This window comes from Streptomyces sp. NPDC020898, from assembly GCF_044333925.1.
Classification (GTDB): Bacteria; Actinomycetota; Actinomycetes; order Streptomycetales; family Streptomycetaceae; genus Streptomyces.
Map to the genome: position 1 here is coordinate 57,509 of NZ_JBIRRV010000015.1, position 115,343 is coordinate 172,851.

At 70.5% G+C, this 115,343-nt stretch carries 95 protein-coding genes, 1 pseudogene and 1 riboswitch (2 of these 97 running past the window's edge); of the genes and pseudogenes, 52 read left to right on the forward strand and 44 right to left on the reverse strand.

Features of this window, described 5'->3' with window-relative positions; all coding sequences use genetic code 11:
- From ACH4TV_RS35965 to ACH4TV_RS35980, 4 genes are all read left to right on the forward strand, one after another.
- Positions 1-1,016, forward strand: partial view of a diaminobutyrate--2-oxoglutarate transaminase family protein gene (locus ACH4TV_RS35965; protein ID WP_398405473.1) — the 3' portion only. 496 nt of this gene lie to the left of the window's left edge; the window shows 1,016 of its 1,512 coding nt (coding positions 497-1,512); its start codon lies off the left edge, out of view; the stop codon is at positions 1,014-1,016.
- 104 nt (positions 1,017-1,120) lie between these two features.
- Positions 1,121-3,124 (forward strand): IucA/IucC family protein, encoded by a 2,004-nt coding sequence (locus tag ACH4TV_RS35970; protein ID WP_398405474.1) that lies wholly within the window; start codon positions 1,121-1,123, stop codon positions 3,122-3,124.
- Positions 3,125-3,162: 38 nt separating this feature from the next.
- Positions 3,163-3,885 (forward strand): GNAT family N-acetyltransferase, encoded by a 723-nt coding sequence (locus tag ACH4TV_RS35975; RefSeq protein ID WP_398405475.1) that lies wholly within the window; start codon positions 3,163-3,165, stop codon positions 3,883-3,885.
- Positions 3,886-3,969: 84 nt separating this feature from the next.
- Positions 3,970-5,982, forward strand: coding sequence for an ATP-dependent DNA helicase (locus tag ACH4TV_RS35980; RefSeq protein WP_398405476.1), 2,013 nt, complete (start codon positions 3,970-3,972; stop codon positions 5,980-5,982).
- Between the two features lie 143 nt (positions 5,983-6,125).
- Here the strand turns inward: ACH4TV_RS35980 and lexA are convergent, their stop codons facing one another.
- Positions 6,126-6,905, reverse strand: coding sequence for a transcriptional repressor LexA (lexA, locus tag ACH4TV_RS35985; protein ID WP_398405477.1), 780 nt, complete (start codon positions 6,903-6,905; stop codon positions 6,126-6,128).
- Between the two features lie 508 nt (positions 6,906-7,413).
- Here lexA and nrdR point away from each other — a divergent pair.
- From nrdR to ACH4TV_RS36000, 3 genes are all read left to right on the forward strand, one after another.
- Entirely contained in the window at positions 7,414-7,965 is a 552-nt protein-coding gene (nrdR, locus tag ACH4TV_RS35990) for a transcriptional regulator NrdR (protein WP_398405478.1), read from the forward strand.
- Positions 7,966-8,129: 164 nt separating this feature from the next.
- A complete protein-coding gene (locus ACH4TV_RS35995) occupies positions 8,130-11,030 on the forward strand; it encodes a vitamin B12-dependent ribonucleotide reductase (RefSeq protein WP_398405479.1) in 2,901 nt (966 codons plus the stop codon).
- Between the two features lie 105 nt (positions 11,031-11,135).
- Positions 11,136-11,951 carry a DUF2785 domain-containing protein gene (locus tag ACH4TV_RS36000; RefSeq protein ID WP_398405480.1) on the forward strand — a complete coding sequence of 272 codons (816 nt, stop codon included), beginning with the start codon at positions 11,136-11,138 and terminating at the stop codon, positions 11,949-11,951.
- Here the strand turns inward: ACH4TV_RS36000 and ACH4TV_RS36005 are convergent.
- Entirely contained in the window at positions 11,942-12,475 is a 534-nt protein-coding gene (locus tag ACH4TV_RS36005; protein ID WP_398405481.1) for a TerD family protein, read from the reverse strand. The two genes, ACH4TV_RS36000 and ACH4TV_RS36005, sit on opposite strands and share 10 nt — an antisense overlap.
- A 155-nt stretch (positions 12,476-12,630) precedes the next feature.
- Here ACH4TV_RS36005 and ACH4TV_RS36010 point away from each other — a divergent pair, with 155 nt between their 5' ends.
- The 3 genes from ACH4TV_RS36010 (at position 12,631) to ACH4TV_RS36020 (ending at position 14,917) form a co-directional block, all read left to right on the forward strand.
- Positions 12,631-13,236, forward strand: a complete 606-nt coding sequence (locus tag ACH4TV_RS36010; RefSeq protein WP_398405482.1) for a YdbC family protein — start codon at positions 12,631-12,633, stop codon at positions 13,234-13,236.
- Positions 13,237-13,339: 103 nt separating this feature from the next.
- Entirely contained in the window at positions 13,340-13,999 is a 660-nt protein-coding gene (locus tag ACH4TV_RS36015) for a histidine phosphatase family protein (protein ID WP_398405483.1), read from the forward strand.
- Between the two features lie 12 nt (positions 14,000-14,011).
- Positions 14,012-14,917: an ADP-ribosylglycohydrolase family protein gene (locus tag ACH4TV_RS36020; protein ID WP_398405484.1), complete on the forward strand. Its 906-nt coding sequence runs from the start codon at positions 14,012-14,014 to the stop codon at positions 14,915-14,917.
- 212 nt (positions 14,918-15,129) lie between these two features.
- Here the strand turns inward: ACH4TV_RS36020 and ACH4TV_RS36025 are convergent, their stop codons facing one another.
- The gene (locus ACH4TV_RS36025; RefSeq protein WP_398405485.1) at positions 15,130-16,686 is read right to left on the reverse strand and encodes an MFS transporter; all 1,557 of its coding nucleotides are present in this window, start codon (positions 16,684-16,686) and stop codon (positions 15,130-15,132) included.
- Between the two features lie 241 nt (positions 16,687-16,927).
- On the opposite strand from ACH4TV_RS36025, the gene ACH4TV_RS36030 reads away from it, so the two are divergent.
- The 3 genes from ACH4TV_RS36030 (at position 16,928) to ACH4TV_RS36040 (ending at position 19,148) form a co-directional block, all read left to right on the forward strand.
- A complete protein-coding gene (locus ACH4TV_RS36030; RefSeq protein ID WP_398405486.1) occupies positions 16,928-17,551 on the forward strand; it encodes a TetR/AcrR family transcriptional regulator in 624 nt (207 codons plus the stop codon).
- Positions 17,552-17,691: 140 nt separating this feature from the next.
- A complete protein-coding gene (locus tag ACH4TV_RS36035) occupies positions 17,692-18,393 on the forward strand; it encodes a ribonuclease HII (RefSeq protein ID WP_398405487.1) in 702 nt (233 codons plus the stop codon).
- Positions 18,394-18,461: 68 nt separating this feature from the next.
- Positions 18,462-19,148, forward strand: coding sequence for a hypothetical protein (locus tag ACH4TV_RS36040; protein ID WP_398405488.1), 687 nt, complete (start codon positions 18,462-18,464; stop codon positions 19,146-19,148).
- Positions 19,149-19,559: 411 nt separating this feature from the next.
- On the opposite strand, the gene ACH4TV_RS36045 is transcribed toward ACH4TV_RS36040, so the two are convergent.
- A complete protein-coding gene (locus tag ACH4TV_RS36045) occupies positions 19,560-20,201 on the reverse strand; it encodes a hypothetical protein (protein WP_398405489.1) in 642 nt (213 codons plus the stop codon).
- Positions 20,202-20,481: 280 nt separating this feature from the next.
- Positions 20,482-22,647: a RecQ family ATP-dependent DNA helicase gene (locus tag ACH4TV_RS36050; protein WP_398405490.1), complete on the reverse strand. Its 2,166-nt coding sequence runs from the start codon at positions 22,645-22,647 to the stop codon at positions 20,482-20,484.
- Between the two features lie 198 nt (positions 22,648-22,845).
- On the opposite strand from ACH4TV_RS36050, the gene ACH4TV_RS36055 reads away from it, so the two are divergent.
- The 7 genes from ACH4TV_RS36055 (at position 22,846) to ACH4TV_RS36085 (ending at position 34,206) form a co-directional block, all read left to right on the forward strand.
- Positions 22,846-24,414: a DUF4192 family protein gene (locus ACH4TV_RS36055; RefSeq protein ID WP_398405491.1), complete on the forward strand. Its 1,569-nt coding sequence runs from the start codon at positions 22,846-22,848 to the stop codon at positions 24,412-24,414.
- A gap of 511 nt (positions 24,415-24,925) precedes the next feature.
- Positions 24,926-27,103 (forward strand): glycogen debranching N-terminal domain-containing protein, encoded by a 2,178-nt coding sequence (locus ACH4TV_RS36060; RefSeq protein WP_398405492.1) that lies wholly within the window; start codon positions 24,926-24,928, stop codon positions 27,101-27,103.
- Between the two features lie 131 nt (positions 27,104-27,234).
- On the forward strand, positions 27,235-27,993 hold the full coding sequence (locus ACH4TV_RS36065; protein ID WP_398405493.1) for an NUDIX domain-containing protein: 759 nt from the start codon (positions 27,235-27,237) through the stop codon (positions 27,991-27,993).
- A gap of 85 nt (positions 27,994-28,078) precedes the next feature.
- On the forward strand, positions 28,079-29,992 hold the full coding sequence (locus tag ACH4TV_RS36070) for an ATP-binding cassette domain-containing protein (protein WP_398405494.1): 1,914 nt from the start codon (positions 28,079-28,081) through the stop codon (positions 29,990-29,992).
- Between the two features lie 162 nt (positions 29,993-30,154).
- Positions 30,155-31,042 carry a FadR/GntR family transcriptional regulator gene (locus tag ACH4TV_RS36075; protein WP_398405495.1) on the forward strand — a complete coding sequence of 296 codons (888 nt, stop codon included), beginning with the start codon at positions 30,155-30,157 and terminating at the stop codon, positions 31,040-31,042.
- Between the two features lie 524 nt (positions 31,043-31,566).
- The gene (locus tag ACH4TV_RS36080) at positions 31,567-33,114 is read left to right on the forward strand and encodes an RNA polymerase sigma factor (RefSeq protein WP_398405496.1); all 1,548 of its coding nucleotides are present in this window, start codon (positions 31,567-31,569) and stop codon (positions 33,112-33,114) included.
- Between the two features lie 225 nt (positions 33,115-33,339).
- Positions 33,340-34,206, forward strand: coding sequence for a serine protease (locus ACH4TV_RS36085; protein ID WP_398405497.1), 867 nt, complete (start codon positions 33,340-33,342; stop codon positions 34,204-34,206).
- Positions 34,207-34,371: 165 nt separating this feature from the next.
- Here the strand turns inward: ACH4TV_RS36085 and ACH4TV_RS36090 are convergent, their stop codons facing one another.
- Positions 34,372-34,602 (reverse strand): hypothetical protein, encoded by a 231-nt coding sequence (locus tag ACH4TV_RS36090; RefSeq protein WP_055532400.1) that lies wholly within the window; start codon positions 34,600-34,602, stop codon positions 34,372-34,374.
- A gap of 450 nt (positions 34,603-35,052) precedes the next feature.
- Here ACH4TV_RS36090 and ACH4TV_RS36095 point away from each other — a divergent pair, with 450 nt between their 5' ends.
- The 4 genes and pseudogenes from ACH4TV_RS36095 to ACH4TV_RS36110 all read left to right on the forward strand — a co-directional run bounded on the left by ACH4TV_RS36095 (position 35,053) and on the right by ACH4TV_RS36110 (position 39,701).
- On the forward strand, positions 35,053-37,173 hold the full coding sequence (locus ACH4TV_RS36095; RefSeq protein WP_398405498.1) for a type IIA DNA topoisomerase subunit B: 2,121 nt from the start codon (positions 35,053-35,055) through the stop codon (positions 37,171-37,173).
- A 90-nt stretch (positions 37,174-37,263) separates the two neighbouring features.
- A pseudogene (locus tag ACH4TV_RS36100) lies at positions 37,264-37,485 on the forward strand (LuxR C-terminal-related transcriptional regulator); the annotation flags it as partial.
- A gap of 60 nt (positions 37,486-37,545) precedes the next feature.
- Positions 37,546-38,112, forward strand: coding sequence for a DUF485 domain-containing protein (locus ACH4TV_RS36105; protein WP_398405499.1), 567 nt, complete (start codon positions 37,546-37,548; stop codon positions 38,110-38,112).
- Positions 38,109-39,701, forward strand: a complete 1,593-nt coding sequence (locus ACH4TV_RS36110) for a cation acetate symporter (protein ID WP_398405500.1) — start codon at positions 38,109-38,111, stop codon at positions 39,699-39,701. The genes ACH4TV_RS36105 and ACH4TV_RS36110 overlap by 4 nt, the downstream gene beginning before the upstream one ends.
- A 41-nt stretch (positions 39,702-39,742) precedes the next feature.
- On the opposite strand, the gene ACH4TV_RS36115 is transcribed toward ACH4TV_RS36110, so the two are convergent.
- The 5 genes from ACH4TV_RS36115 to ACH4TV_RS36135 all read right to left on the reverse strand — a co-directional run bounded on the left by ACH4TV_RS36115 (position 39,743) and on the right by ACH4TV_RS36135 (position 45,697).
- Positions 39,743-40,435, reverse strand: coding sequence for a response regulator (locus tag ACH4TV_RS36115; RefSeq protein WP_398405501.1), 693 nt, complete (start codon positions 40,433-40,435; stop codon positions 39,743-39,745).
- A gap of 396 nt (positions 40,436-40,831) precedes the next feature.
- Positions 40,832-41,512, reverse strand: coding sequence for a response regulator (locus tag ACH4TV_RS36120; RefSeq protein WP_398405502.1), 681 nt, complete (start codon positions 41,510-41,512; stop codon positions 40,832-40,834).
- Positions 41,509-43,248: an ATP-binding protein gene (locus ACH4TV_RS36125; RefSeq protein WP_398405503.1), complete on the reverse strand. Its 1,740-nt coding sequence runs from the start codon at positions 43,246-43,248 to the stop codon at positions 41,509-41,511. Before ACH4TV_RS36125 ends, ACH4TV_RS36120 begins: the two co-directional genes overlap by 4 nt.
- 180 nt (positions 43,249-43,428) lie before the next feature.
- Positions 43,429-44,367, reverse strand: a complete 939-nt coding sequence (locus ACH4TV_RS36130; protein WP_398405504.1) for a sucrase ferredoxin — start codon at positions 44,365-44,367, stop codon at positions 43,429-43,431.
- Between the two features lie 73 nt (positions 44,368-44,440).
- Positions 44,441-45,697: a citrate synthase family protein gene (locus ACH4TV_RS36135; protein ID WP_398405505.1), complete on the reverse strand. Its 1,257-nt coding sequence runs from the start codon at positions 45,695-45,697 to the stop codon at positions 44,441-44,443.
- A gap of 98 nt (positions 45,698-45,795) precedes the next feature.
- On the opposite strand from ACH4TV_RS36135, the gene ACH4TV_RS36140 reads away from it, so the two are divergent.
- Positions 45,796-46,971 carry a citrate synthase gene (locus ACH4TV_RS36140; protein WP_398405506.1) on the forward strand — a complete coding sequence of 392 codons (1,176 nt, stop codon included), beginning with the start codon at positions 45,796-45,798 and terminating at the stop codon, positions 46,969-46,971.
- Positions 46,972-47,138: 167 nt separating this feature from the next.
- On the opposite strand, the gene ACH4TV_RS36145 is transcribed toward ACH4TV_RS36140, so the two are convergent.
- The 4 genes from ACH4TV_RS36145 to ACH4TV_RS36160 form a co-directional block, all read right to left on the reverse strand.
- Positions 47,139-47,375, reverse strand: a complete 237-nt coding sequence (locus tag ACH4TV_RS36145; protein WP_398405508.1) for a hypothetical protein — start codon at positions 47,373-47,375, stop codon at positions 47,139-47,141.
- A gap of 62 nt (positions 47,376-47,437) precedes the next feature.
- Complete coding sequence (locus ACH4TV_RS36150) at positions 47,438-47,920, reverse strand: transposase (protein WP_398405509.1); 483 nt, start codon at positions 47,918-47,920, stop codon at positions 47,438-47,440.
- A gap of 171 nt (positions 47,921-48,091) precedes the next feature.
- Positions 48,092-48,322 (reverse strand): MafI family immunity protein, encoded by a 231-nt coding sequence (locus ACH4TV_RS36155; protein ID WP_398405510.1) that lies wholly within the window; start codon positions 48,320-48,322, stop codon positions 48,092-48,094.
- A gap of 92 nt (positions 48,323-48,414) precedes the next feature.
- A complete protein-coding gene (locus ACH4TV_RS36160) occupies positions 48,415-48,945 on the reverse strand; it encodes a DUF6082 family protein (protein WP_398405511.1) in 531 nt (176 codons plus the stop codon).
- A 342-nt stretch (positions 48,946-49,287) separates the two neighbouring features.
- Here ACH4TV_RS36160 and ACH4TV_RS36165 point away from each other — a divergent pair, with 342 nt between their 5' ends.
- Positions 49,288-50,358 (forward strand): CobW family GTP-binding protein, encoded by a 1,071-nt coding sequence (locus tag ACH4TV_RS36165; protein ID WP_398405512.1) that lies wholly within the window; start codon positions 49,288-49,290, stop codon positions 50,356-50,358.
- 1 nt (position 50,359) lies between these two features.
- Here ACH4TV_RS36165 and ACH4TV_RS36170 read toward each other — a convergent pair whose 3' ends face one another.
- Positions 50,360-52,816 carry a DNA topoisomerase (ATP-hydrolyzing) subunit A gene (locus ACH4TV_RS36170; protein WP_398405513.1) on the reverse strand — a complete coding sequence of 819 codons (2,457 nt, stop codon included), beginning with the start codon at positions 52,814-52,816 and terminating at the stop codon, positions 50,360-50,362.
- A gap of 319 nt (positions 52,817-53,135) precedes the next feature.
- Here ACH4TV_RS36170 and ACH4TV_RS36175 point away from each other — a divergent pair, with 319 nt between their 5' ends.
- The 4 genes from ACH4TV_RS36175 (at position 53,136) to ACH4TV_RS36190 (ending at position 57,930) form a co-directional block, all read left to right on the forward strand.
- Complete coding sequence (locus tag ACH4TV_RS36175) at positions 53,136-54,491, forward strand: M16 family metallopeptidase (RefSeq protein ID WP_398405514.1); 1,356 nt, start codon at positions 53,136-53,138, stop codon at positions 54,489-54,491.
- Complete coding sequence (locus tag ACH4TV_RS36180; RefSeq protein WP_398405516.1) at positions 54,488-55,876, forward strand: M16 family metallopeptidase; 1,389 nt, start codon at positions 54,488-54,490, stop codon at positions 55,874-55,876. The genes ACH4TV_RS36175 and ACH4TV_RS36180 overlap by 4 nt, the downstream gene beginning before the upstream one ends.
- 215 nt (positions 55,877-56,091) lie before the next feature.
- Positions 56,092-56,259: riboswitch (cyclic di-AMP (ydaO/yuaA leader) on the forward strand.
- Between the two features lie 13 nt (positions 56,260-56,272).
- The gene (locus tag ACH4TV_RS36185; RefSeq protein WP_398405517.1) at positions 56,273-57,046 is read left to right on the forward strand and encodes a M23 family metallopeptidase; all 774 of its coding nucleotides are present in this window, start codon (positions 56,273-56,275) and stop codon (positions 57,044-57,046) included.
- A gap of 188 nt (positions 57,047-57,234) precedes the next feature.
- Positions 57,235-57,930, forward strand: a complete 696-nt coding sequence (locus ACH4TV_RS36190) for a GntR family transcriptional regulator (RefSeq protein ID WP_398405518.1) — start codon at positions 57,235-57,237, stop codon at positions 57,928-57,930.
- Positions 57,931-58,088: 158 nt separating this feature from the next.
- Here ACH4TV_RS36190 and ACH4TV_RS36195 read toward each other — a convergent pair whose 3' ends face one another.
- The gene (locus ACH4TV_RS36195; RefSeq protein WP_398405519.1) at positions 58,089-58,370 is read right to left on the reverse strand and encodes an HPr family phosphocarrier protein; all 282 of its coding nucleotides are present in this window, start codon (positions 58,368-58,370) and stop codon (positions 58,089-58,091) included.
- Positions 58,371-58,549: 179 nt separating this feature from the next.
- Here ACH4TV_RS36195 and ACH4TV_RS36200 point away from each other — a divergent pair, with 179 nt between their 5' ends.
- The 5 genes from ACH4TV_RS36200 to ACH4TV_RS36220 all read left to right on the forward strand — a co-directional run bounded on the left by ACH4TV_RS36200 (position 58,550) and on the right by ACH4TV_RS36220 (position 65,504).
- Positions 58,550-61,405 (forward strand): GNAT family N-acetyltransferase, encoded by a 2,856-nt coding sequence (locus tag ACH4TV_RS36200; protein WP_398405520.1) that lies wholly within the window; start codon positions 58,550-58,552, stop codon positions 61,403-61,405.
- A gap of 40 nt (positions 61,406-61,445) precedes the next feature.
- On the forward strand, positions 61,446-62,033 hold the full coding sequence (locus ACH4TV_RS36205) for a DUF5998 family protein (protein ID WP_398405521.1): 588 nt from the start codon (positions 61,446-61,448) through the stop codon (positions 62,031-62,033).
- Complete coding sequence (locus ACH4TV_RS36210; protein ID WP_398405522.1) at positions 62,033-63,223, forward strand: alkaline phosphatase family protein; 1,191 nt, start codon at positions 62,033-62,035, stop codon at positions 63,221-63,223. Before ACH4TV_RS36205 ends, ACH4TV_RS36210 begins: the two co-directional genes overlap by 1 nt.
- Positions 63,224-63,280: 57 nt before the next feature.
- Positions 63,281-63,931, forward strand: coding sequence for a thymidine kinase (locus ACH4TV_RS36215; RefSeq protein ID WP_398405523.1), 651 nt, complete (start codon positions 63,281-63,283; stop codon positions 63,929-63,931).
- 193 nt (positions 63,932-64,124) lie between these two features.
- Positions 64,125-65,504 carry an NlpC/P60 family protein gene (locus ACH4TV_RS36220; protein ID WP_398405524.1) on the forward strand — a complete coding sequence of 460 codons (1,380 nt, stop codon included), beginning with the start codon at positions 64,125-64,127 and terminating at the stop codon, positions 65,502-65,504.
- A 19-nt stretch (positions 65,505-65,523) separates the two neighbouring features.
- Here the strand turns inward: ACH4TV_RS36220 and ACH4TV_RS36225 are convergent, their stop codons facing one another.
- Positions 65,524-66,327 carry a VOC family protein gene (locus tag ACH4TV_RS36225; RefSeq protein ID WP_398405525.1) on the reverse strand — a complete coding sequence of 268 codons (804 nt, stop codon included), beginning with the start codon at positions 66,325-66,327 and terminating at the stop codon, positions 65,524-65,526.
- A gap of 375 nt (positions 66,328-66,702) precedes the next feature.
- Here ACH4TV_RS36225 and ACH4TV_RS36230 point away from each other — a divergent pair, with 375 nt between their 5' ends.
- Positions 66,703-67,554 carry a sulfurtransferase gene (locus ACH4TV_RS36230; RefSeq protein WP_398405526.1) on the forward strand — a complete coding sequence of 284 codons (852 nt, stop codon included), beginning with the start codon at positions 66,703-66,705 and terminating at the stop codon, positions 67,552-67,554.
- Positions 67,555-67,676: 122 nt separating this feature from the next.
- Here the strand turns inward: ACH4TV_RS36230 and sepH are convergent, their stop codons facing one another.
- From sepH to ACH4TV_RS36245, 3 genes are all read right to left on the reverse strand, one after another.
- A complete protein-coding gene (gene sepH / locus ACH4TV_RS36235) occupies positions 67,677-68,696 on the reverse strand; it encodes a septation protein SepH (RefSeq protein ID WP_398405527.1) in 1,020 nt (339 codons plus the stop codon).
- Between the two features lie 406 nt (positions 68,697-69,102).
- Positions 69,103-70,422 (reverse strand): D-arabinono-1,4-lactone oxidase, encoded by a 1,320-nt coding sequence (locus ACH4TV_RS36240; RefSeq protein WP_398405528.1) that lies wholly within the window; start codon positions 70,420-70,422, stop codon positions 69,103-69,105.
- Positions 70,382-71,620 (reverse strand): MFS transporter, encoded by a 1,239-nt coding sequence (locus tag ACH4TV_RS36245; RefSeq protein WP_398405529.1) that lies wholly within the window; start codon positions 71,618-71,620, stop codon positions 70,382-70,384. Before ACH4TV_RS36245 ends, ACH4TV_RS36240 begins: the two co-directional genes overlap by 41 nt.
- 129 nt (positions 71,621-71,749) lie before the next feature.
- Here ACH4TV_RS36245 and ACH4TV_RS36250 point away from each other — a divergent pair, with 129 nt between their 5' ends.
- Both ACH4TV_RS36250 and ACH4TV_RS36255 read left to right on the forward strand, forming a co-directional pair.
- Positions 71,750-72,877 carry a ferrochelatase gene (locus ACH4TV_RS36250; RefSeq protein ID WP_398405530.1) on the forward strand — a complete coding sequence of 376 codons (1,128 nt, stop codon included), beginning with the start codon at positions 71,750-71,752 and terminating at the stop codon, positions 72,875-72,877.
- Positions 72,878-72,885: 8 nt separating this feature from the next.
- A complete protein-coding gene (locus tag ACH4TV_RS36255) occupies positions 72,886-73,701 on the forward strand; it encodes an inositol monophosphatase family protein (RefSeq protein WP_398405531.1) in 816 nt (271 codons plus the stop codon).
- A gap of 93 nt (positions 73,702-73,794) precedes the next feature.
- Here ACH4TV_RS36255 and ACH4TV_RS36260 read toward each other — a convergent pair whose 3' ends face one another.
- On the reverse strand, positions 73,795-73,968 hold the full coding sequence (locus ACH4TV_RS36260; RefSeq protein ID WP_167467697.1) for a hypothetical protein: 174 nt from the start codon (positions 73,966-73,968) through the stop codon (positions 73,795-73,797).
- A gap of 433 nt (positions 73,969-74,401) precedes the next feature.
- On the opposite strand from ACH4TV_RS36260, the gene ACH4TV_RS36265 reads away from it, so the two are divergent.
- The 4 genes from ACH4TV_RS36265 to ACH4TV_RS36280 all read left to right on the forward strand — a co-directional run bounded on the left by ACH4TV_RS36265 (position 74,402) and on the right by ACH4TV_RS36280 (position 77,943).
- Positions 74,402-75,055 carry a response regulator transcription factor gene (locus ACH4TV_RS36265; RefSeq protein ID WP_189147587.1) on the forward strand — a complete coding sequence of 218 codons (654 nt, stop codon included), beginning with the start codon at positions 74,402-74,404 and terminating at the stop codon, positions 75,053-75,055.
- A gap of 6 nt (positions 75,056-75,061) precedes the next feature.
- Positions 75,062-76,309, forward strand: a complete 1,248-nt coding sequence (locus ACH4TV_RS36270; protein WP_398405532.1) for a sensor histidine kinase — start codon at positions 75,062-75,064, stop codon at positions 76,307-76,309.
- A 394-nt stretch (positions 76,310-76,703) separates the two neighbouring features.
- Entirely contained in the window at positions 76,704-77,000 is a 297-nt protein-coding gene (locus tag ACH4TV_RS36275; RefSeq protein WP_235474357.1) for a DUF4193 domain-containing protein, read from the forward strand.
- A 13-nt stretch (positions 77,001-77,013) separates the two neighbouring features.
- On the forward strand, positions 77,014-77,943 hold the full coding sequence (locus tag ACH4TV_RS36280; protein WP_398405533.1) for a hypothetical protein: 930 nt from the start codon (positions 77,014-77,016) through the stop codon (positions 77,941-77,943).
- Between the two features lie 99 nt (positions 77,944-78,042).
- Here ACH4TV_RS36280 and ACH4TV_RS36285 read toward each other — a convergent pair whose 3' ends face one another.
- Positions 78,043-78,516 carry a DUF3093 domain-containing protein gene (locus ACH4TV_RS36285; RefSeq protein ID WP_398405534.1) on the reverse strand — a complete coding sequence of 158 codons (474 nt, stop codon included), beginning with the start codon at positions 78,514-78,516 and terminating at the stop codon, positions 78,043-78,045.
- A gap of 58 nt (positions 78,517-78,574) precedes the next feature.
- Between ACH4TV_RS36285 and ACH4TV_RS36290 the strand changes: the two genes are divergently transcribed.
- From ACH4TV_RS36290 to ACH4TV_RS36320, 7 genes are all read left to right on the forward strand, one after another.
- Complete coding sequence (locus ACH4TV_RS36290; RefSeq protein ID WP_398405535.1) at positions 78,575-79,159, forward strand: PaaI family thioesterase; 585 nt, start codon at positions 78,575-78,577, stop codon at positions 79,157-79,159.
- Between the two features lie 11 nt (positions 79,160-79,170).
- Positions 79,171-79,722: a dUTP diphosphatase gene (gene dut, locus ACH4TV_RS36295; protein ID WP_398405632.1), complete on the forward strand. Its 552-nt coding sequence runs from the start codon at positions 79,171-79,173 to the stop codon at positions 79,720-79,722.
- A gap of 1 nt (position 79,723) precedes the next feature.
- Positions 79,724-80,494: a DUF3710 domain-containing protein gene (locus tag ACH4TV_RS36300; protein ID WP_398405536.1), complete on the forward strand. Its 771-nt coding sequence runs from the start codon at positions 79,724-79,726 to the stop codon at positions 80,492-80,494.
- 184 nt (positions 80,495-80,678) lie between these two features.
- Entirely contained in the window at positions 80,679-83,261 is a 2,583-nt protein-coding gene (locus ACH4TV_RS36305) for an ATP-binding protein (protein ID WP_398405537.1), read from the forward strand.
- Positions 83,258-83,941, forward strand: a complete 684-nt coding sequence (locus ACH4TV_RS36310; protein ID WP_398405538.1) for a response regulator — start codon at positions 83,258-83,260, stop codon at positions 83,939-83,941. Before ACH4TV_RS36305 ends, ACH4TV_RS36310 begins: the two co-directional genes overlap by 4 nt.
- Positions 83,942-84,022: 81 nt before the next feature.
- A complete protein-coding gene (locus tag ACH4TV_RS36315; protein WP_398405539.1) occupies positions 84,023-84,421 on the forward strand; it encodes an OB-fold nucleic acid binding domain-containing protein in 399 nt (132 codons plus the stop codon).
- Between the two features lie 3 nt (positions 84,422-84,424).
- Entirely contained in the window at positions 84,425-85,147 is a 723-nt protein-coding gene (locus ACH4TV_RS36320; RefSeq protein ID WP_398405540.1) for a DUF3159 domain-containing protein, read from the forward strand.
- Positions 85,148-85,292: 145 nt separating this feature from the next.
- Here ACH4TV_RS36320 and ACH4TV_RS36325 read toward each other — a convergent pair whose 3' ends face one another.
- Together ACH4TV_RS36325 and ACH4TV_RS36330 are read right to left on the reverse strand one after the other, a co-directional pair.
- Entirely contained in the window at positions 85,293-85,970 is a 678-nt protein-coding gene (locus ACH4TV_RS36325; protein ID WP_329269919.1) for a TrkA family potassium uptake protein, read from the reverse strand.
- Positions 85,970-86,641, reverse strand: a complete 672-nt coding sequence (locus ACH4TV_RS36330) for a potassium channel family protein (RefSeq protein ID WP_398405541.1) — start codon at positions 86,639-86,641, stop codon at positions 85,970-85,972. Before ACH4TV_RS36330 ends, ACH4TV_RS36325 begins: the two co-directional genes overlap by 1 nt.
- 464 nt (positions 86,642-87,105) lie before the next feature.
- On the opposite strand from ACH4TV_RS36330, the gene ACH4TV_RS36335 reads away from it, so the two are divergent.
- The 3 genes from ACH4TV_RS36335 (at position 87,106) to ACH4TV_RS36345 (ending at position 91,282) form a co-directional block, all read left to right on the forward strand.
- The gene (locus tag ACH4TV_RS36335; RefSeq protein ID WP_398405542.1) at positions 87,106-89,154 is read left to right on the forward strand and encodes an APC family permease; all 2,049 of its coding nucleotides are present in this window, start codon (positions 87,106-87,108) and stop codon (positions 89,152-89,154) included.
- Between the two features lie 114 nt (positions 89,155-89,268).
- Positions 89,269-90,597, forward strand: a complete 1,329-nt coding sequence (locus tag ACH4TV_RS36340) for a class I SAM-dependent RNA methyltransferase (RefSeq protein ID WP_398405543.1) — start codon at positions 89,269-89,271, stop codon at positions 90,595-90,597.
- A 22-nt stretch (positions 90,598-90,619) separates the two neighbouring features.
- Positions 90,620-91,282 (forward strand): phosphatase PAP2 family protein, encoded by a 663-nt coding sequence (locus ACH4TV_RS36345; protein ID WP_398405544.1) that lies wholly within the window; start codon positions 90,620-90,622, stop codon positions 91,280-91,282.
- Positions 91,283-91,284: 2 nt separating this feature from the next.
- Here the strand turns inward: ACH4TV_RS36345 and ACH4TV_RS36350 are convergent, their stop codons facing one another.
- The 19 genes in view from ACH4TV_RS36350 to ACH4TV_RS36440 are tightly spaced (at most 26 nt apart) and all read right to left on the reverse strand, a layout consistent with a single transcriptional unit that may run on beyond the window.
- Positions 91,285-92,610 carry a glutamate-1-semialdehyde 2,1-aminomutase gene (locus ACH4TV_RS36350; RefSeq protein ID WP_398405545.1) on the reverse strand — a complete coding sequence of 442 codons (1,326 nt, stop codon included), beginning with the start codon at positions 92,608-92,610 and terminating at the stop codon, positions 91,285-91,287.
- Between the two features lie 7 nt (positions 92,611-92,617).
- Complete coding sequence (gene rfbC, locus ACH4TV_RS36355; protein ID WP_398405546.1) at positions 92,618-93,169, reverse strand: dTDP-4-dehydrorhamnose 3,5-epimerase; 552 nt, start codon at positions 93,167-93,169, stop codon at positions 92,618-92,620.
- Positions 93,166-94,416 (reverse strand): polysaccharide pyruvyl transferase family protein, encoded by a 1,251-nt coding sequence (locus ACH4TV_RS36360; RefSeq protein WP_398405547.1) that lies wholly within the window; start codon positions 94,414-94,416, stop codon positions 93,166-93,168. The genes rfbC and ACH4TV_RS36360 overlap by 4 nt, the downstream gene beginning before the upstream one ends.
- The gene (locus ACH4TV_RS36365; RefSeq protein WP_398405548.1) at positions 94,413-95,360 is read right to left on the reverse strand and encodes a glycosyltransferase family 2 protein; all 948 of its coding nucleotides are present in this window, start codon (positions 95,358-95,360) and stop codon (positions 94,413-94,415) included. The genes ACH4TV_RS36360 and ACH4TV_RS36365 overlap by 4 nt, the downstream gene beginning before the upstream one ends.
- A complete protein-coding gene (locus ACH4TV_RS36370) occupies positions 95,357-96,655 on the reverse strand; it encodes a hypothetical protein (protein ID WP_398405549.1) in 1,299 nt (432 codons plus the stop codon). Before ACH4TV_RS36370 ends, ACH4TV_RS36365 begins: the two co-directional genes overlap by 4 nt.
- 5 nt (positions 96,656-96,660) lie before the next feature.
- On the reverse strand, positions 96,661-97,935 hold the full coding sequence (locus ACH4TV_RS36375) for a DUF4910 domain-containing protein (RefSeq protein ID WP_398405550.1): 1,275 nt from the start codon (positions 97,933-97,935) through the stop codon (positions 96,661-96,663).
- The gene (locus ACH4TV_RS36380; protein ID WP_398405551.1) at positions 97,932-98,957 is read right to left on the reverse strand and encodes an NAD-dependent epimerase/dehydratase family protein; all 1,026 of its coding nucleotides are present in this window, start codon (positions 98,955-98,957) and stop codon (positions 97,932-97,934) included. Before ACH4TV_RS36380 ends, ACH4TV_RS36375 begins: the two co-directional genes overlap by 4 nt.
- A 3-nt stretch (positions 98,958-98,960) precedes the next feature.
- Entirely contained in the window at positions 98,961-99,608 is a 648-nt protein-coding gene (locus tag ACH4TV_RS36385) for a PIG-L deacetylase family protein (protein ID WP_398405552.1), read from the reverse strand.
- A complete protein-coding gene (locus tag ACH4TV_RS36390; RefSeq protein ID WP_398405553.1) occupies positions 99,605-100,399 on the reverse strand; it encodes a glucose-1-phosphate cytidylyltransferase in 795 nt (264 codons plus the stop codon). The genes ACH4TV_RS36385 and ACH4TV_RS36390 overlap by 4 nt, the downstream gene beginning before the upstream one ends.
- Positions 100,396-101,646 (reverse strand): class I SAM-dependent methyltransferase, encoded by a 1,251-nt coding sequence (locus ACH4TV_RS36395; protein WP_398405554.1) that lies wholly within the window; start codon positions 101,644-101,646, stop codon positions 100,396-100,398. The genes ACH4TV_RS36390 and ACH4TV_RS36395 overlap by 4 nt, the downstream gene beginning before the upstream one ends.
- Positions 101,643-102,884: a glycosyltransferase gene (locus tag ACH4TV_RS36400; protein ID WP_398405555.1), complete on the reverse strand. Its 1,242-nt coding sequence runs from the start codon at positions 102,882-102,884 to the stop codon at positions 101,643-101,645. Before ACH4TV_RS36400 ends, ACH4TV_RS36395 begins: the two co-directional genes overlap by 4 nt.
- Positions 102,885-102,886: 2 nt before the next feature.
- Positions 102,887-104,191: an O-antigen ligase domain-containing protein gene (locus ACH4TV_RS36405; protein ID WP_398405556.1), complete on the reverse strand. Its 1,305-nt coding sequence runs from the start codon at positions 104,189-104,191 to the stop codon at positions 102,887-102,889.
- 1 nt (position 104,192) lies between these two features.
- Positions 104,193-105,725: a right-handed parallel beta-helix repeat-containing protein gene (locus ACH4TV_RS36410; protein ID WP_398405557.1), complete on the reverse strand. Its 1,533-nt coding sequence runs from the start codon at positions 105,723-105,725 to the stop codon at positions 104,193-104,195.
- 9 nt (positions 105,726-105,734) lie between these two features.
- Positions 105,735-107,729, reverse strand: coding sequence for an alginate lyase family protein (locus tag ACH4TV_RS36415; RefSeq protein WP_398405558.1), 1,995 nt, complete (start codon positions 107,727-107,729; stop codon positions 105,735-105,737).
- Entirely contained in the window at positions 107,726-109,942 is a 2,217-nt protein-coding gene (locus ACH4TV_RS36420) for a bi-domain-containing oxidoreductase (RefSeq protein ID WP_398405559.1), read from the reverse strand. Before ACH4TV_RS36420 ends, ACH4TV_RS36415 begins: the two co-directional genes overlap by 4 nt.
- A gap of 26 nt (positions 109,943-109,968) precedes the next feature.
- Positions 109,969-111,906 (reverse strand): asparagine synthase (glutamine-hydrolyzing), encoded by a 1,938-nt coding sequence (asnB, locus tag ACH4TV_RS36425; protein WP_398405560.1) that lies wholly within the window; start codon positions 111,904-111,906, stop codon positions 109,969-109,971.
- Positions 111,907-111,909: 3 nt separating this feature from the next.
- Entirely contained in the window at positions 111,910-113,424 is a 1,515-nt protein-coding gene (locus tag ACH4TV_RS36430; RefSeq protein WP_398405561.1) for a Wzz/FepE/Etk N-terminal domain-containing protein, read from the reverse strand.
- On the reverse strand, positions 113,421-114,788 hold the full coding sequence (locus tag ACH4TV_RS36435) for a Wzz/FepE/Etk N-terminal domain-containing protein (protein ID WP_398405562.1): 1,368 nt from the start codon (positions 114,786-114,788) through the stop codon (positions 113,421-113,423). The genes ACH4TV_RS36430 and ACH4TV_RS36435 overlap by 4 nt, the downstream gene beginning before the upstream one ends.
- Positions 114,785-115,343, reverse strand: partial view of a glycosyltransferase family 4 protein gene (locus ACH4TV_RS36440; protein WP_398405563.1) — the 3' portion only. The gene runs 722 nt beyond the window's last position; 559 of the gene's 1,281 nt are visible here — the last part of the coding sequence; its start codon lies off the right edge, out of view; the stop codon is at positions 114,785-114,787. Before ACH4TV_RS36440 ends, ACH4TV_RS36435 begins: the two co-directional genes overlap by 4 nt.

Below are 115,343 nucleotides of genomic sequence, written 5' to 3' on the forward strand. Positions count from 1 at the left end.
GTCACGCGTCCGACGTACGGGTCGCGCGGCTGCCCTATCCCCAGGACTACCGTTGCCCCTTCGGCATGGGCGGTGACCTGGGCGCCGAACTCGCCGCCCGCTGGACCGAGTCCGTCCTCGACGACACCAAGTCGGGGGTGCCCCTGCCGGCCGGGATGATCCTCGAACCCGTCCAGGGCGAAGGCGGAGTGATTCCCGCGCCGGACGCCTGGATGCGGCGCATGCGACGGATCACCGAGTCCCGCTCGATCCCCCTGATCGCCGACGAGATCCAGACGGGAGTCGGCCGCACCGGCATGTTCTGGGCGGTGGAACACAGTGGGGTCACGCCCGACGTGATGGTGCTGTCCAAGGCCATCGGCGGCAGTCTGCCGCTCGCCGTCGTGGTCTACCGCGAGGACCTCGATGTCTGGGAACCCGGCGCCCACGCGGGCACGTTCCGCGGCAACCAGCTCGCCATGGCGGCCGGCACAGCCACTCTGGCGTATGTCCGCGAACACGGCCTCGCCGGACGGGCGGCCACCCTGGGCGCCCGCATGCTCTCCCAACTCCAGGGGCTGGCAGCGGAGTTCCCGATCATCGGCGACGTGCGCGGCCGGGGACTGATGATCGGCGTCGAACTGGTGGAGCCGGGAGCGGAGCGGAACTCCGCCGACGGTGACCTCCGTACCGGGGCGACCGGTGGCCACGCCGACAGCGACAGCCGTACGAGAGTAGTTCGGAGCTCCGCTCGCCGAGGCACCGAGCCGGAGGGGTTCCCGGGCCGGACCGGCGGCGGGCCGCGTCCCGCAGCGCCCGAACTGGCCGCCGCCGTACAGCGGGAGTGTCTGCGCCGGGGCCTGATCGTCGAGCTCGGCGGACGCCGGGCGAGCGTCGTCCGCCTGCTTCCACCGCTGACCATCAGCGACGAACAAGCCACCGCGGTACTCGACCGACTGGCCGACGCCGTGGCAACGGTGGCTCGCGCCCACACCGACCACGGCCGCCCGCCCACCCACTCCGAGGGAGCGGGCTAGCCACCGAGGCCCCCTCCGCAAGCACCGGCGGCAGCGGCCCGACGCCCGCCCGTACCACCCCGGTTCGCCCCACGCGCACCCGAACAACCTCACGAGGAACCGTCTTGAACAGCACCCCCGTACCCGAAGGCCGTTCCCACCCCACCCCCGCACGAGGTTCGGGCGGCACACAGACCCCGGACGGGCCCGGGCGGGAAACGGTGCCCCGGCAGAAGGCAGCGGCCAGGGACGCCGAGTGGTTGCGCGATGCCACGGCCGACCTCCTGGAACACCTGGATCCCCACACGGCAGCCCAGGCAGCGGCCACCGAGAACCTGCTGCGCTGCTGGGTACGGGAGAACAACCTCACCGCCCCCGCCGACGGCACCCTCCGCATCCCCCTCCCCACCAGCGGCACCGCCCTGCTGGCCCCGGTCCACTACTGGTCCCCGACCGGCTGGCACCGCTTCGGCCTGCCCCACCTGGCCGACGCCCCCGCAGGAGCACCGGCCGCCGACGCGGTCACGGTCGCGACACTGCTCGCGAGGGAGGCGTACGACGGCCCAAAGCCGGACAGGGCCGACACCGACGGCACCTCGGCCGAAGCCGAGGTCCAGGGCGCGCGGCCGCCCGCCTCCACCGTCCTGCCCCCCGACGCCGTCGACCTGGTCGCACGTGTCGCCGACTCCGTCCGCCGTACCGCCACCTTCATCAGCGACCGTCGCGCACAGCCGGCCGACGGGCCGGACCTCTTTCTCGCCGCCGAGCAGGCGCTGCTGCTCGGCCACCCGCTGCACCCGACCCCGAAGAGCCGTGAAGGGCTTGCCGAGGCCGAAGCCCGGCTCTACTCACCGGAGTTGCGCGGCTCTTTCCCGCTGCACTGGATCGCGGTGGCTCCCTCCGTACTCGCCACCGACTCCGCCTGGACCGAGCGAGGCCGTCCTGTCCGCGCCGAACAGCTCACCGAGCAGCTCGTCGGCGCCGCACTGCCGCTGCCGCTGCCCGACGGGTACGCGGCCCTCCCGGCGCACCCCTGGCAGATCCGTGAGGTGCGGCACCGCTCGCGCATCGCAGCCCTGTTCGACGCCGGCCTGCTCCGCGACCTCTGCACCCACGGCTCCCCCTGGCACCCCACCTCCTCCGTACGCACCGTTCACCGTTCGGGCGCCCCCGCGATGCTCAAGCTCTCGCTGGGGCTGCGCATCACCAACTCCCGGCGCGAGAACCTCCGTAAGGAACTCCACCGGGGTGTCGAGGTGCACCGGCTGCTGCGCGGTGGCCTGGCCAAGCAGTGGCAGGTCACGCACCCGGGCTTCGACATCGTCCGCGACCCGGCCTGGCTCGCCGTCGACGACCCCGACGGCCGTCCCGTCCCCGGCCTCGACGTGGTGATCCGGCACAACCCGTTCCACCCGGCGGACGACGTCGCCTGTGTCGCCGGCCTTGTCTCGCCCCGACTCCGCACCCACCTGGGTGGCGACGCCGACCGACAGTCCGAGGGGCCGATCCCGGGGTCCCGGCTGGCCGAGGTCGTCACACGTCTCGCCGGACGAACCGGCCGCCCTCGCGGAGCCGTCGCCGCCGAGTGGTTCCTGCGCTACCTGGAACACGTCGTACGGCCCGTGCTCTGGCTGGACAGCGAGGCCGGCATCGCCCTGGAGGCCCACCAGCAGAACACCCTGCTCCTGCTGGACGGGGACGGCTGGCCCCGGGGAGGGCGCTACCGCGACAACCAGGGCTACTACTTCCGCGAGTCCCGGCGCACCGAACTCGACGCCCGGCTGCCCGGCATCGGTGAGCGGAGCGACACGTTCGTCTCCGACGAGGTCACCGACGAACGCTTCGCCTACTACCTCGGCATCAACAACGTACTCGGCCTCATCGGCGCCTTCGGCTCGCAGCGCCTCGCCGACGAACAGCTGCTGCTGGCCGCTTTCCGGCGCTTCCTCGGAGACATCGCCTCCGGTCCCGCCCGACTGCGTACGTCCCTGCCCGGCCGTCTGCTGGACTCACCCGTCCTGCGCTGCAAGGCCAATCTGCTCACCCGGCTGCACGGTCTCGACGAACTCGTCGGCCCGGTCGACACCCAGTCCGTCTACGTCACCATCGCCAACCCCCTTTCACGCTGAGGAACGTGACTCACCCCATCTCCTGAGAGGAGCGTCCCGTGCCTCCCACGGACGCGCGCACCGCCGCCCGCACCGACGTCCGAACCGTTCCGGTCTCCGACCACGGCGCCGGCCTCCGAACGGGTTCCGACAGCGAGGACACGCTGGAGCTGCGCCTGCCCGACGAGTTCCTGGCGCTGTGCGAAGCCGACGATCTCCTCGACCGCATCGGGGACTGGGGGCCGACCCGTACGCCCGCGGGCTCGTTCCATCTCGTCCCCGCGGAGGTCGAGCGCGATCTCCCGTTGATCGGCCGCTGGATGAACGACCCGACCGTCGCCACCTTCTGGGAGCTCGCCGGTACCCCGTGTGTGACCGAGGCCCATCTGCGGTCCCAGCTCGGCGGTGACGGACGCAGCGTGCCCTGTCTGGGCGTGCTGGAGGGCACCCCGATGAGCTACTGGGAGATCTACCGCGCCGACCTCGATCCCCTGGCCCGGCACTATCCCGCTCGTCCTCACGACACCGGACTGCACCTTCTGTTCGGCGGTGTCGCCGACCGCGGCCGAGGGCTGGGCAGCATCCTGCTCAGAGCAGTCGCCGATCTCGTACTCGACCGTCGCCCTTCCTGCGCGCGCGTGGTCGCCGAACCCGACCTGCGCAACACGCCTTCGGTATCGGCCTTTCTGAGCGCAGGCTTCCGGTTCTCCGCGGAGGTCGACCTGCCCGCCAAGCGGGCCGCCCTCATGGTCCGGGACCGGGTCCTGCGCGATGCTCTGTAGACCTCCCTCGCCCCTTCCGTCCCCACCGTGCGCTCCCGCCTTGATCACCCGATTGTCAGTGCCGCCCCGTAGGGTGGTCGCGCTATGACGAAGCCCTCACTCCCTGAACTCCTGCATGCTGCCGTCACCGCCGTCGGCGGTACGGAGCGCCCCGGCCAGGTGACCATGGCCGAAGCCGTCGCGGAGGCGATCGACGACGGTTCCCATCTGCTGATCCAGGCAGGCACCGGCACCGGCAAATCCCTCGGCTACCTCGTTCCCGCGCTCGCGCACGGGGAGCGTGTCGTGGTCGCGACCGCCACTCTGGCGCTGCAGCGCCAGCTCGTGGAGCGGGACCTGCCGCGCACGGTCGACGCGCTGCACCCCGTGCTGCGCCGCCGACCCGAGTTCGCCATGCTCAAGGGAAGATCGAACTACCTGTGCCTGCATCGCCTCCGCGAGGGCATGCCGCAGGACGAGGACGAGGGGCTGTTCGACCAGTTCGAGGCGGCGGCGCCCACCAGCAAGCTGGGCCAGGACCTGGTGCGCCTGCGCGACTGGTCGGACGAGACCGAGACCGGCGACCGCGACGGCCTCACGCCCGGTGTCTCCGACCGGGCCTGGGCACAGGTCTCCGTCTCCTCCCGCGAGTGCCTGGGCGCCTCGAAGTGCGCGTACGGAGCCGAGTGCTTCGCCGAGATGGCTCGCGAGCGGGCCAAGCTCGCGGAGGTCGTCGTCACGAACCACGCGCTGCTCGCGATCGACGCCATCGAGGGCGCGCCGGTCCTCCCGTCGCACGAGGTGCTGATCGTCGACGAGGCGCACGAACTGGTCTCGCGGGTCACCGGAGTGGCCACCGGCGAGCTCACTCCCGGCCAGGTCAACCGTGCCGTGCGCCGGGCGGCGAAGCTCGTCAACGAGAAGGCCGCCGACCAACTCCAGACCGCGGCCGAGGGCTTCGAGCGGGTGATGGAGCTGGCCCTGCCGGGCCGACTGGAGGAGGTCCCGGAAGACCTCGGCTACGCGCTGATGGCACTGAGGGACGCCGCCCGCACGGTGATCTCCGGGATCGGCGCGACCCGCGACAAGTCGGTCCAGGACGAGGACGCGGTGCGCAAACAGGCGCTGGCCTCGGTGGAGAGCGTGCACGACGTCGCGGAGCGGATCTCGAACGGCTCCGAGTGGGACGTCGTCTGGTACGAGCGGCACGACCGCTTCGGAGCCTCCCTGCGCGTCGCCCCCATGTCGGTGTCGGGCCTCCTCAGGGAGAAGCTCTTCACGGACCGCTCCGTCGTTCTGACGTCCGCGACGCTCAAGCTGGGCGGCGACTTCAACGGCGTCGGGGCCTCCCTGGGCCTCGCCCCGGAGGGCACTGCGGGAGACGACCTCCCGCACTGGAAGGGCGTCGACGTCGGCTCGCCCTTCGACTACCCCAAGCAGGGCATCCTGTACGTCGCCAAGCATCTGGCGCGGCCCGCGCGCGACGGCGACCGCGGGGACATGCTCGACGAGCTCACGGAGCTGATCCAGGCAGCGGGCGGGCGCACGCTCGGCCTGTTCTCCTCGATGCGGGCGGCCCAGCTCGCGGCCGAGGAACTGCGTTCCCGCATCCCCGAGTTCCCGATCCTCCTCCAGGGCGAGGAGACGCTCGGCGAGCTGATCAAGAACTTCGCGGCCGACCCGAAGACCTGTCTGTTCGGCACCCTGTCGCTCTGGCAGGGCGTCGATGTCCCGGGCGCCAGCTGCCAGCTGGTCGTGATGGACAAGATCCCGTTCCCGCGCCCGGACGACCCCCTGATGAGCGCCCGCCAGAAGGCCGTCGAGGACGCCGGGGGCAACGGCTTCATGGCCGTCGCCGCCACCCATGCGGCGCTGCTCATGGCCCAGGGCGCCGGCCGTCTGGTACGGGCGACGGGGGACCGCGGGGTGGTCGCCATCCTGGACCAGCGGTTGGCCACGGCCCGGTACGGGAGCTATCTGAAGGCTTCGCTGCCGGACTTCTGGTACACCACGGACCGCAATGTGGTCCGGCGATCGCTGGCCGCGATCGACGCCGTGGCGAAGCAGACGGAGGAAGCCGAGCCGACCGGGGAAACCGAGCAGGCGGAGGAAGCGTAGACACCGAAGTGCCGGCCGCCGAGTTCATTCGGCGGCCGGCACATTCGTGCGCCTGAACACGGCACAGCGCAGGGCCCCGGAACCGGCGCAGGGGTTCCGGGGCCCGGTCAGGGGCGGGTCGTCAGGCCCGCCACCCGCACGTCTCACACGCGGCGGAGCACCGCCACCACCTTGCCGAGGATCGTCGCCTCGTCACCGGGGATCGGCTGGTACGCGGAGTTGTGCGGGAGGAGCCAGACATGGCCGTCCTCGCGCTTGAAGCGCTTGACCGTGGCCTCGCCGTCCAGCATCGCGGCCACGATGTCGCCGTTCTCGGCGACCGGCTGGCGGCGGACCGTCACCCAGTCGCCGTCGACGATCGCGGCCTCGGTCATCGAGTCACCGACGACCTTCAGGACGAAGAGCTCTCCGTCCCCCACCAGTTGGCGGGGGAGCGGGAACACGTCCTCGACCGATTCCTCGGCGAGGATGGGACCGCCGGCGGCGATACGTCCCACAAGGGGGACGTACGACGCGGCGGGCTTGCCCGCGGTGTCCGTGGGCTGCACGGAAGCCCCTTGGTCGGAACCGCGTACTTCATAGGCGCGCGGGCGGTGCGGATCGCGCCGCAGGAATCCCTTGCGCTCCAGGGCCATGAGCTGGTGTGCGACCGATGAGGTACTGGAGAGGCCGACTGCCTGCCCGATCTCGCGCATCGACGGCGGGTAACCGCGTCGTTGCACGGAGTCCCTGATGACCTCGATCACGCGCCGTTGCCGGTCGGTGAGTCCCGAGCTGTCCGCTCGGATTCCTGGAGGTCGCCCAGGGAGGGACCGCTTGTGTCCCTCGGGATTCGTGGCTTCGTTCATCGCATGCACCGGCTCGAGTCGGCCCTGGGAGCGGTCCTGGGCGGTGATGGTGGCACTGTCTGCGGTGGTGGTCACGTCGGCCCCTCTCGATGGTCTCCCGTGCAGTGCAACGGTAGTTGCTTTCGAAAGGTTGCGCCAAACACACGTTCGAGTGAAATATTGCAGATAGTCTGCCGCGATCAAATATCTAGGTGTATGGCTAGCGCCACGCCGGGCGGGCAAAAGGGCTCATTGTTGTACCTTCGCCGCCGGTGTGGCGGCCTCGTGGGCCGGTGCCCAAGTCTGCCATCCGGAACCCCGTCAACCGGGAACCGGCGCCCGTCGCGCGCTGTTCTCACCGTATCTCCGCATGTTCCCCAGCGGTACGGTCCCGCGGCACATGCCAATACCGGTGCGACACGCGCGTACGCGGTGGATGACGGGCCAATCCCCACATCTAGTGGTTGGATTGCAGTAGTAGCCCAGAAGTTGTGGTCCCCCGGGTCTTCGGCCCCTCGGGCATCGCCTATGCTGGGGGCTGCTTCGAGGGGCCCGAGGGTCCTTTCGAGGCCATGGAGTCTGCTGTGAGGGAGGGTTGGAGAACATGCACTGCCCCTTCTGCAGGCATCCCGACAGCCGTGTCGTCGACAGTCGTACGACCGACGACGGCACGTCGATCCGCAGGCGCCGCCAGTGCCCTGACTGCTCCCGTCGGTTCACGACCGTCGAGACGTGCTCGCTCATGGTGGTCAAGCGGTCCGGAGTCACCGAGCCCTTCAGTCGTACGAAGGTCATCAATGGTGTGCGCAAGGCATGTCAGGGACGGCCTGTCACCGAGGACGCGCTCGCCCAACTCGGCCAGCGGGTCGAGGAAGCGGTGCGGGCCACCGGAAGCGCCGAGCTGACCACCCACGACGTGGGGCTGGCCATACTCGGTCCGCTGCAGGAACTCGACCTCGTCGCCTATCTGCGATTCGCGTCCGTCTACCGGGCGTTCGACTCGCTGGACGACTTCGAGGCCGCCATCGCGGAGCTGAGGGAAGCGCCGCGCCGCCCCGTCGTGGACGACGAAGACCCGGATGCGGGGCGCCGGCAAGACGATCGCGGGTCCGGAGGGACTGCTCAGGTCCCCGTGCCCGCCAACGCCGCCGACTGACCGGCGGGCCGGACCCGGACGGTGCGTTCGGACCCGGCCGGGTGACGGCGATCCAAAGACCTGTTGCGGGCGGCGCCGAGAGGGCCTCCGCAGCGCAAGAAACACACCGTGTCATGGGAACAACGTGACACCTCTGGGCGTTTTGCCCGATACAGGGAGGCGGCATGACAGAGACGGCGAGCGGTCCGGCACGGAGTTCCCGCGCCAAGGGCAGCACCAAGGCGAGCAAGGGGCTGCGCGTCGAGCGCATCCACACCACCCCCGGCGTGCATCCGTACGACGAGGTCGAGTGGGCGAGCCGTGACGTCGTCATGACCAACTGGCGCGACGGCTCGATCAACTTCGAGCAGCGTGGCGTCGAGTTCCCCGACTTCTGGTCGGTGAACGCGGTCAACATCGTCACCAGTAAGTACTTCCGCGGTGCTGTCGGCACCCCGCAGCGCGAGGTGAGCCTCAGGCAGCTCATCGACCGCATCGTGAAGACGTACACAAAGGCCGGTGAGGACTACAAGTACTTCGCCTCCCCGGCCGATGCCGAGATCTTCGAGCACGAGCTGGCGTACGCCCTCCTGCACCAGATCTTCAGCTTCAACAGCCCCGTCTGGTTCAACGTCGGGACCCCGCAGCCCCAGCAGGTCTCGGCCTGCTTCATCCTGTCCGTCGACGACTCCATGGAGTCGATCCTCGACTGGTACAAGGAAGAGGGCATGATCTTCAAGGGCGGCTCCGGCGCCGGCCTGAACCTCTCCCGGATCCGCTCCTCCAAGGAGCTGCTCTCCTCCGGCGGCAACGCCTCCGGCCCGGTCTCCTTCATGCGCGGCGCCGACGCGTCGGCAGGGACGATCAAGTCGGGCGGCGCCACTCGCCGCGCGGCCAAGATGGTCATCCTCGACGTCGACCACCCCGACATCGAGGACTTCATCGAGACCAAGGTGAAGGAAGAGGAGAAGATCCGCGCCCTGCGCGACGCGGGCTTCGACATGGACCTGGGCGGCGACGACATCACGTCCGTCCAGTACCAGAACGCCAACAACTCGGTCCGCGTGAACGACACGTTCATGAAGGCGGTCGAGGCGGGCGGCAAGTTCGGGCTCACCTCCCGGATGACCGGTGAGGTCATCGAGGAGATCGACGCCAAGGAGCTCTTCCGCAAGATGGCCGTCGCGGCCTGGGCCTGCGCCGACCCGGGCATTCAGTACGACGACACGATCAACCGCTGGCACACGTGCCCGGAGTCCGGCCGGATCAACGGCTCGAACCCGTGCAGCGAGTACATGCACCTGGACAACACGTCCTGCAACCTCGCCTCGCTGAACCTGATGAAGTTCCTGAAGGACGACGGCAAGGGCCGCCAGTCCTTCGAGATCGACCGCTTCGCGAAGGTCGTCGAGCTCGTCATCACCGCGATGGACATCTCCATCTGCTTCGCCGACTTCCCGACCCAGAAGATCGGCGAGAACACGCGCGCGTTCCGCCAGCTCGGCATCGGCTACGCCAACCTCGGCGCCCTGCTGATGGCGACCGGCCACGCGTACGACTCCGAGGGCGGCCGTGCCCTGGCCGGCTCCATCACCTCCCTGATGACCGGCACGTCGTACCGCCGCTCCGCCGAACTCGCCGCGGTCGTCGGCCCGTACGACGGCTACGCCCGCAACGCGCAGCCGCACCTGCGGGTCATGAAGCAGCACGCCGACGAGAACGACAAGGCCGTCCGTATGGACGACCTGGACACGCCGATCTGGGCCGCCGCCACGGAGGCCTGGCAGGACGTCGTCCGCATCGGCGAGAAGAACGGTTTCCGTAACGCCCAGGCGTCCGTCATCGCCCCGACCGGCACCATCGGTCTCGCGATGTCCTGCGACACCACCGGTCTTGAGCCCGACCTCGCGCTGGTCAAGTTCAAGAAGCTCGTCGGCGGCGGCTCGATGCAGATCGTCAACGGCACGGTCCCGCAGGCCCTGCGCCGCCTGGGCTACCAGGAGGAGCAGATCGAGGCGATCGTCGCCCACATCGCCGAGCACGGCCATGTGATCGACGCCCCGAGCCTCAAGCACGAGCACTACGAGGTGTTCGACTGCGCCATGGGCGAGCGGACCATCTCCGCGATGGGTCACGTCCGCATGATGGCCGCGATCCAGCCGTGGATCTCCGGCGCCCTGTCCAAGACGGTCAACATGCCGGAGACGGCGACCGTCGAGGAGGTCGAGGAGATCTACTTCGAGGCCTGGAAGATGGGCGTCAAGGCGCTCGCGATCTACCGCGACAACTGCAAGGTCGGCCAGCCGCTCTCCGTCAAGAAGAAGGAGACCGAGAAGGCCGAGGTGACCGCGAAGACCGAGGCGACGATCCGTGAGGCCGTCGAGAAGGTCGTCGAGTACCGCCCGGTCCGCAAGCGCCTTCCCAAGGGGCGCCCCGGCATCACCACGTCCTTCACGGTCGGTGGCGCCGAGGGCTACATGACGGCCAACTCCTACCCGGACGACGGTCTCGGCGAGGTCTTCCTGAAGATGTCCAAGCAGGGCTCGACCCTCGCGGGCATGATGGACGCCTTCTCGATCGCCATCTCGGTGGGCCTGCAGTACGGCGTGCCGCTGGAGACGTACGTCTCGAAGTTCACGAACATGCGCTTCGAGCCGGCCGGTATGACGGACGACCCCGATGTCCGCATGGCCCAGTCGATCGTCGACTACATCTTCCGCCGCCTGGCGCTGGACTTCCTTCCCTTCGAGACGCGTTCCGCCCTCGGCATCCACTCCGCCGACGAGCGTCAGCGTCACCTGGAGACGGGTTCCTACGAGCCGAGCGACGACGACGTCGACATCGAAGGGCTGGCCCAGTCGGCCCCCCGCGCACAGGAACTGAAGGCCGTGGCGGCCCCGAAGCCCGTCATCGCGGAGGCACCGGAGCCGGCTCTGCAGCAGGTCCACACCAGTGCCGAACTGGTGGAGATGCAGCTGGGCATCCAGGCGGACGCCCCGCTGTGCTTCTCCTGCGGTACGAAGATGCAGCGGGCGGGGTCCTGCTACATCTGCGAGGGATGCGGGTCGACCAGCGGCTGCAGCTGATGTCGGCCGTCGGCTAGGCAATTGACCAGCAGATCAGGGCGGTGGAGCCGGTTTCATGGCTCCACCGCCTTCTGCGTGGTGGGTGCGCCGCCGTAATCTCCGTCCATGGATGACACGTTGCGGCGTCACGACGGTGATATCGGTGAGCTCGCGGGGGCGGCCCGGGCCGCAGCTCTCGATGCGCTGGTTGTGGATCTCCGTTCCCCCGATCCCGTCGTACGTGACGAGGGCGCGTATGCCACGGCCGTCCGCTGGATACCCGGCCTCGACGCGACGGAGCGGCGGTGGCTCGGGGATCGTACGGCCGGGCTGTTCGACGATCCCGGCATTCAGGCGCGTGCGTTCGCTCCCCTCGTGCTCGCTCGGATCGTCGATGCGGGGGACTGGCGGCAGGAATGGTGGGAGGCCTTTGCCGGGTGGTATCCCGGCGAGACCGATCTGCGCGGGTACGACACCACGCTCGGCTGGGTGCATGCCGCCGCGCACGGTGCCGATCTGTTGGCGGCTCTCGGGCGACGCCCGCAGCAGGATGCCCTGCCCTTGTTCGAACTGGCCGTCGCGCGGCTGCTGGCCGGCACCGAGCATGTCTTCGACGCTCAGGAGGACGACCGGATCGCTCGTGCGCTGGCTCAGATTCTGTGCAGGCCCGGTCTGGGCGTCGCCGAGTCGGTGGGATGGCTGGACACTGTCTCTGCCGCGTTTCGCACGGGGGAGCCGGGGCCGGTTCCCCCATGGGCCTCCAACACCATGCGCACGCTGCGCATGCTCTACCTGCTGGCCGACCGCGGACTGCTGACGCCGGGAGGGGACGGCCGCCCGAGTACGGTCACCCAACGGGAGGCCGTACTCGATGCCTTGGCCGCCACCCTAGCGATCGTCACCCCTTACCTGCCCTCCCCTTCGGGGAGGGATCAGGTCTGACGGGTGCGGCCCATCGTCCTGGTGAACGTCGCGGGGTCTTCTTCGAAGCCCTGGACACCGGAGTGGAAGTCCCACGACCCGGACTCGTCGCGGACGAACTCGGCGACCGTGGCCGCCGTCGACCCCAGAACCCCGCCGAAGTCGTCCTCGGCCAGGACGGTGTAGCCCTCGCGAATGCGCAGGCCGGGCCCCTGGACGCTGACGAACGTCCGGTGCGTGGAGCGCTGCTGGATGATGACGCCGACCACCACGCGCGCGTACTGGGCGGCCAGGCGCTCGAACTCGAGTGTCATGACCTCGTCCCAGCCGAAGCCCTTGCCGTCCTTGCTGTCCCGGTTGAGCGTGATCGTGCCGTCCGGCGAGCGGCTGTCGAAGTGCACCACGTAGGCGGGATCGCCGTACGGATCGCTCGCCGGGTAGGTCGCCGCGACGATGTCGAGATCGGTGGGCGGCTGTCCTGCGGGACTGGGATCCCACTTCAGCGCGACTTCGGCCTTACGGATCCCCTTGTTGAGGGCTTTCACCAGACTTCCCCTTCCCCGTTTCCCGTGTTCTGTCGCCTCAACTGCGGGTCCATCGCAGCTGGTTGTCCATCGTGTCACGTGCGCGGGGGCGCTCGCGCGGTTGTACTCCGCCCGAGCGTGACCGGCGCCACGCTCCGTGGCCTTACGATGGCGCGGTGCTGGTCAAGTGGATTCGCTGCACCGTGGTGGACCGCCGCGGTTTCGAACGGGGGCAGCGAAAATGGGCGGGACTTCTGGGGGAGCCGGGATTCCGGGGGCAGGGCGGGGGCTGGAGCCGGGGGCGTCCCGGCGTGGCGCACGTCTTCTCCTTCTGGGAGAGCCGTGCCTTCTACGACTCCTTCATGGCTCGTTCCCATGACCGGCTCGCCACCGCCCAGTCGGGCACCTTCAAGGATCAGCAGGTCAAGCTCTTCGACCACCGCTTCGATGTGAAGACCGGCTTCGAACCGCGCTTCACGGAGTCCGACCTGGTACGCGTGGCGCACTGCCGTGTCCATGAGGAACGCGCCGAGCACTTCGCACTGATGCAGGAGAAGGTCTGGAACCCGGCGATGGCGGGTTCGCCCGGCATGGTGCGGGGCCTGTTCGGCGAGGCGCCGGGGCACGAGTTCCTGATCCTGTCGATGTGGCAGTCGGCCGCCGAGCACGGCAAGTACCGGGCCGAGCGCGTGGAGCGGCTGGCGCTGCGGGCTCAGCTGGAGGCGGATGTCGCGGCTCTCGCCGGTGACATCGTCGAACTGGAACCCGGCTGGATAGTCTGAGACGCGGACTCTGTGTGCTCCAGCGAGCACGACATGTGTGACATACGCCGTATAGAGACCGTGCGATTGCCCGGTCGGCGCCGACTCGATCTAGGGTTTTGGCATGGTAAGACCACGGCGCATCGTCCTTGTCCGGCACGGCGAGTCAATGGGCAATGCCGATGACACCGTCTACGAACGCGAGCCGGACCATGCCCTGGCCCTCACCGAACGCGGCTGGCGACAGGCCGAGGAGACGGGCAAACGGCTGCGCGAGGTGTTCGGGCAGGAGCAGGTCAGTGTGTACGTCTCCCCGTACCGCCGTACGCACGAGACCCTGCGGGCGTTCGGCCTGAACTCCGACCTCATACGCGTACGCGAGGAGCCCCGGCTGCGCGAGCAGGACTGGGGGAACTGGCAGGACCGGGACGACGTACGGCTCCAGAAGGCGTACCGGGACGCGTACGGGCACTTCTTCTACCGCTTCGCCCAGGGGGAGTCCGGCGCCGACGTGTACGACCGGGTCGGCGGCTTCCTGGAGAGCCTCTACCGCAGCTTCGAGGCCCCCGACCATCCGCCCAACGTGCTCCTGGTGACCCACGGGCTGGCCATGCGCCTGTTCTGTATGCGCTGGTTCCACTGGACGGTCGCGGAGTTCGAGTCGCTGTCCAATCCGGGGAACGCGGAGATGCGGATGCTCGTTCTCGGGAGTGACGGCAGGTACACCCTTGACCGGCCGTTCGAGCACTGGTGTGATCCGGAATCGTACGGAGTCACCGGCTAGAGTGGCAGGGCCATGACCGCTGATTCCTCTCCCCGTGAGCGCCTGGAGCGCGCCCTGTCCAGCCTGCGCGGACTCGCGGTGGGCGACGCGCTGGGGTCGCAGTTCTTCGTGCCCGTGAATCACCCGCTGCTCAAGCACCGTGAGCTGCCGCCCGGCCCCTGGCAGTGGACGGACGACACGGAGATGGCGTGCTCCGTGGTGGCCGTGCTGGCCGCCCATCGCCGCATCGACCAGGACGCACTGGCCCACTCCTTCGCGGACCATCACGACTTCGACCGTGGATACGGCCCCGCCGTGAACCGGCTCCTGCGGCTGGTCCGGGAGGGCGGCGACTGGCGCGAGCTGGCATCGGCCCTCTTCAACGGGCAGGGATCCTGGGGCAACGGCGCGGCCATGCGCATCGCCCCCCTGGGTGCCTGGTACGCGGACGACCCGGAGCAGGCGACCCACCAGGCGGAGATCTCCGCCTACCCCACTCACCAGCACCGCGAGGCCGTGGTCGGTGCCATGGCTGTCGCCGCGGCCGCCGCCCTGGCCGCCGCTCCGGGTGGCCCGCCGAGCCCCGGTGCACTCCTCGACGGCGTCATCGCGCTCGTCCCGAGAAGCGCCGTCACGGCGGGGCTGCGGCGGGCCCGGGACATGCTCGACTACGCCGACGCGGGCACGGTCGCGGCCGTACTGGGCTGTGGCCGGCGTACGTCGGCGCTCGACACCGTGCCGTTCGCGCTCTGGTCCGCCGCGCGCGCCCTGGGTGACTACGAAGAGGCCTTCTGGGCGACAGCCCAGGCGGGCGGCGACGTGGACACGAACTGCGCCATCGTGGGCGGGGTACTCGCGGCGGGGAAGGCGGGGGCGCCGCCGCCGACGTGGCTGGAACGGACGGAACCGTTGCCGGGGTGGGTGCCGGCGGGGTCGTAGCCCTGCTGTGGGTGTGGATATCGCTGGTGTGGGTGACGCGGCTCGGCCGGTGGTGGAGGCCGGTGCGGCGTTGCCTTGCCGCACCGGCGTAAGAGCACCGGACGTCGTCCGCGCATGGCCTCCCGGAGCGGCGTACGGCACTCCGGGAGGCCATGCAGGGTGGAGCGACCGATGACCCCGCCGGCAGTGCCTGCGGCCCCCCTGGCGAGGGATCAGCCGCCCGCCGGGCCCGCGGTGCTCGCTGTGCCCGCCAGGGCCTCCAGGTCGCTCTTGCGGACGCGGATCACGAACCAGGCGGTGACGAGGGCCAGTACGGCCATCGCGGCGGCCGGGATGAAGGCCGTGGAGATGCCGTGGGCCAGTACCTCGTGGCTCCAGGGAGCGGGCAGCTGGTTGGTCCTGGCGAACTCCGCCTTCTGTTCCGGCGATGCCTCGGCGAGGAACTTGGGTACCTGTTTTGTCGCCTCGTCGCGACTGGCCGAGCCGAACACCGTCGTCAGGATGGAGAGGCCGAGCGAACCACCCACCTGCTGCGTGACGTTGAGCAGCCCGGACGCCGCGCCCGCCTCGTGCGCGGCGACCCCGGAGACCGCGGTCAGGGTCAGCGTCACGAAGTTCAGGCCCATACCGAAGCCGAACACCACCATCGGGCCGAGCACCCCGCCGACGTACGAGCTGTCCGGGGTGATGAAGGCCTGCCAGACGAGGCCGAACGTGGCCAGCGCCGAGCCGACGACCATGAACGGTTTGGGGCCGAGGACCGGCAGGAAGCGCTGCGAGAGGCCCGCGCCGATGGCGATCGCGAAGGTCACCGGCAGGAAGGCGAGGCCCGCCTCGATCGGCGTGTACTGCAGGACGTTCTGTACGAACAGGACGATGAAGAAGAACATGCCGAACATCGCCGCGGCCAGGCTCAGCATGATCACGTACGTGCCCGAGCGGTTGCGGTCGACGAACATCCTCAGCGGAGTGATCGGCTCCTTGGCGCGCATCTCCACGAAGCCGAAGGCGGCCAGCAGGACCACCGCCGCGCCGAAGGACCCGAGGGTCAGGCTGTCCCGCCAGCCCTCCTCCGCCGCGCGGATGAAGCCGTAGACGAGGGACGCCATGCCCAGTGTCGAGGTCAGCGCGCCCGCGATGTCGAAGCGGCCGGGGTGGCGTTCGGACTCGCCGATGTATATCGGCGTGAGCACGGCGATCAGGAGACCGATCGGTACGTTGACGAAGAGGACCCAGCGCCAGTCGAGCCACTCCGTGAGCATGCCGCCGGCGAGCAGACCGACGGCGCCGCCGCCGGCTGAGACGGCGGCGAAGACCCCGAACGCCCGGTTCCGCTCCGGGCCTTCGGCGAACGTGGTGGTGATGAGGGCCAGTGAGGTGGGCGAGGCGATCGCGCCGCCCACGCCCTGGAGGGCCCGTGCGGCCAGCAACTGCCATGGTTCCTGGGCGAGTCCGCCCAGCAAAGAGGCGGCGATGAACAGCAGGATGCCGGTCAGGAAGACCCGGCGGCGGCCGAGGATGTCACCGGCCCGGCCGCCGAGCAGGAGCAGACCGCCGAAGGTGAGCGTGTAGGCGCTGACCACCCAGGTGAGGTCGGTGGTGCTGAACTTGAGGGCGTCTTGAATGTGCGGGAGAGCGATGTTCACAATCGTCGCGTCGAGTACCACCATGAGTTGGCAGGCCGCGATGACGGTGAGCGCTATGCCGGGATGCCCCTCCCGGCGGGCCGCACCTGGTTTCTGGTCCTTCGTCAGAGAAGAGGTAGTCACTATGGGTCCCCCATAAGAGCGCTAGTGAACGCTCGCGTTCACTGTCGCGTCAAACGGTAGTGAGTACCCGACAGTGAACGCAAGCGTTCACTGAAGTCGCCGCCGCGGCGCGTATCGATTGCCTGGGTAGTCTCGGTGATCACCTCACCGGAGATCCCGCCGCCCGGAGATCCGTGACAATGCCGACAATCTTCATGATCCTCGTACCCCCCGCTCCTCCCCGCTCGCTGGAGACACTCAGATGGTTACTTCGCGCTGGACGGCCGCCCCCGCCCAGACGGCCTCCCCCCGCCGGCGCGGCGCCGTGCTCGAACGCGCGATCCTCGATGCCACGCTGGAGCAGCTCAGCACGGTCGGGTGGAACGGCCTCACGATGGAAGGTGTCGCCGCCGGTGCCCAGACCGGCAAGGCCGCGGTCTACCGGCGCTGGCCGTCCAAGGAGGACCTCGTCGCGGACGCGCTCCAGTCCGGGCTGCCCCGCCTGGAGCGGGCGCCCGACCTCGGCAGTGTGCGGGACGACCTCCTCGAACTGTGCCGTCAGGTGCGCGAGGCGATGTTCTCGCGCCCTGGATTCGCGCTGCGTTCGGTGATTCACGAATGCGACAACCCGCAGGCGGAACGCTTTCAGGCCGTGATCTTCGGAGGGGTTGTCGAGCCGACGATAAGGCTTCTCCGCGAGATCATCGACCGCGGAATCGAGCGGGGCGAGACGCGGCCCGACGCCGCCAACAGCTATGTCTTCGACGCCATTCCGGCGATGATGATGTACCGCTCGAAGGTGTGCGCGAGCGAATGGAACGAGCGGGACATCGAGGAGATGATCGACCAGTTGATGGTTCCGCTGCTCCGGGCGAGCAGCGTCTGAAGTCCGTTCGGAGCACTGTCCGAAACACTGTCCGAGGCCTGTCCCGAAGGCTGCCGGGGTGTCCCTTGCGGTGACCCTTGAGCTGCTCAGGGAAACCGGGGTGTCGCGTGGGGTTCCGGGCGGCGTACGCTAAGGGCGCCATGCCGTACGAAGCACCCACCCACACCGTTGAGCGCTCCTTGCGCGCCACGACCGGAGCGAAGGTCATTGCCGGCGTCGACGAGGTGGGGCGCGGCGCGTGGGCCGGCCCCGTCACCGTCTGCGCGGCGGTCACCGGACTCCGCCGACCCCCCGAGGGACTCACCGACTCCAAGCTCATCGCGGTCAAGCGGCGTACCCAACTCGCGGACGTACTGCGGGAATGGGTCACGTCGTACGCGTTGGGGCATGCCTCTCCGGAGGAGATCGACGACCTGGGGATGACGGCTGCGCTGCGGCTCGCCGCGGAGCGTGCTCTGGAGGCCTTGCCGGTCCGCCCCGACGCGGTCATCCTCGACGGGAAGCACGACTACCTGGGGTCGCCGTGGCAGGTCCGCACGGTGATCAAGGGTGACCAGTCGTGCGTGGCGGTCGCGGCGGCGTCCGTGATCGCCAAGGTTCAGCGCGACAAAATGATGGCCGAACTGGGTATCGACCATGCAGACTTCGGTTTTGCGGCCAATGCCGGGTATCCGTCACCGGTGCACAAGGCCGCGCTGGAGGAGCGGGGCCCCACCCCGTACCACCGGCTGTCGTGGGCGTATCTTGATGCGCTGCCCCAGTGGCGGCATCTCAAGAAGGCCCGCAGCTGGGCGAATGGGACCGTTCCGGAGATCGAGGGCCAACTCGGCTTCGACTTCTGACGATTCTGTTCGCACTCATGTGCCACCCGCTGGCGCGAGTCGCACCGGCGTTTGATAAATATCAGGTCATGCCTCTCATTCCCGAGGAGCCTCAGATTCACGAGAGTGCCCAGGGTCCCCGCGCGACTCCGGCCAACAGCCGAACCGCGCCGACCCCTCGTCCCGTACCCGGCCCGCGCCCCGCGGCTCCGCCGCGTCCCGGCCGTCCGGGTCCCTTCCGGCCCACGGCGCCGGCCCAGCGTGCACCGCATGACGCACCCGCGGCCGTGGCTGCGACCGCGTCCGCGGTCAAGCCGGGGGCGCCGGTGGTTCCGGCCGCCCCTGCCCCTTCCAACCCTCCTGCCCCTGCCTCCGCGGCTTCGGCGTCCCCGCAGATCCAGCTGGTTCCGGCCTCGGCCGAGGGCGCGCTGGACGCTGCCGAGGAAGCCGTCGACCTGCTCCTGGAGTCGGGTCGCGCCCCCGGCGAGGTGCTGGTGATCACCACCGGCGAACCGCACCCGTGGGCCGTACACGAGCTGTCCTTCGGCGAGGCCCCGTACTGGGCGCAGCACGACGCGGGCGACGACGTCTTCTATGCCGATGCCGCCGCTGTGAACCGTGCCGCTTCCCGTCCCGTGGTCGTGGTCGCCGTCAACGACGGTTCCGACGCCACGGCCGCCACGACCCTTCCCCTGGCTCTCGGCCGGGCCGGTGCCCTGCTGATCGTCTGCGGTGACCCGCAGCAGATCAACTCGGTGCTGGGCGCGGGGGTCTGAGCCGGTTCCGGTTCGCCCGGGGGTGGCCGGTCCAGCGGCACCGGACCGGCTGACCGAGGGCCGCTGAAGCGGTATCCGCACGGAGGGGGATTCGCCGTTCCCTGACGCGGACGCGCCGGGACCTCGTGGCCTCCGTCGCGGAGCTTCCCGACGCTTGGAGCGGACTGCCCCTTCGGCGTGCGCCGACAGGGCTCGGCGTCGTACGGGCGACGGGGGCACGCGTGCGCGTCGGTGCGGTCGTGTGCCCCGGTACGACGTGATTGCCGTCGTACGTCGTACCGGCGGACGTCGTTGTCCGCGGTGGCGTTCTGTACGACGTGGCCGTAGCCCGGGTCCGGCACGTGCAGCCGTACGAGGCGGACGTACCGCCGAAACGGCAATGGCGCGGGGCGTGTTCGCCGGGCGCCGGTTTCAGCGGGCTGCGGCGCGGCGCAGGATGTCCGAGGCGGCGCCTCCGGTGCGGGGCATCGGCAGCGGTGGCGGTGCCTCGGACGTGGCGAAGGGCTCCGGTGGTGAATCCGCGTTCGGGCGGCGCCCTCCGCGGCCCTCGCCCAGGACCTGCCAGCCGTCATGCGTCAGCGTGATGTATGCGCCGCAGCGCAGGCCGTGCAGAGTGCAGGCGTCGCGCAGGCCCCACATCCACGCACCGTCCTCCTCCGTCCAACGCGCGTCGCCGTCACGGCAGTAGAGCAGGACGGCCGTGCGCACCGGTGTACGGCGGCGCAGGTCGTGCGGAATGACCCGGCGCAGTTGCGCGAGCAGCGCGTTGCGGAACATCCAGCCGTCGGCCGGCGCCGAACGGCGGATGAACGAGGCGCTCGCCCGAAGTCGCTCGTCCGAATCGAGGACGGCCACGATGGCGGTCGCAGGCTCGGGACGGTGCCGGGCGTGCAGTCCGCTGACGACCTCGCGGGGATTGCGCAGCAGGGGTATCCCGGCTGCGGCCCACTCCGCGGGTTCGAGCATGCGGGCCACTGAGTTGGTGGAAGCGGCAGACAGGTCGGCAGACGTCGACATGGATGCCGCGGGGGACGGAGCGAATCCGAAGGTCACGGTCCTCCCTTCGGCTACGAGCCCACACTGCGGGCGAGAGATCGGACTTGGGGGAGCGCACACCGCAGCGAAGCCCTGCCGGACCACGGACATGCCGTGCGGGGAGCGGACTCCAATTCTTGCTGTCGAACTGGGTTGCGGCAACGAGCAAATGGGGCCACCGGCCGGTTTCTGACGATCTGTGGATTATATCCCTGCCCGGTGGGTCATTTGTAGAGGCCTGGGGTCGTCGGGAAGGCCCTGTTGGTCCGGTTGACCGGCTTGGTTCACCTGGTCGTCATCAGCCCTGCACGGCCAGGACCAGTGGCAACACCCCTTGTGCACCTGCCCGTCGGAGCATCCGGGCCGCCACCGCGAGCGTCCAGCCGGTCTCCGTGAAGTCGTCGACCAGGAGGACCGGCCCCTGCGTCCCGGCGAGGGCGGAAGCCAGCGCGGGCGGCACGATCAGCGCTCCGTCCAGTGCCTTCAGCCGCTGGGCGCTGTTGCTGCGGGACACGGGCGGGGCGTCACCGGCGTACTCCAGGCTGCCCAGCAGCGGCAGCCGGCCGATCTCCGCGATCCGGGCTCCCAGGGACGTGATCAGCTGCGGACGGGCCCGTGAGGCGATGGTGACGACGCCGACCGGGCGCGACTGCGGCGCAGCGGCCCCCGCGGCCCAGCCGTCGGGCCCCTTCGCCCAGTCGACCAGCACGCCGACGACGGCCTTGGCCACATCGTCCGGCACCGGCCCGTCCGAGGCCTGCGGCGAGAGCATCGGCCGCAGCCGGTTGCCCCAGCCGATGTCCGACAACCGGCCCAACGCGCGCCCCGCGGAGGCCTGTTCACCGGCCGGAATACGTCCCTTCAGATCGACTCCGATCGCCGGCAGCCCGGTCGGCCACATGCGGCGGGGCTCGACCTCGACACCGGCCCGGCCCAGGTCCGCGCGCGCGGCGTCGACGGCCGTCGAGGAGGCGTCGGCTGTGAACCGGGCCCCCGCGCAGTTGTCGCAGCGGCCACAGGGCTTGGCGCCCTCGTCGTCCAACTGGCGCTGGAGGAACTCCATTCGGCAGTCCGTCGTCGACGCGTACGCGCGCATCGCCTGCTGCTCGGACCTCCGCTGGCGCGCCACCCACTCGTACCGCTCCGTCTCGTACGTCCAGGGCCGGCCCGTGGCGATCCAGCCGCCCTTGACGCGGTTGACGGCCCCGTCGACGTCGAGGACCTTGAGCATGCTCTCCAGACGGGAGCGGCGCAGCTCCACCAGAGGCTCCAGAGCGGGCAGCGACAACGGCCGCTCCGCGCGCGCGAGGACGTCGAGAGTGCGGCGCACCAGCTCCTCCGGCGGGAAGGCGAGGGAGGCGAAGTACTCCCAGATCGCCTCGTCCTCCTTCCCCGGGAGCAGCAGCACCTCCGCGTGCTCGACGCCACGTCCGGCGCGACCGACCTGCTGGTAGTAGGCGATCGGGGAGGAGGGCGAACCGAGGTGCACGACGAAGCCGAGGTCCGGTTTGTCGAAGCCCATGCCGAGCGCGGACGTCGCCACCAGGGCCTTCACCCTGTTGGCGAGCAGGTCGTCCTCGGCCTGCTGCCGGTCGGCGTTCTCCGTCTTCCCCGTGTACGAGGCGACCGTGCGTCCGCGCTGCCGGAGAAAGGCCGTGACCTCCTCGGCGGCGGCCACCGTGAGCGTGTAGATGATCCCGGAGCCCGGCAGGTCGGCGAGGTGGTCGGCGAGCCATGCCATCCGGTGCGCCGCGTCCGGCAGCCGCAGCACACTCAGGCTCAGGCTCTCCCGGTCCAGCGCGCCGCGCAGCACCAGGGCGTCCGAGGAGCCCCCGGTGCCCAGCTGTTCGGCCACGTCGGCGGTCACGCGCGCGTTCGCCGTGGCGGTGGTGGCCAGGACGGGCACTCCCGGGGCGAGATCCGTGAGCATCGTGCGCAGTCGGCGGTAGTCGGGGCGGAAATCGTGGCCCCAGTCGGAGATGCAGTGCGCCTCGTCCACCACCAGCAGGCCCGTCGCGGCAGAGAGCTCGGGCAGCACCTGGTCGCGGAAGTCCGGGTTGTTGAGCCGCTCGGGGCTGACCAGCAGGACGTCGACCTCGCCCGCCGCGATCTCGCCCTGAATCGTGTCCCACTCCTCGGTGTTCGAGGAGTTGATCGTCCGTGCGTGGATGCCCGCCCGGGCCGCGGCCTCGACCTGGTTGCGCATCAGCGCGAGCAGCGGCGAGACGATCACGGTGGGCCCGCTGCCCCCCGCTCGCAGCAGTGAGGTCGCCACGAAGTACACCGCGGACTTGCCCCACCCCGTGCGCTGCACAACCAGGGCCCGGCGCTTGTCGGCGACCAGCGCCTCGATCGCCCGCCACTGGTCCTCGCGCAGCCGGGCCGCGCCGGTGGCGTCCCCGACGAGACGGGCGAGGACGGTGTCGGCCGCCGCCCGGAGATCCGCGTTGTTCGTGTGCTCCATGCACCCCATACAACAGGACGCCGCTGACACTCGGGACGCGAGACGGCCCATCACGGCCACCCGGCGGGCGCGCACGACCGCCTGGGTGTGCGGATGCGCGGAAGTGGCGGGTGAGCCCGGCGTCGCCTTTGACGTGTCCCTGGTCGAGGTTATCCACAGGCCAAAGCGGAATGCGAAAATCCGCGAGATCGTCGCCGCATGACGAATCACAGCGAAACGCATCAGGTCACCCTGCGTACCCCGGCCGAACTGGCCGACGCCCTGCCGTATCTGCTCGGCTACCGCCCCGAGGACAGCATCGTCCTCGTCGCACTGCACGACAAGGACGGGCGTGGTCGGTTCGGTGGCCGAGCCCGACTCGGAATTCCCGCGAACCCGGACGACTGGCCCGCCGTGGCGCAGCAGTTGACGCACGGACTGGTGACCGGAAGCGAGCGCAGAGGTGCGCGGCCCGAGAGCATGGTCGTGTATCTCTGCCAGGAGCCGACGAACGGCGAGTCGGGGCATCAGGTGAGGGAACATCTGCGACCGCTCGCCCAGTTGCTGCGTACCGAGTGCGGCCGTCTCGACGTACCGGTGGTCGAGGCGCTGTGCATCGCCGACAGCCGCTTCTGGTCGTACTGCTGCGCGACACCCGAGTGCTGTCCGGACGACGGGGTGCCGATGGGCCTGCCAGGAACCTCGGTGCTGGCCGCCGCCGCGACCTACGCCGGTCTGCAGGTGCGGGGCACGCTGCGCGAGTTGCGGGCCAGGTTCCACCCCTGGGAGACCGCGGTGGCGTGGGAACAGGAGCGTGCGCTCGACACCGCGAGTGCCCGCCTGGTCCCGCGGATCCTCGACCACGAGAGCCGCGCGGACGTGGCCGAGGAGACCCTGCGACAGGCACTGCGGGTCAGGCGCCGATTCGCCGACGCACCCGTGGTGTCCGGCACGCTCTCGGCGGACCTCCGCGACGACGCACTCCTCGAACACGACGAGGCCGCCACGCTGATCCTGGGCCTCCAGGACCGTGCGACCCGTGATCGTGCGGCCGAGTGGATGGAGGGCGACGAGGCGGCGCCGGCCCTGCGCCTCTGGCGGGCTCTCGCCCGCCGCTGTGTCGGCCCGTACGGCGAGCACGCCGCAGCGCCCCTGACTCTCGCCGGCTGGGTCGCCTGGTCGACCGGTGATGATCTGGAGGCCAGGGAAGCCCTGGCCATGGCCCTCGGCGCGGACCCCGGTTACCTGTTCGCCCGTCTGCTGCACCAGGCCTGCAACGAAGGCTTGGACCCGGAGTCCATCCGCCGCTGCCTGCGCGCGGAACGCGGCGGCCGGACAGGCGTGACCGCCGGGCAGCCCCGAACGGCGCCGGACACCGAGAGGGCCGAGGACAGCGACGCGGGCGAGGACATGGGCACCAGCTGGGGAGAGCACATGGACGGGGTCGACGCCGTTGAGGAGAGCGAGTTGGCGAGCGGCATCGATGGCGCGGCAGCGATCGTCGGCGACGGCCCGATCGATGGCCCCGGAGCCACGACGGCGGGCGGCGAGGTCGCGGGTCCCCCGTCCTGCTCGACGTCGACCAGCGGTGCCGCACGGGCACTGGAGTCGGCCACGAGGCGCCGACGCCGGGTGAACCCCACAGGTGACGCCGAGACCCGCCCTCGTGCCAGGAGGGCCGGCGGAACCCGTCCTCAGCCTTCGGCCAAGCCCGCCGTACGTCGTCGAAGCACGGGCACGGGAGAGGCCGCCCCTCGCAGCCACGGGACGAAAGGGAACGATGCGTGAGCGGTGGTGGGCAGCCCCTGGACGCCCGGGCAGCAACCGGATGCCAGACGGACAGGTCGGCAATGGCGGGAAGGCAGACGGGCGCCCGATCGGCGACAGGACAGGCGACCGAGGGCTGAGCAGCGGCGGGACAGCTGACGCACGTCCCGGCAACGGCGTGACAGGCGGCGGACCGATCGGCAACGGCAGAACCCCCGACCGGCGATTGAGCAACGGCAGGGCCTCCCACGTACAAGTGACCGGCGCCAAAACAGCTCAAGGACGACTCACCCTCCCCACGGCAGCGAACCGTCGGTGCAGCCGTCCTGGCACCGGCCGACGGCACACCCCGGCCCACCGCCATTCGGTCGGCTTGTCCCGCCGTAGGCGTGACCCGGGGAAGCCTTGGTCCGTTCACCTGAGTGGCGGAACCCTTGGACGGGCCGAGCCGCCGCATCGCCCCTGCCCCGCCGAAGTCACCTACCAGGCGCCGAGCGCGCTCTCGGCGCCCAGAGCGCAGAAGAAGCCGCCCATGCATCCGCCGACCCCGCCCCCGGCCGCCGACGACGACCGTCGTGCCGCAAGCACCCCCGCGCCGCCCTCGCGGGGAGGCACCGGAGCCCCCGTGGGCGCAGGGAACCCGCGTGGCCCGGAGCCACGTTTCCCGGGCTCCGGGCGCCCTTCTGCCCCCACGGCGAGGGGCGCGCCTCCACCGTTCGGTACTCGGCCCCCGCTCTCCCCACCCCCGGCCGCCCGCAGGCCCGCTCACCTGCCCCCGACCCACACCGCCCTGATCTGCGTCGCCCTCCCTGGGCTCGCGATCTCCACGGACCAGGGGCAACTCACCGGCCATGGACTGGAGGGCTTCTACCGCGCGGGCAGGCGCGTGCTCGCCCGGTGCCAGGTCCGCGTGGCCGGACGCGAACCGCTCGCGGTACAGGCCCGGATGACCGCCGCCGACAGTGCCCGCTTCGTGGGGACCCTGCGTGCCTCACCGGACGGTGGCCCGGATCCGGACGTCGTCGTCGTGCGTGACCGTCACGCGGACGGCACGGAACGGATCACCCTGCGCAGCGCGGCGCTACGCCCGTTGCGCCTGCCGGTGGAGGTATCGCTCGGAACGGACCTGGCGGATCTGGGTGCGATCGCCGCCGGAACCGTAGGGCCCGAACTGCCCGCCACCGTCCACGCCTTCGGCCTGCGCTGGTCCTGCGCCACCGGCGGCGCGGCGGTCACGGCCGATCCGCCACCCTCCGACGCGCTGGCATCCGCGGGCCTGCTGCGCTGGGAGATCGAACTGCCGCCGGGCGGTTCCACGACCCTGGAGCTGCGCATCAGGCCGGACGGCGCGGGGCCCGTCCGAGCCGTGGGTCACGTGGCGACGAGCCCCCTCGCCCCAGCACGGGCCGTCGGTGACGATCCCCGTGTCCAGGCGCTCCTACGGACCAGCATCGAGGACCTCCAGGCCCTCCTCCTGCGCGACCCCGCGCATCCTTCCGACACCCACCTCGCGGCAGGGGCCCCGTGGCGCTGCGGCATGGCCCCGGCCGAGGCCCTTGCCGCCGCCCGGATGACACTCCCTCTCGGTACCGGGCTCGCCGCGGGCACACTGCGCACCCTCGCCCGCACCCAGTTCCTGGGGCCGGGCCCGAGGGCCGGCATGCTCCCCGGACCGCGCCGGGACGCGGGTGCGCACCTGCCGCCGGGCTGTACGGGTACAGAGGCCACACTGCTCTTCCCCGTGCTCCTCGCGGAGGCTCGTCGCTGGGGGCTCCCCGACCAGGAGACCGAGGAACTGCTCCCGACGGCCGAGCGCTGTCTGACCTGGCTGCGCGCCACCGTGGGCGACGGCACCTACCTGCCCGACCCGCACCCCGGCGGGCCCCTACGCTGCGAGACGCAGGCGCACGCACACCGCGCCGCCCTCCTCGGCGCCGATCTGCTCGACGCGTACGGCAGACCGGGCGGCCCCGGGCTGCGGCAGTGGGCCAAGGAGTTGCGGACCGCGTTCCGGGACGATTTCTGGGTCGACGACCGGGGCGGCGGCAGACCGGCGGCCGCCCGTACCCCGGACGGGCGCATCGTGCCGCACTTCGGCGCGATCGCCGCCCATCTCCTCGACACCGGTCTGCTGGGCGCGGGCGAGCCGGCCCCCGGACTGCTCGACAAGGTGCAGACCGAACAACTCGCCCGGCTGTTCGGCAGCCCCGCGATGGACTCGGGCTGGGGACTGCGCGGCCTCGGCAGTAAGGAGGAGGGATACAACCCGTTCGGCCACCGGAGCGGCGCCGTGCGGGTCCAGGAGACCGCCGTGGCCGTCGTGGGCCTGGCCGTTGCCGGGTACGAGAGGGAGGCGAGTTCGCTGCTGCGGGGCCTCCTGGCAGCGGCCGAGGCCTTCGAGTACCGGCTGCCGGAGATGTATGCGGGAGAGCAGCGCACGGAAGGAGGCGCCCCGCTGCCCCACCCCGCGGCCTGCCGCCCGTCGGCCGTCGCCGCCGCCTCCGGGGTGCTGCTGCTCACCACCCTGGCCGGCATCCGACCGGACGCTCCGGCGGGCACAGTCACGCTCCGCCCCGTACGCAGCGTGCCGCTGGGAGAGATCGGTCTGACGGGATTACGGGTCGCGGGTGCCCCCTTCTCCGTGCGGGTCGGCCGACTGGGCATCGCCATGGTCGAGGAGGCCGCCACCGGACTGCAATTGGGGGCGTGACCTCGTACGACATGCCCGGGAGGATGACCGGAAGCGGCCCTGTGGGACCCGTGCCCGACTGCCGTGGATCAGCCATGGGTGCGGCCGGAGAAGGGAGTGTTTATCGTCAGGCAGACGACTATGATCGCGACATGCCCTACGACCCGTCAGCCTTCCCGCCCTTCGCCGTCACCGTGGACCTGGTCGTGCTGACCGTGCGTCGCCACGCCCTGTGCGCGCTGGCGGTACGCAGGGGTGAGCCGCCCTTTCAAGGGCGCTGGGCACTCCCCGGCGGCTTCGTACGGGCCGACGAGGATCTGGCGCAGGCCGCGGCGCGTGAGCTGGCCGAGGAGACCGGCCTGCGCGCCCACGACCCGGACGCGCCCGCTCAGGACAACGGCGCCCATCTGGAACAGCTCGGGACCTATGGCGACCCCAAGCGCGACCCCCGGATGCGCGTGGTCAGCGTCGCCCATCTCGCGCTCGCCCCCGACCTGCCGGCTCCCCGGGCCGGCGGTGACGCCAACAGCGCACGCTGGGCACCCGTCGAGGAGCTGCTGCAGCAGGGCGGCTACGGCCGTGACGGCGAACAGGCGGCGCCACTCGCCTTCGACCACGCCCAGATCCTCTCGGACGGGGTGGAACGCGCCCGCTCCAAGATCGAGTACTCCTCGCTGGCCACCGCGTTCTGCCCGACCGAGTTCACGGTCGGCGAGCTCCGTCGCGTGTACGAGGCGGTGTGGGGCGTGGCCCTCGACCCGCGCAACTTCCACCGCAAGGTCACGGGCACCCCGGGCTTCCTGGTCCCCACCGGAGGTACCACCACCCGGCAGGGCGGCCGCCCTGCCCAGCTCTTCCGCGCCGGAGGCGCCACGCTGCTCAACCCTCCGATGCTGCGCCCCGAGGTCTGACCCGGAACGCCGTGGGCGGATGCCTGTCGGCAAGTGGGCCCTGCTGAACCCGGTGAAACAGACATAACGCGCTATCTTGCTACGGGTGATCCAGGCCTTCGGACTGACCAGCAACCCCCGCAAGGAGCTTTCGCCCGCCGTCGACGACGTCTCCTTCGAAGCGCGCGCGGGCTGCGTCACCACGCTCCTCGGTACCCCCGGCGCCGGCAAGACAGCGGTGCTCAGGCTGATGCTCGAACTCCAACAGGGCCGCGGAGTCGCCTACTTCAGAGGCCGCCCGCTGCACCGCATCGCTCATCCGTCACGCGAGGTCGGCGTTCTCCTGGGCGATGTGCCGGGCCACCCCGCGCGCACGGTCCGAGGCCAACTCCGCATGCTGTGCGCGGCGGCGGGCGTGCCGGTCCGCCGCGCCGACGAAGTCCTTGAGGTCGTCGGCCTCGTCAGCCTGCGCGAAGAACGGCTGGGCACGCTGTCACGGGGCATGGACCGTCGGCTCGGCCTGGCCTGCGCCCTGCTGGCCGACCCGCACACCCTCGTGCTCGACGCCCTCACCGACGGCCTGTCCGCAGGCGAAAGCCGTTGGCTGCACGGCATGCTGCGCGCCCACGCGACCCAGGGTGGCACGGTCCTGTTCACCACCACCGACCCCAAGGAGGCGGCCCGTACCGCCGACCGGATCATCACCCTGGACCAGGGGCGACTGGTCGCCGACCAGGACGCCGCGGACTTCTCCCGCACCCGGCTGCGCCCCCGCGTCGCCGTCCACAGCCCGCACGCCACCCGTCTCGCGGCCCTGCTGACCAAGGAAGCCCGGACAGCGCAGCGCTCGGTCGAGGTCGTACGGGAGTCCGGCAACCGCCTCTCCGTGTACGGCAGTACCTGTGCGGACATCGGCGAGACCGCGTTCCGGCACGCCATCCTCGTACACCAACTCGCCGACGAGGTGGGTGACATGGGCCCCGGAGCCGGCGCACCGAACAGCCCTGCCGAGCTGAGCCCCTGTATGTCAACCACAGCGTCAATCGATGCCACCCCGCCGACTGGTCCCACCGAGTCGAAGACGATCCTCAGCTTCGTGCCGACAGCCACGTCCGCCGCCGAGCCGGCAGCCGACCCCACCCAGGCAGCGGCCGCGCCCGCACGCCCCCCGGGTGCGCACCCGCGCTCCTCCGATGCCCTCGCCTCCGGCAACCTGCCCCCGCTTCCGCCCCCCATCTCCGTCCGCCCCGCTCCGAGTCCCCTGCGCCCTCTCCGCTACGAGCTGCGCCGGGCCGGCGGTGTCGGCACCGGGTTTCTGACCGGGGCCGCCGTGCTCGTCTCGTCCGCCCTCATCGCCGTACTGCTGGCCCGCATCGGCCACACCCCGCAGCATCGTCTGCTGGCCGCCTGGCCACAGGAACTGCCCCTCCCGCCCGCGGCACTCGGCGCCGGGCTGCTCGGGGCCATCGCCTTCGGCGACGAGTTCCGCCACCCCGCCCTGGCAGCGGACCGTGGCACCGTGCCCCGCCGACTCGGTTTGCTCGCCGCCAAGCTCCTCGTCGCCGCGGCCACCGGACTGCTGCTGGCCTTCCTCACGGTGGGCTGCGACGCCGAAGTGCTCTACCTCGTCTACGGACGGGAGCTGGCGCAGGTTCCCGCCGACTGGCTCGCGCTGACCGCACGGTGGATCGGCCTCGTGATCGGCTGTGCGTGGGCCGGGGTGCTGGCCGCAGGCGTCTTCCGGTCCACCACGGCCGGGCTCGCGGTGGTCGTCGCCGTACCGGTCCTCGTGGTGCCCCTCGTGCAGAAGTTCCTGGAGGGCTCGTCCGTGCGGAGCGCGGCCGGTTTCTCCGTGCGCCTGCGAGAGCTGTTCCTGGCGCAGTGGCCGTTCGGGGGTGAGCGGTATCTGTCCGGCGTGGCGCGGATGGTCGCCCAACCCGTCGGTGGCGCGCTGACGTTGTCGCTGGCTGCTCTGCTCTGTGCGTATGTACTCACGACCCTGCGAAGCAGGGTCCGATGACAACCGTCCGCAGCCTTCAGGTCCCGCCGTGCGCACAACTTCCCGAAGAACGCCCATTTCTTTCCGATAAGGCGTCAATTGCGACGGGGTGAGCGATCACCCTTTCGTGTGCTTTTCACCAAAGACCTCAAGGGAGTTGGAGACGGAGCCGACAAAGGATCCGTGAGTACCCTTGCGCACACCATGATGACCGCCGCCCGCTCCGCAGACTCCGGTCTCGCCGGCCCGGGCGAACTCGACCGCTACCCCTACGCCGAGGCTCCCGGTGCCGGCCGCGTCGGAGTCCCCTCCTGGGACGCCACGGACCAGGAACTGGGCCGCGTGGGCCGTCGTTCCGCGGGCAGCCGAGGTCGCGGGCTGCACGGTCAACTCGTCCAGCAGCTGGGCCAGATGATCGTCTCCGGCGACCTGGGCGCGGACCGCCCCCTCGTGCCCGAGGAGATCGGCCAGCGCTTCGAGGTCTCCCGCACCGTCGTCCGCGAGTCGCTCCGCGTCCTGGAGGCGAAGGGGCTGGTGAGCGCCAGGCCGAACGTGGGCACGCGCGTGCGTCCCGTCAGCGACTGGAACCTCCTCGACCCGGACATCATCGAGTGGCGGGCCTTCGGGCCGCAGCGCGACGATCAGCGCCGGGAGCTCAGTGAGCTGCGCTGGACGATCGAGCCGCTCGCCGCTCGCCTCGCCGCCGGGCACGGGCGAGAGGATGTCCAGCAGCGGCTCGTCGACATGGTCGAGATCATGGGCCATGCCATGAGCCAGGGCGACGCGCTGACGTTCTCGCGCGCCGACAACGAGTTCCACTCGCTGCTCATCCAGCTCGCAGGCAACCGCATGCTGGAGCACCTCTCCGGGATTGTGTCGTCCGCTCTCCACGTGTCCGGCTCCCCGGTCACCGGCTGTGACCGGCCCACCGAGGCGTCCTTGACGCACCACGCCAGGATCGTCGACGCGCTCGCTGCGGGCGACGGCGCGGGGGCGGAGGCGGCCATGCGGCAGCTCCTCATCGTGCACCCCGAGGTGGAGCGCGTGGTCCCCGCCCCGCGCGAGCACTGACCACGCGCAGAGGGCGGGGCGATCGGAGGCTGTGTCGCCCTCCGGAGACATCGCTCGGCCTGCGATCCATCACTGCCGGGCCCCGTCGGATCCCGAGAGGGCTCGGCGGGGCCCGGCAGTGCGCCGGGGTGACTGCGTGGCAGCGCGAAGAAGTGGTGGACCGCGCGGGGCGGCGGACCGTCCTGAAGCGTCCATCGCGGCAGTGGACCCGTCTGCCGATGTGGCCGCTGACCGGTCGCGACGGCCCGGGCAGGATCATGACTGACCACCTTTAGCCGCACCTGACCGCTTTTGAGAGCTTACGGGGTGTGACTCGGGCCACGCAGATTGGGCGTAACGCTTGCGGGAGCAGCGCGATGACCTAAGAGGTGACAGCCGCGGAGGGAATACGGACGCCGTTCAAGGCGCTGTGCATCTTCCCGGCCCCGCCCGCGCCGTCGGCCCATCCCCAGTCGGCGGTCGTCGGTTCCTGTCCTCAGTGGACGGGGCCGGAAGCCGTTTTCCAACGTTCCGAGAGGTTGTTCGTGTCGGCCAGCACATCCCGTACGCTCCCGCCGGAGATCGCCGAGTCCGTCTCTGTCATGGCGCTCATCGAGCGGGGAAAGGCTGAGGGGCAGATCGCCGGCGATGACGTGCGTCGGGCCTTCGAAGCTGACCAGATTCCGGCCACTCAGTGGAAGAACGTACTGCGCAGCCTCAACCAGATCCTCGAGGAAGAGGGTGTGACGCTGATGGTCAGTGCCGCGGAGCCCAAGCGCACCCGAAAGAGCGTCGCAGCAAAGAGCCCGGCCAAGCGCACCGCCACCAAGACGGTCGCGGCCAAGACGGTGACCACGAAGAAGGCCACCGCCACCGCCACCCCGGCGGCGTCCGTCGCAGACGCTTCCGCCGAGGGCGACGCACCCACGAGGGCCGCCGCCAAGAAGGCGACCGCCAAGAAGACTGTCGCGAAGAAGACAGTCGCCAAGAAGACGACAGCCGCTGCCAAGAAGACCAGCGCCAAGAAGGACGACGCTGAGCTTCTCGACGACGAGGCGACCGAGGAGACCGCCGGCGCGGCCAAGGCCGGCGACGAGGAGGAGGAAGGGGCCGAGAACAAGGGCTTCGTCCTCTCCGACGACGACGAGGACGACGCGCCGGCCCAGCAGGTCGCCGTGGCCGGTGCCACCGCGGACCCGGTCAAGGACTACCTCAAGCAGATCGGCAAGGTCCCGCTCCTCAACGCCGAGCAGGAGGTCGAGCTCGCCAAGCGCATCGAGGCGGGCCTCTTCGCCGAGGACAAGCTGGCCAACGCCGACAAGCTCGCCCCGAAGCTCAAGCGCGAGCTGGAGATCATCGCCGAGGACGGGCGCCGCGCCAAGAACCACCTCCTGGAGGCCAACCTCCGTCTGGTGGTCTCCCTGGCCAAGCGTTACACCGGCCGCGGAATGCTGTTCCTGGACCTGATCCAGGAGGGCAACCTCGGTCTGATCCGCGCGGTGGAAAAGTTTGACTACACCAAGGGCTACAAGTTCTCGACGTACGCCACCTGGTGGATCCGTCAGGCGATCACCCGAGCCATGGCCGACCAGGCGCGCACCATCCGTATCCCGGTGCACATGGTCGAGGTCATCAACAAGCTCGCGCGCGTGCAGCGCCAGATGCTCCAGGACCTGGGCCGCGAGCCCACCCCGGAGGAGCTGGCCAAGGAACTCGACATGACCCCGGAGAAGGTCATCGAGGTCCAGAAGTACGGCCGCGAGCCGATCTCCCTCCACACCCCTCTGGGTGAGGACGGCGACAGCGAGTTCGGTGACCTCATCGAGGACTCCGAGGCGGTCGTCCCGGCCGACGCGGTCAGCTTCACGCTTCTCCAGGAGCAACTGCACTCGGTCCTCGACACCCTGTCCGAGCGCGAGGCGGGCGTCGTCTCGATGCGCTTCGGTCTCACCGACGGTCAGCCGAAGACCCTCGACGAGATCGGCAAGGTGTACGGCGTCACGCGCGAGCGCATTCGCCAGATCGAGTCCAAGACCATGTCGAAGCTGCGGCACCCGTCACGTTCCCAGGTGCTGCGCGACTACCTCGACTAGGTCGCGGTCGTACGGCACGGAAGGCCCGGTCTCCCTCAGGGGAAGCCGGGCCTTCGTGCTGCCCGGGTGTGAGTCGTCGGACCGGCGCGCGGGGTGTGCGGTCCGGCGCGTGCGGGGCGAGGTGCTCCAGCCGGCGGTGTCCCTCTTTCGTGGCGCGCGCGTGCGGGACCGAGCCCGTTGGATCACTCTGGGTTTCTCGTGATCATCCCAGAGTGAGGAGCGCGCATGCGTCACCCCTTTGTCCGGGCCCTGTCCCGGACGCTGACCCTGCCGCTGGCCCTTGTGGCCGCGGCGGCCGTGATACCGCTGGCGTCCGCCGTCCCTGTGGCCGCCGACGGGGTCGTTGTCGGTGGGTTCCCGGTCGATGTGTCCGAGGGGCCGTGGACGGTGGCGCTGTCCAGCCGTGACCGGTTCGGGGGTACGCGGGCCGGGCAGTTCTGCGGCGGTGTGGCCGTCGCCCCGACCACCGTACTGACCGCGGCCCACTGCCTGGGCGAGGACGTCCTGGGCGCGCCGCCCCACCGCGTACAGGACCTGAAGGTCATCGCCGGGCGGACGGATCTGACGTCGGCCCAGGGCAAGGAGATCGCCGTACGGGAGACCTGGGTGAATCCGGGCTACGACAAGATCAGCAACGCCGGGGACTTCGCCGTGCTCACCCTCGGGGAGGTCCTCCCGCAGGGTTCGGTCATCGGGATGGCGGCCGCCGGTGACCCGGCGTACCAGCCCGGTACGAGCGCCACGGTCTATGGCTGGGGCGACATCACGGGTGGTGGCGACTACGCGCGCAGTCTGCGCGCAGCACGTGTGCGTGTGCTGACCGACGCGCTCTGTGAGCGGGCGTATCCGGGCAGCGCCGACGGGACGTACCGGGCGGACAGCATGCTGTGCGCCGGGGAGGCCGGGGGCGGTCCGGACGCCTGCCAGGGGGACAGTGGGGGGCCACTGGTCGCCCAGGGTCGGCTGGTCGGGCTCGTGTCCTGGGGGAGTGGGTGCGGACGGCCCGGCAGTCCGGGCGTCTATACGCGGATCTCGAACGTCGTGCGGACGATGGGGTGGGATACCGCCTCACGGCCCGGGAGCGGTGCCTGAGGGCCCTGCGGGGGCTGTCTGAGGGGTCTGGGTAGGTAATCCCCCTACCGGCGCCTGACGGCGCGTGAGGAGATTGTGCGAAGTGGTCGGTCACTCCTGGGTACAGGAGTGACCGACCACTTCGACCGGCCTGTGCCGGGGCTGGCTCGTCGTCGACGCGAAGTGTCAGCGTTCTTCTTCGTTGGAGCTGGCCGGAACGGTCGTCAGCCGCTCCGTCTCGTCCTGTATCTCAGCGGCGATCTTCTTGAGTTCCGGCTCGAACTTGCGACCGTGGTGGGCGCAGAAGAGCAGTTCTCCGCCGCTCGCCAAGACAACGCGAAGGTATGCCTGGGCGCCGCAGCGGTCGCAGCGATCAGCGGCCGTCAGCGGGCTCGCGGGGGTCAGAACAGTAGTCACGTCGCCTCTTCTCTAGCTCGACGAGCTGTCGTACCAGGGTCAACATCCAACCAGGCCGAAAACGTTCCCGCTCGTGCCTCTTCCTCGAAAAAATCTTTTCGAGACGGCTGTCTGCTGCCGGTTGGCGGCGAATGTGCCGTATTGCGTGTCTTCGTGTCTGTACGGGTTCGCGCTGTCTGTCGTCTGTCGGTGGTCAGGTCCTCCCGGCTGGGTTGCCGGTTGTTCATGAGGACGTGCCCGGAGCCTAAATGGTTCATGCCTGGAAGGGAACGTGATATGTACTTCACTCCATCGAGGGATCGAACAAGCATGCGACCCTGGATTAGTGTGAGTTTGGACGAGGGTGGCGTTACATCGGCTCTACCAGGCCTCGGTACCCTCTGAGCGGCGACCGAAGCCGGGCCCTTACCCACCAGGGCCGCAATTGAAATTCAGCGAGGAGCGAACCGCGTGACCGCCGAAACGTCCGTGCCGTCCACAGCTCTGCTGGCAGGAGCAGACCGGGACGGTTCCAACTACACCGCGCGGCACCTACTCGTCCTCGAGGGGCTCGAGGCCGTGCGTAAGCGCCCGGGCATGTACATCGGGTCGACCGACAGTCGTGGCCTGATGCACTGCCTCTGGGAGATCATCGACAACTCCGTCGACGAGGCCCTTGGGGGCCACTGCGACCACATCGACGTCATCCTGCACGACGACGGCTCCGTCGAGGTGCGGGACAACGGGCGCGGCATCCCCGTGGACATCGAGCCCAAGACCGGCCTCTCGGGTGTCGAGGTCGTCATGACCAAGCTGCACGCCGGCGGAAAGTTCGGTGGCGGCTCGTACGCCGCGTCCGGCGGCCTGCACGGCGTGGGCGCGTCCGTGGTGAACGCGCTCTCGGCGCGCCTGGACGTCGAGGTCGACCGCGTGGGGAACACCCATGCGATCAGCTTCCGGCGCGGCGTGCCCGGTTCCTTCGCCGCCGTCGGCCCGGACGCCACGTTCGAGACGGGAGGCCTGCGCAAGACCAAGCGGATCCCCAAGACCCGCACCGGCACGCGCGTGCGTTACTGGGCCGACCGGCAGATCTTCCTGAAGGACGCCAAGCTCTCCCTGGAGCACCTCCACCAGCGAGCCCGTCAGACCGCCTTCCTGGTGCCCGGCCTCACCATCGTGGTCCGTGACGAGCTCGGGCTCGGCGAGGGCGGCAGCAAGGGCGAGGAGTCCTTCCGTTTCGACGGCGGCATCAGTGAGTTCTGCGAGTACCTGGCCAGTGACAAGCCGGTCTGCGACGTCCTCCGCTTCTCCGGGCAGGGCACCTTCAAGGAGACGGTCCCGGTCCTGGACGACCATGGCCAGATGACGCCCACCGAGGTCACCCGCGAGCTGGGCGTCGACGTGGCACTGCGCTGGGGCACGGGCTACGACGTGACGCTGAAGTCGTTCGTGAACATCATCGCCACCCCCAAGGGCGGCACCCATGTCGCGGGCTTCGAGCAGGCTGTCGCGAAGACGATGAACGAGGTGCTGCGCACCAAGAAACTGCTGCGTGTGGCCGAGGACGACATCGTCAAGGACGACGCCCTGGAGGGCCTCACCGCGGTCGTCACCGTACGTCTCGCGGAGCCGCAGTTCGAGGGGCAGACCAAGGAGGTGCTCGGTACCTCGGCGGCCCGCCGCATCGTGACGAACGTGGTGTCCAAGGAGCTCAAGGACTTCCTCACCTCCACCAAGCGGGACGCCGCCGCGCAGGCCCGTGTCGTCATGGAGAAGGCTGTCTCCGCCGCTCGAACACGCATCGCGGCCCGCCAGCACAAGGACGCGCAGCGACGGAAGACGGCTCTGGAGTCCTCCTCGCTGCCCGCCAAGCTCGCCGACTGCCGCAGTGACGATGTCGGGCGCAGCGAACTGTTCATCGTGGAGGGGGACTCCGCGCTCGGTACGGCCAAGCTCGCCCGGAACTCGGAGTTCCAGGCTCTGCTGCCGATCCGGGGCAAGATCCTCAACGTTCAGAAGTCGTCCGTGACGGACATGCTGAAGAACGCCGAGTGCGGCGCGATCATCCAGGTCATAGGGGCGGGCTCCGGTCGTACGTTCGACATCGACGCGGCCCGCTACGGCAAGATCATCATGATGACCGACGCCGACGTCGACGGCTCCCACATCCGCACCCTGCTGCTGACGCTGTTCCACCGCTACATGCGGCCCATGGTCGAGTCGGGCCGGGTGTTCGCCGCGGTGCCGCCGCTGCACCGCATCGAGCTCATCCAGCCGAAGAAGGGCCAGGACAAGTACGTCTACACGTACTCGGACCGTGAGCTCCGCGAGAAGCTTCTGGAGTTCCAGAGCAAGGGCGTCCGCTACAAGGACTCGATCCAGCGCTACAAGGGCCTTGGTGAAATGGACGCCGACCAGCTGGCCGAGACCACGATGGACCCCCGTCATCGCACCCTGCGCCGTATCAACCTGTCCGACCTGGATTCCGCCGAACAGGTCTTCGATCTCCTGATGGGCAACGACGTCGCCCCTCGCAAGGAGTTCATCTCCAGCTCGGCGGCAACGCTGGACAGGTCCCGAATCGACGCGTAGCCGCTGCGCCGGGACTGGGCGGCGCGGGTGGGGTGGTGCTCACGACGTGGCGGACGACGAGTCGCTGTACCGCGCGCTGGGGGCAGGTGCGCGGGGCTGTCGCCGAGCATCCAGCGGCGGCTCCTGGAACGGCTGGCGGAGCCGGAACCGGAGCCTGCCGCGCCCGCACGCCAGTTGCACGTCTCCGCGGCGACGGTGAAGACCCACATCAACAACCTCTTCGCCAGGACGGCCATCAAGGACCATGCGCAGGCGGTGCGTTACGCCTACAGGAGGGGGTTGGTGCTGCCTCCCACGCGTGGAGTCACCTGATGGGGTGAAGACCGTGGAGAAGAAGAGTCGGGGATCTTCCCGTTCTGTCCATCCTTGGGCATGCAGTCAAGCACCGGTCGTCCCCGCAGACGCGGAGGCGGTCCTGAGAGTTCGGCCGAGAGCCACGAAGGTCGCGAAGCTGTCCCCACCCACGCGGGGGTGAGCGGGGACACACGGTTCGACGACCCCTGGTACGACGCACTCGCCTCCGGCTGGGGTGAGTTGGACGGCACGGGTGCGCCCGCGCCCGTCGTGCCGCCCGCACGCCGGGCGCAGGGGAGTCGGGGCGGCGGCGCGGCCGACGTCTATCTGGAGGTGCAGCGCAGCGCGGCCTTCCAGGAGGTGCGCGGCCGGTACCGGAGGTTCGTGATCCCCGGTGTCGCCATCTTCTTCTCCTGGTACGTGGGCTACGTGGTGACCGCGACCATGGCGCCCGGATTCATGGCCCGGCCCGTGGTGGGTGCGGTGAACGTGGCGATGGTGGCGGGGCTCGGACAGTTCCTCACGACGTTCCTGTTCACCTGGGCGTACGCACGGCACGCACGGCTGCGCAGGGACCGGGCCGCGCTCGATCTGCGCTGGGACACCCAGGAACTGACGCGTGGCCTCCGAGGCGGTGGATCATGACAGGCGACCATCAGATGCTGGCGCTGGTGCTGTTCAGCGCGTTCGTCGCCGTCACGCTGGCCATCACCACCTGGGTGAGCCGGCACCGACAGGGTTCGGCTGAGGAGTTCTACGCGGGCGGCCGGCTCTTCTCTCCGATGGAGAATGGTTTTGCCATCGCGGGCGACTACATGTCGGCCGCCTCGTTCCTCGGCATCTCCGGACTCATCGCGCTCTTCGGCTATGACGGGCTGCTGTACTCGGTCGGCTTCCTGGTGGCCTGGCTCGTCGTGCTGTTCCTGGTCGCCGAACTGGTGCGCAACTGTGGGCGGTTCACGCTGGCCGATGTCGTCGCGTCGCGGATGCGGGAGCGGCCGGTGCGGATCGCGGCGGGAACTTCCTCGGTCACCGTGTCCGTTCTGTATTTGGTGGCGCAAATGGTCGGGGCGGGCAGTCTGGTCGCGCTGCTGCTGGGCGGGACGAGCGAGGCGGCGCAGTCCTGGACGGTGATCGCGGTCGGCGCGCTCATGGTGATCTATGTGTCGTTGGGAGGGATGAGGGCCACTACCTGGATTCAGATCGTCAAGGCCGTCCTGCTGATGGGCGGGGCGATCGCGCTGACCGTGCTGGTGCTGGTGCGTTTCCACGGCGACTTCGATCAGCTGCTGCGCACGGCGGCCGAGCGCAGTGGTCACGGTGACGCGTTTCTCGCGCCCGGGCTGAGGTACGGCGGTGACTGGACCTCGCGCTTCGACTTCATCAGCCTGGGGCTCGCACTCGTACTGGGTACGGCCGGGCTGCCGCACATCCTCTCCCGTTTCTACACCGTGCCGACCGCTCGGGCCGCCCGCCGTTCGGTCGTCTGGTCGATCGGGCTCATCGGCGGCTTCTATCTGATGACGATCGTCCTCGGCTTCGGTGCAGCAGCGATCGTCGGACCGGAGGCGGTCCGCGGGTCGAACGCGGCCGGGAACACAGCGGTCCCGCTGCTGGCGCTCGATCTGGGCGGTGGCGCGGGCTCCACAGGCGGAACGGTTCTGTTCGCGATCGTCGCCGCCATCGCCTTCGCAACGATCCTCGCGGTCGTCGCCGGCATCACGCTCGCGTCCTCGGCATCCGTGGCCCACGATCTGTACGCGTCGCTGCGTCGCCCGCGTGCCAAGCCGCGCAGTGAGGTTGCCGTGGCACGCACGGCCGCGGTCGGAATCGGCGTGGTCGCGATCGCCCTCGGCCTGTTGGCACGTGACCTCAACGTCGCCTTCCTGGTGGGCCTCGCCTTTGCTGTGGCGGCGTCCGCGAACCTGCCGGTGCTGCTCTACTCACTGTTCTGGGGCGGCTTCACGACCCGGGGCGCGGTGTGGTCCGTGTACGGGGGGCTGATTCCGTCGGTGATCCTCGTGCTGCTCTCGCCCGTGGTGTCGGGCAGCCCCGAATCACTGTTCCCGGGCATGGACTTCCAGTACTTCCCGCTCCAGAACCCCGGGCTCGTCTCGATCCCGCTGGGATTCCTCGCCGGCTGGGTCGGCACGGTCACCTCGTCCGAGGACCCGGACGAGGCCAAGTACGCGGAGACCGAGGTCCGATCGCTCACGGGGGCGGGGGCCGTGTAGGGCCTGTCTGTCCGACGGCGAAAGTGAGGCGGGGGGCTCGCTCAGGGGGCTACCCATGCGTAGCGGTGTTCGGGGCGGCCTGTGTCGCCGTACTTGAGGGTGAGCCGGAGGCGGCCTGCCTGTTCCAGGTGGCGGAGGTAGCGCTGGGCGGTGGAGCGGCTCAGGCCTGTTTCGGCGGCCACCTCGTGTGCCGAGAGCGGATGGCCGGCGCGGTGGAGCACGCCGCAGATGAGGTCCGTGGTCGGTTCCGAGTGGCCGCTCGGAAGGTCGGGGGAGGAGGGGGCGGGCGGGGTGTGCAGGGCGCCGAAGATCCGGTCGACCTGCTCCTGGCCGGTGTGATTCCGGTCGCCGACATGGTCGACAGTGCGGCGCAGGGCGGCGTACGACTCAAGGCGGGTGCGCAGCGCGGTGAAGGTGAACGGCTTGACGAGGTAGTGGACCGCGCCCAGCCGCATCGCGGTCTGCACGGTCACCACGTCGCTTGCACCCGTGATCATGATGACGTCGGTGCAGTGGCCCTGTTCACGCATGCGGTGGACGAGTTCGAGGCCCGTCTGGTCGGGCAGGTAATGGTCGAGCAGGACCAGGTCGATGGTGCCGCTCTGCACGGCGGACAGAGCCTGGGCGGCGTTGTGCGCACGGGCGGCGACTCTGAAGCCGGCGACCTTTCCTACGTACTTGGCGTTGATCTCTGCGACACGGAAGTCGTCGTCCACTACCAGGACGTCAATCATCGGGCCTCTCCCTCAAGGCCGACGAGCGTTAAGCCCGTGTGTTGAACCGGTGGTTCGGCTCCGCTGTTGCAGCGCGCGCAGAACGAGCACAACAGACTCTTGCAAGTGGGGGAACAACTTGCGCCCAGAAGACCGATGTTGTGGCATGCGCCACATCCACGGTCCCCCGGCAAGGGCGCAGACATGGTCCCCTCCCATGAGTCGGCCACCGGCCAGGCCATCGAACTACGGGGCGCGGGCAAAATCTTCAGAACCCCGTCGGGCGGCCAGCATACGGCCGGGCCGGGGGCTGGATCTCAAACGCCCGCACCGACTTGAGCAGGGCCTTCGGCACGGAGTTCGTGGCGAAGGCAGCCCGCCAGCCGACGCGGACCGCCGGTTGGGTCCGCCCGCTTCTCAGGTGCGGGTCGCCCATACGTAACGGTGTTCGGGGCGGCCCGCGTCACCGTACTTGAGGGTCAGCCTGGCCCGTCCCGTGCGCTCCAGGAGCTTCAGATAGCGCTGGGCGGTCTGACGGCTCACCCCCGTCCGTTCGGCGACCTCCTGGGCCGACAGGGGGCCTTCGGCGTTGACCAGGGCGCGGCGTACGAGCTCCGCGGTGGTCGGGGAGTGCCCCTTGGGCAGCTCCGGTTCGGGCCCTGAGGACAGGGCGCCGAAGATCCGGTCCACCTCGGCCTGTTCGGCCTCGCCGCCGCTGTCGAGGGTGCGTCGGAGCTCCGCGTAGGCCTCCAGTTTGGAGCGCAGGCCCGCGAAGGCGAACGGTTTCACCAGGTACTGCAGCGCCCCCTGCCGCATCGCCGCCTGCACGGTGGAGACGTCCCGGGCCGCCGTCACCATGATCACGTCGGTCTCGTGACCGCGCCGGCGCATCTCCTGGACGACCGAGAGGCCCGTGCCGTCGGGCAGGTAGTGGTCCATGAGGACGAGGTCGAGATGCGGCAGCGCCTCCAGCTGCAGCAGTGCCTCGGCCGCGCTGTGCGCCTCTCCCGCGACGTGGAAGCCGGGCACCTTCTCCACGTAGGCGGCGTTGACGCGCGCCACCCGGATGTCGTCGTCCACGACCAGGACCTCGATCATCCCGACTCCTCCTCGGCGGGGGCGGCAGTCCCGGTGACGGCTGCCTCCAGGGACGGTTCCGTGAACGGCACGCGCGCGTGCTCCGGTTCCGGGACGGGACGGCGCCGCGGATCCGGCGCCAGGTCCGGCTCCGCGAGAGCTTCCGGCAGTACGACCATGAACTCCGCACCGCCGCCCTCGGCCTCGGTCACGCGCGCGCTGCCACCTTGCCGCTCCGCGAGCCGGTGTACCAGGGACAGCCCGATACCGCGCTTGCCGTGCGCCGGGAGCTTCTTCGTGGACCACCCTTCCGTGAAGACCAACTCGCGCTGTTCCGGCGGGATTCCGGGCCCCGTGTCCCGCACCCTGAGGACCGCGGTGCGGCCCTCCGCGTGCAACTCGACCTCCACGCGCGCGTGCGGCGTGCCGGCGACGGCGTCCAGCGCGTTGTCGACGAGGTTGCCGACAACGGTGACCAGTCCCCTGGGGTCGATCAGCCGGTCCGGGAGCAGCGTCCGGTCCGAGACCCACAGGGCGACACCGCGCTCCGCCGCCACGGTCGCCTTGCCCACGAGCAGAGCGGCGAGCAGCGGATCGCGGATCTTCTCGGCGACCTGTTCCGCGGTGGCCCGCTGATCGCCGACCACCTCGCCGACGAACTCCATGGCGTCGTCGTACATCTCCAGTTCGAGCAGCCCCAAGAGGGTGTGCATGCGGTTGGCGTGCTCGTGGTCCTGGGCGCGCAGGGCGTCGAGCAGACCGTGCGTGGAGTCGAGTTCGCGGCCGAGCTGCTCCAGCTCGGTGCGGTCGCGCAGGGTGGCCACGGCGCCCCCGTCGTCGGTGGGCATGCGGTTGGCGACCAGGACACGCTGGCCGCGCACGGTGAGCAGATCGGTTCCGGTTACGCGGCCGGCCAGGACGTCGGTCGTCCGTCCGTCGCCGAGTGCCTCGTCCAGGGAACGGCCGACGGCCTCCTCACCGATGCCCAGCAGGCGCTGTGCCTCGTCGTTGAGGAGCCGGATACGGCCCGCCCGGTCCAGGGCGACGACACCCTCCCGGATGCCGTGCAGCACGGCCTCGCGCTCCGCGAGCAGCGCCGCGATGTCCGAGAAGGCCAGGTCCCGGGTCTGCCGCTGCACCCTCCGGGAGATCAGCCAGGCGGCCAGGGTGCCGACGGCCATGGCTCCGCCGGCGTATGCGAACAGCCCCGGGATCGCGTGGATCAGCCGGGCCCGCACGCTGTCGTACTCGATACCGACCGAGACCGCCCCGACGATCTTGCCGCCGGTGTCGCGCAGCGGTACCTTGCCGCGGGCCGAGCGGCCCAGGGTGCCGCTGTCGATCTCCATGACGTCCTGGCCCGCCAGGGCCTGGTGGGGATCGGTGGAGACGATCCGACCGATCTCCTTCGGATCGGTGTGTGACCAGCGCACACCCCGCATGTCCATCACCACGACGTACTCGGCCCCGCTGGCCTTCCGGATCCGCTCCGTCTCGATCTGCACCGGACCGTCGACCGACGGCCGGCTCTCCTGCAGATCCTCGGCGATCTGCGGCTGCGCCGCGGTGGTCTGTGCGATGGCCAGCGCCCGGCGCATCGCCTGGTCGTCCAGCTGATCACTGAGCGGCGCGAGGAACAGCCCGGTCGCGAGCACCGCGACGCCCGCGGCGATCGCCACCTGCATCAGCAGCACCTGCGAGAACATCCGCCGCGGCAGGCCGAGGCGCAGGCGGCGTACGGGGGGAGTGGGGCTCATACCCATGACGGTACGGGGACGAGCGGGCCCTGCCGTAGTGGGGTGTGACGTGGATCCCTTGATCAATGGGTGTACGGGGTGCTCGACAGGTGGATTCGGGCTGTACGGGGTGCCGGGCGCCGGCCATCGGGCGACCCCTCTGTACGGAGTACAGGTCAGGGGCTTTCCGCCGCCGCGAAGTCAACACGTCGGAGTCGTGTACTCCCACTCGCGCAGCGCCACCACGTCCATCCGCGCGGGCGAACCCAGCGCCGATCCGCAGCTCTCCGGGCGGGGCGGCAGACAGGCGCCCTGGGTCACCGTGACGCTCCACCGGCGCCCGTCCGTGTGGGCGACGGTGACCTCCCATTGCGGTGCCGAGCCGTCCGTCCGGACGACGCTCAGCGCGTCTGTCGCGTACTCGCCAGCTGCCGAGCGGACGGCCAGTTCCGCGGCCTGTGCAGGCCGCTCCCAGGCGGAACAGCCGCGGCAGCCCTCCACGACGACACGGCCTTCGCGCACGCTCTGGAGGATCTCCTTGACGTGCGGGGCCTGGGCGCGGCCGTACGCGTATCCGTACGGCAGGACCAGCAGCGTCGGTGAGAAGCGGTGGCCGCCGAGGTGCGTGACCTCCCAGGCGCCCTCGACCCCGGAAGCGGCGAGTTCGGCGGCGAGCGGGCGGCCGAGCAGCGCGCAGCAGCGGTCGCGTTTGCCGTTGGTGCAGACGAGCGCGAGGGGATCGCCGGTGTGGGGCCGCCCGTGGAGCGCGGTGTCGAAGGTGTGCGGGGCGCCCCTGCCGAGCGCGGCGAAGTCGAGGTTGAGCAACTGTTCGGGGGCGCGGGTCGTGGCGCTGTGCAGCCAGACGTTTCCGGGGGTGGTGTGGGCCGCGTAGACCTGCCGTACCGCGGGCGTTCCGAAGTCCGCGTGGCGGCCGGGGCGGCGGATCAGCGCGATCCGTACGCCGGTGCCCTCCGCGGCCTTCTCCAGGGCGCGGCCGAGTGCGGGGTCCAGGTGGCTCATGGTGAGCGCCTGGGCACCCCACGGGCCGGACTGCTCCAGCAGCAGCCACGTTCTCGCAGTCGCCGCGGTTCCCGCGATGGGCTCGTCGAGGTCCCGGGAGACGGTCGCGCACCTACTCACAGAGGTGAGCCTAACCTGACTTGCGGCGGTACGACTTCCGACCGCGCGGAACGAGTGGTTCCGGCTTGCCGGGCTACTCGGGGAGAGGCTGCGGCGGGGGCTCGCCCACGTACGTTCCGGACGGGCGCATCCGTAGCGGGCGCTCGCCGTACTCCTCCAGGGCGTGGGCGATCCAGCCCGCGGTACGGGCGACGGCGAAGATCGTCTCGCCTGCCGACGCCCCCATGCCGCAGGCGACGGTGAACACGGCCAGGGCCAGGTCCACGTTGGCGTGCAGTGGTGTGTGACGGGCGGCGGTGGTCACGACGTCGCGGGCAGCGGCGAGGGCGGGCGCGGCCTGGGGCATCTCCTCAAGGAGTGCGAAGAGAGCACGCGCGCGTGGATCCTCGCCGGGGTAGACCCGGTGGCCGAGCCCGGGGACGCGGCGGCCCGCGCGCAGCTCGTCCGCGACCACGGGTGCCGCGTCGCCCTCGTCGAGCACGTCGCTGAGCATCCTGTGCGCCAGGCCGCTGGCAGCGCCGTGCAGGGGGCCTTCGAGGACGCCGAGGCCGGCGGAGACGGCGGCGTAGGGGTGCGTGCGGGCGGACGCGGCGACGCGTACGGCGAGGGTCGAGGCGGCCAGGTCGTGGTCGACGAGGAGGCCGAGTGCCGTGTCCAGGGCGCGCAGTGACGCCTCGTCGGCGATCCGGGTGCTGAGCCGGGCCCAGAGGCGGTGGGCCAGCGGGCCCTCGTCGCGGTGACTGGACGAGCGTGTCGGCAGGGCGGCGACGAGGGTGGGGATGAGGGTGCGCGCCGTGCCCAGGACGGCGTCCTCGGAGAGGTCGAAGCGGAGTGGATCGGCCGCCGCGGCGGCGACCGCGGCGACGCGGAGCCGGTCGATCGGCCCGCCGTGCTCCGGCAGCGCGTTGACGCAGCGGCGGGCGGCGGCGACGGAGGCCTTGGGCGCGGTGAAGGTGGCCCCGGGGCGCAGGGTGCCGGTCCACAGAAACTCGGCCACCTCCTCGTAGGAGTGCCGCGTGGCCAGCTCGGTGGCGTCGACGCCCCGGAAGTAGTACCGGTCCTTGTCGATCAGAGTGAGTCGGGTCCGCACGGACAGCTCACCACCGGAACCCGAACTCCCACCGTATTCCCGCTTGTTGCGGCGGGCGAGTGCCTCCACCTCCTTGGCGTCGAAGGTGCTGCCTCGGCCACCGGGATCGCGCCGGCTGCTGAGCTGACCGCGGCTCACGTACGCGTACACGGTCTCGGGCTTCACGCCGAGCAGCTCGGCGGTCTCCTTGGTGCTCAGTCGTCGGCCGGTGTGGTCGGGGCCGGGTTCTTGATCGCGCATGGTGGTCACCGTATCCGCATGGACTGCATATTGATTCAATCAATATTGACACGATTTAAGTCAATCATGGACAGTCAAATCAAGTTCAGGGAGGACACATGCCGATCGACCGGGCCGCTGCAGCCGCAACCACCGTTGTCGACGTACCGCGAGGACTCGCGGGCGTCGTCGTCACCGACACCCGAATTGGTGACGTCAGGGGACGCGAGGGCTTTTACCACTACCGCCAGTACTCCGCCGTCGAACTCGCGCAGACCCGCGGGTTCGAGGACGTCTGGCATCTCCTGGTCCACGGAGACCTGCCGGACGCGGGCCGTCTCGCCCTCTTCACCGCCGAGACCGCGGCGCTGCGGCGGCTGCCCGAGGAGGTACGGGTGGCGCTGCCCGCGATCGCGGCGGCGAGCGGCCGGTCCGGACCGCTGGCCGGGATGCGTACGGCGCTGTCGCTGCTCGGAGCGGCGAAGGGCTTCCGTCCGGTGTACGACATCGACGCGGAGCAGCGGCGTGGGGACGCGCTGGTCGCCTCGGCGGCCGTACCGACCGTGCTGACGGCGCTGTATCGGCTCGGCCGGGGGCTCGACCCGGTGGAGCCGCGGGACGATCTCCCGTATGCGGCCAACTACCTGTACATGCTGACGGGGTCGGAGCCGGACCCGCTGCGCGCCAGGGCGATCGAGCAGTACTTGATCTCAACCATTGATCACGGATTCAATGCATCAACATTCACGGCCCGAGTCATCGCGTCGACTGGGGCGGACGTGGCGGCCGGCTTGGTGGGAGCGGTGGGCGCCCTGTCGGGTCCCCTTCACGGCGGCGCCCCGAGCCGAGCGCTGGACACCCTGGACGCGATCGGTACGGCGGACCGTATCGACACCTGGATCCGTGAGCGCGTTCTCGCAGGCGACCGCATCATGGGCTTCGGTCACCCGGTCTACCGCACCGAGGATCCCCGCTCCCGCATGCTCCGGGGCATCGCCGAGCAGTTCGGCGGCCCACTGGTCGACCTGGCGGTCGAGGTCGAGCGACGAGTGGAGGCGATCCTGGCCGAACTGAAGCCGGGCCGCGAGCTGCACACGAACGTCGAGTTCTACGCGGGGGTGGTCATGGAGCTGTGCGGTCTGCCGCGCGAGATGTTCACGCCGACGTTCGCGGCGGCGCGGGTGGTGGGCTGGAGCGCCAACATCCTGGAGCAGGCGGAGGATTCGAAGATCATTCGTCCGGTGGCCCGATATATGGGGCCCGGGGCGCCGGCGGCGGTGCCGACGATGGTCTGACACACGTGTGGCCTGGTGCCGTTCTGGCGCCAGGCCTCATCGGGGTCGATCGAACAGGGACGGGGTGCCGGGCTGCTCGTCGTCTAGTGCCCTGATCGCTCGACGGTGAAGTGAGGCAGGGCGAGTGACGGACGCGTCTCGGGTGAACGCGTGCTCGTGCGGTGATATCAGGCGTCGGGGATGTCCGCCTTGGCGCGGATCAAGGTCTCCCGGCTCACGACGACGATGCGTTCGTAGTCGGCACGAGCGGCGTCTGCGGGCAGTTCGCCGTCCAGCGCCTCGGTGGCCTCGGTGCCGATGACGGCGAAGTTGCCGTCACTTAGTTCGAACACGTCCGGGCAGGTGGCTCCTGAGTTACTGCCTCGGGCGCTCGGGGGCACACCGATGCGGCGCACGATCTTCAAGGAATTCGGTCCTTACGAAACAAAAGGTCTGGGCATAGTGGTGGGCAGCAGGCTACTGGTGCTCATGGGGCTTGCGTGGCGGCATGGTCGAAGAGTCCCTCAGTCGTGGTCCTTGTCTCTGAAGGGTTGACTGGCTCAGGGCTGTCCCCTAAATGATCTTTAACGTGGTCGTGGTGCGGTCGGCTGCCGCCGGAACCTGCCGTCTGTCCGGCGAGGTTGAGGTGGTGCGGGCGGGTGATGTCGAGGATGGCGTGGTGGACCCCGTCCCACTTGAGGCGGCAATCGTGGAGGATCTTCCAGGTCTTCATGCGGCCGAAGACGTGCTCGACGCGGGCGCGGACTTGTTTGCGTAAGCGGTTGTCCTGCCGGGCAAGGGCTCGCCGACCACGACGACCAGGCGAGTGTCCGCGTCGATGACGACTTGGTGGTTGGTGGAGTAACGGTAGTTCTTCGAAAATACCGAAGAGCGGGGCGAGCTGGCGCAACGTCAGGATCGTTCGCCGGTACGTGGGTTCCCATAGCACCCGGTCCTCCGGCGCCCCCACGGGCGGCCCCGCCGCACGGGATCCGTACCCCCACGGCGTAGCGAGGTCACCAACTTCCCGAAACCGCGCGGCCTTGGCGCGGTGAACGGGGTTATCCAGGAGGGCTCCGACGCCGTGATCACACCAGCCCCCGGAAGATCATCTCCTGGCAAGGTCAGCAAGGGGCGGACATCAGTCGACCAGAAGCTCGTCAAGGCGCTGAACGGACCTCCGGGTGCTCATCTCGTCAGCTATTGCCACCAGTCGAGCGTGGTACTGGCGAGTGATGGGCAGGGCGTCCTCATAGATCCACGAGCACATGGTGTCGAACGCCAATGCCTCCTCACCGTGCGAGAGCAGATGGCGCACATCTGTGATGACAGCCTCCGACGTGAGAGGCGAGTCCTCGAGGAGTGCAGTCACCCGCGCTCGATACGACAGACTCACGAACTGCCCCCGGACCAGTACTGAGCGGATCTATGACCCAAACACCCTTTCGTCGGCGCAGGCAGCCGTCAGTCGGTCGGCGGGACGCCCACCACCCACCACTCGTCCGTGTCCGCATCGTCCAGATCCATGACGAGGCTGTCGACCATCTGCCCGATCCGGGCCTCGTCGGAGGATTCGTTCAAGGATGCGCGCTGGGCCTTGGACGCATCCCAGTATTCGCGGAACAGCGGGCTTTGGAAGAACTCCCGCAGATGCCTGTACAACTCCTCACGATCCAGAATCCCTGCCCGGTAGAGGTGATAGAGGTGGACATACCAGGCGTTGGCGTAGAAGAACTGGCGACGCTTCTCCACCGGGATGCTCTTGTCATAGGTATCGATCACCGCGGCGAGGGACGGATCGTCGATCGCCCTGGCCAGCAACTCCCACTGCATGCGCTGCTGGTGCGCCAGAGCCGTACGCCGGATCGCCAACTCCTCGAGCTCCAGGCGCCGCTCATGCAAACGTGCCTCCTCCAGGCGCCGCTGTCGTGCTGCCAGCGTCACCGAGGCGGCGGCGAGCAGGAGGGTGAGCGCGGTGGAGCCCAGCCTCCCCACGGAGTGCTTCCCTGTAGCCATGTCAACCCCCGAATCAGGCGGCCGTCCGCCGGTCGTCGGAGTGCGGGTCGACGGTGGGGGACCAGCGAGCGATGGGCGGCGCTTGCCGCCTCCAGAGTGCCGAGCGGCGCTGATCGGCGGGGGAGGCGGAGAGGAGGCGCACGGAAGGAAGCGAGGGTCGCACACTCCGGCGCCATGCCCAACGTGTGCCCCGCAGAAGCTGCTAACAATCGTTTACTCAGCGGCGATTCTTCCGGCTCGTATCCTGGGGCAGCATTCATTCTTCGTACGTGCGCGCGGCCGTGAGCCGGTGTGCGCGTCGGCGTGAGAGAGGTCGCAGAGTTGAGTCAGCCGAGTCCGAGTCCCACCCCTCGGCAGATCCCTGTCATCGTCCTCGCCGGCTTTCTCGGCTCGGGCAAGACCACCCTCCTCAACCATCTCCTCCACCGCAGCGGTGGCAGCCGTATCGGCGCCGTCGTCAACGACTTCGGGGCCATCGAGATCGACGCCATGGCCGTCGCGGGGGCGCTGGGGGACTCCACCGTCTCGCTGGGGAACGGGTGCCTGTGCTGCGCTGTTGATGCGAGCGAACTTGATGTCTATCTTGATCGACTCGCTCAACCCTCGACCGGGATCGACGTCATCGTCATCGAGGCCAGTGGGCTCGCCGAGCCGCAGGAACTCATGCGGATGGTGCTCGCCAGTGAGAATCCCCGGGTTGTGTACGGAGGGCTCGTCGAGGTTGTCGACGCCGTCGAGTTCGACGACACGCGGGTCAAGCATCCTGAGGTCGACCGGCATCTGGCCCTCGCCGATCTCGTCGTCGTCAACAAGGTCGGCCGGGTCGCCGACGGCGGTGAGCGGGTTCTGGGGATCGTCCGCGGGCTGGTCGACCGTGCCGCTGTCGTCGCCGCCGACTACGGGCGCGTCGACCCCGAGTTCCTCTTCGACTGCCGGCCGACCCAGGAGCGTATCGGGCAGCTGTCCTTCGACGACCTGCACGATCACGGGGAGGGCGACCGCTCCGGGCATCTGCACGCCGCCTACGACAGTCTCTCCTTCACTTCTTCGACGCCTCTCCATCCGCGCAGGCTGATGGAGTTCCTCGACAGCCGGCCCGAAGGGCTCTACCGCATCAAGGGGTACGTCGACTTCGGCCCGCACGACCGGGGCAACCGGTACGCCGTGCATGCCGTCGGGCGGTTCCTGCGGTTCTGTCCCGAGCCCTGGGCCGACGGCGAGGACCGGCTCAGCCGACTCGTCCTGATCGGGTCCGGCATCGATCTGCCCGCCCTCGGCAAGGCGCTGGAGGCCTGCACGGACGACGCCCCACACGCCGATGAGCACAGCATGTGGGGCGTCCTGAGATACGTACCGGAACGGAATCCGGACGGCTCCGAAGGGGTGAACTGACCTACGCCGGGCCCGTCACCACGCCCACCGTCTTCGGCAGGGACACGCCCGAGCCGTCGCGGCGCGGGTCCATCTCCGGGAGTTCCGCCGGTGTGCCGTTCTTCTGGGACGCACGCGCCGGTACCGGGCCCGCCCAGGCCAGGGACAGACAGTCCTCGCCCTTCAGGAACCGCTGACAGCGGACACCGCCGGTGGCGCGGCCCTTGCGCGGATACTGGTCGAACGGGGTCAGCTTCGCCGTCGTCTGCACGGAGTCGTCCAGCGTGCCCCGCGAGCCCGCGACCGTGAAGACGACCGCGTCCACCGCCGGGTCCACCGCCGTGAACGAGATCACCTTGGCGCCGTCCACGAGCTTGATGCCGGCCATACCGCCGGCCGGGCGGCCCTGGGGACGGACATGGGCGGCCTGGAAGCGCAGCAGCTGGGCATCGTCCGTGATGAAGACCAGGTCCTCCTCGCCGGTGCGCAGCTCGACGGCGCCGACGATCCGGTCGCCGTCCTTGAGCGTGATGACCTCCAGCTCCTCCTTGTTGGAGGGATAGTCGGGGACCACCCGTTTGACGACGCCCTGTTCCGTGCCGAGCGCGAGGCCCGGGGACGACTCGTCGAGCGTCGTCAGGCAGACCACCGTCTCGCCGTCCTCCAGAGAGAGGAACTCCGACAGCGGGGCGCCGCCCGAGAGGTTGGGCGCCGCCATCGTGTCGGGGAGCTGGGGGAGGTCGATGACGTTGATACGCAGCAGACGGCCGGACGATGTCACCGCGCCCACCTCGCCGCGCGCAGTCGCCGGGACCGCCGAGACGATCAGATCGTGCTTCGCGCGCCTGGCGTCCTCGTCCTCCGGGAACGGCTCGCCGTTCGCCGTACGCGCCAGCAGGCCCGTCGAGGACAGCAGGACCCGGCACGGGTCGTCGGCCACCTGGAGCGGGACCGCGCCGACGGGTGCGGCGCCGGCCGACTCCAGCAGGACCGTACGCCGCTCGGTGCCGAACTTTTTGGCCACCGCGGCCAGTTCGGTCGAGACCAGCTTGCGGAGCTCCGCGTCCGACTCCAGGATCCGGGTCAGCTCCGCGATCTCCGCGGCCAGCCGGTCCTTCTCGGACTCCAGCTCGATGCGGTCGAACCGGGTCAGCCGGCGCAGCGGGGTGTCCAGGATGTACTGCGTCTGGATCTCCGAGAGGGAGAAACGCTCCATCAGGCGTTCCTTCGCCTGCGCGGAGTTGTCGCTGGAGCGGATCAGCCGGATGACCTCGTCGATGTCCACCAGCGCGGTGAGCAGGCCCTCGACCAGGTGCAACCGGTCGCGGCGCTTGCTGCGGCGGAACTCCGAGCGCCGGCGTACGACGTTGAAGCGGTGGTCGAGATAGACCTCAAGGAGTTCCTTGAGGCCCAGGGTGAGGGGCTGGCCGTCCACCAGTGCCACGTTGTTGATGCCGAAGGACTCCTCCATCGGCGTCAGCTTGTAGAGCTGTTCCAGGACGGCCTCCGGTACGAAGCCGTTCTTGATCTCGATGACGAGGCGCAGGCCGTGGCTGCGGTCGGTGAGGTCCTTGACGTCGGCGATGCCCTGGAGCTTCTTCGCGCCGACCAGGTCCTTGATCTTGGCGATCACCTTCTCCGGGCCGACGGTGAAGGGCAGTTCGGTGACGACCAGGCCCATGCGGCGCGCCGTCACGTTCTCCACCGACACCGTGGCGCGGATCTTGAACGTGCCGCGGCCGGACTCGTACGCGTCCCTGATCCCGGCGAGGCCCACGATCCGGCCGCCGGTGGGCAGGTCGGGACCGGGGATGTGCCGCATGAGGGTGTCGAGGTCCGCGTTCGGGAAGCGGATCAGGTGCCGGGCGGCCGAGATGACCTCGCCGAGGTTGTGCGGCGGCATGTTCGTGGCCATACCCACGGCGATGCCCGACGCGCCGTTCACCAGCAGGTTCGGGAAGGCGGCGGGCAGCGCCACCGGTTCCTGTTCCTGACCGTCGTAGTTGGGGGCGAAGTCGACCGTGTCCTCGTCGATGGACTCCGTCATCAGGGACGCCGCGTCGGCCATCCGGCTCTCGGTGTACCGCATGGCGGCCGGCGGGTCGTCGTTGCCGAGGGAACCGAAGTTGCCGTGACCGTCGACCAGCGGCACGCGCATGGAGAACGGCTGGGCCAGACGCACCAGTGCGTCGTAGATCGACGAGTCGCCGTGCGGGTGCAGCTTACCCATGACCTCGCCGACGACGCGGGCGCACTTCACATAGCCGCGGTCGGGGCGCAGGCCCATCTCGTTCATCTGGTAGACGATGCGCCGGTGTACGGGTTTGAGGCCGTCGCGGGCGTCGGGCAGGGCTCGGGAGTAGATGACCGAGTACGCGTACTCGAGGAAGGAGCCCTGCATCTCGTCGACGACGTCGATGTCGAGGATCCGCTCCTCGAAGTCATCGGGCGGCGGGGTCTTCGTGCTGCGGCGGGCCATCGCTGCCGGCTCCTTCTGTTTCCTGGTCGTTCGCCTGCGGGGCGTCTGCCCTGAGGCTCACTCTTGCCGAGACGTGAACGGGATCTGACGCGGACCATTGTGGACTGCCGCACTGACAACGTGGACCAAGGCCCGTCCCTGCGGCGGTGTTGGGCTGTGGACGACGGTGCTGAAACGTACCGCCTGCGGGCCGGGGAATCTCGCTGTCGGCGTACGACCTCCGGGAACTTCGCCAGCACTCCACACGCTTGCATACAGTGGCAGGACCGGCAGGAATTCAGCGGTTGCAACAACCGCACCCGCGATCGAAGGGACGTACATGCCCATGGGTCACACGGCCACAGCCGAGGCAGGCTCCGGCGGCCTGACAGCGACCGAGCACCGCCTCGCCAACGGGCTGCGCGTGGTGCTCTCCGAGGACCACCTCACCCCGGTCGCGGCGGTGTGCCTCTGGTACGACGTCGGGTCGCGCCACGAGGTCAAGGGCCGTACCGGCCTGGCTCACCTCTTCGAGCACCTGATGTTCCAGGGCTCGGGCCAGGTGAAGGGCAACGGCCACTTCGAACTGGTCCAGGGCGCGGGCGGCTCGCTCAACGGCACCACCAGCTTCGAACGCACCAACTACTTCGAGACCATGCCCACCCACCAGCTGGAGCTCGCCCTCTGGCTGGAGGCCGACCGCATGGGCTCGCTGCTCGCGGCCCTCGACGACGAGTCCATGGAGAACCAGCGGGACGTCGTCAAGAACGAGCGCAGGCAGCGTTACGACAACGTCCCCTACGGGACGGCGTTCGAGAAGCTGACCGCCCTCGCCTACCCGGAGGGCCACCCGTACCACCACACGCCGATCGGCTCGATGGCGGACCTGGACGCTGCGACCCTGGAGGACGCGCGAGCGTTCTTCCGTACGTACTACGCGCCCAACAACGCGGTCCTGTCGGTCGTCGGTGACATCGACCCCGAGGAGACGCTCGCCTGGGTCGAGAAGTACTTCGGATCGATCGCCGGGCACGACGGCAAGCCCGCGCCGCGCTCCGGCGCCCTCCCCGACGTCATCGGCGAGGAACTGCGCGAGGTCGTCGTGGAAGAGGTCCCCGCGCGCGCGTTGATGGCTGCCTACCGGCTTCCCGAGGACGGCACGCGTGCGTGCGACGCGGCAGACCTGGCGCTCACCGTCCTCGGCGGCGGCGAGTCCTCCCGCCTCTACAACCGGCTCGTACGGCGGGACCGTACGGCGGTGGCGGCCGGGTTCGGCCTGCTGCGGCTGGCCGGAGCGCCCTCCCTGGGGTGGCTGGACGTGAAGACCTCCGGCGACGTCGAGGTGCCGGTCATCGAGGCGGCCGTCGACGAGGAGCTCGCCCGGTTCGCCGCGGAGGGCCCCACGGACGAGGAAATGGAGCGCGCCCAGGCCCAGTTGGAGCGCGAGTGGCTGGACCGGCTCGGCACGGTCGCGGGCCGCGCCGACGAACTGTGCCGTTTCGCGGTGCTGTTCGGCGACCCGCAGCTCGCCCTGACCGCCGTACAACGCGTGCTCGACATCACGGCTGAGGAGGTCCAGCAGGCCGCCAAGGCCCGGCTGCGCCCCGACAACCGCGCGGTGCTCGTCTACGAGCCCCTGACCGCCGACACCGACGAGAACACTGCCACCGACACCGACGAGGAGGCTGGCAAGTGACCGGGCTCGCCACGATGGAGTTCCACCCCCAGCCGCAGGCGGGCGAAGCCAGGCCCTGGGCCTTCCCGGCGCCCGAGCGCGGCACGCTCGGCAACGGCCTGACCGTCCTGCGCTGCCACCGCCCCGGCCAGCAGGTCGTGGCCGTCGAGGTGCTCGTCGACGCCCCCCTGGAGGCCGAGCCGGCCGGTATCGACGGGGTGGCCACGATCATGGCCCGGGCCTTCTCCGAAGGCACCGACAAGCACTCCGCGGAGGAGTTCGCCGCCGAACTGGAGCGCTGCGGCGCCACCCTCGACGCGCACGCCGACCACCCCGGCGTGCGCCTCAGCCTCGAAGTCCCCGTGTCCCGGCTCCCCAAGGCGCTCGGTCTGCTGGCCGACGCCCTCAGGGCTCCCGCGTTCGCGGACAGCGAGGTCGAGCGACTGGTGCGCAACCGGCTCGACGAGATCCCGCACGAGATGGCCAACCCCTCCCGCCGTTCCGCCAAGGAGCTCTACAAGGAGCTGTTCCCGGCGGCCGCGCGCATGTCACGCCCGCGCCAGGGCACCGAGGAGACGGTCGCGAAGATCGACTCCGTGGCCGTACGCGCCTTCTACGACAGGCACGTCCGCCCCGCCACGGCCACCGCCGTGGTCGTCGGTGACCTCACCGGTATCGACCTGGACGCGCTGCTCGGGGAGACCCTGGGGGCCTGGACCGGCTCGACGGCCGAACCGCGGCCCGTGCCGCCGGTGACCGCCGACGACACCGGCCGGGTCGTCATCGTGGACCGCCCGGGCGCCGTGCAGACCCAGCTGCTCATCGGCCGCGTCGGCGCCGACCGGCACGACCGTGTCTGGGCCGCCCAGGTCCTCGGCACGTACTGCCTCGGCGGCACCCTCACCTCCCGCCTGGACCGCGTCCTGCGCGAGGAAAAGGGCTACACCTACGGTGTACGGGCGTTCGGCCAGGTACTGCGCTCGGCTCCGGACGGGTCGGGCGCCTCGATGCTCGCCATCAGCGGCTCTTTCGACACCCCGAACACCGGCCCTGCCCTGGACGACCTCTGGAAGGTGCTGCGCACGCTCGCCGCCGAGGGACTCACCGACGCGGAGCGCGATGTCGCGGTGCAGAACCTGGTGGGGGTGGCCCCGCTCAAGTACGAGACCGCGGCGGCCGTCGCGAGCACCCTGGCCGACCAGGTCGAGCAGCACCTGCCCGACGACTACCAGGCGACGCTGTACCGGCAGCTCGCCGCGACCGGCACCGTGGAGGCCACCGCGGCGGCCGTGAACGCCTTCCCGGTGGACCGGCTGGTGACGGTCCTCGTCGGGGACGCGGCGACGATCGAGGAGCCCGTCCGGGCCCTCGGTATCGGCGAAGTGAGCGTCGTATCCGCCGAGTAGCGGTACCGGCGTAAACGACAGGGGCCCGGTGACGGAAGCGTCACGGGGCCCCTCTTTGTCCATATTGATGAGCAAGTTGCCCGTATTGATGGAGAGGTTGATGGTCTGCACTGTGGCATGCGCGACAAAACCCGTGATCCGTTTGTCGATTGAAAGAGGTCCCGCTTAGCGTCTGTCCGTCTGTCCGTAAGGCACTGCGCCGCAGCCGCGGCACCGGGCAGTCATCGCCGAGTCCCCGTACGGCGCGAGCCAGGGGAGCCGGGGACCCACCTTGTGAAGTCCCTGGGGTGAATCGGACGCCCGCGCGTGCAGCGAGGGGGTCCGTAGGAGACCTTCCTGCTCCGAACCCGTCAGCTAACCCGGTAGGCGAGAAGGAAGGAAAGGACCAGCCACTACATGGCGTTCACCCGCGCCACCGGGAAGCACCGTCGTCCCAGCCGCCCCAGCCTTGTCTCCCGTACGACCGCCCGCGCGGCCGGCGTCGCGGCTCTCGCCACCACAGGCGTCGTCGGCAGCCTCGCCGCCCCGGCGCTCGCTGCGGAGTCCGCCGTCGAGCAGACCGGCCTCACCCCGGTGATCTCCATCGGTGACTCGCTGGCCGACGAGATCGACGCCCAGGCCGCCGCCCAGGAGCAGGCCGCCGAGAAGGCCGCCGCGGAGAAGCGGGCCGTGGCCGCCGCGAAGAAGGAGGCGGAGGAGCGGGTCAAGGAGGCACGTGAGGCTGAGGCCCGCGCCGCCCGCGAGGCCGAGCGCAAGCGCCTCAACACCTATGTCTCCCCGATCTCCGGCTCGTACATCTCCACGGGCTACAAGACGGGCGGCGCCGTCTGGTCCTCGGGCAGCCACACCGGCGTCGACTTCCACGCGGCGTCCGGTACTACCGTCCACGCGGTGGGCTCCGGCACCGTCGTCGAGGCCGGCTGGGGTGGGGCCTACGGCAACAACATCGTGATCAAGATGAACGACGGTACATACACCCAGTACGGTCACCTGTCGTCCGTCAACGTCTCCGTCGGCCAGGCGGTCACCCCGGGCCAGCAGATAGGCCTCTCCGGGGCCACCGGCAACGTCACCGGTGCGCATCTCCACTTCGAGGCCCGCACCACCGCGGAGTACGGCTCGGACATCAACCCCGTCGCCTACCTCCGCTCGCACGGCGTGAACGTCTGACGACCGCTCGCACCGCTTGTCGTGGCCCCGGCTCCCTGAGCCGGGGCTTTCGGCGTTTCGGAGGGCCGTGTGTCCAAAAAATATCCATGGATTCCGGCCTGCCATCGGAAATTCCGGTTCTCTGCAATAGAGTCACTGAACACACGTCAATCATCGACGTTTCACGGGGATTAAAGCGGAGGTCGGACATGCGTATTCCGGCGCACTCGGTATGCACGGCGATCCGGGACGACATCGTCGCCGGTGTCTACGAGCGCGGCAGCCGGCTCACCGAGGAACTGCTCGCGCGCCGGTACGGCGTCTCGCGCGTCCCCGTCCGCGAGGCCCTGCGCACGCTGGAGGCCGAGGGCTTCGTGGTGACCCGGCGGCACGCGGGCGCGTGCGTCGCGGAACCCACCGAGCAGGAGGCCTCCGACCTGCTGGAGATGCGCATGCTCCTGGAGCCGCTGGGCGCCGCCCGAGCGGCCCAGCGACGCACCGAGGCCCACCTGAAAGTGCTGCGCGGCCTGGTCAGGCTGGGGCAGGAGCGGGCCAGAAGGGGCAACAGTGAGGATCTGCGCTCCCTGGGGGGCTGGTTCCACGAGACGCTCGCCCAATCGTCCGGCAGTCACGCCCTGACCTCGACGCTCACCCAGCTGCGGCACAAGATCGCCTGGATGTACGCGGTGGAGGCACCGGCCAGCCCTGTCGAGTCCTGGGCGGAGCACGGGGCGATCGTGGACGCGGTGGCGCGCGGCGACAGTGAGCGGGCCCGGGCGGTCACGGCGCTGCACACCGAGCGGGCGACCGCCGTGCACCGACTGCGCTTTCCGGGCAGCGGAGACCGTGCCGATCGTGTGAGGACTTCGCAACATCCCGTAAACATGACGGGCCTGCGGCATTAACACTGGCGCCGTATACAAAGAGGGTGGAATTCGCGGGGGATTAATTTTGCTGCCCGTAAACGGGAAATGCGAAGGGCTCGCTCGGAATTCCGGGCGAGCCCTTCGTGTGTGCGGATGGTGTCTTTGAAGCGAGGGCCGTCGCCGGCCCCGATAATTCCTCAGACCGTCTCGGGAAGTTCCTCGAGTCCCTCGGCCACCAGCTTCGCCAGACGGTCGAGCGCGATGTCGGCGCCCTCCGCCTCGGAGGCGAGGACGATCTCCTCGCCACCCTGGGCGCCCAGCCCGAGGACCGCCAGCATGGAGGCCGCGTTGACGGGGTTGCCGTCGGCCTTGGCGATCGTCATGGGGACGCCGGCGGCCGTGGCCGCACGGACGAAGATGGAGGCGGGGCGGGCGTGGAGGCCCTCCGCCCAGCCGACGTTGACGCGGCGCTCAGCCATGTGATGCTGCCCTTCAGTGTCTCAGGGTTGTCTAGACCATTGTTCCATAGCGTGAAGCGTGCCGGGAAGCAGGTGAGAACCTGTCCCGGAACCGCGTTCGAACCCCGGCCTGGGCCCGACTTCGGTCCCCCACAGACTGCCTCGCGACGTTGTCGTATGCGAGCCGTACTCTGGGGCGCATGCAGAACTCGTCGGACCGGCACGAGTACCCCGCCCACTGGGAGGCGGACGTCGTGCTGCGTGACGGCGGCACCGCCCGTATCCGGCCCATCACGGCGGACGACGCCGACCGGCTGGTCAGTTTCTACGAGCAGGTGTCGGACGAGTCGAAGTACTACCGCTTCTTCGCGCCCTATCCGCGCCTGTCCGCAAAGGACGTCCACCGCTTCACCCACCACGACTTCGTGGACCGGGTGGGGCTCGCGGCCACGGTCGGCGGCGAGTTCATCGCCACCGTACGCTATGACCGCATTGATGCCGACGGCCTGCCCGCCTCCGGTCCGGCCGACGAGGCCGAGGTCGCTTTCCTGGTGCAGGACGCTCACCAGGGCCGGGGCGTCGCCTCCGCCCTCCTCGAACACATCGGGGCCGTCGCCCGCGAGCGTGACATCCGCCGCTTCGCCGCCGAGGTGCTCCCCGCCAACAGCAAGATGATCAAGGTGTTCACGGACGCCGGGTACACCCAGAAGCGCAGCTTCGAGGACGGCGTCGTCCGCCTGGAGTTCGACCTGGAGCCCACCGACCGCTCACTTGCCGTCCAGCGCGCGCGGGAACAGCGGGCCGAGGCGCGCTCCGTACGCAGGCTGCTCGTCCCGGGCTCCGTCGCCGTCATCGGAGTCGGCCGCGCCCCCGGCGGCGTCGGCCGCAGCGTCCTCGACCACATCAGGGACGCCGGTTTCACCGGTGACCTGCACGCGGTGAACAGCGCGTTCCCGGCGGAACAGAAGGACGTCGACGGAGTACCGGCCCACCGATCGGTGCGTGACATCGCGGGCCCCGTCGATCTCGCCGTCGTCGCCGTCCCGGCCGCGTCCGTTCCCGAAGTGGTCACCGAGTGCGGTGAACACGGCGTCCAGGGGCTCGTCGTGGTTTCCGCCGGATACGCGGAGAGCGGCCCCGAGGGACGGGAACGGCAACGCGAACTCGTGCGGCACGCGCGCACGTACGGGATGCGCATCATCGGCCCCAACGCCTTCGGCGTCATCAACACGGCGAAGGACGTCCGGCTGAACGCGTCGCTGGCGCCCGAGATGCCGCGGCCCGGACGGATCGGGCTGTTCGCGCAGTCGGGGGCCATCGGTATCGCCCTGCTGTCCCGGCTGGACCGGCGCGGGGGAGGCGTCACCGGGGTCACCGGTGTGTCGACCTTCGTCTCCTCCGGCAACCGGGCCGACGTGTCCGGCAACGACGTACTTCAGTACTGGTACGACGACCCGGACACCGATGTCGTCCTCATGTACCTCGAATCCATCGGCAACCCGCGCAAGTTCACCCGCCTCGCCCGACGCACGGCGGCGGCGAAGCCGCTCGTGGTCGTGCAGGGAGCGCGGCACGGCGGCGCCGCTCCACAGGGGCATGCCGTACGGGCCACGCGGTTGCCGCACGCGACGGTGTCCGCGCTGCTGCGGCAGGCCGGGGTGATCCGGGTGGACACGATCACCGAACTGGTCGACGCCGGGCTGCTGCTGGCCCGGCAGCCACTGCCCGCCGGGCCCCGGGTGGCGATCCTGGGGAACTCGGAGTCGCTGGGACTGCTGACGTACGACGCGTGCCTCTCCGAAGGGCTGCGGCCGTTGCCGCCGCTGGACCTGACCACCGGGGCGTCACCCGAGGACTTCCACCGGGCGTTGTCCCAGGCGTTGGCGGACGAGACGTGCGATGCGGTGGTCGTCACCGCGATCCCCACGGTGGGGGAGGGTACCCCCCGGGACGCCGCGTTGGCCGATGCCCTGAGGTCGGCCGCGGCGGAGGTTCCCGGGAAACCGGTGCTGGTGGTGCATGTGGAGCTCGGGGGACTGGCAGAGGCACTCTCGGCCGCCGCGAGCACCGCCCCACAGGCAGGTTCGACGGCACCGGGCGCTGTCGGCGGCGCCCACCCGCCCCGCAGGGCGGAACGCCTGCCCGCGGTGGTGGGGGAACGCCCGTCCACCGGGGTCGGTCCTCCCGAAGAGGCGCGCCTCATCCCCGCCTACCCCGCCGCCGAGCGCGCTGTCCGTGCCCTCGCCGAAGCCGTGAAGTACGCGCAGTGGCGCCGGGAGGCCGCCGAGCCCGGCAAGGTGCCCGAGCATGAGGACATCGACGAGAAGGGGGCCGCCGAACTGATCGGCGGACTCCTCGCGCGCGGACAGGGGCTCACCCTGGGCACGGACGAGACGTGCGAACTGCTCGGGATGTACGGCATCCCGGTGCGCGGGGTGCTGCCCGCCCCGGACCCCGACGGCGCCGTGGCCGCCGCGCGGACCATCGGCTACCCCGTCGCTCTCAAGGCCACCGCCCCGCACCTGCGACACCGGGCCGACCTGGGCGGCGTACGCCTGGATCTCGCGGACGAGGAGCAACTGCGGCGGGCGTACGCCGAATTGACCGGCCTCTTCGGGACGCCGGAGGAGGTACGGCCCGTGGTGCAGGGGATGGCACCGCGGGGTGTCGACACCGTCGTACGGGCGGTCATCGACCCGGCGGCCGGAGCGGTGCTCTCCTTCGGGCTCGCCGGGCCCGCCTCGCAGCTCCTCGGGGACACGGCGCACCGCCTGATACCGGTCACGGACCGCGACGCGACCTCACTGATCCGCTCGATCCGGACGGCGCCGCTCCTGTTCGGCTGGCGCGGCTCGGCGCCGGTCGACACCGCGGCGCTGGAGGAACTGCTGCTGAGGGTGTCGCGGCTCGTCGACGATCACCCCGAGGTCATCGCCGTGTCCCTGGAGCCGGTGGTCGTCGCGCAGAGCGGCCTGAGCGTGCTCGGGGCGTCGGTGCGACTGGCGCCGCCGCCCGCCCGTGGCGACCTGGGTCCCAGGACACTTCCTGTGTACTGAGCGGTGCCTCGCAGTCAGTGGGCCCCCGTAGGATGGGCACATGGCCAAGACCAGTACGACGACCCAGGGGCTGCGAGCGGCGATCGAGCGCAGCGGCTACTACCCGGCCCTCGTGGCCGAGGCGGTGGAGGCCGCGATCGGCGGCGACTCCATCCGGTCGTACCTGGTCCACCAGGAGACGACATTCGACGCCAACGAGGTGCGCCGGCACGTGACCGTGCTCGTCCTCACGGGCAACCGTTTCATCGTCAGCCACACCGACGAGCAGGCCGAGGACACCGCCTCCCCGACGCCGTACGCCACCACGTCCACGGAATCCGTGAAGCTGGGCCGGATCTCGTCCGTCGTCCTCAGCAGGGTCGTCGCCAACCCGGAGTCGTACACGCCGGGCACGCTGCCCCGTGAGATCGTCCTGACCATCGGCTGGGGCGCCGTCGCCCGTATCGACCTGGAGCCGGCCGCCTGCGGTGACCCCAACTGCGAGGCGGACCACGGCTACACAGGCAGCTCGACGGCGGACGACCTGAGCCTGCGCGTCAGCGAGGCCGGGGACGGCCCGGAGACGGTGCGCCAGGCCCTCGTCTTCGCGCAGGCACTCTCCGAGGCGACCGCGGACGTCGCCCGCTGATGTCCCAGACCACCGCCTGGGACCACCCGGAACCGCTCGCCGTCTCCTCCGCCCCCGTCCCGCACTACGGCACGGGCTCGCTCGCCGACCTGCTGCCCACGCTGGCCGCCGGCATGGACGTACCGGGAATGTCCGCGGCGATCCCGGAACTGGCTCCCGCCGACCGGAACTGCGTGTTCCTGATCGACGGACTGGGCTGGGAGCAGTTGCTGGCCCACCCGGACGAGGCCCCCTTCATGAGCTCGCTCATCAGCAGCTCGCGCGGTGACACGGGCCGCCCGATCACCACCGGCTACCCGGCGACCACCGCGACCTCCCTCGCCTCCGTCGGCACCGGGCTGCCGCCGGGCGAGCACGGTCTGCCCGGCTATACCGTGCGCAACCCCGCCACCGGCGAGCTGATGAACCAGCTGCGCTGGCAGCCGTGGACGGACCCGCGCGCGTGGCAGCCGTACCCCACGGTGTTCCAGCTGGCGGACAAGGCCGGCGTACATACGGCCCAGGTCTCCTCGCCGACCTTCGAGAACACCCCGCTGACGAAGATCGCACTCAGCGGCGGAACGTTCCGGGGGAAGCTCTCCGGTGAGGACCGGATGGACCTCGCCGCCGAGCAACTTGCCGCCGGTGACCGCTCGTTGGTCTACACGTACTACGCCGAGGTGGACGGCAAGGGCCACCGCTTCGGCGTCGACTCGGACGCCTGGCGCGGTCAGCTCATGTACGTCGACCGGCTCGTCCAGCGGCTGGCGGAGCAGCTCCCGCTGCGCGCGGCCCTGTACGTCACCGCCGACCACGGCATGATCGACATCCCGTTCGACGAGCAGCACCGCATCGACTTCGACGAGGACTGGGAACTGCGCGCAGGCGTCGCCCTGCTGGGCGGCGAGGGCAGGGCGCGGCACGTGTACGCGGTGCCGGGCGCACAGGCCGACGTACTGACCTGCTGGCGCGAGGTGCTCGGCGAGCAGTTCTGGGTGGCCTCGCGCGACGAGGCGATCGCGGCGGGCTGGTTCGGACCGACGGTCGACGAACGCGTGTACGGCCGGATCGGCGACGTGGTCGCGGCGGCACGGGACGACGTCCTGATCGTCGCCTCCGAGCGGGAGCCGAGGGAGTCGGCGATGGTCGGCAACCACGGTTCGATGACCCCTGCGGAACAGCTGGTCCCGCTCTTGCAAGTACGCTCCTGACGCCTGTCCCTGCCCAGCCCCCTCCCGGGTCTCTTGCCGAAAGGTGCTCAACCTCCCATGCCCGAGCTGGTGTTCTTCTCCGGAACGATGGACTGCGGGAAGTCGACGCTGGCGCTCCAGATCGGGCACAACCGGTCGGCGCGGGGGTTGCAGGGCGTGATCTTCACGCGCGACGACCGCGCGGGGGAGGGCAAGCTCTCCTCGCGGTTGGGTCTGGTGACGGAGGCGGTCGAGGCGACCGTGGGCATGGATCTGCACGCCTATCTGGTGGACCAGATGTCCAGGGGCGGCAAGGTCGACTACGTGATCGTGGACGAGGCGCAGTTCCTCGCGCCGCAGCAGATCGACCAGTTGGCGCGGGTGGTGGATGATCTGGGCCTGGACGTCTTCGCGTTCGGCATCACCACCGACTTCCGCACGAAGCTCTTCCCGGGCTCCCAGCGGCTGATCGAGCTGGCGGACCGGATCGAGACCCTCCAGGTCGAGGCGATGTGCTGGTGCGGGGCTCGGGCCACGCACAATGCGCGCACCGTGGACGGTGTGATGGTGGTCGAGGGTGAGCAGGTCGTCGTCGGCGATGTGAACCGGTCGGCCGGGGAGATCGGCTACGAGGTGCTGTGCCGGCGCCATCACCGGCGCCGTATGACGAGCGCCTCCGCGCACGCTTCCGTCATCTCTCCGGACGTCCTGCCGGTCACGTCGTCCTGATCGTTCTGCCGCGGCTTTCTCTCTGGCGCTCGCAGTACGATGAAGGTCACAATAACGTATCGGACATTTCGCGCTTCAACCTTCACCTGAAGCACACAAGTTGGTTAGGTTGACCTCCGCACACCTTCCCCAATCGGCTGCCCGGACCGGACAGTTGACTCGGGAGACGTACCACGGAAGGAGCTCGTCCCGCATGGCGCCGGAACGAACCCCGCGAGACGACGGGCCGAGCCGTGAGGAGGTCCGGCAGCGGATCAACAGCCTCTACGACCAGGCCGAGTCCGCCACCGGGACCTTCAACGCCACCCGCGCGATGAAGGCCGGGATGCGCAGACGCGCCAACCCGGCGCCCGACAGCGGGCGGCGGCGCTCCGATCCTGCCCTCGACGAGGTCGCGCGACCGTGGTTCGACGTGGCGCGTGCCCGGCTGGGCCCGACCATGCCGGCGATGCTGCCGCCCGACAGGAGACCGGCCCCGGCCCCCTCGCCCGAGACGCGGCCCGCTCGCCCCGTGAACCCTCCCGCCGAGCTGACCGCCCGTCCCGTCGCGGAGTTGACCGCCGGACCCGTGCCCGCGCTGCCCGCCGGAGCGCTGCCCGAACTGCCGCCCGCGCCGGTCGCCGCACTGCCCGCCGGACCCGCGCCCGCGCTGACGGCCGTGCCCGCACCACGGCAGGAAGCGCCGGCGGGCCCGAACACGCTGTCGGCCGAGCCCAGTTGGTTCCCGTCGCCCTCCCTGGGCACGGCTCCCCTGTTGGCGACCGGCCCGCTGCCCGCCGAGGACGCCTGGCGCCTCCCCGACGAACAGCCGAGCCTGCAGCCCGCCGAGGAGTGGCGGCTGCCGCAGTCGGCCGTCCAGGGCGCGGACGAGCCCTTCCCCATGGGGACGCCCCTGGGTGCGGACGCATCCCTCGGCGCAGGCACACCCATCTACGCGGACGTGCCCCTCTACGCGGGCACGCTCCTCGACGGGGACTACGCCCTCATCACAGAACTCCCCCTCGTCGCCGAACCGTTCCCGGCCACTGAGCAGTTTCCCGCCACAGACCCGTTCCCAGCCGCTGAGCCGTTCCCCGTCACAGACCCGTTCTTCGTCACGGAGACGTCCTACGGCACGGGAACCTATTTCGCCCCCGAACCGCCGTTCCAGGGTGCCGGAACCGGTGCCGTCGTCGTCCCCGGCATCGCGTTCCGCGCGGAGTCCGGTGCGAAGGCCGAGAAGGCGGTCGCCTTCGCCCGCGCGCAGATCGGCAGGCCGTGCGTCTGGGGCGCGGCGGGACCGGGTTCCTACGACAACTCCGGTCTCGTCCAGGCCGCCTGGAAGGCCGCAGGGGTCGCGCTCCCGCGCGCCGTGCACGAGCAGGCGAGCGCCGGTGTGGCGATCGACCTTGCCGATATCCGGCCCGGTGACCTGGTCTTCTTCCACGGTGAGGCGGGCCATGTCGGGCACGTGGGTGTGTTCGTCGGCGACGGAATGATGATGCACGCCCCGAACCCGGGGGCGACGGTACGCGAGGACTCGATCCTCGCCGCCGGCCGGTCGGCGATCCACAGCGTCCTGCGGCCCGCGTAAGGGCCCTTCCCCGGCGCCGTCAGCGCGCCGCGTGGATCAGCGAGAACATCGCCCCCTCCGGGTCCGTCACGGTCGCCACGCGGCCGTGCGCGCTGTCGTGCGGCGGCTGGACGACATGGCCGCCCAGGTCCACCAGCCGGGTGGTCGCCGCGTTCGTGTCGGAGACCTCGAAATACGTCATCCAGTGCGGACCCCGGTCCCGGGGCAGGGAGTTGCCCACGCCGTGGATGCCGGCGACCGGGTGACCCTCGACGTGCAGGGTGACGTAGTCGAAGTCGGCCGACACCACGGGCTCTTCCTCGTAGCCGAAGACGGTCTTGTAGAACTTGGCGACGCTCGACGAGTCGCGGGTCACCAGCTCGTTCCAGACAGGGGTGCCTGGGACGCCGGTGATGCCCGTGCCCAGATGGGCGGCGGCCTGCCAGATGCCGAAGACGGCTCCCATGGGGTCGGAGGCGATCGCCAGCCGGCCTGCCTCGGCCGCGTCCAGGGGGCCCACCCCCACGGTTCCGCCCGAGTGCCGGACCATCTCCGCCGTGAGGTCCACGTCGTCCGAGGCGAGGTACGGCGTCCAGGCGATGGGAAGGTGGCGGTCCGGCGGCAACTGGCCGATTCCGGCCACCTCCTGGCCGTCCAGCAGGGCGCGTACGTACCAGCCGAGCTGCTGGGGGCCCGGCTCGAACTCCCAGCCGAACAACTCCTCGTAGAATTCCTGGGTCGCGGCCATCCCGTGCACCATCAGACTCACCCAGCAGGGTGTTCCGGCCGCGCGGCGGGCATGTGGCTCGCTGTTCCGGCCGGCCGACTCCCGTGCCTCGGTCATCGTCACTCTCTCCTCGACCCCTCGCGGTGGCCGTGTCACTTCCGCTGTCCGCCCGTGTCGGCGGACCTGCCGCATGCCGACGTACGGCGTACTCCGTACGTCGGTCGTGCCGAGCCGCGGCTTCGCGCGCACGCGCCCCGTGCCGATGCTCGCACCCCCCGCGGTACCGCGCGCCCCGACCGCGCGGCCCTCGGCCGCTCTGGTCGTGAGGGTGCCCGATCCGTCGCTTCCCACCCGTTTCCGTGTGATTGCCGCAGAGTGTCCATCGGTTGTACAGCATGTGCCCGATCCCGTACGCCTGGTGACCGGGCCTGTCCGGCGGGAGAGTAACCCGACCTGGCCGCCGCGGCCACCCCGTGCGCAAGGATGGTGGCCATGAACGTCATCATCTCCGCACCCGAACTCGTGAGCGATCTGGCCGGTTCCAGCCCGCCGGTCGTGCTCGACATCCGCTGGCAGTTGAGCATGCCGACCGCGGGCGGGACGGCGCCCTTCGACGGGCGCGCCGAGTACGCGGCCGGGCACATCCCCGGCGCGGTCTTCGTCGACCTGGACCGGGAGCTCGCCTCCGCATCGGGGCCGGGCGGTCGCCATCCGCTCCCCGACCTGGCGGTGTTCGGCGCCGCCATGCGCCGCGCGGGCGTCTCGTCCACCACCCCGGTCGTCGTATACGACGGCGGACAGGGCTGGGCCGCGGCCCGCGCATGGTGGCTGCTGCGCTGGACGGGTCACCCGGACGTGCGGGTCCTCGACGGCGGGTTGCCGTCCTGGGAGGGGGCGCTCGACACGGACGTACCCGCGCCTGCCGAGGGCGACTTCACGCCGGTGCCGGGAGCGACGGGGCTGCTCGACGCGGACGACGCCGCCGCGCTGGCCCGTTCCGGACTGCTGCTCGACGCGCGCGCGGGGGAGCGTTACCGGGGCGAGGTCGAGCCCATCGACCGGGTCGGCGGACACATCCCGGGCGCGGTCTCGGCGCCCACGAACGAGAACGTCGCGGCGGACGGGCGCTTCCTGCCCGCGGACGAGCTGACCGCCCGTTTCAAGACGCTGGGCGCGACGGACTCCACCGCGGTGGGCGTGTACTGCGGATCGGGCGTCTCGGGCGCCCACGAGGTCCTGGCCCTGGCGGTCGCGGGCATCCCGGCCGCGCTGTACGTCGGCTCCTGGTCCCAGTGGTCGGCGGACCCGACGCGGCCCGTGGCAGTGGGCGCCGACCCTCAGTAGTCCAGTAAGACCAGAGGGCCGGGAACCCGTCGGGTCGTACGGCCGAACGGAGACGCGATCGACTGTGGGGGCCACCCCGGCGGGTGTGGCCCCCACAGTCGTACAAGCAGCCGTACGAGTGACTAGTCCTGCTTCTTCCGGCGGGTGCCGAACACGATCTCGTCCCAGCTCGGTACCGCCGCTCTCCGTCCCGGACGGACACCGTCCGCCTCTGCCTGGCGGTCGGTGGCGCCGACCAGGCGGTCGCGGTGGGCGGTGACCGAACGGGGCATGAGCACGTCCGCGTACGCGGAACCGGCCGAGGCCGCGGGAGCCGGGGGCTCCTCCACCTCGGTTTCGGCTGCCGGTTCCTCCGGGGTTTCCGTGGTGGAGGGTCGTTCCGGCACGACCATGTCGCCGCGGAAGCTCGGTACCGCCTCCAGGAGGCTGGTCAGTGAATCGCGCTCGTTCGCGCTCTCCTCGACGGACTCCGGCGACGGTACCGGCGGGACCGGACGGTCCAGCGGGCGGTCGCGCGGCAGCCGGGCGATGCGCGGTACGAACGGGAAGCTGGGTTCGGGCGCCGCGAGGTCGTCCGACTCGCCGATCAGCGAGCGGGCTTCCTCGTCGACGGCCTGGACGAGCCGCCGGGGCGGGTCGTACGTCCAGCTCGCCGAGTGCGGTTCGCCGGCGACCAGGTAGACCAACAGGACTTCCCAGGTGCCGTCGTCGCGGCGCCAGGAGTCCCACTGGACGGTCTCCTTGTCGGCGCCACGGATCGTCAGCCGCTCCTGCACGGCCTCGCCGAGCTGTGGACCGGCGTTCTCACCGGGCCGGCGGACCGGAGTCTTCCGGGCCCGCTCGGCCATGAAGGCTCGCTCGGCCAGCACGGGGCCCTCGAAGCGACGCACGCGATCGACCGGAATCCCGGCGAGCTGCGCCACTTCTTCCGCGGACGCACCGGCACGTATGCGTGCCTGGATGTCGCGGGGGCGGAGATGACTCTCCACCTCGATCTCGATCTGGCCGAGGCGGGGACGGTCGCCGCGTACAGCGGCGCGCAGACGCTCATCGATCGGAAGCGTGTACTCCGTGCTGTCCGCAGCCTTCAGCACCAGCCGTGTGCCGTCGTTAGAGACGGCCACGACACGCAGTTCGGGCATGGGGACCTCCCGGGTGGTGCCTGCCGACGTCACGTGCGTCGCTGCTTCCGCTAGTCGAGTGTGGCCTGCCCGGGTGCAGCCTGCCACAACCTTGCCGAGTTGCCCGGCGTGTCGGGCGTGGGCCCGAGATCGCCGTTATGCCACGGTTATCTATTCGCAACGCTAAGTGACAAACTCCGTCACCCTGTGCAACGAGCTCCCTCTTGACGATCCTGGATGGCCCCGGACGCCCAGGCGGGAGACCGGACCCAGGGCTCGCAACAGTACTCCATTTGGGCCACGTGCGTGGATTGGCACGCCACCCAATTCCTGCCGGAGAGTGCGAGTTGGCCGTTCCCCCACCGGTTCCGTGACCTCGGACGCAGCACAGTTCACGTAAACATCAGAACCGGAACCAATTGCTTCGCTACGGCCCCAGAACCCGCCGCAAGTAGTCGTTCTGGAACAGGCGTTCAGGGTCGAGGCGGTCCCGCAGGGCGGTGAACTCCCCGAAGCGGGGATAGACGCCGGCGAAGTACTCCGCGTTCCGCGTGTGCACCTTGCCCCAGTGCGGGCGTCCCTCGTGCGCCGTGAAGATGCGCTCGGCGGCGGTGAAGTACGCCTGGTAGGGCGTCCCCCGGAACATGTGGACGGCGACGTAGGCGCTGTCGCGGCCCGAGGCCGTGGAGAGCGCGATGTCGTCCGCGGGGGCCGTACGCACCTCCACGGGGAAGCTGATCCGCATGTCCGACCGGTCGACCATCGCCTTGAGTTCGCGCAGCGTCTCCACCAGGGCCTCGCGCGGAACGGCGTACTCCATCTCCACGAAGCGCACCCGGCGCGGAGAGGTGAAGACCTTGTACGGGATGTCGGTGTAGGTCCGCGCGGACAGGGCCTTGCTGGAGACCTGGGCGATCGCCGGGATCGTGGCGGGCACCGCACGGCCGACCAACTGGGCCACCTGGAAGACGCCGTTGGAGAGGAACTCGTCCTCGATCCAGCCGCTGACCTGGCTGACCGGCTTCTCGGGACCCGCGCTGCGGTTGTTGCGCTTGGTGTTGGTGTTGCCGGTGTGCGGGAACCAGTAGAACTCGAAGTGCTCGTTCTCGGCCCAGAGTTCGTCGAAGGCGCTGGTGACCTTGTCGAAGGTCATCGGCTCCTCGCGGGCGGTGAGCAGGAAGAGGGGCTCCACGGAGAACGTGATCGCGGTGATGATCCCCAGGGCGCCGATACCGACCCGCGCCGCCGCGAAGACCTCCGGATTCTCCTTCTCGGAGCAGCTGAGCACCGAGCCGTCCGCCGTCACCAGCTCAAGTCCCTTGATCTGGGCGGCTATGGAGCCCGACTCGCGGCCGGTGCCGTGCGTGCCGGTGCTGGTGGCGCCCGAGACCGTCTGCTCCATGATGTCGCCCATGTTCGTGAGCGACAGGCCCTCGCGGGCGAGAGCCAGGTTGAGTCTCTTGAGCGGGGTGCCCGCCTCGACCGTGACCGTTAGGTTCGCGCGGTCAATATTGCGGATGCCGGTCAACAGTTGAGGGCGGATCAACACCCCGTCGGTGGCGGCGGCCGCCGTGAAGGAGTGGCCGGTGCCGATTGCCTTCACCTTCAGGCCGTCCGCGGCTGCCTTCCTCACCGCCGCGGACAGTTCCTCCACGGAAGCGGGCGTGACCTCCCGGGCGGGCCGGGCGGTGACGTTGCCCGCCCAGTTACGCCACGTGCCGCTCTTCCCGCTCGCTGTGCTGCTCAACGGTGCCTCCCCGACGCGGATCCGGCCTGCTCAGCCGGCGGTACCCGAGGAAACCGACCGCGACCGCGACGGCCCCGGACGCCACCGGAACCCCGTACCCGGCGCTCGCACCGGCGGCGTCGATCACCCAGCCGGACACGGAGGAACCGAGCGCGACGCCGACCGCGAGCCCGGTGCTCACCCAGGTCATGCCCTCGGTCAGTTGCGCGCGTGGTACGTGCTGCTCGATGAGGGACATCGTCGTGATCATCGTGGGAGCGATGGACAGACCAGCAACGAACAGCGCCACGGCCAGGAACGGCAAGTTTCCGACCAGTAGGAGGGGGATCATACTCACGGCCATCGCACATATGCCCAGCAGCCACCGGCGTTCCGGCGCTCCCGGAAGGTGCATCAGCCCGAACACGGCTCCCGCCGCGCAGGAGCCCGCCGCGTAGAGCGCCAACACGACACTCGCGGCGCCCTGATGACCCCGTTCCTCGGCGAAGGCGACGGTGACCACGTCGACCGCCCCGAAGATCGCCCCGGTCGCCGCGAACGTGATCACCAGGACCTGCAGACCGGGGGAGCGCAGCGCCGAGCCGCCCGCCTGCTGCGCCCGAGGATGCGGCTTGGGCTCGGTGTCGCGCTGGGCCGTCAGCCAGAAGACGCCGGCCGCCAGGAAGCAGGCGGCGAGCAGCGGTCCCGCCTCCGGGAACCACGCCGTGGACAGCCCGATGGAGATGATCGGCCCGAAGATGAAGCAGACCTCGTCCACCACCGACTCGAAGGAGTACGCGGTGTGCAGGTGCGGGGTGTCCCGGTACAGGGCCGCCCAGCGGGCCCGGGTCATCGCGCCGACACTCGGCACGCAGCCGATGCCGGCGCTGCACACGAACAGCACCCAGTCCGGCCACTCGAAGTGCGCGGCGAGCAGCAGCCCGGCCGAGGCGATCAGCGCGCAGAGCGTCGCGGGACGCAGCACGCGGCGCTGCCCGTACTGATCGACCAGACGCGACACCTGGGGGCCCGCCACCGCGGCGGCCAGCGCGAGGGTCGCCGAGAGGGCGCCCGCGAGTCCGTACCGCCCGGTGAGCTGGGAGATCATCGTGACGACGCCGATGCCCATCATCGACAGCGGCATCCGGCCGAGGAACCCCGCGGCGGTGAAGCGCCTGGAGCCGGGGGCGGCGAACAGGGCGCTGTAGGGGCTGGGCACGGGGAGTCTCCGGTCGATCCGGTAAGGCGTGAAGGAAGCCGATACAACTTACGGGTTAGGTGACCCTAACGCACCCCCGGGGACGGGTCGGGATCCCGGCTGTCAGAAGGGGGTGGCAGGATCGGAACCATGCGAGACGCGCTCGACGCCACCCCCTACGACGCCCTGCTCCTGCTCTCCTTCGGTGGCCCCGAGGGCCCGGACGACGTGGTTCCGTTCCTGGAGAACGTGACGCGCGGGCGGGGCATCCCCAAGGAACGCCTCAAGGAAGTCGGACAGCACTACTTCCTGTTCGGCGGGGTCAGCCCGATCAACGACCAGAACCGCGCCCTCCTGGACGCCCTGCGCAAGGACTTCGCCGGTCACGGCCTGGACCTGCCGGTCTACTGGGGCAACCGCAACTGGGCCCCCTATCTGACCGACACCCTGCGCGAGATGGTCCAGGACGGCAGGCGCCGCATCCTCGTCCTGGCCACCAGCGCGTACGCCTCGTACTCGGGCTGCCGCCAGTACCGCGAGAACCTCGCGGACTCCCTGGCCGCCCTGGAGGCCGAGGGCCTCGACCTGCCCCGGGTCGACAAGCTGCGGCACTACTTCAACCACCCGGGCTTCCTGGAACCCATGATCGAGGGCGTGCTCACCTCCCTCGCGGCCCTCCCCGAGGACGTCAGGGGCGGCGCTCACCTCGCCTTCTCGACCCACTCCATCCCGACCGCCGCGGCCGACATCTCCGGGCCCGTCGAGGACCACGGGGACGGCGGGGCGTACGTGAAGCAGCACCTGGACACCGCGCAGCTGATCGCCGACGCCGTGCGCGAGCGCACCGGGGTCGACCATCCCTGGCAGCTCGTCTACCAGTCGCGCTCCGGTGCCCCCCACATCCCGTGGCTGGAGCCCGACATCTGCGACCACCTGGAGGAGCTGCACGGCGCCGGTGTCCCGGCCGTCGTGATCGCGCCCATCGGGTTCGTGTCGGACCACATGGAAGTCCTCTACGACCTCGACACGGAGGCCAAGGTCAAGGCCGAGGAACTGGGCCTGCCCATGCGCCGCTCCGCGACCGTGGGCGCCGACCCGCGCTTCGCCGCCGCGATCCGCGAACTCGTCCTGGAACGCGCCGCCACCGAGAGCGGGCAGGACATCACGCCCTGCGCCCTGGGCGCGCTCGGCGCGAGCCGGAACCTCTGCCCCGTGGGCTGCTGCCCCGCCCGTGCCCCCAGGCCCGCCGCCGCGGGCGCCGACAGCCCGTACGCGTGAGGAACCCCGTGACCGACCCCCTGCTGCCCGAACTGCTCCGGCTCGCCCAGGAGGCCGCCCGCCGCGCGGGAGAGCTGCTGCGGGACGGGCGACCCGCCGATCTCGCGGTCGCCGCCACCAAGTCCAGCCCCATCGACGTCGTCACGGAGATGGACATCGCGGCGGAGAAGCTGATCACCGACGTGATCTCCGACCACCGCCCGGACGACGGTTTCCTCGGCGAGGAGGGTGCCTCCAGCGAGGGCACCAGCGGCATCCGCTGGGTCATCGACCCGCTCGACGGCACGGTCAACTACCTGTACGGGCTGCCCACCTGGTCCGTCTCCATCGCGGCCGAGCGGGACGGCGAGCGGATCGTCGGGGTGGTCGCGGCGCCGATGCGCGGCGAGACGTACCACGCGGTGCTCGGCGGGGGAGCCTGGGCCGCCGGCGCGTGGGCGGGCGAGCGACGGCTCGCCGTCCGCCCGGCCCCACCGCTGGACCAGGCCCTGGTCTCCACGGGCTTCAACTACGTCGCCGAGGTCAAGGCCCAGCAGGCGGAGGTGGCCCGGCAGCTGATCCCGCTGCTGCGGGACATCCGGCGCGGCGGCTCGGCGGCGGTCGACCTGTGCGACGTGGCGTCGGGCCGTCTTGACGGCTACTACGAGCGGGGTCTCAACGCCTGGGACGTCGCGGCGGGCGACCTGATCGCCCGGGAGGCGGGCGCGCTGACCGGTGGACGCCCCGGAGAGCGCCCGTCACGTGATCTCACGGTCGCGGGCACTCCCGGAGTCTTCGAACCCCTCCAGCGCCTCCTGGAGGACTTCGGCGCCTGGCACGACTGACGCGGATGTGGCCCGGCAGCCGGAAACAACAGAACCCCGGCGCTGGATTCGCCGGGGTCCCGCTGTTGGGCGACGTAGTGCGTACGCACTACGTCAGACGCTCGTCGCGCCGACCTCCACACCGTGTTCGGCGGCGAGGCGGCGCAGGTCGTCGAGCTCGGCCTGTTCCACCTCGACGAGGAAGTCGTCGCCCTCGTCGCGAGCCCGCGTCAGGTCGGTCTCGGTCGCCCTTATGCGCTGCAGAAGTCCTGCGGTGAATGCGTCCATGCTGCGCCCCCTCGTCCTGGGTCGTGGGTCGATGGCACGGGGGTGTGCCGTTCGGAAGGGGCGATCACGTCTCCAACTGGGTGCCCAGCGCTGCCCTGCCGGGCGGCGACGGTGCCGGACACCCACGCCCACTCTGCGGAAGCGGTTCGTTGTGCCACTAGGTGTCATGGCACACGCAGAGCGTGATCGCGGGGTGTAAAGCCGTCCTCCCCCCGCTCCCTTCGGCGGAAACCTCGCCCCGCCAAGAATTCTTCCCGCCGCCGTCGGCAGCAGCGGCGCCGGTCGGCCGGGACGAGGTCAAGCAGTGATCATCGCGGGCCCTCTTACAACCGGTTTACGGGTGAAAGCGGCAGGATGGAGGCCTGACCCCACGAAAAGATTCCGCCAACGTGCCTTCCCGGCCCGCAGGCGACCCCGAGGAAGGACAAACGACGTGCGCGTACTCGTCGTCGAGGACGAGCAACTGCTCGCCGATGCGGTGGCCACCGGACTCCGCCGGGAGGCCATGGCCGTCGACGTCGTGTACGACGGTGCGGCTGCCCTGGAACGCATCGGCGTCAACGACTACGACGTGGTCGTCCTGGACCGGGACCTCCCGCTGGTGCACGGCGACGACGTCTGCCGCAAGATCGTCGAACTCGGCATGCCCACGCGCGTGCTGATGCTCACGGCTTCCGGAGACGTCAGTGACCGGGTCGAGGGACTGGAGATCGGCGCCGACGACTACCTCCCCAAGCCCTTCGCGTTCAGCGAACTGACGGCACGCGTGCGTGCCCTCGGTCGGCGTACGAGCCTGCCGCTGCCGCCCGTCCTGGAGCGCGCCGGCATCAAGCTCGACCCGAACCGCCGCGAGGTCTTCCGCGAGGGCAAGGAAGTCCAGCTCGCTCCCAAGGAGTTCGCCGTCCTGGAAGTGCTGCTGCGCAGCGAGGGCGCAGTCGTCTCCGCCGAGCAGCTCCTGGAGAAGGCCTGGGACGAGAACACGGACCCGTTCACCAACGTCGTGCGCGTGACCGTGATGACGCTGCGCCGCAAGCTCGGCGAGCCGCCCGTGATCGTCACCGTGCCGGGTTCCGGTTACCGGATCTGATATCCCATGACCACGACACCCGCCCCTCCGCAGGCGCCTCCGAAGCCCACCTGGGACCCGAGGAAGCCGCAGCTGCCGCTGCCCTGGCTGCGTCCGACCATCCGCATACGCCTGACGCTGCTCTACGGCGGCATGTTCCTGATCGCCGGCATCCTGCTGCTGTCGATCATCTATCTGCTGGCCGCGCAGGCAATCCGTGAGGGTAGCGGCAGCCAGTCCTTCCGGATCAGCAGCAGCAGCGACATCAAGATCACCAGTGACACGTGCCCGGTGCTGAACGTCGCGACCACCGACGAGGAGCGCACCGCCGCCCTCAAGGCGTGCAGCGACACCCTGCGCCAGCACGCCCTTGACGGCCTGCTCAGCCGCTCCCTGCTCACCCTGCTGGGCCTCGCCGTGATCGCCTTCGCCTTCGGCTACGCCATGGCCGGCCGGGTCCTGACCCCGCTCGGCAGGATCACCCGTACCGCCCGTGCGGTGGCCGGCTCGGACCTGTCCCGCCGGATCGAGCTCGACGGCCCCGACGACGAGCTGAAGGAACTGGCGGACACCCTCGACGACATGCTGGAGCGTCTCCAGCGGGCCTTCACCGCCCAGCAGAGGTTCGTCGGCAACGCCTCGCACGAGCTGAGAACGCCGCTGGCGATCAATCGCACGCTTCTGGAAGTGCACCTGTCGGATCCGGCGGCGCCGCCGGAACTCCAGCAGCTCGGCAAGACGCTGCTGGCCACCAACGAGCGCAGCGAGCAACTCGTCGAGGGCCTGCTGCTGCTCGCCCGCAGCGACAACCAGATCGTCGAGCGCAAGCCGGTGGACCTCGCCGAGGTCGCCGAGCAGGCCGTCGACCAGACGCATGCCGAGGCCGAGGCCAAGGGCGTCGAGTTCCGAGGGAAGCGTGATCCCGCGGTCGTCCAGGGCAACGGCGTACTGCTGGAGCGGATCGCACTGAACCTCGTACAGAACGCGGTGCGGTACAACGTTCCGGAGGACGGCTGGGTCGAGGTGACCACGGCGGTCCAGCACGGGCAGGCGGTGCTGGTCGTCTCGAACACAGGTCCTGTCGTCCCGGCGTACGAGATCGACAACCTCTTCGAGCCCTTCAGGCGGCTGCGTACGGAACGTACAGGCAGCGACAAGGGTGTGGGCCTCGGGCTGTCGATCGCGCGCTCTGTGGCGCGTGCTCACGGCGGCCACATCTCTGCCCAGCCGCGTGAAGGGGGTGGGCTCGTGATGCGAGTCGCCTTGCCGATCTGAGATCATGTCGCCGACACGCGAGGATGTTCGCTTTGCGCGGAATTTCCGGGGCACCTTCCCGGCTACCTCATGTGTGATCGATCACAAGGGCGAATTTCCGGCCATCTACTCTCCGTGATCATGTAAGTCGCCATAAGGCCCGGAAAATCCGGGTTTTCAGGGGTCTTGATCACGGGAAGTACAGGGTGGGGCGCCTTTGAAGTGCGGCATTCGGACCGTGTACGGTCCCGATCGCCATCCATGCGGATCTCTCTTGAGAGAGCCGGTTGGGTGTCGATTGAGTAACAGACCTTGATGTGAGGCAAAATCTCCGCCTCAGGTCGGGCACAAGTCCGGCCTCTCACGCGTTACCTGCGCTGAGACACCGCAGACACCCAGAGGGGGAGAGCGCGACATGGCAACGGATTACGACACCCCACGCAAGACCGACGACGACGTCGACTCGGACAGCCTTGAAGAACTGAAGGCCAGGAGGAACGACAAGTCGACTTCCGCAGTGGACGTCGACGAGTTCGAGGCCGCCGAAGGCCTCGAACTGCCCGGAGCGGACCTCTCGAACGAGGAGTTGGCCGTCCGGGTGCTGCCCAAGCAGCAGGACGAGTTCACCTGCATGACCTGCTTCCTGGTGCATCACCGCAGCCAGCTGGCCCGCGAGAAGAACGGTCAGCCGATCTGCCGCGACTGCGACTGAGGGCGGGTCGGCCGTGACTGGCTCGACCCCTCCTTGGAAGCGCCGCTTCCCCGCGCGGGGAGCGGACCAGGGGCCGTTTGACGGCCCTCACGGTAAGCGTGACGACGAGCGGGGCTCATCCGGTACAGGATCGGCCTCGCTCGAACCGGCCGACAGGCCGGCCGACCACGGGGACGACCTCCCGGTGCCGGCCGAGCCTTCCGTCCCCGTCATCGGGCGGACGGCCACGATCCGGGAGAAGGCGAGGGAAGGCCTCCGCAAGGGCGGCAGCCGGGCCCGGGCGGGTCTGGCGTATCTCACCGACCGGATCATCGACAACGCCCCGCGTATCCCCGTACGCGACCTCGCGACCCTCCGCCGGCAGTTCCCGGGCCTGGGGCCCGAGCAACTCGCGGACAAGCTCGTCGCGGGCGCGGCGAGCGCGACGGCGACCGTCGGGGCGGGCATCGGGGCGGCGGCGATGATGCCGGTGCCACCGGCCATGCCGACCGAGCTGGCCGCCGAGATCACCGGTGTGGCCGCGATCGAGCTGAAAATGATCGCCGAGCTGCACGAGGTCTACGGCGTACGGCCGCCGGGCAATCTGAAGCAGCGCAGCACCGCCTACCTGAACTCGTGGTCGGGTGAGCGCGGGATCGACGTGACGAAGCCGTCGACGATCAACTCGGCCCTCGGGGGCCAGATGAAGCGCGAGCTGCGCCAGCAGATCATGAAGCGGATGGTCCGGGACCTGCCCAACCTGATGCCGTTCATGGTCGGCGCGGCGGTCGGAGCGGTCATGAACCGACGCGACACCAGGAAACTCGCGGACCGCATCCGCAAGGACCTGCGCAGGTTCCAGATCCCGTGGGACCAGCTCCCGGAACTGCCCCCGCTGGAGAAACCCACGGACGCGCTGGACGTCGGGGACAGCCCGAAGGAACTCTGGACGAAAGAGCCCTGAGGGGCCGCGGCCGGACGTGGGTACAGGCGCGGCGGGCAGGTCTTTGCCCGCCGCCGTAGAAGAATTTGCCGTCGCGCGCCGTGCCGCCGATGAGCGGCTTCAGCTCGCCTCGCGCGCCGCCGCCCGCGCCGATTCCAGTGCCGCCACCAGTTGTTCGGGCTCCCGCGTCGACAGATACAGGTACGGCGTGGGGTCCTCGGGGTCCGTGACCTGGACGCGCAGGGCCGTCGGGATGTAGGAGCGGAGCAGCATGAAGGCGCGGGTGTCGGCCTTGTACGTGCGCCAGGCGCGGGCCTCCTCCGCGTCCAGGATCTCCGCCTCGCCCAGGGCCGCCACCGGGATCTTCGCCTCGCCGGCGATCAACGCGTCGCCCACGATCCGGATCCGGACCGAACCGTAGGAACTCGCCGCCACCGCGGCCGCCGCGGTGCCGCCCACCAGGCCACCGAGCAGGGGCAGCGTGCCGAACGGGAGCAGGATCAGGGCAAAGGAGACGCCCACCAGGAAGGAGATCAGCCACCAGGAGCGAGGGGCCGTGAGGCGTTCTTCGTAGGGGGAGGCGGAAAGCTGCATGGAGCCAAGCTTGGCACGGTGTCCGTCGACGGCCGACTCGCGGGTAAGGTCTGCGGCTGTGAGTGGTACTTCCGCAGCTCTGAAGCCCCCCGCCGACGCCGTGGCGCCCGTGCGGCACCCGGACGCACCCGCGCCCGGGGAGCTCCTCGGCGCCCACTACGAACAGTGTTTCGGATGTGGTGGTGAGCAGGCCCACGGGCTGCACCTCGCCGCGAGGGCCGGAGACGGCGTGACGATCACCGCCGAATTCACCGTGCAGGCCGCCCACCAGGGCGCCCCCGGCCTCGCCCACGGCGGGGTGCTCGCCAGCGCGCTGGACGAGACGCTCGGCTCGCTGAACTGGCTGCTGCGCACCATCGCGGTGACCGGAAAGCTGGAGACCGAGTTCGTCCGGCCCGTGCCCGTCGGCACCCTGCTGTACCTGGAGGCCGAGGTCACGGCGGTGGCCGGGCGGAAGATCTACTCGACCGCCACCGGACGCATCGGCGGCCCCGAGGGGCCCGTCGCGGTGCGCGCCGACGCCCTGTTCATCGAGGTCAAGGTCGAGCACTTCATCGACAACGGCCGCCAGGCGGAGATCCAGGTCGCCATGAGCGACCCGGACCAGGTCCGCCGCGCCCGCGCATTCGAGGTGAACCCGTGAGCCCCGCACCCGTGGGCCGTGAGCCCCTGGACGTTCTCATCCGGCGCGTCGATCCGGACGTACCGCTTCCGGCGTATGCGCAGCCGGGCGACGCCGGAGCCGATCTGCGGACCACGGAAGGGTGTGAACTGGCACCCGGGGAACGGGCTGTTCTGCCCACCGGGGTGTCTGTCGCACTCCCGGAGGGGTACGCGGCCTTCGTGCACCCTCGTTCGGGGCTCGCCGCCCGCTGCGGTGTAGCCCTCGTGAATGCCCCGGGGACGGTTGATGCCGGGTACCGTGGGGAGATCAAGGTGATCGTGGTGAATCTCGACCCGCACGAACCCGTGCGGTTCGAACGCTTCGACAGGATTGCCCAACTGGTCGTCCAGCAGGTCGAGAAGGTCCGCTTCCGGGAGGTCGCGGAACTTCCCGGCTCGGCGCGGGCCGAGGGGGGCTTCGGGTCCACCGGCGGTCATGCCGCGGTGGGCGGTGCGAGCGGTCACGGCGGTCAGGCCGCAGTGGGCGGCACAACGGGTGGGAATCGATACGCTTCGGTCGTATCCGACCGGGAAGGACAGTGACGTGTTCGGACGTCGCAAGAAGAAGGGTGCCGCCGAGGACGCGGCCGGCGAGGCCGAGCAGGTCGTCGACAGCGTCGACACTGAGGCGGACGAAGAAGGAGCGGGTTCTCGCGCGCGCGTGCGGCTGGAGCCCGAACCGCGCCCGGACGGCCCCTGGGACGACACCGAGGTGCGCGAGCCCGGCGAGGGCCGGGTGGACCTGGGCGGAATCTTCGTGCCCGGGGTCGAGGGCATGGAGCTGCGGGTCGAGGTCGCGGGTGACGCGATCGTCGCGGCGACCGTGGTCCTGCGCGACAGCGCCGTGCAGCTCCAGGCCTTCGCCGCGCCCAAGCGCGAGGGCATCTGGGGCGAGGTGCGCGAGGAGATCGCCAGCGGCATCACCCAGCAGGGTGGCATCGTCGACGAGGTCGAGGGGCCGCTGGGCTGGGAGCTGCGGGCGCAGGTTCCGGTGCAACTGCCGGACGGCACGGGCGGTTTCCAGGTCGTGCGGTTCGTCGGTGTGGACGGTCCGCGGTGGTTCCTGCGGGGCGTCATCTCCGGGCAGGGGGCCGTGCAGCCGCAGGCCGCCGGTCTGCTGGAGCAGATCTTCAGGGACACCGTCGTCGTCCGTGGTGAGGGGCCGATGGCGCCTCGCGACCCGATCGTCCTGAAGCTGCCGAACGACGCGCAGATGGTGCCCGAGGGTGTCCAGCAGGAGGAGCAGGCCGGCTCCCGCTTCGGCGGCGGCATGGGCCAGCTCCAGCGCGGACCGGAGATCACCGAGGTTCGCTAGTCGCATTCACGTTCCACGGCACGGGCCGTACTCCTCTCCGAGGGGTGCGGCCCGTTCTCCGTCCGCCGGTGCGTCAGGGTTGCGTCAAGGACGTACTTCGGCCTGCTTCCCGTCCTTTTTGTCGACATTGCTGGACGTAAGGTCGACGCTGCGTACACAGCAGTCACGGGAAGACAATGAGGCCATGGGTCGCGGCAAGCTTCGGATATACCTCGGTGCGGCACCGGGCGTCGGCAAGACGTACGCGATGCTGTCCGAGGCGCACCGCCGTGTCGAGCGGGGCACGGACTGCGTGGTCGCCTTCGTGGAGCACCACAGCCGGCAGCGTACGGAGGTGATGCTGCACGGGCTGGAGCAGATTCCGCGCCGGGATCTGGCGTACCGCGGATCCGTGTTCACCGAGATGGACGTGGACGCCGTGCTCGCCCGGCGGCCTCAGGTCGCCCTGGTGGACGAACTGCCGCACACCAACATTCCCGGCTCGCGCAACACCAAGCGGTGGCAGGACGTGGAGGAGCTGCTGGCCGCAGGTATTGACGTGATATCGACCGTCAACATTCAACATCTTGAGTCGTTGGGTGATGTGGTTGAGTCGATCACTGGTGTACGTCAACAGGAGACCGTTCCCGACGAAGTGGTCCGGCGCGCGGATCAGATCGAGCTGGTCGACATGTCCCCGCAGGCGCTGCGACGGCGGATGGCCCACGGGAACATCTACAAGGCGGACAAGGTCGACGCGGCTCTGTCCAACTACTTCCGGCCGGGGAACCTGACCGCTCTGCGGGAGCTGGCGCTGCTGTGGGTGGCGGACCGGGTCGACGAGTACCTGACCGAGTACCGCAGTGAGCACCAGGTCTCCAGGATCTGGGGTTCCCGCGAGCGGATCGTGGTCGGACTGACCGGCGGGCCCGAGGGCCGTACGTTGATCCGGCGGGCCGCGCGGCTCGCGGAGAAGGGGGCCGGCGGCGAGGTCATGGCCGTCTACATCGCCCGCAGCGACGGGCTGACCAACGCCTCGCCGAAGGAACTGGCCCTCCAGCGGACCCTGGTCGAGGACCTGGGCGGAACGTTTCACCATGTGGTCGGGGACGACATCCCGGTGGCGCTGCTGGACTTCGCGCGGGGCGTGAACGCCACGCAGATCGTGCTGGGTGTCTCCCGGCGCAAGACCTGGCAGTACGTCTTCGGGCCCGGGGTCGGCGCGACCGTGGCCCGGGACTCGGGGCCCGACCTCGACGTCCACCTGATCACCCACGACGAGGCCGGCAAGGGGCGCGGGCTGCCCGTGGCCCGGGGAGCCCGGCTGGGGCGGGCGCGGATCATCTGGGGCTGGCTGGTCGGTGTGGGCGGTCCGGTGCTCCTCGCGCTGCTGCTGAACACCGTCGACCTCGGCCTCGCCAACGACATGCTGCTGTTCCTGGCGCTCACGGTGGCGGCGGCCCTGCTCGGCGGCCTCTACCCGGCGCTCGCCTCGGCGGCCTTCGGTTCGCTGCTGCTGAACTACTACTACACGCCCCCGCTGCACCGGCTGACCATCGCCGACCCCAAGAACTTCGTCGCCATCGTGATCTTCGTGGGGGTCGCCGTGTCGGTGGCCTCCGTGGTGGATCTCGCCGCCCGGCGCACGCATCAGGCGGCCCGGCTGCGGGCCGAGTCGGAGATCCTCTCCTTCCTCGCGGGGAGCGTCCTGCGCGGCGAGACCAGCCTGGAGGCGCTGTTGGAGCGGGTCCGGGAGACCTTCGGGATGGAGTCCGTGGCGCTGCTGGAGCGGGCCGGCGACGTCGATCCGTGGACCTGCGCGGGCAGCGTGGGCACGCGGCAGGCCGTGGAGCGGCCGGAGGACGCGGACGTGGACATGCCGGTCGGCGACAACCTGGCGCTCGCGCTGTCCGGACGGGTGCTGCCCGCCTCCGACCGGCGGGTGCTGGCCGCGTTCGCCGCCCAGGCGGCCGTGGTCCTGGACCGCCGGCGCCTCCAGTCCCAGGCCGACCAGGCCCGTACGCTCGCCGAGGGGAACCGGATCCGTACGGCGCTGCTCGCCGCCGTCAGCCATGACCTCCGTACGCCGCTGGCCGGGATCAAGGCGGCGGTCTCGTCGCTGCGGTCGGACGACGTGGCGTGGTCCGAGGAGGATCAGGCCGAACTGCTGGCCGGCATCGAGGACGGCGCAGACCGGCTCGACCACCTCGTGGGCAACCTGCTGGACATGTCCCGGCTCCAGACCGGCACCGTCACGCCGCTGATCAGGGAGATCGACCTCGACGAGGTGGTGCCGATGGCACTGGGGGGCGTACCCGAGGACAGTGTCGAGCTGGACATTCCCGAGACGCTGCCGATGGTCGCGGTCGACCCCGGGCTGCTGGAGCGGTCGGTGGCCAACCTGGTCGAGAACGCCGTCAAGTACAGCCCGGCCGGGGAGACGGTGCTGGTCGCCGCCAGTGCCATCGCCGACCGGGTGGAGGTGCGGGTGGTCGACCGGGGGCCCGGCGTGCCGGACGAGGCGAAGGACCGCATCTTCGAGCCCTTCCAGCGGTACGGTGACGCCCCGCGCGGCGCCGGGGTGGGGCTGGGACTGGCGGTGGCCCGGGGCTTCGCCGAGGCGATGGGCGGCACCCTCCAGGCCGAGGACACACCCGGGGGCGGGCTGAGCATGGTGCTCACGGTGCGGGCGGCGGGGGCGCAGGCGGGAGCCGGTTCCCTGGGGCTCGGCGGAGTGGCGCGGGCAGCGGTACCGGCAGATTCAGATCCAGAAAGGCAGGCCTCATGACTCGGGTGCTGGTGGTCGACGACGAGCCGCAGATCGTGCGCGCCCTCGTGATCAACCTCAAGGCACGCAAGTACGAGGTCGACTCGGCCCCCGACGGCGCCACCGCCCTCGAACTCGCCGCCGCCCGCCATCCCGACGTGATCGTGCTCGACCTGGGACTGCCCGACATGGACGGCGTCGAGGTGATCAAGGGGCTCCGGGGATGGACGCGGGTGCCCATCCTGGTGCTGTCGGCCCGTCACTCGTCCGACGAGAAGGTCGAGGCGCTCGACGCGGGCGCCGACGACTACGTCACCAAGCCCTTCGGCATGGACGAACTGCTGGCCCGGCTGCGCGCCGCCGTCCGCCGGGCCGAGCCCACCGGGGGCGACGAGGACGACGTCATGGTGGAGACCGACGAGTTCACCGTCGACCTCGCCGCGAAGAAGGTCCACCGCGGGGGGCGCGATGTGCGGCTGACTCCCACGGAGTGGCATCTCCTGGAGGTGCTCGTGCGCAACACGGGCCGGCTGGTCAGCCAGAAGCAGCTGCTCCAGGAGGTGTGGGGGCCGTCCTACGGGACGGAGACCAACTATCTGCGCGTGTACATGGCGCAGCTGCGGCGGAAGCTGGAGACGGACCCGTCGCATCCGAGGCACTTCATCACGGAACCCGGTATGGGGTATCGGTTCGAGCGGTAGGGCCTGCCCCGGCAGGCACCTCAGGGAGGCATTCGTTCCCGGGGGTACATCGGTGTCGGTGGGCGCCGGTACGCTTCAGGTATGAGTGCTGTTCCTCGTTCCGAGAAGCCGGTGGGCCGGTTCCGGCGCATGCTCGACCGGCTCTCCTCGTCGCAGGAGGACCTGGAGTCCGAGGAGCTGCGCGAAGACACCGCGACCGCGGGCTGTACGCGTATCGGTGACTGCCACGACCGACAGATAGTGACGGTTACTGGTACCTTGCGCACGGTCACGCTACGGCCGAGGGCGGGGGTTCCGGCCCTGGAGGCCGAGCTCTTCGACGGCTCGGCCCCGCTGGACGTGGTGTGGCTCGGCAGACGCTCCATCGTCGGGATAGAGCCGGGGCGCAAACTGATCGCTTCGGGGCGGATCTCGATGAGCCGGGGCCGCCGTGTGCTGTTCAATCCGAAATACGAACTGAGACCCCTCGGACGGGAGTAGCCGGTGACGTCGCTCGACAAGCCGACCGAAGACGCCCAGCACGATTCCAGGGCGGTGACCGAGGCCGCGCTCTTCGAGGCGTTCGGCGGTCTGCGGGGCATGATCGAGACGGTCCTTCCGGGGCTGCTCTTCGTCACGATCTACACGATCAACAAGAACCTGCACGCGTCGGCCATCGCCGCGCTCGCTGTTTCGCTGTTGCTGGTCGTGGTGCGCCTCGTCACCAAGGACACCGTCAAGCATGCCTTCAGTGGTGTCTTCGGTGTCGCCTTCGGTGTCGTCTTCGCGATGATGACCGGCAATGCCAAGGATTTCTATCTGCCCGGCATGCTCTACACGCTCGGTCTGGCGCTGGCGTACATCATCACGACGCTGGCCGGTGTTCCGCTGCTCGGGCTGATCCTCGGGCCGGTCTTCAAGGAGAACCTCTCCTGGCGTACCCGTAACCCGGGGCGCAAGAAGGCTTATGCGAAGGCCAGTTGGGCCTGGGGGCTGATTCTGCTCGCCAAGTGCGCGATTCTCTTCCCGCTGTACTGGTGGGCGGACACCGCGCAGCTCGGGTGGGTGCTGGTGGCGTTGAAGATTCCGCCGTTCCTGTTGGCCGTGTGGCTCACGTGGGTGTTCCTGGCGAAGGCGCCGGCGCCGATCGATGTGTTCGCGGAGATGGAGGCGGAGGAGCGGGCGGCGGAGGAGCAGCGGAAGGCTGCGGCTTCTTCTTCCGAGTAGCTTCTCGGCAGGTAGGGCGTGGGGCGGCTGTGGGGTTTTTCGCCCCCGCCGCCCCTACCCGTCCCATCCCTGGGGGCTGCGCCCCCAGACCCCCTCACGGCCCTGAACGGGCCTCGTCCTCAAACGCCGGACGGGCTGAAAATTATCAGCTTGGGGCTTCCTCCTTGCGTACTGACAGGAGGTCCTCCAGTTGTTCCTCCCTGGCCTGGGCGGCTACGAACAGGAGTTCGTCGCCTGCCTCCAGGGAGTCCTCGCGGGTCGGGGTGAGGACCCGGGTGCCGCGGATGATCGTCACCAGGGATGTGTCCTCCGGCCACTCCACGTCGCCGACCTGGGTGCCGGCCAGGGCCGACTCCGGGGGGAGGGTCAGTTCGACGAGGTTGGCGTCGCCGTGGCTGAAGCGGAGCAGGCGTACCAGGTCGCCGACGCTCACCGCCTCCTCGACCAGGGCGGACATCAGGCGAGGCGTGGAGACCGCCACGTCCACGCCCCAGGCCTCGGTGAACAGCCACTCGTTCTTGGGGTTGTTGACGCGGGCGACGACGCGCGGAACGCCGTACTCCGTCTTCGCCAGCAACGACACGACCAGGTTGACCTTGTCGTCACCCGTCGCGGCGATCACCACGTTGCAGCGTTGCAACGCGGCCTCGTCCAGGGACGTGATCTCGCAGGCGTCGGCCAGCAGCCACTCCGCCTGGGGGACTCGCTCGACCGAGATGGCCGTGGGGGCCTTGTCGATCAGCAGGATCTCGTGGCCGTTCTCCAGCAGCTCGCCCGCGATCGAGCGGCCCACTGCGCCGGCACCGGCAATGGCGACCCTCATCAGTGACCGGCCTCCTCTTCAGGGCCCTCGGCGAAGGACGCCTCGACCTTCTCGATGTGGTCCGTACGCATCATGACGTGCACCAGGTCGCCCTCCTGCAGGACCGTCTGCGAGGTGGGCAGGACCGCCTCGCCCAGGCGGGTGAGGAACGCGACGCGCACGCCGGTCTCGTCCTGCATCTTGCTGATCTTGTGGCCGACCCAGGCCGACGACGCGTGCACCTCGGCGAGCTGGACGCCGCCGGTGGGATCGCGCCACAGCGGCTCCGCACCGGACGGCAGCAGCCTGCGCAGCATCTGGTCGGCCGTCCAGCGGACGGTGGCGACGGTCGGGATGCCCAGGCGCTGGTAGACCTCGGCGCGGCGGGGGTCGTAGATGCGGGCGGCGACGTTCTCGATGCCGAACATCTCGCGGGCCACCCGGGCGGCGATGATGTTCGAGTTGTCACCGCTGGAGACGGCGGCGAAGGCGCCTGCCTCCTCGATGCCCGCCTCACGCAGGGTGTCCTGGTCGAAGCCGACGCCGGTGACACGACGGCCGCCGAACCCGGAGCCCAGTCGTCGGAAGGCGGTGGGGTCCTGGTCGATCACGGCGACCGTGTGCCCCTGTTGCTCCAGGGTCTGGGCGAGAGCGGAACCCACTCTGCCGCAGCCCATGATGACGATGTGCACGACCGTCCTTCCGGTCCGATGTCAGGACTCGCCGACGTCAACACTCGCTTGTCAGGAGCCGTTGGCGTTGCCTGCCGGCCCTGATGTGCTGACTTGGCTTGAACAGGGTCTCAGACCCCCGCCCAAGCTACACACGCACGGTGGGCGGAGGGCACCCCCGCGTGCACCCCGGTCCGCCTACCTGCGGCTGATGCTGCGGACGCTGGCCAGGGTCAGGAGAGCGAGGACGACGAGTGCGGCGGCGGCGCCGATCAGCTCCGCGGCGAGTTGCGGCATGGGTGCTCCCGGGAAGGAATCGAACGGGCTAAAGGGTGCATAAAGTGCATGGTGGCTTCGTCATATAGGCATAAGGACGCTGCTCTGGGGGCGTCTGCCTGTCTCGGATGCCGGGATTTCACTCCGCGGACCGCCGGGATTTCACCCGGATGTGCCCAGAACAAGTCGGGGAGCTTACGATCCTGTCCGTGTCCAAACTGACCGACGTGCCCAAACGGATCCTGATCGGGCGCGCACTGCGCAGTGATCGGCTCGGCGAGACGCTGCTGCCGAAGCGCATTGCTCTCCCCGTCTTCGCCTCCGACCCGCTTTCCTCCGTGGCCTACGCTCCCGGGGAAGTGCTGCTGGTCCTGTCGATCGCGGGCGTGTCGGCGTACCACTTCAGCCCGTGGATCGCGGTCGCTGTCGTCGTACTGATGTTCACGGTGGTCGCCTCCTACCGGCAGAACGTGCACGCGTACCCGAGCGGCGGCGGCGACTACGAGGTGGCGAACACCAACCTCGGCCCCAAAGCCGGCCTCACGGTCGCCAGCGCGCTGCTCGTCGACTACGTGCTCACCGTCGCCGTGTCGATCTCCTCCGGCATCGAGAACCTCGGCTCCGCCGTCCCCTTCGTCGTCGAGCACAAGGTGCTCTGCGCGATCGGTGTCATCGTGCTGCTCACGCTGATGAACCTGCGGGGCGTCAAGGAGTCCGGGAAGCTCTTCGCGATTCCGACGTACGTGTTCGTCGCGGGCGTCTTCATCATGATCGCGTGGGGCGCGTACCGCGGCCTGGTGCTCGACGACAACATGCGCGCGCCGACGGCCGGCTACGAGATCAAGGCCGAACACCAGGGGCTCGCCGGGTTCGCCCTCGTGTTCCTGCTGCTGCGGGCCTTCTCCTCCGGCTGTGCCGCGCTCACCGGCGTCGAGGCCATCTCCAACGGTGTGCCGGCCTTCCGCAAGCCCAAGTCCAAGAACGCGGCGTCCACGCTCGCGGCGATGGGCATCCTCGCGGTCACCATGTTCTGCGGGATCATCGCGTTGGCCATGGCCACCAAGGTGCGGATGGCCGAGAACCCCGCGCACGACCTGCTGGACAAGGGGGTCGCGGTCGGCTCCGACTATGTCCAGAACCCGGTGATCTCGCAGGTCGCCGAGGCCGTGTTCGGCGGCGGCAGCTTCTTCTTCATCCTGCTCGCCACCGCCACCGCGCTCGTGCTCTTCCTGGCCGCCAACACCGCGTACAACGGCTTCCCGCTGCTCGGCTCGATCCTCGCGCAGGACCGCTACCTTCCGCGCCAGCTGCACACCCGCGGCGACCGGCTGGCCTTCTCCAACGGCATCGTGCTGCTCGCCGGTGCGGCCATCCTGCTGGTGTGGATCTACGGGGCGGACTCGACCCGCCTCATCCAGCTCTACATCGTCGGCGTGTTCGTGTCCTTCACGCTCAGCCAGACCGGCATGGTCCGGCACTGGAACCGCCACCTCGCCACCGAGAAGGACCAGGCGAAGCGCCGGCAGATGATGCGCTCCCGGGCCATCAACACCTTCGGCGCCTTCTTCACGGGCCTGGTGCTGGTCGTCGTACTCGGTACGAAGTTCACGCACGGGGCCTGGGTGGCGCTGCTCGGCATGGTGATCTTCTACGCGGTGATGACCGCGATCCGTAGGCACTACGACCGGGTCGCCGAGGAGCTCGTGGCGCCGGAGGGGCCGAGCGACGACAGCGTACGGCCGTCCCGGGTGCACTCCGTCGTCCTGATCTCGAAGATCCACCGGCCGACGCTGCGTGCGCTCGCGTACGCGAAACTGATGCGCTCCGACACGTTGGAGGCGCTCAGCGTCAACGTCGACGCTGCGGAGACCAAGGCGCTGCGTGAGGAGTGGGAGCGGCGCGGGATCACCGTGCCGCTGAAGGTGCTCGACTCGCCGTACCGGGAGATCACGCGGCCGGTGATCGAGTACGTGAAGGGGCTGCGCCGGGAGTCGCCGCGCGACGCCGTGTCCGTGATCATCCCGGAGTACGTGGTCGGCCACTGGTACGAGCAACTGCTCCACAACCAGAGCGCGCTGCGGCTCAAGGGGCGCCTGCTGTTCACCCCGGGCGTCATGGTGACGTCGGTGCCGTACCAGCTCCAGTCGTCCGAGGCGGCCAAGAAGCGCGCCCGCAAACGGCAGGACTGGAACGCGCCCGGCTCGGTCCGGCGCGGTCCGGCCGAGGAGCGCCCGAAGGAGCAGAGCACCAAGAGCTGAGCCGGAGGGCCGGGTTCGGCCACGGGCTTGTGGTGAGCGGTCGGGCGGCACCCACGTAGACTGGTGGGCTGTTGTCCGGCCGTTCCCTTTCATCCCCCCTGGAGTCACCCCGCCATGCAGGCAGAACCGAAGAAATCGCTGGCGGGGCAGGAGTACGAGGTCGAGGTCGGTCCTGTCGCCCATGGCGGCCACTGCGTCGCCCGTACGGACGACGGGCAGGTGCTCTTCGTACGGCACACGTTGCCCGGTGAGCGGGTCATCGCCCGGGTGACGGACGGTGAGGAAGGGGCGCGGTTCCTGCGCGCGGACGCGGTGGAGGTGCTGACGGCGTCCAAGGACCGGGTCGAGGCACCCTGTCCGTACGCCGGCCCCGGCCGCTGCGGTGGCTGTGACTGGCAGCACGCCAAGCCGGGCGCACAGCGCCGCCTCAAGGGCGAGGTCATCACCGAACAGCTGAAGAGGCTCGCCGGGCTGACCCCCGAGGAGGCCGGCTGGGACGGCACGGTGATGCCCGCCGAGGGCGACAAACTGCCGCCCGGCGAGGTGCCTCAGTGGCGTACGAGGGTCCAGTACGCGGTCGACCCGGACGGCAACGCCGGGCTGCGGCGCCACCGTTCGCACGAGGTCGAGCCGATCGAGCACTGCATGATCGCGGCGCCGGGCATCAGCGAGCTGGGCATCGAGGAGCGTGACTGGGCCGGTATGGAGTCCGTCGACGCGATCGCCGCGACGGGATCCCAGGACCGCATGGTCATCCTGGAACCGAAGCCGGGCGCCCGCCTCCCCCTGGTCGAACTCGACAAGCCCGTCTCGGTCATGCGCGTCGAGGAGCACGACGGCGGCATCCACCGCGTCCACGGCCGCGCGTTCGTCCGTGAGCGCGCCGACGGCCGTACGTACCGGGTCGGCAGCGGCGGCTTCTGGCAGGTCCACCCCATGGCGGCGGACACGCTGATGAAGGCGGTCATGCAGGGCCTGCTCCCGCGCAAGGGCGACATGGCCCTCGACCTCTACTGCGGCGTCGGCCTCTTCGCGGGTGCCCTCGCCGACCGCATCGGCGACAAGGGCGCGGTGCTCGGCATCGAGTCGGGCAAGCGCGCCGTCGAGGACGCCCGGCACAACCTCGCCGCCTTCGACCGCGTCCGCATCGAACAGGGCAAGGTCGAGGCGGTGCTGCCGAAGACAGGTATCACCGAGGTCGACCTGATCGTCCTGGACCCGCCCCGGGCGGGTGCCGGCCGGAAGACGGTCGAGCAGCTGGTGAAGCTCGGGGCGCGGAAGATCGCCTACGTGGCGTGCGACCCGGCGGCGCTGGCACGGGACCTGGGGTACTTCCGGGACGGGGGGTATCGGGTGCGGTCACTGCGGGCTTTTGATCTGTTTCCGATGACGCATCATGTGGAGTGCGTGGCGATTCTTGAGCCCGTTAAGAAGGGCGCCTGACCTGTCCGGACCCGGTGGGCGTGTGACCGGCCGATCGGTGCCCGCGGTGCTGCCCCCGGCGCTGCGTGGGTGGCTCGGGCTGATCGCGGCCTTCGGCGTGCTGGTGGTCGTCGTGCTCGGCGTCCTGTACGCCGGCCACAGCGAGCCCGGCACAGTGGACAGGTGGGTCGTCCGGCCGACGGCGGACAGTGTGCGGCCGCCGTGGCGGAACGTCGCTCTGGCCACGGACTTTCTGGGGGAGCCCGTCGGAGCGGCGCTGCTGGTCGTCGCCGCTGTGACGGGCTGCCTGCTGCTTCGGTGGCCTCGCGCGGCGGTGCTCGTCGTCGCCGGTGCCGGCCTGACCGTGGCGACGACGACGCTGCTCAAGCCCCTGGTGGGCCGCACCATCCACGGCGACGACAACCTGTCCTACCCGAGCGGGCACACCGCCTTCCTCACCGCGTTCGCCCTCATGGTGGCGCTGCTCGCGGCCGGCCGGCTCGGCCTCGGCAGGACGGCCGGCACGCTACTCGTGTTCGCCGCGGGGCTGGTCGGCGGCGGCGCCATGGGCTGGGCGCAGGTCGCCCTTGGCGCGCACTACCCGACCGACGTCCTCGGCGGCTGGTGCACCGCGCTGGCGGTGACACCGGCGACCGCGTGGCTGGTCGACCGCGCGGCCGACGCCGGTCGGCCGACCCGTCGCTGACGTCAGGCCAAACGGCGGAACACAGGCTTCACCGGTCGTCCGGCCAGCCAGGGGGTGGGGTCGGCGGCGTCCAGTGCCTTCCGGTACACCGCACATGCCTCGGCGACCACGTCGACGGTGCGGTCGATGTCGGCGTCGTCGAGCGCGCTGCTCACCACGAACGACGGGGCCAGCACCCCGCCTGCGAGGAGCCGGCGCAGGAACAGGGTGCGGTACTCCTGCGACGGCTGCCCGTTCTCGTCGAGCGTGGCGAAGACCAGGTTGCTGGCCCGCCCCCGGACGACGATGTGGTCGCCGACGCCCATGCCGGCGGCGGCGGCGCGGACACCGGCTGCCAACCGCTCGCCGAGTGCGTGCAGCCGCGCCGTGACGCCCTCCTCGACGTAGGTGGTCTGCACGGCCATCGCGGCTGCCAGGGAGTGTGTTTCCGCGCCGTGCGTGGTGGACAGCAGGAATACGCGGTCGCCGGAGTGACGCAGCCCGCCCCGCTCCATCAGGTCGCGGCGCCCGGCCAGCGCGGAGACGGCGAACCCGTTGCCCAGCGCCTTGCCGAACGTGGAGAGGTCGGGGACGACGCCGTACAGGCCCTGGGCGCCCGCCTCGGACCAGCGGAGGCCGGTGATCATCTCGTCGAAGATCAGCACACAGCCGTGCCGGTCGGCCAGCTCGCGCAGGCCGGCGAGGTATCCGGACGGCGGTTCGGTGTGGCCGGCGGGTTCGAGGATCAGGCAGGCGACCTCGTCCGGGTACCGGGTGAGCAGCTCCTCCGTGGCGGCCAGGTCTCCGTACGGGAAGGACACGGTGAGCTCGGTGGTCGCCGCCGGAATGCCCGCGGACATCGGCGTCGTACCGATGAACCAGTCGTCGGTGGAGAAGAAGGGGTGGTCGCCGCAGATGGCCACCCGCGGGCGTCCGGTGACGGCGCGGGCGAGGCGTACGGCGGCGGTGGTGACGTCGGAGCCGTTCTTCGCGAACTTCACCATTTCGGCGGTCGGCACCGTGGCCAGGAAGCGTTCCGCGGCGTCCAGTTCGACGATGGACGGCCGGACGAAGTTGCTGCCGCGGTCGAGTTCCCGGCGCACCGCCTCGGTCACGCGTGGGTGGGCGTGGCCGAGGCTGACCGAGCGCAGGCCGGAGCCGTACTCGATGTAGCGGTTGCCGTCGATGTCCCACACGTGGGCACCGCGGCCGTGGCTGATGACCGGGGCCAGGTTCTCGGGGTACTGGTCGTCGCCCTTGGCGTAGGTGTGCGCGCCCCCCGGGATCAGGGCGTGCAGCCGCTCGTTCGCTGTCCGCGACCGGGGAAGGCTGAACTCTTCGGTGTCCACGGTGACTTCAGCTCTCCTTCTGCTTCAGGACCTCGGCGAGGCTCGGCGCCTCCCGGTCCCGCTGGGACATCGATGTGGCCGGCAGCGGCCAGGGAATGGCGAGCTCCGGGTCGTCGAAGGCGATCGTCACGTCCTCGGCCGGATCGTGCGGGCGGTCGATCCGGTACGAGGTGTCGGCGGTCTCGGTCAGGGCCTGGAAGCCGTGCGCGCACCCCGCCGGGATGTACAGGGTTGCCTGGGTCTCGCCGGACAGCTCGAAGAAGGCGCTGTTGCGGTAGGTAGGCGAGTCCGTCCGCAGGTCCACGACGACGTCGAAGACCATCCCGTACGAGCACCGCACCAGCTTGGCCTCGCCGGCGCCGGAGCGCAGGTGCAGGCCGCGCAGCACGCCCCGGACCGAGCGGGACAGGCTGTCCTGGACGAAGGCGTCCGGGTCGAGGCCCACCGAGCGGACCACGTCGGCGTCGAAGGTGCGGCAGAAGAAGCCGCGCTCGTCGGCGTACGGCGTCGGCTCGAAGAGGTACGCGCCGGCGATCTCCGGGACTTCGGTCGCTTTCATGGAGTCTCCTGCCGGGCGTGGGCGTGGGCATGCGCGTGGGCGTGGTCGGTCGCCGGGAACAAGGCCGAGGTCAAGGCGGCGAACTGGTGCCCGAGTTGCCGGGTGGCGACCAGGTTCCGCTCGGTGAGGGTTCGCCGCAGCTCCGCCGATCGCTTTTCCAGCGCCCGGAACTGCTCCAGCAGCCGGTCGGCGTCGACCTCGCGGGCCGGGTGGCAGTACGCGGCGAGGCCCATCCGGTCCATGAGCGCGTCGCTCTTCGCCGCATAGCTGAGGGCGAGCGTCGGCGTGCCGACTTTCAGGGCGCAGACCAGGTTGTGGTACCGGGTCGCCACCACGGTGTCGGCGGCCGCCGTCTCCTTCATCAGGTCGGCCAGCGAGGCCGCCTCCGCGGCGGTGACCAGCGGCGAGTCCACCGCGTCGAGGATCGCGGCGACCACCGGGGCGTCGCACTCGTCACCGGTGAGCAGCCGTACCGGCCTGCCGTCCTCGACCAGCGCGCGGACGAAACGGGTCGTCCCGTCGAGGTAGCGCCGGTGGATCTCCTCGGCCCGGGCACGGTCGTCGTCGCCGCCGTGGAAGTCCATGACGCCGACGCAGACCGGGCCCAGCGGGTCCGAGGATGCGCCGGCCGGTGGCGCCGGCAGGGCGAACGCGAGGTCCGGGTAGACCTCGTCGCGCGCGGTGTCCACGCCCATTGCCCGCATCGCGTCGCGGGACAAGGTGTCCCGGTACGAGCGGTAGGCGGCCAGCCGCGCCGACCAGCGCACCAGGGTCCGGGTCGGCCGGTTGCCGATCGCGGCGGCGCCGACGCCGACCAGCGCGACCCGGGTGCCGAACAGCCGGCCGGACGCGCAGAGCAGGAACAGCGAGTACGGGAAGCCCCACGGCCGCAGCGGCAGCGTGGCCTCCAGGACGCCCATGCCCGGCACGATCACCACGTCGTGCCGGCGCACCCAGGCAGCGGTGCGGAAGGCGTCCACGAGTTTGCCCAGGCCCTTCCCCACGATCGCGCCCGCTCGGGACGCGGTGCGGTACTCGCCGCGGTACCAGTGCAGCCGCGTCGCGGGGATCCCGTACCGGGCCGTGACGACCTCGGGTCCGCCGCACAGCGCGTCCACGACTGCCTTCGGGTGCTCGGCGCGGAGGTACCCGAGCACTGCTTCGAGCGAGCCGTCGTTGCCGAGGTTGCCGGAGCCGAGCAGGCCGAACACCCCGACGCGCACCGGGGTTTCGTCCGCGGACGTCATGCCTGCCTCCCCTCACGGCCGGCGACGAGGGCGTCGACGGAGACGGTGAGTCCGCCCGGGCCGACCGGGGCACGGTCCTCCACCCGCTCGCCGGCGCCCGGCCGGACGCGGCTGGTCATCCACGCGGCCAGGTGGCGGTAGCAGGCGCGCCGGTCGGCCGGGGAGAGCGGCGCCCGCCGGATCGCCGAGGCGAAGCCCCACACGTACTCGGCGAGCAGTCGGGGCGTCGGGTGCAGCGGGCCTGCCCGGCGCGGGTCCAGGTTGACGCAGCGGGAGCGCTTGGACGGGTTCGCCCGCTCGGCGCGGGTGGGGTGGTCGCGGCGGAAGTACAGCAGCTCCGGGACCTGGTGGAAGGGCCCGTGCAGGGTGATCTCGGCGACGAACGTGCGGTCCGCGTGGTGGTAGCTGTCGTGCGGCTTCACCCGGCGCAGCACGTCGGCCCGCATCACTCCGTAGAAGTCGTCGCCCCCGGGCTCGAACAGCAGGCTGCGAAAGCGCTCCGGTGCGTGCGGTGAGTCGGTGGCGAGCCCGTACTCGTACGGGACCTTCACCTTGCCGTCGCCGTCGATGACCGCCTGGCCGCTGTGCGCGAGGATCACGTCCGGCCGCTCGTCCAGCGCCTGGACGCAGCGCAGCAGCAGGTCCCGGGCGTACAGGTCGTCGTGCGAGGCCCACTTGAACAGCTCGCCGCGGCACTCGGTGAACACGTGGTTGTGGTTCGGCGCGGCGCCGATGTTCCGGGGCAGCCGGAGGTACCGGATGCGCGAGTCCTTCGCGGCGTACCGGCGGCAGATGTCCTGGGTCCCGTCGGTCGAGGCGTTGTCGGAGATGACCAGCTCGAAGTCCTCGTAGGTCTGGCCGAGCAGGGCGTCGAGCGACTCGGCCAGGTACTCCTCGCCGTTGAACACGGGCAGGCCGATGCTCAGCCTGGGTTGCGCGGTCATGAGGTCCTCACTTCGGGAATGGGTTTGTGGTGGCGCTCGCGCAGGGCGGACCGCAGCTGCAGCCACCAGACGGCCGAGCTGCAGACGGTCGCGGCGGCGACGCCCCAGGCCGAGCCGACCGTGCCGGCCACGGCCGCCCCGCCGAGTCCGCCGCCGACATAGAAGGAGGAGGCGAACAGCTGGCTGCGCAGGCTGCGCCGGGCCGCGCCCAGTGCGCGCAGCCCGGCCGCCGCGCCGGTGCCGAGGCCGGCGCCCGCGACGCCGAGGGTGGCCGGCACGATGAGCTCCGAGGCCGAGCTCCAGACGCCGCCGAGCACGAACTCGCCGAGCCGGTCCGGCACCAGCAGCAGCGCCGCACCCCAGAGCAGCGCGGCGACGGCCTGCCCGGCGCCGAGCAGGAGACAGAACGTGGCCAGTCGGTGCGGGGCCCGCCGCAGCACCCGTGCCGCCTCCGCGACGGTGACCAGCGAGAGACCCATCAGTACGGCGAGGAACGGGCCGAGCAGCAGCTCCGCGCCCCGGACCGCACCCACCGCGCCGACCCCGACGATCACGCCGAGCCCGTACGCCCGCAGCTGGCTCGCGCCGCTGACGCCGACGTTCTCGACCAGGTACCGGTAGCTGAGATCGCGCTGCTCGTGCAGCCACTGGCGAGCCGCGGTCATCCGCGGCCGGATCCCGGACTGGAAGCAGCCGTACACCGCGGCCACCGCGGCGGACGCGCCCCAGGCGAGCACGAAGGCGGCCACGCTGCCCGCGTGGGCAGCCACCACCATGGCCGGGACGAGCGCGACGCCCCACACGAGGTCGTTGACGAACGCCTTCCGCCCGTTGCCGGCGGCGAAGAACGAGTAACGCCAGGCGTCCTGCAGCAGCAGCCCCGGCAGCATGACGCCGAGGCAGGCGAACGCGGACCCCACGCTGCCGCCGAGAGCAAGGCCGATCGCCAGACACACCGCGCCGATGGCACCGCCGACGCCGAGCGCGGTACCCGACGACCGGGCCACCGCCCCGCGCCAGGAAGCGTCCGGCACGCCGCTGAAGCGCACCACGAGCGGGTCGGTGGCCAGGCCGCGGGAGACGCTGAGCACCACGCCGTAGGTCACCCACGCCAGGCCGAACACGCCGAACGCGGTCACGCCCAGCGAGCGGGCCACGTAGATCCCCACCGCGAAGTTGGTCATGCTGGAGGCCGCCTGGTCGGCCAGCCCCCAGGACAACCGGCCGACGACGGCCCGCCGGGCGGACCCGGCCGGTGACGCCGTCGTCCGCGGATTCGCCCCCTCGGTGGCCATCGGCTTCACGCCTTGATCAGCCCGGCGCCGTGCAGGGCGTCGGCCGCGGCGGCGACGGCGTCGAACGGCAGCCCGGCCCGCTCGGCGATGTCCAGCAGACCGTGCTCGCCGTCGGAGAGACTGAGCACCCAGAGCATGGCCATCTCGGCCTGCTTGGTGTCGCTGCGGCCGCCGAGCGCGTCGTACAACCCCCGTCGGCCCAGCTGTGGTTCGCCGTACGGGCTGAGGTTGACGTACCGCCGGTTGCGGTCGAGGACGTCGAACGCCTCGCGGCAGACGGCGAGCGTGTCCTCCATCGCGTCCGGGGAGACGAAGTCCGGGTTGTCCGCCGAGGTGTGGTACTCGGGGTAACCGGCGTACGGGGTACGGCTGAGCGAGCCCACGCCGAGATCGAACCCGGGCGAGCAGTACTGCCGCTCGTCGTAGCCGTACGGAGTGAACTCGTTGACGCGGTGCGGGCGTTCGGAGGCGGCCAGCACGTGCCGCATCACCCGGTCGATCTCCGCGTCGCCGCGCCTGCTCTGCTTGTACGTCAGTTGGCCCGAGTCGCCCGCGCAGGCCAGCACGAGCCCGTGCTTGACCCGTTCGACCCGCTCCGCGTTGCGGGCCAGCCAGGTGATCGCCCCGATGGTGCCGGGCGCGTAGATGAACCGGTAGGTGTAGTACGGCGTCTGCTCGGCCAGCGCGCGGGCCAGGAACGTGGCCACCGCGATGCCGGCCAGGTTGTCGTTGGCCAGCGACGGGTGGCAGACGTGGCAGGAGACGATCACCTCGTCGGGGACCTGCCCGGGGACCACGTGCTCGGCGTAGGTGAGGTGGCCGTCGGCGAGTGTGGAGTCGACGCGCACCTCGTAGTCGCCGTCCGGCAGCGCGTCCAGGGTCTCCTGGGCCAGGCAGAATCCCCAGTCCGGCTTGTAATAGCTGGTGCGGTACGGCACCCAGGACGGGTGGTCCGGCAGGGTGTGCAGGTGTTCGCGCAGCTCGGCCAGCGGCATGGTCGCCGACACCGGCACGCTGTAGCCGAGCACGTGCAGGCTGGACTCGGCGAAGTCGACGACCCGTTTTCCGGTGGCGTCGGCGACGTACGCGTCCCGGATGTTCCACTCCTGCGGCACCGTCCAGTCGAGCACCTGCGTCCCGGTCGGCACCTCGTGCAGCTGCAGTGGGACGTACTCGCCGACGATCTCCAGGGTGGCGCGCACACCGTCGCCGGTGATGCTCCGGCACAGCGGGTAGAGCCGCTCCACCAGTGTGTGCATCTCCTCGCCGGCCGCGGTCATCCGCGCCGCCGCAGGGTGTCGTCGACGGTGCCGGCCTCGGACGCCGCGCGCAGCACGGCGAGGCGGGTGAAACGCTGCTCGAAGTCCTCCTTGGTGAGTCCGAACTTGCGGTAGGCGTCGGCGAGTTCGAGGGCGCCCTGCAGAACCGTCCACTCGCAGTCGAAGCCGGGGATCGCGGCGCGGAACCGGGCGAAGTCCACCCGGTACGACCGCGGATCGGCACCGTTCTCCCCGGTGATCCTCACCTTGGCCCCGGACACCGCCTCGGCGACCTGCTCGGCGATCTCGGCGACCGTGACGTTGTTGACCTCGCTGCCGATGTTGAACGCCCGGTCGTGCACCGCTTCGCGCGGCGCGGTCAGCGCGGCCGTGAAGGCCCTGGCGATGTCGGCGGCGTGCACCAGCGGGCGCCAGGGGGTGCCGTCGGAGAGCACGAGCACCTCACCGGACAGGAGTGCGTGGCCCACCAGGTTGTTCAGCACGATGTCGGCGCGCAGCCGGGGTGAGTAGCCGAAGGCGGTGGCGTTGCGCATGTACACCGGGGTGAAGTCGCCGTCGGACAGTGCGTGCAGGTCGTCCTCCACCCGCACCTTCGACTCCGCGTACGGCGTCACCGGGCGCAGCGGGGCGTCCTCGGTCACCAGGCCGTCTCCGCCGGCGGCACCGTAGACCGAGCAGGTCGACGCGTACAGGAAGCGCCGCACTCCGGCGTCGCGGGCCAGCCGGGCCAGCCGTACGGAGGCGTGGTGGTTGATGTCGTAGGTGAGGTCCGGCGCCAGCGATCCCAGCGGGTCGTTGGAGAGCGCGGCCAGGTGGATCACGGCGTCCACCCCGGCCACGTGTTCGGCCGTGACGTCGCGCAGGTCCACCCGGTGCCCCGGCGGGTCCGCGGGGGGCTCGCCCAGCACGCAGTCGGCGAACAGGCCGGCGTCGAGGCCGACGACCTCGTGCCCGGCGGCCGTGAGGACCGGGGCCATCACGGTGCCCAGGTAGCCCTGATGTCCGGTCAGCAGTACGCGCAAGGTTCATTCCCCCAGGTCGAGAGTGAGTTTGGTGACGGCGAACGCCTCGGCGTAGCGCGCGTGGCATTCGATGCCGCGGATCCGGGCGAGACCGAGGAAGGCCTCCCGGTCGTACCAGGGCCGGTGCCGCTGCGAGGGGTAGTGCTCCTGCAGCAGCCGCACCTTCTGTTCGGCGATCTCCGGCGACAGCGGCTGGTACGTGGTCGGACGGCCGAGATCGCCGTCCCACTTGACGATCTCGTAGCCAAGTACGAGGTGGTCGCGGAACGCGGTGGGTATCAGCTTCGCCAGGCCGCGGTGATCCTGGTGGGCGTCATCGGTGCGCGGGGCGAGGATCAGATCCGGGTCGGTCCGCCCGCGCAGTTCCTCGACCGCCGCCTTGGCCTCCTCCCAGTGCACGGGCAGGCGGCCGTCCGGCAGCTTGTGCACGGTCAGCCGCAGGTCGGCGCCCGGGCAGAAGGCGGTGAGCGCGGCCTGCTCCTCCTGCTCCCGCTCGCTGCCACCGCCGGAGAGCACCAGCGCGTCGACGCGGATGCCCGGCCGCGAGAGGCACATCGCGAGCAGCGTGCCGCCGGCGCCGATGGCGATGTCGTCGCAGTGCGCGCCCACCGCGACGACGCGGTCCAGGCGCCCGGCCCCGAGCCGGATCACGCGCCCACCCCCGCGCCGTCCCGCTCCCACACGGCCCACGGGCGGTCGCCCCGGGTGTACGCGTCGTCGAGCGCGGCCCGTTCCTTCACGGTGTCGGTCGGCTTCCAGAAGCCGCGGTGCTGATGCGCCACCAACCGCCCCTGCTTGGCCAGTTGGGCGCATCCGTCGGCGACCAGGTCCCCGTTCTCCGGTATGTGGTCGAAGACCTCCTGACGGAGCACGAAGTAGCCGCCGTTCTCCCACAGCGGCATGTCGCTCACCGCGGTAATGCCCCCCACCATGCCGTCCTCGCCCAACTCCACACAGTGGAACGACGATTGCGGCGGCACCACCATCATCGACGCACCGGCGTCGCGCAGGGCGAACTTCTCGATCATCTCCGGCAGCGGGGCGTCGGTGAGCACGTCCGCGTAGTTGGCGAGGAACATCTCGTCGCCGTCCAGGTGGTGCCGCACCCGGCGCAGCCGCTCGCCGATCGGCGACTCGATGCCGGTCTGCGCGAACGTGATGGTCCAGTCGGCGATGTCGGTGGACAGCAACTCGGTGCGCCCGCCCCGCAGTACGAAGTCGTTGGACACCGTCTCCTCGTAGTTGAGGAAGAAGTCCTTGATGTGGTGGGCCCCGTATCCGAGGCACAGGATGAACTCGGTGTGCCCGTAGTGCGCGTAGTAGCGCATGACATGCCAGATCAGCGGTCGCGGGCCGACCATCGCCATCGGCTTGGGCACGTCGTCGGAGGTTCCGTTGCGCATCCGCATCCCGTAACCGCCGCAGAACAGAACGACCTTCATGCTGTGCCCTTTCGAGACGCGTTCTCGACAATGCTCAGTTCCGGGATGGGAAAGACCAGCCGGCCGCCCCAGTCGTGCACGAAGGACAGCTGCTCGACCAGCTCGGCCCGCAGGTTCCACGGGAGGACGAGGACGTAGTCCGGCTTGTCGACGGCTATCTGCTCGGGCGGCAGGATCGGGATGCGGGTGCCCGGGGTGAACCTGCCGTGCTTGTAGGGGTTGCGGTCGACCGTGTAGGCGAGCAGGTCGGGCCGGATGCCGCAGTGGTTGAGCAGGGTGTTGCCCTTGCCCGGGGCGCCGTAGCCGACGACCGTCTCGCCGCGCTCGGCCGCCTCGATGAGGAACCGCAGCAGGTCCCGGCGCACCTTGGCCACCTGAGCGGAGAACTCGGTGTACCCGGACAGTTCCTGCAGCCCGGCGGCCTTCTCCCGGGCCAGCACGTCGGCCACCCGCTGCGTCGGCTCGCCGGCCGCCTCGGCAGGCCGGGCCCACAGCCGGATGGAGCCGCCGTGCGTGGGCAGCAACTCGACGTCCACGAGGGCGAGTCCGCCGCTCGCGAGCGCCCGGATCGCGGACGCGACCGTGTAGTACTGGAAGTGCTCGTGGTAGATCGTGTCGTACTGGTTCTCCTCGATCAGGGTCAGCAGGTGCTGCACCTCGATGGAGACCCAGCCGTCGTCGGCGACGAGGGCGCGCAGCCCCTGCGTGAACCCGACGACGTCGGGGATGTGCGCGTACACGTTGTTGGCCACGACCAGGTTCGCCGGGCCGTGCTCGGCGCGGACGGCCGAGCCGGTGTCCGGGCTCAGGAACTCGGTGAGCGTGGGCACACCCGCGTCCCGCGCCGCGGCGCCGACGTTCACCGACGGTTCGACGCCGAGGCAGCGGATCCCCCGGTCCACCACGTGCTTCAGCAGGTACCCGTCGTTGCTCGCGACCTCGACCACGAAGGCGTCGGGGCCGAGCCCCACCCGCTGTACGGCGTCGGCGACGAACGTACGCGCGTGCTCCACCCAGGAGGTCGAGTACGAGGAGAAGTACGCGTACTCCTTGAACGTCTCCTCCGGCGTGATCAGCGGCGGGATCTGTGCCAGCCAGCAGTCGGTGCAGACCCGCAGATGCAGCGGGTACGCCGGTTCCGGCTGGTCCAGTTGGTCCGCCGCGAGGAAGCTCTCGCACGGCGGGGTCGCTCCGAGATCGACGACGCTCTCCAGCGCCCCCGAGCCGCAGAGTCGGCATCGTGTCATTTACTGCCCCCCATTGATTCCGTCCCCACCGGCGGCGGGCTGTCCCCGCCGCCGGACCGCCCCGCGATCGCGGTGCGGTACCCCTCCATCAGGCGATCGAGGCCGACGGCCGGGCTGAAGCCCTGCTCGTAACGGCGCCGGGCCGCCCGGCCCATCTCCCGGTTGCCGGCCGGCTCGGCCGTGATCCGGCGTATGCACGACGCGAGCGAGGCGGGCTCGCCCGGCCGGTGGAGGAGGCCGGTCACGCCGTCCTCCACGAGTTCGACGAAGGCGCCGTGACCGGCGGCGACGGTCGGCACCCCGGCCGCCATCGCCTCGACGACCACCAGGCCGAACGCCTCCAGCCATGTCGAGGGAGCCACCACGGCGACCGACCGCGCGATGGCCTGACGGCACTGAGCCGGGTCGTACAGGCCGACGTAGCGCACGTCGTCCCGGCCCGCCGCCCAGGCGGTCACCTCTGGCTCCAGTGGCCCCGTGCCGGCGATCACGAGCGGCGCGCCCACACCACCGCTCGCCGCGATCTCGTCCCACGCGGCCATGAGCAGCCGTACGCCCTTGGCCTCCGCGAGCCGGCCGAGATAGAGCAGGTGCTCGCCGTCGCCCGCTCGGCGGACGTCCGGCTCCGGCACGAAGTTGTGCTTCACGGACAGCCGCTCGGCCGGCATGCCGGACCGCACCAGGACGTCGCGCTGCGCCGCGGAGATGCAGAAGAACCGCTCCACGCCGGACCACCACCGCCGCCGGTTGACCGACAGGCTGACCGCGAGCGGCACCGTCGCGAGGCGGGAGTTCCGGTAGCAGCCGTGCCGGACGGCGGGCAGCGGCGTGGACCCGACGCACTCGGTGCACGGCCGGCCGTCCCGTTGCAGCGTGCCGGGCGGGCAGACCTGGGTGTAGTTGTGCAGCGTGGCGACGGCGGGCACTCCGGCGTCGGCGCAGGCGGCCAGCACCGCGGGCGACAGGAGCGGGAAGACGTTGTGGACGTGCACCACGTCCGGTCGCCCGGCGCGAAGCCGGGCGGCGAGCTCCGTGCGGACAGCCGGGTTCCACGGTACGAGGAGCGCCACCGCGGCCTTGCCCGGCAGGGACCGGGCGGCGATGTCGTCGCTGCGCCGCTCGAACACCTCGACCCGGTGGCCGGCGGCGCGCAGCAGCTCCACCTCCTGGTCGACGACCTTGTTCTCCCCGCTCGGCTGCGCCGAGGCGTAGCGGTTGTGCACCACGAGGACGTGCATGCTCAGATCACCTCCGATCTACGGGCCCAGCGCGGGACGGGCCGGCGAGGGGCTTCGGGTGCCGATGGGGGAGTGGCCGCGGCCGGTGTCGCCAGCAGCGAGGCGGCCAGGGCCAGATGCAGCAGATACGGCGAGGCGTCGCCCAGCCCCGCCTCGGTGTACGACGCGATCGCGCAGTAGCTGATCAGGAAGAGCGCGCAGGCCCTCTGCAGCGACGGCGGCCGCAGCAACGCGACGCCGGCGAGGACGACGAAGATCGCCACCACCAGGGTGACGCCGGTCAGACCCTGCTCCTGGTAGACGGCCAGCCAGCTGTTGTCGATCGGCAGTCCCCCGAACGACTTGTCGCCCAGGCCCGCGCCGAACAGCTGTTCCGAAGTCGTCCTGGGCGCTGCCAGCAGGGCGTCCCAGACCTTGGCCCGACCGGTGAGGCTGGTGAAGTTCTCCTGGCTCTGTCCGCGCAGGAACCAGGCCTGGACCATCGAGCCGAACCCCACCGCGGCCACCGCGGCGCACACCACCGTCCAGGTGAAGAACCGGCGGGCGGCGGCGCTGGTCAGGATGAGCGAGCCGATCGCCAGGGTCAGCCCGATCAACAGGCCGAGGGTGGCCGTGCGGGTATGGGTCAACGCGAGCAGGACGAGTGACGGCACGATGACCACGGCCGCGCCGGCCCGGTCGGTCCTGCGGCCCAGCAGGAGCAGCACGGTGAGCCCGATGATCACCGCGGCGTACTGTCCGATCTGTGGCGGGGTGAGCGGCCACAACGCGCCGACCAGGCGCCCGCCGTAGAGCTCGGGCATGGCCGCGCCCGGCGAGATCACCAGGCCGGCGGCCACCGACCCGAGCACCGCGAAGTACATCCGGATGTGGTGCCGGACGAACGTCAGGCCGCCGTCCCACCAGCGGCTGAGCAGCCACAGCGTGCCGATGAACAGAGCCAGCCGGGTGCAGCGGAACAGCGCGCCGAGCCCGGACTCCAGTTGCAGGCTGGAGATGAGGCTCGGCACCAGCAGCAGGGTGAGCAGCAGCACGAAGGAGCTGGCTCGGATGCGCAGCCGCAGATTGACCGCGAGCGCCAGGGTGAACGCGGCGACCAGCGCGCCCATGGTGACCAGTTGGATGAGGGAGCGGGGCAGCGGGACGATGGTCTTCGCCCCTGCGGAGCCGAGCGTGTTGAGGATCAGCAGTCCCCAGACGATCCCGACGATCCTCGGTGTGCCGGCGGGGTGCGGTTCGGCCCCGGCCTGCGTGCCCGCCATGTCCGCTCCGCCCGGCAGCCCACCGCGCCGCAGGTCCACGCCCATCTCAACCACCGGCCCGTGTGCGGAAGGTGCTGCCCGCGTCCTGCTGGTACGGCGTGCCCTGCCACTCCCCGAAGGTGAGTACCCGGCTCGGGTCGTGGGCGACGAACTTCCACGGTCCGAGGTAGACGTTGTCGTGCCAGCGGTTGCCCTGCTTGCCGGTGATCGCCTCGGACACCCGCTCGGCCTTGTACGGCGACCAGTCCGGATAGGTGCCGTAGTTGGCGAGGACCGCCATACGGTCGCACTTCGAGGTGCACTTGACGACGGACTTGTCCAGCACGAAGCGGTTGTCGTGGATGTCCACCCGCTGGGTCTTCCACCGGCAGTCGTCGTAGAGCGGTGGCTCGGCGATCGCCGGCTGCGCGCAGCGGTCGGTGTCCGGCACCAGCATGGTGCAGTCACCGGACGAGGTGTTGGCCGGGCTGTTGCAGAACCGGTCGGCGTTCTCCCACAGGGTGATCCCGGACCAGTTGTTCTCCAGCACGTTCTGGTAGATCTCGATCTTGTCGGTGCGGGCTTTGATCCGTGGTTCGCCGCCGGACTCGGAGAGGTAGACGGTCGCGAACGGGAAGTCGTCACCGCGTTCGGCCTGTCTGCGGCCCTCGACCCAGTTGTTCCGCCGGATCGTGTTCTTCCGGATGACCGCGTTGTAGCTGGTCTCGTAGATCAGCGCGGCACCGTCGTTGGCCTCCAGCACGTTGTCCTCGATGCGGAAGTCGTTGTTGTTGGTGTCCGCCCACAACCCTGTTCCGCGGTTGTCGTGCACCCAGTTGTCACGTACGTCGGCGCCGTCGACGGCCCAGAACTTGATGCCGCCGGTGCAGCCGCAGCCCTCCCGTCGCCGCTCCCAGTCGCCGGTGTTGTTGCCCACGATCTCGTTGCCCTCGACGACCAGGCCGCGAATGGTGCCGCCGGCCTTGTACGCGTTCATGCCGTACTGACCGTTCTCGCGCAGGCAGTTGGCGCGGACCTGCTGGCGGGCACCGGCCATCAGCCCGGCACCGGAGTTGTACTGGATCGTCGCGTGCTCGATCACCCACCCGTCGGCCGAGTCATGGTTGACCACGCCCTCGTCGGGCGGCGCCACGAAACGCTGCACCGTCAGGAAGCGGATGGTGACGTCGCGGGCACCGCCGCCGAACGCGTACTGGTTCTTCTTCCGGCCGTCGAGCACCGCGCCCGGCGCACCGAGGTAGCGGTTCCCCGCCTTGGGGATGACCTGGGCGTAGCGGTCCGGCTCCAGCCGGTGGGTGCCCGGTCGAAGCCAGAACGTGGTGTTCGGCGGGTTGCTTCTGGTCTTCGCGGCCAGGTCACCGACCACCGCGGGGTCGACCGTCACCGCGTCCGCCGGCGCCGTCGCCGGGCCGGCCGCGGGCTTGGCGCACACCCGGGCCACGGACGTGGAGGCTGCGGTGGACGGCGCACGGGTCGGCTCCGCCGGGGCGCCCGGCGTGCTCTCGCAGCCGGTCGCCGCCAGCAGAAGCAGCGCCAGCGGTGCCGCCGCCGGCGACCGGTTCCGCCACTTGAACCTCACACGTCCTCCTTAGTCGCGGAACCTGAGCACGGTGGTGAACTCCGCCGCGCCGTCGGCGAAGCCGGTGCCGACCAGCGTGGTGGCGGGTTCCTTGCGCCCGAAACCGGCGGAGTACCAGCCCAGCGGCGGGTTGGTCTCGCCGCGATGTGCCCGCCAGTCCAGCTGCCCGGGCAGGTCGAGCACCGCGGAGCGCTCCTCGCCGTCCCGGGTCCAGGTGAGCAGGGCCCGGTTCCCCACCAGGTCCGCGGTGATCGCCGGGCCGAGGTGGAACGCCAGATCCGCGACCCGGCGCGGGCCCTGTGGGCCGCGGACCTGGTCCACCACCCTCACCTCTCGGCTCGCGGCCGTCAGCTCCACCCGGCGGCGGTGCACCGCGCCGTCGGTGCGCTGGTATCCGTCGTGCTCGGCACACCAGCGGGCCGTCCCCCCGTCGGAGGTGCCGGAGGTGTCCGCGAGCAGTACGCGGCTGCGGGCCTGCCGGGTCCACAGGAACGGGCCGCCGGAGACGGACTGGTCGTCGCCGTCCAGTCGCAGGGTGTTGTGGCCGAGGGTCGAGCGGAAGTACTGCCGCCACTCGGGCTGCCCGTGGTAGCAGAACGTCCCCGGGTCGGCGAGCACGTCGACCCCGTCGTGCCGGACCTCCACGGACAGCGCGTCCGCGTGGGCATGCGCGGCGATGGACAGGAAGCCGTGCGGACCACCGTCGCAGCGGCACCAGATCTCCCCCGGACCGCGCAGGATGGTCATGCCCGCGTCGGCGAAGTGGCCCGGGCGGCTTGCCGGTCGGGCCACGGCCGGTGCGGTGCCGTCTTTCGCGTACGGCCGGATGAGCGCCGCCAGCAGCGGGGTCCGTACGTCCGTGCCGGTCACCGTCGGCCACCAGGCGAGCCGGCCGAACACGGCGTCCCCGGTGGCCAGCAGCGAGGCCCAGCGGTCGGTGCCGGCGCCGTCCACGACCAGACCGTGCCCGTCGTCCGCGTCCCCCTGGCGCGGCGGCCGTAACCGGCCGTCCACGACGGCCGCGAGCGCGTCGGTCATCCGCAGCAGCACCAGCCGGATCGACGCGGGGACCGGCACGTCCGCGGCATCCGCCTCGGCCACCGCGGCCAGGCCCAGCTCCAGCACGAGGCCGTGGTACTCGGTGGCCAGCTCGCGGTTGAGACCGGAACCGAACGTGTTGCTGCGCAGGTGTCGCTCCAGCGACCGCAGCGCGCCGGCCCGCCAGCGCGCCGAGGAGGGGAACCACCCGAACGCGCAGGCCGCCGCGAACTGCCCGGCGGCCTCGGCGATGACGTGGTTGTTCGCCGACGAACCCCGGCTGGGGAACGCGGCCAGCCAGCGCTGGTGGTGCCAGATCTGCTTCAGCGCCACCGGGTTGGCCTCGAAGAGCCCGGCCACGCCCGGCCAGCCGTCGAGCAGCCGGCGGATCCACACCCAGGACAGCAGCCGGATGCCCAGCTCGATGCCGCTGATCCAGTGCACACCGCGCAGCGGCGGGTTGGCCGCCCACCACGACCGCAGATGCTCGGCCACGCGCTCGGCGTACCGCTCGTTCCCGGTGACCGCGTAGGCGGCGGCGAGCACGGTGAGGTACTGATGCCGGGACGGCTCCCAGATCTGCTTGATGTCCCCGACCGCGTCCTCGTTCCGGTACGGCACGTCGAAGGCGTAGCCCCACGGAGCCCGGCGCCCGGTCTTCGGGTCGGACCACCAGTCCGGGTCGGTCAGGTCGTCGCGGACCACCCCGAAGAACTCGGCGTGCCCGTACATCAGCCGCTCCGCCTCGGCGATGAGACGTTTGGCGGCGTCCGGAGGTATCGCGTCGATCGTCCCGGCGGGCAGTACCGCGGTGAACCGGGCGCCGGTCACGCTCGGGCAGTTGGGCCGCGCCGAGCGCCACCGCCGCCTGCGCACCGTGTCGCCCACCCGGCCGCCGACCTCCCGCGGTCCCATCCGGGACAGCCGCCGCAGGTACCAGCCCGCGCTCCCCGAACTCACCGTCATCGCGCCCCCGCCAGCGTCACCGGCGCGCCGGCCGCCAGGCCGGCCTGTACGGCGAGGGTGGCCGCCGTGGTGGCGACCAGCGACTCCAGCGGCACCGGCATCGGGCCGCCGGTCCGCACGGCCTTGATGAACGCGGCCAGTTCGGCGTTCTGGCCCTTGTCCCGTGCCTTGGGCAGCCGCGAACTGACCCACCGCTTGCGGCCGGCCCCTCCGTCCGCGAACACCGAGGCCCGGACGAAGTCGTCGAGCCGCAGCACCTTGCCGTCCGCGATCAGGTCCAGGGTCTCCTTGGGGAAACCGGCCGCGCCGGTGGTGACGTAGCTGATGGTGGCGGTGGACCCGTCCGGGTAGCGCAGCACGACCTGCAGGTCCTCGTTGCCGGAGGTGGCGACCGCGTACACCGATACCGGGTCGGCATCGAGGAGCCAGCTCGCCGTGTCGACGAAGTGTCCGCCCTCGCCGGCGAACCGCGAGCCCTCGGTGCCCTGGCGGAGGTACCAACTGCCGTGCTGCAGCCGGCCCGCGTTGACCAGGTAGCGCAGGCTCGCCGGACCGGTCCGGGTGCCGAACCGCTGCCTGGCCTCCTGCAGCAGCGGCGCGAACCGGCGGTTGAAGCCCACCTGCAGCCGGTCGTTGCCGGACTCCTCCACCGCCGCGAGCACGCCGGTCAGCTCGTCCTCGGTGAGGGCCAGGGGCTTCTCCACGAACACCGTCTTGCCGGCGAGCAGCGCCTTTCGGGTCAGTTCGGCGTGCGAGCTGTGCCGGGTGACGACGAACACCGCGTCGATGGACTTGTCGCCGAGCACGGCGTCGAGATCGGTGGTCGCCTCGGCGAAGCCGAACTTCCGCTGCGCGTTGGCCGCGGACAGCGCCGTCGTGGTGACGACGGTCGACAACTCGACGCCCTCGCGCTGTGCCAGGTGCGGCAGCAGCATCGACGTCGCGTAGTTTCCCGCGCCGACGAACGCGAGCCGCACCGGCGCCTTGGCGGCCCGGGCCGGCGCGGACGCTGTGCCGCCGCGTCGCTTCACCGCGGGCACGACAGCCGCCGGGGCCTCCGCTTCCTCCGCTTCCGCCGTGTGTTCAACGGGGCCGGGGTACTCGAACAGCACCGCCACGGCCTTCAACTCGCCGTCCTTCAGGCGCTGGTACGTCTCGACGGCGTCCTCGAAGTCGGCGATGTGGGAGACCAGGGGCCCGACGTCGACACGGCCCCGGGCAAGGAGATCGAGGAAGCACGCCAGGTTGCGGCGCTCGGTCCAGCGCACGTAGCCGATCGGGTAGTCCCGGCCCTCCAGTTCGTACGACGGGTCGTAGCGCCCGGGGCCGTAACTGCGGGAGAACCGGACGTCGAGTTCCTTCTCGTAGTACGCGTTCCACGGCAGGTCCAGACGGCACTTGCCGATGTCGACGACCCGGCCGCGGTCCCGGCAGAGCCGGGCGGCCAGTTCGACGGGCTGGTTGCTGGCGCCGCCGGCGGCCAGGTACACCTGGTCCACGCCGTGACCGCCGGTGAGCTCGGCGACGGCGGCTTCCACGGCGGTGGACTCGGGATCGCCGCAGGCCGCGGCGCCCAGGCGCTCGGCCAGCGCGCAGCGCGCCGGGTCGGGGTCGACCCCGACGACGCGGACCCCCGAGGCGGTGAGGAGCTGCGCCACCAACTGCCCGATCAGCCCGAGGCCGATGACCAGGGCCACCTCGCCGAGCTGCGGCTCGCCCTGGCGGACGCCCTGCATCGCGATCGACCCGACGGTGCCGAAGGCCGCGTGCCGTGGCGCGAGGCCGTCCGGCACCGGGGCGTACAGGTTCTTCGGCACCCAGTTCAGCTCGGCGTGCAGCGCGTGCTCGTTGCCGGCGCAGGCCACGAGGTCGCCGACCTTCACGTCGTCGATGCCGGCGCCGACCTGCTCGACCACCCCGCACAGCGAGTAGCCCAGCGGCGTGTAGGAGTCCAGCTTGCCCATCACCTTGCGGTAGGTGGCGGGCACTCCGTTGGTGGCCACGCTCTGCATGACCTTGGCCACCTGGTCCGGCCGCGAGCGGGCCTTGCCCACCATCGACATGCCGGCCTCGGACACCTTCATGAGCTCGGTCCCGGTGGATATCAGCGAGTACGCGCTGCGGACCAGCACACCGCCCGGCTTGCACCCCGGCACCGGCACGTCGAGCAGCGCCAGCTCGCCGCTCTTGTAGTTCTGTACGACCTGCTTCACCCGGGCTCCTCTTGTTTCCTACGTCGTCAAACTGCCTGGCTCTGGCCGGAGCCAGAGGTCGCGCCGCGATACCAGTACTCGAGGGTCAGCACATGCCACAGATGCTTGGAGAAGTCCCGCTGCCCGGCGGCGTCCTCGGCGACCATCCGCGCCAGCGCGTCGCGGCGCAGGAACCCGGAGTTGACGAGCACGCCGTCGTTGACCACCTCGCGCACCAGCGGCGCCAGATCCCGGCTCATCCAGGCGCGCAGCGGGGCACTGAACAGGCCCTTGGGCCGGTGGACGATCTCCCGGGGCAGGACCGAGGAGGCCGCCTCCTTGAGAACGGCCTTGCCCTGCCGTCCGACGATCTTGCGATCGCCGGGCACGGCGAACGCCGCCCTGACCACCTCGACGTCCACGTACGGCACCCGCACCTCGGTCGACGCGGCCATGCTGGAGCGGTCCGTGTAGGCGAGGTTCAGGCCCGGCAGGAACATCCGGGCGTCGGCCAGGCACATGCGATTGACGAAGTCGGCAGGGTCATCGAGGGCATTGTCCTCATAGACGTCCGCATGCTCGGTCAGTACGTCGTCGACCGTCCCGGCCAGGTCCGGATCGATCAGGGCGAGCAGCTCGTCCTGGTCGTACATGGTGTAGCTGCGCCGGAACGCGGTCTCCTCCGGCAGATCGGCGAAGGAGAGGAACCGCTTCGCGAAGCGCACCGACCGGTACCCCCGGCGGGCCGTGGCGACCGGCAGCCGGTCCACGACCCTGGACACGCCGCGCCGCAGGGGCCGCGGGACACGCTGGTAGCGCAGCGCGAGCAGGTTGGCCAGGTGCTTGCGGTAACCGGCGAACAGCTCGTCGGCACCCATCCCCGACAGCATCACCTTGACCCCGGCCTCCCGGGCGGCCTCGCAGATCAGGAACGTGTTGATCGCGGCGGGGTCGCCGATCGGCTCGTCCAGGTGGTACGTCATCTGCGGGAGCAGGTCGAGCACGTTCGGGGCTATCTCGATCTCGTGCAGGTCGACGCCGAACTGTTCGGCCACCTGCCGGGCATAGCGCAGGTCGTCCGGCATCGCCTCGAACCTGGCGTCCTCGGCGCGGAACCCGATCGTGTAGGCGGAGATCCCGGGCCGGTCGCGGGCCGCCAGCGCGGTCAGATAGCTGGAGTCGAGACCGCCGGAGAGGAAGGTCGCCACGGGTACGTCGGACAGCAGATGGCGGCGGGTCGACTCCTCGACGATGGCGGCCAGGTCCGGCAGCTCACCGCTGCGGGACCGCTCCCGGCCCTCGGCGGCGACGTCCCTCAGGTTCCAGTAACTGCCGCGCTCCACCCGGCCGTCGGGCCGGCACCGGAGCCAGCTCCCCGGCGGCAGCTTCTCCGCTTCGCGGAACGCGCACCGGGAGTCCGGCACCCAGTAGTACAGCAGCGAGGCCACCAGCGCCGCATGGTCCACCTCCAGCGACCCGCCGGTGGCGGCCGCCAGCGCCTTGAGCTCGGAGGCGAACACCAGCCCCGCGCCGCGCCGGAGCAGGAACAGCGGCTTGATGCCCAACTGGTCGCGGGCCAGCACCAGTTCACCGGTTCGCTCGTCGAAGATCCCGAACGCGAACATACCGCGCAGCCGGGGCAGGCAGTCCGTGCCCCAGCGCCGCCAGGCCTCAAGGAGCACCTCGGTGTCGGAGGTACCGCGGAAGCGCACCCCGGCGGCCGTCAACTCGGCGCGCAGCTCGGGCGCGTTGTACAGCTCGCCGTTGTACGTGAGGGCGAGGCCGTCCGAGACCATCGGCTGGGCGCCGGTCTCGGACAGGTCGACGATGGCCAGCCGGCGGTGCCCGAGCTGCACTTCGCCGTCACCGACGGGATGGCCGTACCGGCCCGCCCCGTCCGGACCGCGGTGAGCGAGGGTATCGGTGAGCCGGTCGGTCACGGCCTTCCCGTCCGGCCATCGGTACGTGCCTGCGATGCCACACATGTCCTACCTCGCCTCCTGGTCGTTGTCCGTGCGCCGTGCGGCCCGCGCCGGCAGCCGCTCCGGCAGGCCCGTCCCGTTCTGCCTGGCCGGTACCTCGTTCCGGCCGCGCAGCGCGGTGTGCAGTCCGTTCCACAGCGTGCCGTCGGTCCGGTCACGCGGATCGGGGTCGATCAGCACCACACCGATCACCGGAATCCGCTGGTCCGCGAGCTGTCGCGCCACGGTGTGCAGCCATGCGGCGCTGCCGTGCCCGGCACGCACGACCAGCACGGTCTGCGTGCCGAGGTACCGGAGGTCGGTCCACGCGGTGCCGGGCGCGACCGAGCCGACGCCGATCCGGCGCTCCTGACCCGACACGGCCGCGGCACGCTCGCCGCTGACCACGGTGGGGTCTCCTGGCTTCTGACGGCGCTTGGCGAGCTGCGGGCCGGGCAGACCATCGACGATCACCGCTGGTCCCTCCGACGCCAGTGCCCCGGCGAGGTTCAGGGCGATCGCGCTCGTGCCGCGCGCGCAGCCCAGTTCCAGCAGCGACACCGGTTCCGTGGAACCGCGCACGGTGCGGGCCAGGTGCGCGGTGAGCCGTTCGCGTGCCACCCGGGTCCGTCGGCGCTGCCACAACCTGCCCGACCGGCGGGGCAGCTCGGCGATGACCGAGACACCCAGGTTCGCTGCGATGTCCCGGCGCAGCACGGGGCGGTCCGCCACCACCGTGCCGACCGCGGCCAGCGCGAGGCCGAGGACGAGCCCGAGGACGAGCCCGATCGCGGAGTTGGTGGCAGCGGCCTTGGGCAGGGAATGCCGCACCGCGCGGGGGGCGTCCACGATCTGCGTGCCGGTGATGATCTTGGGCGTGCCGGTGCGGGCCTCCGCCGCGCGCTGGTCGAAGTCGGCGATGCGCGAGTCGAGTTCGGCCCGGCGGGCGAAGAGCGACTCGATGCTCGCCGACGCTCTCGGGTCGCTCTCCGGCGAGCGGGCCCCGATCTCCTGGTTGACCTGGGCGAGCTCGACCCGCATGCGGTCACGCTGGTCGAGCAGGGCCTTGGCCTCGGCCATCGCGGTTTCCCGCATCCGGCTCACATGGTCAGCGACGAACGCCTCGGCCAGTGCCTTGGCCCGGGCCACCGCTTCCGCGTCGGTGTCACCTGTCACATCGATCTGCAGCAGATTGTTGGTCAGGCCGGTGCCCCGGTAGTCCTCCATGAAGTCCTCGGGTTTTTCCGGGGACTTGAGGGCCTGCAGGGCCTTGGCGGCGATCCGTGTGGTCCCCAGCAGCGCGACGTCGGTGCGGATCAGCGTTCCGGTGTCGTTCGGCTGGTCCTCCTTGTGCGCGACCAGCACCTTGGTCACCGCGGTCGGCCGCGGCGGCAGCAGGACCGCCAGCGCCACGCCGGCCAGCAGCCCCACGAGCGCCATGGAGAGCCAGAGGCGGCGGCGCCTGCGCACCGACACCACCAGCGCCTGCAGGTCGAAGAGGGGAGTGGCCGGCGACGACTCCGAAGTCGTACTCGTCGTCACACCGAACCTCCCGTCGCGTGGTCGCGAACCGCGAGTGCCGGGGTGGCGTCGTCCGGCGGATCGTCGGCAGACCGTGTGGGACGGGCCCGGACCGGGCCGGCGACGACGATGCCGACGACCTCGTGCCCGCCGTCCGCACACGCCTCGGCGAGGCCGGCGAGCTCCTCCTTGGTCCAGCTGCCCGCGCTGAGGACGACCAGGGCACCGGACTCGGTGCCGCGGTCCGGCACCATCGGCCGGTCCACCGAAACCTCCACCACCCGCAGCAGCGGATCGCCCTTGGCCTCGGCGACGAGCTGCTCGGCGGCCAGGCGGGCGATCTCGTCGCCGTCCGGCACGACGGCCAGCAACCGCCGGGGGACCGGCAGTCGGTCCCGGAGGCGAGCGCACACCCGCCGGTAGCGGATCCGCCTGCCGTCCTCGTCGCCGGACCTCTGCGGGGTCGGGATGTCCCACCGGGTGTCGACACCGAGGAGCCGGCGGAGCGTGGCCCGTGGGCCAGGGTGTTCCGGCCGGTGCGCGCGCCGTTCATCAGGCACGTCGACGGTGCCGAGGAGCGCCGAACCCAGCGCCGCGGCGATCTCCGGTTCGCTGCGCAGCCGGCGGTTCATCCGGGCGGCGGTGAGATGGCCGATGACCGCGAGCAGGAAGAACAGCAGTGCCCCGGCGACGATGAGCTGCACCCTCGTCGGCGGCGTCTCGCCGGTCGGCCGGGCCGCCGGACCCATGACGACCATGCCGGCCATGTTGGCTGCCGGGTCGGCCTGGTCCAGCTTCGTCATGGCCGCCTCCAGCGAGGTGCGCAGCTTCTCGAGCGTGGTGCGGGTCTGCACGCTCTCCACGCTCTGCCCCGGATCGGCCGCCTCGGCCAGTTCGGTGATACGGCGGTTGGTCTCCTCCACCTGCTGCCGCAGCGCCTCGGGCTCTGTGACCGCCGCGGAGTCGGTGCCGCCGCCTGCGATCCGCACGGCGAATCCGAGGAACTGCCGGGCCATCTGGTCGGCGAGCTGCTGCGCCCGCTCCGGCGTGTCGGCCGTACCCGAGATCCTGACGATGTTCCCGTCGGCGGCCTTGGCACTCACCTGATCCCGCAGCTCGGCGCCGCTGACGCCCGGCCAGGCGAGCTTGGCGGCCGCGCGGTCGACCACCGTCGAACTGGTCGCGATGTCCACCTGGGTCAGCAGCGCGCGCTCTTCCCACTGCCCCGGCAGCAGAACCGATGCCGACGTCGTGTACCGCGGCGGGAACACCACCGAGACGCCGTAGCCGACGAGCGCGCCCACCACGGCGAGGACGGCGAGAAGCCGCCGGCGCCGTCGGAAGATCCGCCCGATCGTGACCAGACGTATTGTGTCGTCGCTCAACGGCGCTGCCTCCTGCGTGCCCGGAGCGGCTCGCCCGGCGACACCGGAGTGCGGTCACGGCAGGCGGCGGCGTAGGCAGCGAGCAGCGACGCCTGCGAGTTCCGCCAGGAAAGCTGCCCGCTGATCCGCTCCTGGCCGATGCTGCCCATCCGGGCCCGCTTCTCCGGATCGTCGAGGAGCAGCGCGATGAGCTTGGCGAATTCGGCCTCGTCGTTGGCGGGCGCGTACACAGCGGCGTCACCGGCGGAGACCCGCGCCTCCCTCAGGTCGAACGAGACGAGCGGCCGGCCCATCGCCATGTACTCCAGGACCTTGTTCATGGTCGACACGTCGTTGAGCGGATTGCGCGGATCGGGGGAGAGGCACACGTCCGCGGTGGACAGGTAGCGCACCAGGTCGGCGTCCGGAATACGCCCGGTGAACTGCACCTGCTCGGAGAGACCGAGCTTCCGGGACAGCTCCACCATCGCGTCGAAGGCGTCGCCGGAGCCGACGAACACCGCGTGCCAGTCGGTCCGCCCGAACTCGTCGCGCAGCTTCGCGAGGGCGCGCAAG

Bases quoted from the DNA above. Each gene is read 5' to 3' on its own strand.
- ACH4TV_RS35980 (WP_398405476.1), top strand. From the start codon at position 3,970: ATGACGAAGCCCTCACTCCCTGAACTCCTGCATGCTGCCGTCACCGCC.
- nrdR (WP_398405478.1), top strand. From the start codon at position 7,414: ATGCACTGCCCCTTCTGCAGGCATCCCGACAGCCGTGTCGTCGACAGT.
- ACH4TV_RS35995 (WP_398405479.1), top strand. From the start codon at position 8,130: ATGACAGAGACGGCGAGCGGTCCGGCACGGAGTTCCCGCGCCAAGGGC.
- ACH4TV_RS36000 (WP_398405480.1), top strand. From the start codon at position 11,136: ATGGATGACACGTTGCGGCGTCACGACGGTGATATCGGTGAGCTCGCG.
- ACH4TV_RS36015 (WP_398405483.1), top strand. From the start codon at position 13,340: ATGGTAAGACCACGGCGCATCGTCCTTGTCCGGCACGGCGAGTCAATG.
- ACH4TV_RS36020 (WP_398405484.1), top strand. From the start codon at position 14,012: ATGACCGCTGATTCCTCTCCCCGTGAGCGCCTGGAGCGCGCCCTGTCC.
- ACH4TV_RS36030 (WP_398405486.1), top strand. From the start codon at position 16,928: ATGGTTACTTCGCGCTGGACGGCCGCCCCCGCCCAGACGGCCTCCCCC.
- ACH4TV_RS36035 (WP_398405487.1), top strand. From the start codon at position 17,692: ATGCCGTACGAAGCACCCACCCACACCGTTGAGCGCTCCTTGCGCGCC.
- ACH4TV_RS36040 (WP_398405488.1), top strand. From the start codon at position 18,462: ATGCCTCTCATTCCCGAGGAGCCTCAGATTCACGAGAGTGCCCAGGGT.
- ACH4TV_RS36050 (WP_398405490.1), bottom strand. From the start codon at position 22,647: ATGGAGCACACGAACAACGCGGATCTCCGGGCGGCGGCCGACACCGTC.
- ACH4TV_RS36055 (WP_398405491.1), top strand. From the start codon at position 22,846: ATGACGAATCACAGCGAAACGCATCAGGTCACCCTGCGTACCCCGGCC.
- ACH4TV_RS36060 (WP_398405492.1), top strand. From the start codon at position 24,926: ATGCATCCGCCGACCCCGCCCCCGGCCGCCGACGACGACCGTCGTGCC.
- ACH4TV_RS36065 (WP_398405493.1), top strand. From the start codon at position 27,235: ATGCCCTACGACCCGTCAGCCTTCCCGCCCTTCGCCGTCACCGTGGAC.
- ACH4TV_RS36085 (WP_398405497.1), top strand. From the start codon at position 33,340: ATGCGTCACCCCTTTGTCCGGGCCCTGTCCCGGACGCTGACCCTGCCG.
- ACH4TV_RS36105 (WP_398405499.1), top strand. From the start codon at position 37,546: ATGCAGTCAAGCACCGGTCGTCCCCGCAGACGCGGAGGCGGTCCTGAG.
- ACH4TV_RS36110 (WP_398405500.1), top strand. From the start codon at position 38,109: ATGACAGGCGACCATCAGATGCTGGCGCTGGTGCTGTTCAGCGCGTTC.
- ACH4TV_RS36115 (WP_398405501.1), bottom strand. From the start codon at position 40,435: ATGATTGACGTCCTGGTAGTGGACGACGACTTCCGTGTCGCAGAGATC.
- ACH4TV_RS36120 (WP_398405502.1), bottom strand. From the start codon at position 41,512: ATGATCGAGGTCCTGGTCGTGGACGACGACATCCGGGTGGCGCGCGTC.
- ACH4TV_RS36125 (WP_398405503.1), bottom strand. From the start codon at position 43,248: ATGAGCCCCACTCCCCCCGTACGCCGCCTGCGCCTCGGCCTGCCGCGG.
- ACH4TV_RS36135 (WP_398405505.1), bottom strand. From the start codon at position 45,697: ATGCGCGATCAAGAACCCGGCCCCGACCACACCGGCCGACGACTGAGC.
- ACH4TV_RS36140 (WP_398405506.1), top strand. From the start codon at position 45,796: ATGCCGATCGACCGGGCCGCTGCAGCCGCAACCACCGTTGTCGACGTA.
- ACH4TV_RS36170 (WP_398405513.1), bottom strand. From the start codon at position 52,816: ATGGCCCGCCGCAGCACGAAGACCCCGCCGCCCGATGACTTCGAGGAG.
- ACH4TV_RS36175 (WP_398405514.1), top strand. From the start codon at position 53,136: ATGCCCATGGGTCACACGGCCACAGCCGAGGCAGGCTCCGGCGGCCTG.
- ACH4TV_RS36185 (WP_398405517.1), top strand. From the start codon at position 56,273: ATGGCGTTCACCCGCGCCACCGGGAAGCACCGTCGTCCCAGCCGCCCC.
- ACH4TV_RS36190 (WP_398405518.1), top strand. From the start codon at position 57,235: ATGCGTATTCCGGCGCACTCGGTATGCACGGCGATCCGGGACGACATC.
- ACH4TV_RS36195 (WP_398405519.1), bottom strand. From the start codon at position 58,370: ATGGCTGAGCGCCGCGTCAACGTCGGCTGGGCGGAGGGCCTCCACGCC.
- ACH4TV_RS36200 (WP_398405520.1), top strand. From the start codon at position 58,550: ATGCAGAACTCGTCGGACCGGCACGAGTACCCCGCCCACTGGGAGGCG.
- ACH4TV_RS36205 (WP_398405521.1), top strand. From the start codon at position 61,446: ATGGCCAAGACCAGTACGACGACCCAGGGGCTGCGAGCGGCGATCGAG.
- ACH4TV_RS36210 (WP_398405522.1), top strand. From the start codon at position 62,033: ATGTCCCAGACCACCGCCTGGGACCACCCGGAACCGCTCGCCGTCTCC.
- ACH4TV_RS36215 (WP_398405523.1), top strand. From the start codon at position 63,281: ATGCCCGAGCTGGTGTTCTTCTCCGGAACGATGGACTGCGGGAAGTCG.
- ACH4TV_RS36220 (WP_398405524.1), top strand. From the start codon at position 64,125: ATGGCGCCGGAACGAACCCCGCGAGACGACGGGCCGAGCCGTGAGGAG.
- ACH4TV_RS36225 (WP_398405525.1), bottom strand. From the start codon at position 66,327: ATGACCGAGGCACGGGAGTCGGCCGGCCGGAACAGCGAGCCACATGCC.
- ACH4TV_RS36230 (WP_398405526.1), top strand. From the start codon at position 66,703: ATGAACGTCATCATCTCCGCACCCGAACTCGTGAGCGATCTGGCCGGT.
- sepH (WP_398405527.1), bottom strand. From the start codon at position 68,696: ATGCCCGAACTGCGTGTCGTGGCCGTCTCTAACGACGGCACACGGCTG.
- ACH4TV_RS36250 (WP_398405530.1), top strand. From the start codon at position 71,750: ATGCGAGACGCGCTCGACGCCACCCCCTACGACGCCCTGCTCCTGCTC.
- ACH4TV_RS36260 (WP_167467697.1), bottom strand. From the start codon at position 73,968: ATGGACGCATTCACCGCAGGACTTCTGCAGCGCATAAGGGCGACCGAG.
- ACH4TV_RS36270 (WP_398405532.1), top strand. From the start codon at position 75,062: ATGACCACGACACCCGCCCCTCCGCAGGCGCCTCCGAAGCCCACCTGG.
- ACH4TV_RS36275 (WP_235474357.1), top strand. From the start codon at position 76,704: ATGGCAACGGATTACGACACCCCACGCAAGACCGACGACGACGTCGAC.
- ACH4TV_RS36285 (WP_398405534.1), bottom strand. From the start codon at position 78,516: ATGCAGCTTTCCGCCTCCCCCTACGAAGAACGCCTCACGGCCCCTCGC.
- ACH4TV_RS36305 (WP_398405537.1), top strand. From the start codon at position 80,679: ATGGGTCGCGGCAAGCTTCGGATATACCTCGGTGCGGCACCGGGCGTC.
- ACH4TV_RS36310 (WP_398405538.1), top strand. From the start codon at position 83,258: ATGACTCGGGTGCTGGTGGTCGACGACGAGCCGCAGATCGTGCGCGCC.
- ACH4TV_RS36315 (WP_398405539.1), top strand. From the start codon at position 84,023: ATGAGTGCTGTTCCTCGTTCCGAGAAGCCGGTGGGCCGGTTCCGGCGC.
- ACH4TV_RS36325 (WP_329269919.1), bottom strand. From the start codon at position 85,970: ATGAGGGTCGCCATTGCCGGTGCCGGCGCAGTGGGCCGCTCGATCGCG.
- ACH4TV_RS36340 (WP_398405543.1), top strand. From the start codon at position 89,269: ATGCAGGCAGAACCGAAGAAATCGCTGGCGGGGCAGGAGTACGAGGTC.
- rfbC (WP_398405546.1), bottom strand. From the start codon at position 93,169: ATGAAAGCGACCGAAGTCCCGGAGATCGCCGGCGCGTACCTCTTCGAG.
- ACH4TV_RS36360 (WP_398405547.1), bottom strand. From the start codon at position 94,416: ATGACGTCCGCGGACGAAACCCCGGTGCGCGTCGGGGTGTTCGGCCTG.
- ACH4TV_RS36365 (WP_398405548.1), bottom strand. From the start codon at position 95,360: ATGACCGCGCAACCCAGGCTGAGCATCGGCCTGCCCGTGTTCAACGGC.
- ACH4TV_RS36370 (WP_398405549.1), bottom strand. From the start codon at position 96,655: ATGGCCACCGAGGGGGCGAATCCGCGGACGACGGCGTCACCGGCCGGG.
- ACH4TV_RS36375 (WP_398405550.1), bottom strand. From the start codon at position 97,935: ATGACCGCGGCCGGCGAGGAGATGCACACACTGGTGGAGCGGCTCTAC.
- ACH4TV_RS36390 (WP_398405553.1), bottom strand. From the start codon at position 100,399: ATGAAGGTCGTTCTGTTCTGCGGCGGTTACGGGATGCGGATGCGCAAC.
- ACH4TV_RS36395 (WP_398405554.1), bottom strand. From the start codon at position 101,646: ATGACACGATGCCGACTCTGCGGCTCGGGGGCGCTGGAGAGCGTCGTC.
- ACH4TV_RS36400 (WP_398405555.1), bottom strand. From the start codon at position 102,884: ATGCACGTCCTCGTGGTGCACAACCGCTACGCCTCGGCGCAGCCGAGC.
- ACH4TV_RS36405 (WP_398405556.1), bottom strand. From the start codon at position 104,191: ATGGGCGTGGACCTGCGGCGCGGTGGGCTGCCGGGCGGAGCGGACATG.
- ACH4TV_RS36415 (WP_398405558.1), bottom strand. From the start codon at position 107,729: ATGACGGTGAGTTCGGGGAGCGCGGGCTGGTACCTGCGGCGGCTGTCC.
- asnB (WP_398405560.1), bottom strand. From the start codon at position 111,906: ATGTGTGGCATCGCAGGCACGTACCGATGGCCGGACGGGAAGGCCGTG.